Origin of the sequence: Allomuricauda sp. NFXS6 (assembly GCF_040148835.1) — a bacterium.
In the GTDB taxonomy this organism is placed as follows: Bacteria; Bacteroidota; Bacteroidia; order Flavobacteriales; family Flavobacteriaceae; genus Flagellimonas.
The window spans coordinates 1-115,343 of record NZ_JAGEMG010000008.1 but is presented as its reverse complement, the minus strand read 5'-3'; the positions used below and the strand labels follow the sequence as shown (position 1 = coordinate 115,343).

The 115,343-nt window shown below is 41.4% G+C and carries 102 protein-coding genes (1 of these 102 running past the window's edge); 45 read left to right on the top strand and 57 right to left on the bottom strand.

What is annotated here, in order from left to right; genetic code table 11:
• Positions 1-777: the end of an AMP-dependent synthetase/ligase gene (locus tag J4E06_RS12850; RefSeq protein WP_349524343.1), read on the top strand. It extends 993 nt beyond the left edge of the window; only the last 777 of its 1,770 coding nucleotides appear in the window; its start codon lies beyond the left edge, outside the window; it ends in the stop codon at positions 775-777.
• A gap of 240 nt (positions 778-1,017) precedes the next feature.
• On the opposite strand, the gene J4E06_RS12845 is transcribed toward J4E06_RS12850, so the two are convergent.
• A complete protein-coding gene (locus J4E06_RS12845) occupies positions 1,018-2,247 on the bottom strand; it encodes a BspA family leucine-rich repeat surface protein (RefSeq protein WP_349524342.1) in 1,230 nt (409 codons plus the stop codon).
• A 172-nt stretch (positions 2,248-2,419) separates the two neighbouring features.
• Here J4E06_RS12845 and J4E06_RS12840 point away from each other — a divergent pair, with 172 nt between their 5' ends.
• The 8 genes from J4E06_RS12840 (at position 2,420) to J4E06_RS12805 (ending at position 13,265) form a co-directional block, all read left to right on the top strand.
• Positions 2,420-2,869: a MarR family winged helix-turn-helix transcriptional regulator gene (locus tag J4E06_RS12840; RefSeq protein ID WP_349524341.1), complete on the top strand. Its 450-nt coding sequence runs from the start codon at positions 2,420-2,422 to the stop codon at positions 2,867-2,869.
• Between the two features lie 15 nt (positions 2,870-2,884).
• Positions 2,885-5,290, top strand: coding sequence for a 3-hydroxyacyl-CoA dehydrogenase/enoyl-CoA hydratase family protein (locus J4E06_RS12835; RefSeq protein ID WP_349524340.1), 2,406 nt, complete (start codon positions 2,885-2,887; stop codon positions 5,288-5,290).
• A gap of 40 nt (positions 5,291-5,330) precedes the next feature.
• The gene (locus J4E06_RS12830) at positions 5,331-5,684 is read left to right on the top strand and encodes a four helix bundle protein (protein ID WP_349524339.1); all 354 of its coding nucleotides are present in this window, start codon (positions 5,331-5,333) and stop codon (positions 5,682-5,684) included.
• Between the two features lie 40 nt (positions 5,685-5,724).
• Positions 5,725-6,915, top strand: coding sequence for an acetyl-CoA C-acyltransferase (locus J4E06_RS12825; protein ID WP_349524338.1), 1,191 nt, complete (start codon positions 5,725-5,727; stop codon positions 6,913-6,915).
• Between the two features lie 61 nt (positions 6,916-6,976).
• A complete protein-coding gene (locus J4E06_RS12820) occupies positions 6,977-7,306 on the top strand; it encodes a four helix bundle protein (RefSeq protein ID WP_349524337.1) in 330 nt (109 codons plus the stop codon).
• A gap of 40 nt (positions 7,307-7,346) precedes the next feature.
• A complete protein-coding gene (locus J4E06_RS12815; protein ID WP_349524336.1) occupies positions 7,347-9,152 on the top strand; it encodes an acyl-CoA dehydrogenase FadE in 1,806 nt (601 codons plus the stop codon).
• Between the two features lie 256 nt (positions 9,153-9,408).
• The gene (locus tag J4E06_RS12810; RefSeq protein WP_349524335.1) at positions 9,409-10,179 is read left to right on the top strand and encodes an outer membrane lipoprotein-sorting protein; all 771 of its coding nucleotides are present in this window, start codon (positions 9,409-9,411) and stop codon (positions 10,177-10,179) included.
• Positions 10,180-10,232: 53 nt separating this feature from the next.
• Entirely contained in the window at positions 10,233-13,265 is a 3,033-nt protein-coding gene (locus J4E06_RS12805) for a VPS10 domain-containing protein (RefSeq protein ID WP_349524334.1), read from the top strand.
• Between the two features lie 174 nt (positions 13,266-13,439).
• Here the strand turns inward: J4E06_RS12805 and J4E06_RS12800 are convergent, their stop codons facing one another.
• Positions 13,440-15,239, bottom strand: a complete 1,800-nt coding sequence (locus tag J4E06_RS12800) for a glycoside hydrolase family 15 protein (RefSeq protein WP_349524333.1) — start codon at positions 15,237-15,239, stop codon at positions 13,440-13,442.
• A gap of 103 nt (positions 15,240-15,342) precedes the next feature.
• Here J4E06_RS12800 and J4E06_RS12795 point away from each other — a divergent pair, with 103 nt between their 5' ends.
• The 5 genes from J4E06_RS12795 (at position 15,343) to J4E06_RS12775 (ending at position 22,805) form a co-directional block, all read left to right on the top strand.
• Positions 15,343-17,553: a bifunctional alpha,alpha-trehalose-phosphate synthase (UDP-forming)/trehalose-phosphatase gene (locus J4E06_RS12795; RefSeq protein ID WP_349524330.1), complete on the top strand. Its 2,211-nt coding sequence runs from the start codon at positions 15,343-15,345 to the stop codon at positions 17,551-17,553.
• Positions 17,550-19,073 carry a nuclear transport factor 2 family protein gene (locus tag J4E06_RS12790; RefSeq protein WP_349524329.1) on the top strand — a complete coding sequence of 508 codons (1,524 nt, stop codon included), beginning with the start codon at positions 17,550-17,552 and terminating at the stop codon, positions 19,071-19,073. The genes J4E06_RS12795 and J4E06_RS12790 overlap by 4 nt, the downstream gene beginning before the upstream one ends.
• A gap of 5 nt (positions 19,074-19,078) precedes the next feature.
• Positions 19,079-19,696 (top strand): TMEM175 family protein, encoded by a 618-nt coding sequence (locus J4E06_RS12785; protein WP_349524328.1) that lies wholly within the window; start codon positions 19,079-19,081, stop codon positions 19,694-19,696.
• Position 19,697: 1 nt separating this feature from the next.
• A complete protein-coding gene (locus J4E06_RS12780; RefSeq protein ID WP_349524327.1) occupies positions 19,698-21,029 on the top strand; it encodes a M28 family metallopeptidase in 1,332 nt (443 codons plus the stop codon).
• Between the two features lie 165 nt (positions 21,030-21,194).
• Positions 21,195-22,805, top strand: coding sequence for a M1 family metallopeptidase (locus J4E06_RS12775; RefSeq protein ID WP_349524326.1), 1,611 nt, complete (start codon positions 21,195-21,197; stop codon positions 22,803-22,805).
• A 184-nt stretch (positions 22,806-22,989) separates the two neighbouring features.
• Here J4E06_RS12775 and J4E06_RS12770 read toward each other — a convergent pair whose 3' ends face one another.
• The gene (locus tag J4E06_RS12770) at positions 22,990-26,373 is read right to left on the bottom strand and encodes a ThuA domain-containing protein (RefSeq protein WP_349524325.1); all 3,384 of its coding nucleotides are present in this window, start codon (positions 26,371-26,373) and stop codon (positions 22,990-22,992) included.
• A gap of 192 nt (positions 26,374-26,565) precedes the next feature.
• Positions 26,566-27,828, bottom strand: coding sequence for an MFS transporter (locus J4E06_RS12765; protein WP_349524324.1), 1,263 nt, complete (start codon positions 27,826-27,828; stop codon positions 26,566-26,568).
• Between the two features lie 100 nt (positions 27,829-27,928).
• On the opposite strand from J4E06_RS12765, the gene J4E06_RS12760 reads away from it, so the two are divergent.
• From J4E06_RS12760 to J4E06_RS12725, 8 genes are all read left to right on the top strand, one after another.
• On the top strand, positions 27,929-29,335 hold the full coding sequence (locus tag J4E06_RS12760; RefSeq protein ID WP_349524323.1) for an amidohydrolase family protein: 1,407 nt from the start codon (positions 27,929-27,931) through the stop codon (positions 29,333-29,335).
• A 301-nt stretch (positions 29,336-29,636) separates the two neighbouring features.
• A complete protein-coding gene (locus J4E06_RS12755) occupies positions 29,637-32,852 on the top strand; it encodes a VPS10 domain-containing protein (protein WP_349524321.1) in 3,216 nt (1,071 codons plus the stop codon).
• Positions 32,849-34,768: a S9 family peptidase gene (locus tag J4E06_RS12750; protein WP_349524320.1), complete on the top strand. Its 1,920-nt coding sequence runs from the start codon at positions 32,849-32,851 to the stop codon at positions 34,766-34,768. The genes J4E06_RS12755 and J4E06_RS12750 overlap by 4 nt, the downstream gene beginning before the upstream one ends.
• The gene (locus tag J4E06_RS12745) at positions 34,765-35,457 is read left to right on the top strand and encodes a DUF2490 domain-containing protein (RefSeq protein ID WP_349524319.1); all 693 of its coding nucleotides are present in this window, start codon (positions 34,765-34,767) and stop codon (positions 35,455-35,457) included. The genes J4E06_RS12750 and J4E06_RS12745 overlap by 4 nt, the downstream gene beginning before the upstream one ends.
• 74 nt (positions 35,458-35,531) lie before the next feature.
• Positions 35,532-36,119: a superoxide dismutase family protein gene (locus tag J4E06_RS12740; protein WP_349524318.1), complete on the top strand. Its 588-nt coding sequence runs from the start codon at positions 35,532-35,534 to the stop codon at positions 36,117-36,119.
• 106 nt (positions 36,120-36,225) lie between these two features.
• Complete coding sequence (locus J4E06_RS12735) at positions 36,226-36,846, top strand: hypothetical protein (protein WP_349524317.1); 621 nt, start codon at positions 36,226-36,228, stop codon at positions 36,844-36,846.
• A 76-nt stretch (positions 36,847-36,922) separates the two neighbouring features.
• Positions 36,923-37,450 carry an RNA polymerase sigma factor gene (locus tag J4E06_RS12730; RefSeq protein WP_349524316.1) on the top strand — a complete coding sequence of 176 codons (528 nt, stop codon included), beginning with the start codon at positions 36,923-36,925 and terminating at the stop codon, positions 37,448-37,450.
• Between the two features lie 2 nt (positions 37,451-37,452).
• Positions 37,453-38,247: an anti-sigma factor gene (locus J4E06_RS12725; protein WP_349524456.1), complete on the top strand. Its 795-nt coding sequence runs from the start codon at positions 37,453-37,455 to the stop codon at positions 38,245-38,247.
• A 76-nt stretch (positions 38,248-38,323) separates the two neighbouring features.
• Here the strand turns inward: J4E06_RS12725 and J4E06_RS12720 are convergent, their stop codons facing one another.
• Together J4E06_RS12720 and J4E06_RS12715 are read right to left on the bottom strand one after the other, a co-directional pair.
• Positions 38,324-38,971 carry an OmpW/AlkL family protein gene (locus J4E06_RS12720; protein ID WP_349524315.1) on the bottom strand — a complete coding sequence of 216 codons (648 nt, stop codon included), beginning with the start codon at positions 38,969-38,971 and terminating at the stop codon, positions 38,324-38,326.
• A 122-nt stretch (positions 38,972-39,093) separates the two neighbouring features.
• The gene (locus tag J4E06_RS12715; RefSeq protein WP_349524314.1) at positions 39,094-40,074 is read right to left on the bottom strand and encodes a CorA family divalent cation transporter; all 981 of its coding nucleotides are present in this window, start codon (positions 40,072-40,074) and stop codon (positions 39,094-39,096) included.
• Positions 40,075-40,270: 196 nt separating this feature from the next.
• On the opposite strand from J4E06_RS12715, the gene J4E06_RS12710 reads away from it, so the two are divergent.
• On the top strand, positions 40,271-40,684 hold the full coding sequence (locus J4E06_RS12710; protein WP_349524313.1) for a mechanosensitive ion channel domain-containing protein: 414 nt from the start codon (positions 40,271-40,273) through the stop codon (positions 40,682-40,684).
• A gap of 94 nt (positions 40,685-40,778) precedes the next feature.
• Here J4E06_RS12710 and J4E06_RS12705 read toward each other — a convergent pair whose 3' ends face one another.
• The 3 genes from J4E06_RS12705 to J4E06_RS12695 form a co-directional block, all read right to left on the bottom strand.
• On the bottom strand, positions 40,779-42,068 hold the full coding sequence (locus J4E06_RS12705) for a tetratricopeptide repeat protein (protein WP_349524312.1): 1,290 nt from the start codon (positions 42,066-42,068) through the stop codon (positions 40,779-40,781).
• 192 nt (positions 42,069-42,260) lie between these two features.
• Entirely contained in the window at positions 42,261-42,995 is a 735-nt protein-coding gene (locus tag J4E06_RS12700) for a hypothetical protein (protein WP_349524311.1), read from the bottom strand.
• A gap of 19 nt (positions 42,996-43,014) precedes the next feature.
• Positions 43,015-43,707 (bottom strand): DUF4331 family protein, encoded by a 693-nt coding sequence (locus J4E06_RS12695; protein ID WP_349524310.1) that lies wholly within the window; start codon positions 43,705-43,707, stop codon positions 43,015-43,017.
• 166 nt (positions 43,708-43,873) lie between these two features.
• Between J4E06_RS12695 and J4E06_RS12690 the strand changes: the two genes are divergently transcribed.
• On the top strand, positions 43,874-45,067 hold the full coding sequence (locus J4E06_RS12690) for an LETM1-related biofilm-associated protein (RefSeq protein WP_349524309.1): 1,194 nt from the start codon (positions 43,874-43,876) through the stop codon (positions 45,065-45,067).
• Between the two features lie 88 nt (positions 45,068-45,155).
• Here the strand turns inward: J4E06_RS12690 and J4E06_RS12685 are convergent, their stop codons facing one another.
• The 7 genes from J4E06_RS12685 to J4E06_RS12655 form a co-directional block, all read right to left on the bottom strand.
• Positions 45,156-45,911 carry a LytR/AlgR family response regulator transcription factor gene (locus J4E06_RS12685; RefSeq protein ID WP_349524308.1) on the bottom strand — a complete coding sequence of 252 codons (756 nt, stop codon included), beginning with the start codon at positions 45,909-45,911 and terminating at the stop codon, positions 45,156-45,158.
• 39 nt (positions 45,912-45,950) lie between these two features.
• Positions 45,951-46,280: a 2TM domain-containing protein gene (locus tag J4E06_RS12680; RefSeq protein WP_349524307.1), complete on the bottom strand. Its 330-nt coding sequence runs from the start codon at positions 46,278-46,280 to the stop codon at positions 45,951-45,953.
• A 1-nt stretch (position 46,281) separates the two neighbouring features.
• Entirely contained in the window at positions 46,282-46,587 is a 306-nt protein-coding gene (locus J4E06_RS12675) for a 2TM domain-containing protein (RefSeq protein ID WP_349524306.1), read from the bottom strand.
• A gap of 2 nt (positions 46,588-46,589) precedes the next feature.
• On the bottom strand, positions 46,590-46,892 hold the full coding sequence (locus J4E06_RS12670) for a 2TM domain-containing protein (protein WP_349524305.1): 303 nt from the start codon (positions 46,890-46,892) through the stop codon (positions 46,590-46,592).
• 44 nt (positions 46,893-46,936) lie between these two features.
• A complete protein-coding gene (locus J4E06_RS12665; protein WP_349524304.1) occupies positions 46,937-47,215 on the bottom strand; it encodes a 2TM domain-containing protein in 279 nt (92 codons plus the stop codon).
• Positions 47,216-47,439: 224 nt separating this feature from the next.
• Positions 47,440-48,768 (bottom strand): 2TM domain-containing protein, encoded by a 1,329-nt coding sequence (locus J4E06_RS12660; protein WP_349524303.1) that lies wholly within the window; start codon positions 48,766-48,768, stop codon positions 47,440-47,442.
• Positions 48,769-48,774: 6 nt separating this feature from the next.
• Entirely contained in the window at positions 48,775-49,398 is a 624-nt protein-coding gene (locus tag J4E06_RS12655) for a tetratricopeptide repeat protein (protein ID WP_349524302.1), read from the bottom strand.
• A gap of 574 nt (positions 49,399-49,972) precedes the next feature.
• Here J4E06_RS12655 and J4E06_RS12650 point away from each other — a divergent pair.
• The 3 genes from J4E06_RS12650 (at position 49,973) to J4E06_RS12640 (ending at position 52,018) form a co-directional block, all read left to right on the top strand.
• Positions 49,973-50,494: a nuclear transport factor 2 family protein gene (locus J4E06_RS12650; RefSeq protein WP_349524301.1), complete on the top strand. Its 522-nt coding sequence runs from the start codon at positions 49,973-49,975 to the stop codon at positions 50,492-50,494.
• 23 nt (positions 50,495-50,517) lie between these two features.
• Complete coding sequence (locus J4E06_RS12645; protein WP_349524300.1) at positions 50,518-51,279, top strand: hypothetical protein; 762 nt, start codon at positions 50,518-50,520, stop codon at positions 51,277-51,279.
• Positions 51,280-51,415: 136 nt separating this feature from the next.
• Entirely contained in the window at positions 51,416-52,018 is a 603-nt protein-coding gene (locus J4E06_RS12640; protein ID WP_349524299.1) for an FMN-binding negative transcriptional regulator, read from the top strand.
• 13 nt (positions 52,019-52,031) lie between these two features.
• On the opposite strand, the gene J4E06_RS12635 is transcribed toward J4E06_RS12640, so the two are convergent.
• Positions 52,032-53,819: a PorP/SprF family type IX secretion system membrane protein gene (locus tag J4E06_RS12635; protein WP_349524298.1), complete on the bottom strand. Its 1,788-nt coding sequence runs from the start codon at positions 53,817-53,819 to the stop codon at positions 52,032-52,034.
• A 276-nt stretch (positions 53,820-54,095) separates the two neighbouring features.
• Here J4E06_RS12635 and J4E06_RS12630 point away from each other — a divergent pair, with 276 nt between their 5' ends.
• Positions 54,096-54,584, top strand: coding sequence for a GNAT family N-acetyltransferase (locus J4E06_RS12630; protein WP_349524297.1), 489 nt, complete (start codon positions 54,096-54,098; stop codon positions 54,582-54,584).
• 219 nt (positions 54,585-54,803) lie between these two features.
• Positions 54,804-55,226 (top strand): DoxX family protein, encoded by a 423-nt coding sequence (locus J4E06_RS12625; RefSeq protein WP_349524296.1) that lies wholly within the window; start codon positions 54,804-54,806, stop codon positions 55,224-55,226.
• 1 nt (position 55,227) lies between these two features.
• Here the strand turns inward: J4E06_RS12625 and J4E06_RS12620 are convergent, their stop codons facing one another.
• A complete protein-coding gene (locus J4E06_RS12620; protein WP_349524295.1) occupies positions 55,228-57,390 on the bottom strand; it encodes a TonB-dependent receptor in 2,163 nt (720 codons plus the stop codon).
• A gap of 213 nt (positions 57,391-57,603) precedes the next feature.
• Here J4E06_RS12620 and J4E06_RS12615 point away from each other — a divergent pair, with 213 nt between their 5' ends.
• Positions 57,604-58,023, top strand: a complete 420-nt coding sequence (locus tag J4E06_RS12615) for a DUF2141 domain-containing protein (protein WP_349524293.1) — start codon at positions 57,604-57,606, stop codon at positions 58,021-58,023.
• 145 nt (positions 58,024-58,168) lie between these two features.
• Positions 58,169-59,110 (top strand): LysR substrate-binding domain-containing protein, encoded by a 942-nt coding sequence (locus J4E06_RS12610; protein WP_349524291.1) that lies wholly within the window; start codon positions 58,169-58,171, stop codon positions 59,108-59,110.
• 142 nt (positions 59,111-59,252) lie between these two features.
• On the opposite strand, the gene J4E06_RS12605 is transcribed toward J4E06_RS12610, so the two are convergent.
• Positions 59,253-59,450 carry a hypothetical protein gene (locus tag J4E06_RS12605; RefSeq protein ID WP_127137733.1) on the bottom strand — a complete coding sequence of 66 codons (198 nt, stop codon included), beginning with the start codon at positions 59,448-59,450 and terminating at the stop codon, positions 59,253-59,255.
• Positions 59,451-59,570: 120 nt separating this feature from the next.
• Between J4E06_RS12605 and J4E06_RS12600 the strand changes: the two genes are divergently transcribed.
• Positions 59,571-60,854, top strand: coding sequence for a D-alanyl-D-alanine carboxypeptidase (locus tag J4E06_RS12600; protein WP_349524290.1), 1,284 nt, complete (start codon positions 59,571-59,573; stop codon positions 60,852-60,854).
• On the opposite strand, the gene nudK is transcribed toward J4E06_RS12600, so the two are convergent.
• Positions 60,848-61,435: a GDP-mannose pyrophosphatase NudK gene (gene nudK / locus J4E06_RS12595; RefSeq protein WP_349524288.1), complete on the bottom strand. Its 588-nt coding sequence runs from the start codon at positions 61,433-61,435 to the stop codon at positions 60,848-60,850. The genes J4E06_RS12600 and nudK overlap by 7 nt on opposite strands.
• Before the next feature lie 301 nt (positions 61,436-61,736).
• Between nudK and J4E06_RS12590 the strand changes: the two genes are divergently transcribed.
• A complete protein-coding gene (locus J4E06_RS12590; protein ID WP_349524287.1) occupies positions 61,737-63,293 on the top strand; it encodes a M81 family metallopeptidase in 1,557 nt (518 codons plus the stop codon).
• Here J4E06_RS12590 and J4E06_RS12585 read toward each other — a convergent pair.
• The 4 genes from J4E06_RS12585 to J4E06_RS12570 all read right to left on the bottom strand — a co-directional run bounded on the left by J4E06_RS12585 (position 63,290) and on the right by J4E06_RS12570 (position 66,056).
• Positions 63,290-63,943 carry a DUF2461 domain-containing protein gene (locus tag J4E06_RS12585; RefSeq protein WP_349524455.1) on the bottom strand — a complete coding sequence of 218 codons (654 nt, stop codon included), beginning with the start codon at positions 63,941-63,943 and terminating at the stop codon, positions 63,290-63,292. The genes J4E06_RS12590 and J4E06_RS12585 overlap by 4 nt on opposite strands.
• Positions 63,944-64,191: 248 nt before the next feature.
• The gene (locus J4E06_RS12580; protein ID WP_349524286.1) at positions 64,192-64,992 is read right to left on the bottom strand and encodes a TIGR00266 family protein; all 801 of its coding nucleotides are present in this window, start codon (positions 64,990-64,992) and stop codon (positions 64,192-64,194) included.
• A gap of 52 nt (positions 64,993-65,044) precedes the next feature.
• Entirely contained in the window at positions 65,045-65,545 is a 501-nt protein-coding gene (locus J4E06_RS12575; protein ID WP_349524285.1) for a hypothetical protein, read from the bottom strand.
• A gap of 55 nt (positions 65,546-65,600) precedes the next feature.
• Complete coding sequence (locus J4E06_RS12570) at positions 65,601-66,056, bottom strand: DUF4442 domain-containing protein (protein WP_062787329.1); 456 nt, start codon at positions 66,054-66,056, stop codon at positions 65,601-65,603.
• 168 nt (positions 66,057-66,224) lie between these two features.
• Between J4E06_RS12570 and J4E06_RS12565 the strand changes: the two genes are divergently transcribed.
• The 8 genes from J4E06_RS12565 to J4E06_RS12530 all read left to right on the top strand — a co-directional run bounded on the left by J4E06_RS12565 (position 66,225) and on the right by J4E06_RS12530 (position 74,192).
• Positions 66,225-66,707: a DUF4870 domain-containing protein gene (locus J4E06_RS12565; RefSeq protein WP_349524284.1), complete on the top strand. Its 483-nt coding sequence runs from the start codon at positions 66,225-66,227 to the stop codon at positions 66,705-66,707.
• A 214-nt stretch (positions 66,708-66,921) separates the two neighbouring features.
• Positions 66,922-67,251, top strand: coding sequence for a PadR family transcriptional regulator (locus J4E06_RS12560; RefSeq protein WP_014031488.1), 330 nt, complete (start codon positions 66,922-66,924; stop codon positions 67,249-67,251).
• A 9-nt stretch (positions 67,252-67,260) separates the two neighbouring features.
• Positions 67,261-68,994, top strand: coding sequence for a PspC domain-containing protein (locus J4E06_RS12555; RefSeq protein ID WP_349524283.1), 1,734 nt, complete (start codon positions 67,261-67,263; stop codon positions 68,992-68,994).
• Positions 68,995-69,121: 127 nt separating this feature from the next.
• Positions 69,122-69,844 (top strand): head GIN domain-containing protein, encoded by a 723-nt coding sequence (locus J4E06_RS12550; RefSeq protein ID WP_349524282.1) that lies wholly within the window; start codon positions 69,122-69,124, stop codon positions 69,842-69,844.
• A gap of 391 nt (positions 69,845-70,235) precedes the next feature.
• Entirely contained in the window at positions 70,236-71,246 is a 1,011-nt protein-coding gene (locus tag J4E06_RS12545) for a dipeptide epimerase (RefSeq protein WP_349524281.1), read from the top strand.
• The gene (locus J4E06_RS12540; RefSeq protein ID WP_349524280.1) at positions 71,246-72,292 is read left to right on the top strand and encodes a pyridoxal phosphate-dependent aminotransferase family protein; all 1,047 of its coding nucleotides are present in this window, start codon (positions 71,246-71,248) and stop codon (positions 72,290-72,292) included. The genes J4E06_RS12545 and J4E06_RS12540 overlap by 1 nt, the downstream gene beginning before the upstream one ends.
• 66 nt (positions 72,293-72,358) lie before the next feature.
• Complete coding sequence (locus J4E06_RS12535) at positions 72,359-73,561, top strand: C40 family peptidase (protein ID WP_349524279.1); 1,203 nt, start codon at positions 72,359-72,361, stop codon at positions 73,559-73,561.
• 187 nt (positions 73,562-73,748) lie between these two features.
• Positions 73,749-74,192: a hypothetical protein gene (locus J4E06_RS12530; protein WP_349524278.1), complete on the top strand. Its 444-nt coding sequence runs from the start codon at positions 73,749-73,751 to the stop codon at positions 74,190-74,192.
• Positions 74,193-74,361: 169 nt separating this feature from the next.
• Here the strand turns inward: J4E06_RS12530 and trxB are convergent, their stop codons facing one another.
• The 10 genes from trxB to J4E06_RS12480 form a co-directional block, all read right to left on the bottom strand.
• The gene (trxB, locus tag J4E06_RS12525) at positions 74,362-75,330 is read right to left on the bottom strand and encodes a thioredoxin-disulfide reductase (protein WP_349524277.1); all 969 of its coding nucleotides are present in this window, start codon (positions 75,328-75,330) and stop codon (positions 74,362-74,364) included.
• Between the two features lie 548 nt (positions 75,331-75,878).
• Positions 75,879-77,249, bottom strand: a complete 1,371-nt coding sequence (gene rimK, locus J4E06_RS12520; protein WP_349524276.1) for a 30S ribosomal protein S6--L-glutamate ligase — start codon at positions 77,247-77,249, stop codon at positions 75,879-75,881.
• Positions 77,250-77,262: 13 nt separating this feature from the next.
• Positions 77,263-78,048, bottom strand: coding sequence for an RMD1 family protein (locus tag J4E06_RS12515; protein ID WP_349524275.1), 786 nt, complete (start codon positions 78,046-78,048; stop codon positions 77,263-77,265).
• Between the two features lie 234 nt (positions 78,049-78,282).
• A complete protein-coding gene (locus J4E06_RS12510; protein WP_349524274.1) occupies positions 78,283-78,591 on the bottom strand; it encodes a hypothetical protein in 309 nt (102 codons plus the stop codon).
• A 2-nt stretch (positions 78,592-78,593) separates the two neighbouring features.
• Positions 78,594-79,568: a deoxyhypusine synthase family protein gene (locus tag J4E06_RS12505; RefSeq protein WP_349524273.1), complete on the bottom strand. Its 975-nt coding sequence runs from the start codon at positions 79,566-79,568 to the stop codon at positions 78,594-78,596.
• Positions 79,569-79,621: 53 nt separating this feature from the next.
• Entirely contained in the window at positions 79,622-80,494 is an 873-nt protein-coding gene (gene speB / locus J4E06_RS12500) for an agmatinase (RefSeq protein ID WP_349524272.1), read from the bottom strand.
• A 23-nt stretch (positions 80,495-80,517) separates the two neighbouring features.
• Complete coding sequence (locus tag J4E06_RS12495; RefSeq protein WP_349524271.1) at positions 80,518-81,972, bottom strand: arginine decarboxylase; 1,455 nt, start codon at positions 81,970-81,972, stop codon at positions 80,518-80,520.
• Positions 81,973-82,436: 464 nt separating this feature from the next.
• Complete coding sequence (locus J4E06_RS12490) at positions 82,437-84,638, bottom strand: xanthine dehydrogenase family protein molybdopterin-binding subunit (RefSeq protein ID WP_349524270.1); 2,202 nt, start codon at positions 84,636-84,638, stop codon at positions 82,437-82,439.
• A gap of 17 nt (positions 84,639-84,655) precedes the next feature.
• Positions 84,656-85,111, bottom strand: a complete 456-nt coding sequence (locus tag J4E06_RS12485; RefSeq protein ID WP_349524269.1) for a (2Fe-2S)-binding protein — start codon at positions 85,109-85,111, stop codon at positions 84,656-84,658.
• Between the two features lie 193 nt (positions 85,112-85,304).
• Complete coding sequence (locus tag J4E06_RS12480; protein WP_349524268.1) at positions 85,305-86,135, bottom strand: endonuclease/exonuclease/phosphatase family protein; 831 nt, start codon at positions 86,133-86,135, stop codon at positions 85,305-85,307.
• A 407-nt stretch (positions 86,136-86,542) separates the two neighbouring features.
• Between J4E06_RS12480 and J4E06_RS12475 the strand changes: the two genes are divergently transcribed.
• On the top strand, positions 86,543-87,538 hold the full coding sequence (locus tag J4E06_RS12475) for a transporter (RefSeq protein ID WP_349524267.1): 996 nt from the start codon (positions 86,543-86,545) through the stop codon (positions 87,536-87,538).
• Positions 87,528-89,069: a vanadium-dependent haloperoxidase gene (locus J4E06_RS12470; RefSeq protein ID WP_349524266.1), complete on the top strand. Its 1,542-nt coding sequence runs from the start codon at positions 87,528-87,530 to the stop codon at positions 89,067-89,069. The genes J4E06_RS12475 and J4E06_RS12470 overlap by 11 nt, the downstream gene beginning before the upstream one ends.
• On the opposite strand, the gene J4E06_RS12465 is transcribed toward J4E06_RS12470, so the two are convergent.
• Positions 89,070-89,681 carry an alpha-ketoglutarate-dependent dioxygenase AlkB family protein gene (locus tag J4E06_RS12465; RefSeq protein WP_349524265.1) on the bottom strand — a complete coding sequence of 204 codons (612 nt, stop codon included), beginning with the start codon at positions 89,679-89,681 and terminating at the stop codon, positions 89,070-89,072.
• Between the two features lie 13 nt (positions 89,682-89,694).
• A complete protein-coding gene (locus tag J4E06_RS12460; RefSeq protein ID WP_349524453.1) occupies positions 89,695-90,657 on the bottom strand; it encodes a helix-turn-helix transcriptional regulator in 963 nt (320 codons plus the stop codon).
• Between the two features lie 224 nt (positions 90,658-90,881).
• On the opposite strand from J4E06_RS12460, the gene J4E06_RS12455 reads away from it, so the two are divergent.
• Together J4E06_RS12455 and J4E06_RS12450 are read left to right on the top strand one after the other, a co-directional pair.
• A complete protein-coding gene (locus J4E06_RS12455; protein WP_349524264.1) occupies positions 90,882-91,379 on the top strand; it encodes a DinB family protein in 498 nt (165 codons plus the stop codon).
• 7 nt (positions 91,380-91,386) lie between these two features.
• Positions 91,387-91,605, top strand: a complete 219-nt coding sequence (locus J4E06_RS12450) for a hypothetical protein (protein ID WP_349524263.1) — start codon at positions 91,387-91,389, stop codon at positions 91,603-91,605.
• Positions 91,606-91,729: 124 nt separating this feature from the next.
• Here the strand turns inward: J4E06_RS12450 and J4E06_RS12445 are convergent, their stop codons facing one another.
• The 21 genes from J4E06_RS12445 to J4E06_RS12345 all read right to left on the bottom strand — a co-directional run bounded on the left by J4E06_RS12445 (position 91,730) and on the right by J4E06_RS12345 (position 115,056).
• Complete coding sequence (locus tag J4E06_RS12445) at positions 91,730-94,744, bottom strand: WD40/YVTN/BNR-like repeat-containing protein (RefSeq protein ID WP_349524262.1); 3,015 nt, start codon at positions 94,742-94,744, stop codon at positions 91,730-91,732.
• Positions 94,745-94,934: 190 nt separating this feature from the next.
• Positions 94,935-95,387 carry a GNAT family N-acetyltransferase gene (locus J4E06_RS12440; protein WP_349524261.1) on the bottom strand — a complete coding sequence of 151 codons (453 nt, stop codon included), beginning with the start codon at positions 95,385-95,387 and terminating at the stop codon, positions 94,935-94,937.
• A 50-nt stretch (positions 95,388-95,437) separates the two neighbouring features.
• A complete protein-coding gene (locus J4E06_RS12435) occupies positions 95,438-95,863 on the bottom strand; it encodes a hypothetical protein (protein ID WP_349524260.1) in 426 nt (141 codons plus the stop codon).
• Positions 95,864-95,893: 30 nt separating this feature from the next.
• Positions 95,894-96,829 (bottom strand): hypothetical protein, encoded by a 936-nt coding sequence (locus J4E06_RS12430; protein WP_349524259.1) that lies wholly within the window; start codon positions 96,827-96,829, stop codon positions 95,894-95,896.
• On the bottom strand, positions 96,826-98,520 hold the full coding sequence (locus J4E06_RS12425; protein WP_349524258.1) for a serine hydrolase domain-containing protein: 1,695 nt from the start codon (positions 98,518-98,520) through the stop codon (positions 96,826-96,828). The genes J4E06_RS12430 and J4E06_RS12425 overlap by 4 nt, the downstream gene beginning before the upstream one ends.
• A gap of 33 nt (positions 98,521-98,553) precedes the next feature.
• Positions 98,554-98,976, bottom strand: a complete 423-nt coding sequence (locus tag J4E06_RS12420) for a hypothetical protein (RefSeq protein ID WP_349524257.1) — start codon at positions 98,974-98,976, stop codon at positions 98,554-98,556.
• Positions 98,977-98,998: 22 nt separating this feature from the next.
• The gene (locus tag J4E06_RS12415; protein WP_349524256.1) at positions 98,999-99,292 is read right to left on the bottom strand and encodes a hypothetical protein; all 294 of its coding nucleotides are present in this window, start codon (positions 99,290-99,292) and stop codon (positions 98,999-99,001) included.
• 93 nt (positions 99,293-99,385) lie between these two features.
• Positions 99,386-100,228 (bottom strand): NmrA family NAD(P)-binding protein, encoded by an 843-nt coding sequence (locus J4E06_RS12410; protein WP_349524255.1) that lies wholly within the window; start codon positions 100,226-100,228, stop codon positions 99,386-99,388.
• 12 nt (positions 100,229-100,240) lie between these two features.
• The gene (locus J4E06_RS12405) at positions 100,241-100,642 is read right to left on the bottom strand and encodes a DUF5367 family protein (RefSeq protein ID WP_349524254.1); all 402 of its coding nucleotides are present in this window, start codon (positions 100,640-100,642) and stop codon (positions 100,241-100,243) included.
• Positions 100,643-100,662: 20 nt separating this feature from the next.
• The gene (locus tag J4E06_RS12400) at positions 100,663-101,163 is read right to left on the bottom strand and encodes an anthrone oxygenase family protein (RefSeq protein ID WP_349524253.1); all 501 of its coding nucleotides are present in this window, start codon (positions 101,161-101,163) and stop codon (positions 100,663-100,665) included.
• A gap of 103 nt (positions 101,164-101,266) precedes the next feature.
• Complete coding sequence (locus tag J4E06_RS12395) at positions 101,267-102,256, bottom strand: AraC family transcriptional regulator (protein ID WP_349524252.1); 990 nt, start codon at positions 102,254-102,256, stop codon at positions 101,267-101,269.
• A gap of 556 nt (positions 102,257-102,812) precedes the next feature.
• On the bottom strand, positions 102,813-104,690 hold the full coding sequence (locus tag J4E06_RS12390; protein WP_349524250.1) for a SulP family inorganic anion transporter: 1,878 nt from the start codon (positions 104,688-104,690) through the stop codon (positions 102,813-102,815).
• A gap of 540 nt (positions 104,691-105,230) precedes the next feature.
• Entirely contained in the window at positions 105,231-106,523 is a 1,293-nt protein-coding gene (locus tag J4E06_RS12385; RefSeq protein WP_349524249.1) for a Glu/Leu/Phe/Val family dehydrogenase, read from the bottom strand.
• 230 nt (positions 106,524-106,753) lie between these two features.
• Positions 106,754-107,368, bottom strand: a complete 615-nt coding sequence (locus tag J4E06_RS12380; protein WP_349524248.1) for an MCP four helix bundle domain-containing protein — start codon at positions 107,366-107,368, stop codon at positions 106,754-106,756.
• 358 nt (positions 107,369-107,726) lie between these two features.
• A complete protein-coding gene (locus J4E06_RS12375; protein WP_349524247.1) occupies positions 107,727-108,899 on the bottom strand; it encodes a Gfo/Idh/MocA family protein in 1,173 nt (390 codons plus the stop codon).
• Positions 108,900-108,905: 6 nt separating this feature from the next.
• On the bottom strand, positions 108,906-110,234 hold the full coding sequence (locus J4E06_RS12370) for a Gfo/Idh/MocA family oxidoreductase (RefSeq protein WP_349524246.1): 1,329 nt from the start codon (positions 110,232-110,234) through the stop codon (positions 108,906-108,908).
• A gap of 3 nt (positions 110,235-110,237) precedes the next feature.
• Positions 110,238-111,602, bottom strand: a complete 1,365-nt coding sequence (locus tag J4E06_RS12365) for a 3-keto-disaccharide hydrolase (RefSeq protein WP_349524245.1) — start codon at positions 111,600-111,602, stop codon at positions 110,238-110,240.
• 40 nt (positions 111,603-111,642) lie between these two features.
• Positions 111,643-112,938 carry a TRAP transporter large permease gene (locus J4E06_RS12360; protein ID WP_349524244.1) on the bottom strand — a complete coding sequence of 432 codons (1,296 nt, stop codon included), beginning with the start codon at positions 112,936-112,938 and terminating at the stop codon, positions 111,643-111,645.
• Positions 112,939-112,943: 5 nt separating this feature from the next.
• A complete protein-coding gene (locus tag J4E06_RS12355; RefSeq protein ID WP_349524243.1) occupies positions 112,944-113,402 on the bottom strand; it encodes a TRAP transporter small permease in 459 nt (152 codons plus the stop codon).
• Positions 113,402-114,382 (bottom strand): TRAP transporter substrate-binding protein, encoded by a 981-nt coding sequence (locus J4E06_RS12350; RefSeq protein WP_349524242.1) that lies wholly within the window; start codon positions 114,380-114,382, stop codon positions 113,402-113,404. The genes J4E06_RS12355 and J4E06_RS12350 overlap by 1 nt, the downstream gene beginning before the upstream one ends.
• On the bottom strand, positions 114,382-115,056 hold the full coding sequence (locus tag J4E06_RS12345) for a bifunctional 4-hydroxy-2-oxoglutarate aldolase/2-dehydro-3-deoxy-phosphogluconate aldolase (RefSeq protein WP_349524241.1): 675 nt from the start codon (positions 115,054-115,056) through the stop codon (positions 114,382-114,384). Before J4E06_RS12345 ends, J4E06_RS12350 begins: the two co-directional genes overlap by 1 nt.
• Positions 115,057-115,343 lie beyond the last annotated feature (287 nt).

Genomic DNA, 115,343 nt, shown 5'->3' with positions numbered 1-115,343 from the left:
GGCGGCAACCTATCTGTAATGGTTTCTGGCAGTGCCGCACTTCAACCCAGGCTTGCCCGGGTTTTTGCAGCGGCCGATATGCCCGTAATGGAAGGCTATGGACTTACGGAAACCTCACCAGTGATTGCGGTGAATGACGAACGCAATAAAGGTTGGAAAATTGGCACAGTGGGAAAAATGATTGATAACGTAGAAGTGAAAATTGCAGAGGACGGAGAAATTCTTTGCAAAGGCCCCAATGTAATGATGGGCTACTACAAAGACCCAGAAAAAACCGCAGAAGTAATGACGGGAGCCTATTTTCATACAGGAGACATTGGCGAAGTGGATGCAGAAGGCTTTTTACGTATTACCGACCGAAAAAAAGAGATGTTCAAAACCTCGGGCGGAAAATATGTGGCACCACAATTGTTGGAGAACCGATTTAAACAATCCCGATTTATAGAACAGATCATGGTTGTGGGTGAAGGTGAAAAAATGCCCGCCGCCTTAATTCAACCTAATTTTGAATTTGTTAAGGAATGGGCGAAGCGACACAAAATTGAAGTTGGTTCGAACGTTGAACTGATAAAAAACGAAAAGGTGATTGCCCGTATGCAAGAAGAAGTGGATTGGGCCAATCAAGAATTCGCCAAGTGGGAAAAGGTAAAACAGTTCAGGCTTACACCAAACGTTTGGAGCGTGGAGGAAGGCCACCTTACCCCCACCATGAAATTGAAACGCAAGCCGGTAAAGGAAATGTACCTAGATCTGTACAATGATATCTACGGACACTAAGTCAGTGTTCAATTTACAATGAGCAATTATTAATAGACAACAATCAATGTTCACCGTCATTTCGAGCGCAGTCGAGAAATCTCTTGAAGTTCGACTTGGAAATGAACAATGAGTTGTATTCAAAATTTGATTGTCAATTCCGACTGTCCCAACAGTTATTGAAGAATCCATTGCCTTTTGAGTTACCAGCAATAAAAAAACCAACGGAAATCCGTTGGTTTTTTTATTTAATTGTTGTGATTAATTGCAATCAATACCTGTGTCACCACTAAACGTCCAACCAAAATCATTGATTAAAGTTTCACGTGCTATTGCTGCTTCACTTTCAAGACAGTTTTCAACATCATTTGCTCCGAGAGTTAATCCTAGAGGTGTATTTTCCTTGTTGGACCAGCCAATTAAGGTGGCTCCGTAATTTTCAACCGACATTCCGGATGAACTAAAAATTCCAGCCATGGTTTCAACGCTTTGAATATTCCAAGAACCCAAATCTTGATCAAATTCTTCCGAATTACTGAACATAAAGGCCATATTAGCAACATTACTGACATCCCAATTACCAATGTTTCCATTGAAATCTAATGCAAGACTAAACATGCTATTCGTTTTTTTTACATTGCTAACATCCCAATCACTCAGATCTGCATTAAAACGAGTTGCAGCCTGAAAAGCAAAATTCATAATTTCCACATTCTCCAAATTGGGTGCATCGGCTGCATTATATTCCACTAAATAATTGCAAAAGCCAAATGCTCGAAAAAAACTTTGCCAAACAATATTGCCCCATTGTTGAATACCTATAAGAGCACTCTGCCTAGGATAATCATACAAGTCGCCCATCTGTATAGCTGGAAATTCTCCTTGAATGGATATCAAATAAATACCCGCTTTCTCATAAACATGGGTAGGGTCTTGTGAAGTTATTTCTTCCTCTGGCGAACCATCTCCCCAATCAATGATAAAATCATATTGATAATCTTCATTGGTTCCGAGAATCAATTTAAAATTATTATGTGGCACGTCCCATTTGGTTATAAAAGAATTAGAGTCTTCGGACAAACTATCCTTTACATTGGTCACGGAGATAGTGATAATGGCCGCGCTCTCCGCTTCCCCATCAGATACGGATATTTTTATCGAATGCTCCTTGGTCAACTCATAATCTAAATTTTTACCATCGATTAAACTAAGTTTTCCAACATCATCTATCTCGAATAAATCAGTCTCACTAATACTAAATGTCAATTCATCCTCGTCCGGATCCTCAGCCTTTACTGTTCCAATAGTTGCAGTATCCGAAATGTCTTCCGCAACCGTAAAGCTTTGTGCCTCAATTTTTGGGGCACTGTTTTTTTCGGGAGCTGGGGTTGTTCCATCGTCCTTACCGCAAGACCAAAGCAATACGAGTGAAATAATAGCACAATAAAGTTGGCATTCATAGTTAATATTTTCGTGAATAGATATTCTCACAATATCATATTTTACCGAGATTATTCAGCCTACGATCTGACCAATACCCCTTTTGAATTGACGTGTGAGACAATCATTTCAATTTTTATTAAAAAATAGCATAACACTTAACCTTAATTTATTATGCATGCATAATAAATTTTCATATATTTGAGAACACCAAACCTGTTCTATGAAAGATTTGACCATTGATTATGCCCTTAGGGCTACCTGGCAGGCTGTTAGTAAAATGTACAATGAGGAAGCAAAAAACTATGGGCTTACAATGGCTATTGGATTTACCTTACTGAGTATTGACCCAAAAGGAGGTACACCAAGTACCACATTGGGGCCCAAAATGGGGATGGAAGCAACTAGTTTGTCAAGGATATTAAAAAGTATCGAAGAAAGAGGTTACATTCAACGTAAGCGTAACCCAAAGGACGGACGTGGCGTTCTAATTTATTTGACCCCACTGGGTTTGGAAAAACGGGAGGAATCCAAAGAAGTAGTATTGCGTTTCAACGATGTGGTCAAAGAACACACTTCTCAAGAAGATTTAGTCGGTTTTTTTAGCGTCATTGACACGATTAATAAACTAATTACAGATAAAAAAATCTACATAAAAACAACTAATAATTAAATCACAAACTTGCACATGAAAAGGCATATAAACAAAGTTGCCGTAATCGGTTCCGGAATTATGGGAAGTGGCATTGCATGCCATTTTGCGAACATTGGGGTCGAGGTTTTGTTGTTGGACATTGTTCCCCGTGAACTGACCGACAAAGAAAAAGCCCAAGGACTTACTTTGGAGGATAAAGTGGTCCGCAATCGTTTAGTCAACGATTCATTGGCATCTGCTCTAAAATCCAAACCCTCCCCTATTTACCACAAGAAATTTGCTGATCGCATCACCACTGGAAATATGGAAGATGATATTTCCAAAGTTGCCGATGTGGATTGGATCATTGAAGTGGTCGTGGAACGTTTGGACATCAAAAAACAAGTGTTCGAGAATCTGGACAAACACCGCACACCGGGAACACTCATTACTTCCAACACATCAGGAATACCTATTAGGTTTATGAATGAAGGAAGAAGTGAAGATTTCCAAGAGCATTTCTGCGGAACCCACTTTTTCAACCCTGCAAGATATTTGAAACTCTTCGAAATCATTCCTGGTCCCAAAACCTCCAAAGACGTTCTGGAATTCCTAAACGGATATGGTGAGCAGTTCCTGGGTAAAACCTCGGTGGTTGCCAAGGACACCCCCGCCTTTATTGGAAATAGAATCGGAATTTTTAGCATTCAAAGTCTTTTCCATGCCGTAAAAGAAATGGGTATGACGGTGGAAGAAGTAGACAAATTGACGGGGCCGGTAATTGGCAGGCCCAAATCCGCCACCTTCCGTACCGTAGATGTTGTGGGACTGGACACCCTTGTGCACGTAGCCAACGGAATCAGTGAAAACTGTAAGGACGATGAACGTCACGAACTGTTCCAATTGCCCGATTTTATCCAAACCATGATGGACAACAAATGGTTGGGCAGTAAATCTGGACAAGGTTTCTATAAAAAAATTAAAGGGGACGATGGCAAGAGCGAAATCCTGACCTTAGATTTGGACACGATGGACTATCGTTCCAAAAAAAGTGCAAAATTCGCAACTTTGGAACTCACCAAGACCATCGATAAGGTCATTGACCGTTTTCCCATTTTGGTTGATGGAAAAGATAAAGCCGGAGAGTTCTACAGAAAAAGTTTTGGAGCACTTTTCGCCTACGTTACCCACCGTATTCCAGAAATCACGGATGAATTATACAAAATAGATGATGCCATGAAGGCAGGTTTCGGCTGGGAACACGGACCCTTTCAAATCTGGGACGCCGTAGGTCTGGAAAAAGGTCTTGAACTCATCAAGGCTGAAGGTTTGGAAGCCGCTTCATGGGTTTCCGAAATGAAAGAGGCGGGAATTAATTCCTTCTATACCGTAAAAGAGGGTAACACCTACTTCTACGATATTCCGAAAAAGGCCATGGAGAAAGTACCGGGTCAGGATGCATTCATCATTTTGGACAACATAAGAAAGACCAAAGAAGTCTTCAAAAACAGTGGTGTGGTAATCGAAGATTTGGGTGATGGAATCCTGAACTGTGAATTTCAATCCAAAATGAATACCATTGGCGGCGATGTACTCGCTGGTTTGAACAAAGCCGTTGACCTTGCTGAAAAAGATTTTGCAGGATTGGTTATCGGTAACCAAGCTGCGAATTTCTCCGTTGGCGCCAATATTGGTATGATTTTCATGATGGCCGTGGAACAAGAATACGATGAGCTGAATATGGCCATCAAAATGTTCCAAGACACCATGATGCGCATGCGATACTCCTCAATACCGACCGTTTCTGCACCGCACGGCATGGCATTAGGTGGCGGTTGTGAACTCTCAATGCATGCTGATAAAGTGGTAGCTGCTGCCGAAACCTACATTGGTTTAGTAGAATTCGGTGTTGGTGTGATTCCTGGCGGAGGTGGCTCCAAGGAAATGGCCCTTCGCGCTTCGGACACTTTCAGAAAAAATGATGTAGAGTTGAATGTATTGCAGGAATATTTCTTGACCATCGGAATGGCCAAGGTATCAACATCAGCTTATGAAGCCTTTGATTTGGGCATTTTGCAAAAAGGAAAAGATGTAGTGGTCGTCAACAAAGACCGTCAGATTGCAACCGCAAAAGCTCATGCCAAACTTATGGCAGATGCGGGTTACACCAAACCCGTAAAACGCAAAGATGTGAAAGTGCTTGGGAAACAGGCCTTGGGTATGTTCTTGGTAGGAACGGATTCCATGGAAGCTGGTCACTACATTTCTGAACACGACAAAAAGATTGCCGATAAATTGGCCTATGTTATGGCCGGGGGCGACCTTTCGGAAGCCACAATGGTAACCGAACAATATCTTTTGGACTTGGAAAGAGAAGCATTTCTATCCCTTTGTACCGAAAGAAAGACTTTGGAACGTATTCAGCATATGTTGAAAACAGGAAAACCACTTCGCAACTAGTTGCGATTAGATGTGAGAATTAAGATTCAAGATATCAGATATGCATAATTTTCAAAACTTAGTCATTTGGAAGAAAGCAATCAACCTTGTTGAAGACATCTATCGGTTGACCTTAAAGTTTCCTAACGATGAAAAATACGGATTAACAAGTCAAATTAAAAGAAGTGCTGTGTCAATTCCTTCAAATGTTGCCGAAGGGGCTGGTAGAAATACCGAAGGTGAATTCAAGAATTTTTTGGGTATTGCAAGCGGTTCTTCAAATGAGTTGTTCTCACAGCTAGTATTATCACATAAATTAGGTTTCATAACCAAAAATGAGTTGGAACCTATTTTAATAAAATTGGAAGAAATACAAAAAATCAATTACACTTTAATTAAAAAATTCACGAAGTGAGGATTCTTAAATCTTCCATCTAAAATCTAATATCTATCAAATGAAAACAGCATACATAGTAAAAGGATATAGAACAGCAGTGGGCAAAGCGCCAAAAGGACTGTTCCGGTTTAAGCGACCTGATGAACTGGCTGCAGAAACCATAGAACATATGATGAAGGAGCTTCCTCAATTGGACAAAAAACGTATTGACGACGTCATTGTCGGAAATGCAATGCCGGAAGCGGAGCAAGGCTTGAACATGGCAAGACTTATCTCCCTTATGGGACTGGACATAGACGATGTGCCCGGGGTGACCGTAAATCGCTATTGCGCATCCGGACTGGAGACAATTGGTATTGCAACAGCCAAAATACAATCGGGAATGGCAGATTGCATCATAGCAGGTGGTGCTGAAAGTATGAGCTACATCCCCATGGGAGGTTACAAACCAACCCCGGACTATGCAACGGCCAAGGAAGGCCACGAAGATTATTATTGGGGCATGGGATTGACCGCCGAAGCAGTGGCCAAACAATTCAAGGTTTCCCGAGAAGACCAAGATGTTTTTGCCTACAATTCCCATATGAAAGCGCTAAAAGCCCAAGAGGGAAATCGTTTTCAAGATCAAATTGTGCCTATAGAGGTTGAGCATACTTTTGTAAATGAATCAGGCAAAAAAGAAACCAAAAATTATACGGTAAACAAAGATGAAGGCCCCAGAAAAGGCACCAACATCCCCACCCTGAACAAATTAAGGCCTGTTTTTGCCGAAGGAGGTAGCGTAACTGCAGGGAATTCCTCTCAAATGAGCGATGGAGCCGCCTTTGTCATGGTGATGAGTGAAGAAATGGTGAAAGAATTGAACTTAGAACCCATTGCCCGCTTGGTAAACTATGCCGCAGCCGGTGTAGAACCAAGAATTATGGGAATAGGACCTGTAAAAGCTATTCCAAAAGCCTTAAAACAAGCTGGAATTAAGCAGAATCAAATAGACCTTATTGAGTTGAACGAGGCCTTTGCATCACAATCGTTGGCCGTTATCCGAGAACTTGGACTAAACCAAGAAATCGTGAACGTTAATGGAGGTGCCATTGCTCTTGGTCACCCACTGGGATGTACTGGAGCCAAATTGTCCGTTCAGCTTTTTGACGAAATGAGAAAGCGGGATATGAAAGGTAAATACGGTATGGTGACCATGTGCGTAGGCACAGGACAAGGTGCTGCGGGGATATTTGAGTTCCTTTCTTAATATTCGAAAGGAGACTAGAGAAAAGAGACGTCCTGTAGTGAAAAGGCATAACTATAAAAATTTGAAGATTTGGTCACTCGGTTTGGAAATTGCGAATGATATTTCTGATTTGCTACTCAATTTTCCCATTGATGAGCGATATGACTTAAGTTCCCAAATAAGCAGGTGCTCCGTTTCAATGCCAAGCAACATTGCTGAGGGATCTTCTAGAACCGATAAATCCTTCAAATATTTTATCAACGTTGCCCTAGGCTCTTCCTTTGAACTAGGCACACAACTTTTAATAGCAAAACATCGAAATTATATCAACTCTGAAAATTTAAACAAACTTGAAGATAAAATAGAAGAATGGCAAAAGATGACCATGGGTTTTCAAAACGGATTGAAATAAGTCTTTCGTCTATTTTCTATCTTCTTTAATCATTAAAAAAATGGAAACAACAGAAAAAGACATACTGAGAGGAGGTCAATTCTTGGTCAAGGAGACCAAATGTGAGGACGTATTCACCCTTGAGGACCTCAACGAAGAACAAAAAATGATGCGCGAAAGCACCAAGGAGTTTGTAGACAGAAAACTATGGGCGCATTGGGAGCGTTTCGAGAAAAAAGATTATGCGTACACCGAGGAATGCATGAAAAAAGCTGGAGAACTTGGCCTTCTAAGTGTTGCGGTACCCGAAGCTTACGGAGGTATGGGAATGGGATTTGTTTCCACCATGTTGGTCTGCGACTATATTTCAGGAGCCACAGGATCCTTCAGTACTGCTTTTGGAGCTCATACTGGAATTGGAACCTTGCCCATTACATTATATGGAACCGAAGAGCAAAAACAGAAATACGTGCCCAGATTGGCCACCGGTGAGTGGTTTGGAGCCTATTGCCTAACAGAACCTGGAGCTGGTTCCGATGCAAACTCCGGTAAAACCAAAGCTGTTCTATCGGACGACGGTAAATATTATAGCATCACAGGTCAAAAAATGTGGATCTCCAACGCTGGATTCTGTCATATGTTCATTGTTTTTGCCAGGATCGAAGATGATAAAAACATTACCGGGTTCATTGTGGAGAACGATCCGGAAAATGGAATCAGTCTTGGTGATGAAGAAAAAAAACTGGGTATCCACTCCTCCTCTACCCGTCAAGTATTTTTTAATGAAACCAAGGTTCCCGTTGAAAATATGTTATCCGAAAGGGGCAATGGATTTAAAATAGCCATGAATGCCTTAAATGTAGGTAGGATCAAATTGGCTGCTGCCTGTTTGGAAGCACAGCGCCGTGTGATCAACGAAGCCACCAAATATGCAAACGAACGTGTTCAGTTTAAAACTCCGATTATAAACTTTGGTGCTATCAAGGCCAAAATTGCAGACATGGCCACCAACGCTTATGTGGATGAAGCTGCATGTTACCGTGCCGCCAAAAATATTGAGGATAGAATCGCTATTCGCGAAGCCAGTGGAAACTCACATCAAGATGCAGAACTCAAAGGTGTGGAAGAATATGCAATAGAATGTTCCATTTTGAAAGTGGCCGTTTCGGAGCATGTTCAGCACACAACGGATGAAGGGATTCAGATTTTTGGCGGAATGGGCTTCAGCGCCGATACTCCAATGGAATCCGCATGGAGAGATGCCCGTATTTCTAGAATTTACGAAGGTACCAACGAAATCAATCGTATGCTTTCCGTAGGAATGTTGGTGAAAAAGGCCATGAAAGGCCATGTTGACTTGTTGGGTCCAGCTACGGCTGTGGGTGAAGAATTGATGGGCATCCCATCATTCGAAACACCAGACTTTTCTGAACTACTATCGGAAGAAAAAGACTTGGTCGTGCGTTTGAAAAAAGTATTTTTGATGGTCGCTGGAAGTGCCGTTCAAAAATTTGGACCTGATTTGGAAAAGCACCAAATGCTATTGATGGCCGCTTCGGACATCTTGATTCAAATCTATATGGCAGAATCGGCCATCCTTCGCACCGAGAAAAATGCAAAACGCTTTGGTGAAGAAGCTCAAGCTGCACAAATAGCCATGTCCAAATTGTATTTGTACAGAGCAGTTGACATCATCCAACAAAAAGGTAAGGAAGCTATTGTTTCTTTTGCCGAAGGTGATGAACAACGTATGATGTTGATGGGACTGAAACGCTTTACCAAGTATACAAACCAACCCAATGTGGTGAAACTTAGAACGCAAATTGCCGACAAAGTTGCCTCAGATAACGGGTATACCTTTGACTAATTCAAATATTTGTTGGGATAAAAACCCACTTGGATTTGAAAACGCCCCAGTCGGGGCGTTTTTTTGTTGATTACTCTTATACAACAAACAAAGTAGCTATACTCCATTTCCAATTCTGGACGTAACGCCATCGATCCTTGGAATACCTTATTCAAAAAAAAGTAATCAGATTTTACTTTTTCTTTTATTCTTTTCGAAAATGATGTAACAATTTCACTATTTTTAATACTAATCATTACAACATAAAAACTTAAAAATGAAAGCGTTAAAATTAACCATTACACTAATAGCAGTTGCCCTGGCAATACCGCTTCAGGCGCAAACAGCCGATGAAATCATCTCAAATTATTTTGAAAATACGGGCGGACTCGACAATTGGAAAAGTTTAGAGGGTATCAAAATGACCGCCAAGGTAAACCAGGGGGGCATGGAAATTCCTTTGGAAATCTACAATTTAAAAGATGGTCGACAAATGACGAAAATTACCTTCCAAGGTAAGGAAATCAAACAAGGTGTATTCGATGGAGAAACGCTCTGGAGCCATAATTTTATGACTATGAAAGCGGAAAAATCGGATGCTGAACAAACATCCAATTTTAAATTGAACGCCAATGACTTCCCAGATTCATTTGTTGATTATAAGGAAAAAGGCTATACCGTTGAACTTCTTGGAACTGAAACTATTGATGGAACGGAGACCTTTAAGATAAAACTGGTAAAAGAACCGATTACCGTTGATGGCAATCAGCAAGATGATGTTTCATACTACTTTTTTGACATGGACAATTTTGTTCCCATCGCAATGCAGTCCGAAATTAAATCAGGACCGGCCAAAGGCCAAGTCAGCGAGGTGACCATGAGTGACTATCAAGAAGTCAGCGGTCTATACTTTCCCTTTTCCATGACACAGGGAGTAAAAGATGGTCAGGCACAGCCTATCACCATAGATGCCATTGAACTCAACCCTGCCATTGCAGATACAGAATTTGCTTTTCCAGATGAAGTAGGGGAAACCGAAAAAAAATAAAATCTGATATCCAGGGGCCCTATGAATTTAGGGCCTTTTTAAACTGATATGGAATGAAAAAACTACATTATGTTTGGACCGTTCTTTCGGTCTTCTTTATTTCTGCCGGATACTCCCAAACCTTGGAAGATATTGATGGCAAAGCTCTTTTCGGTGATTTGACAGCTAGGCATATTGGACCAGCTCTGATGAGCGGACGGATCAATGATATGGAAGCACACCCAACCAACAGCCGCATTGTATATGCCGGTACCGCTGGTGGCGGTGTATGGAAATCAAACGATGCCGGTGCAACATTTAATCCCATTTTTGACGATTACTGCCAATCAATCGGAGCAGTGGCATTGGATCCCAACGATCCTGACAACACAATTTATGTTGGAACCGGGGAAACTTGGACAAGAAATAGTGTATCGATTGGAGATGGACTTTATAAAACCACGGACGGTGGTGCCAACTGGAACAAAATAGGATTTGAGAAATCGGAACGTATCGCCAATATCATCGTTAATCCGACCAACTCCCAAGAAATTTATGTCGGGGTGTTGGGAGCGCTTTGGGGCGATAGCGAGGAACGTGGGGTATATAAATCCTCAGATGGTGGTGCCACCTGGGAGCAGCTTTTATATGTTGACCCAAAAACAGGTTGTGCCGATTTGGCCATGGACCCCACCAACCCCAATGTTTTGTACGCTTCAATGTGGGAATTTCGAAGAACAGGCTGGTCATTTGAGTCCGGTGGCGACAAAAGTGCGCTGTACAAGTCCACAGATGGGGGGAAAACTTGGAACAAAATACACAATGGCTTCCCGGAGGGAAAATTGGGGCGATTGGCCATTGCAGTGGCACCCTCAAATCCCAATGTCCTCTACACCGTTATCGAAGCGGAAAAGGACGAGCGTAAAGGCCTGTACCGTAGTAACGATGCCGGTGCGTCTTGGGAGCAATTGAACAATGATTTTGGAATCACGGTAAGACCTTTCTATTTCTCAAGGATTGTGGTCGACCCAAAAAACGAAGACGTTGTTGTGAAAGGCGGTCTAAGCGGTTCCATCTCAAGGGATGGTGGAAAAACGTTCAAAAACCTTGGTAACATGCATTCCGATATACATGATATTGTCTTCAATATCAAAGATTCCGACATCATGTACGTTGGAACCGACGGGGGCGTTTACCGTACTTGGGACGGGGGCACAACCATGGAAATAGTGGAAAACCTTCCACTTTCCCAATTTTACCAAGTCAGTGTGGATGATGCTGAACCTTACAATGTGTACGGAGGATTACAGGATAATGGCTCTTGGTGGGGGCCATCTTCCTCACCAAATGGTGTTGAGGCACGTGATTGGAATTCAGTGGGTGCAGGTGATGGTTTCCGAGTGTTGAAGCATCCCACAAAACCAATCATATATTCAGAAATGCAGGGAGCCGAAAATGTTTGGCGCATCGACACGGAACGACAGTTGACCAAGACCGTTCAGCCGCTTCCCGTTAGTGAAGACCAAAAACTACGATGGAACTGGAATGCACCAATGGCCATCAGTGTGCATCAACCGGACCGTTTCTATATGGGCAGCCAGTACCTCCATAAATCTGAGGATATGGGAGATGCTTGGGAAATCATTTCACCGGACCTTACCACAAACGACCCTGCCAAACAAAATCAAGAGGATTCCGGCGGACTTTCCATGGATAATTCAGGAGCGGAAAACCATACCACGATTTTTACCATTGCCGAATCTACTTTGGATGAAAACGTAATTTGGGTAGGTACGGATGATGGGAATGTTCAAGTGACCCAAGATGGTGGCAAAACATGGACAAATACCGTGGCCAATATTCCCGGTTTGCCTAAAAATACGTGGTGTTATCATATTGAAGCCAGTGTTTTTGACAAAGGGACGGCCTATGCCGTTTTTGATGGTCACACCATGAACGATATGACACCCTATGCCTTTAAAACTACAGACTTTGGCAAGACATGGACGAACATAATCTCTGATGATGTGGTTGGTTTCGCCAGAAACATCCAAGAAGATTATGAAAATCCAGATTTATTGTTTCTGGGAACTGAATTTGGGCTGTACATTACCATGGACGGTGGAAAGAACTGGAAAAAGTTCACCAACAATATGCCCGCAGTGGCAGTTCACTTTATAGAACTACATAAAAAGACCAACGATTTGGTTATGGGCACCCACGGCAGAGGGGTAATCATTATAGATAATATTTCGCCCCTTCGAAGTATCAATAATGAGATATTGGGAAAGACCCTGCATTTTTTTGAAACACCTGATACGGAAATAAGCGAAACCAGTTCTTTTGGTGGGAATTTTGGTACGGAAACCCAATTTGTGGGAAGCAACAAGACCAACGATGTCCAAATCAAATACTATCTGAACAAGAGGCATACCTTTGGCAAGATGACCATGGCAATCGAAGACATGGAGGGGAACCAAATTGCCGAATTAGGTCCAGGTAAGTCAAAAGGCATTAACGTGGTCAACTGGAACTACACCCGAAAAGTACCTAAAGTCGCCAAAGGAAAAACATTCAGTTTTGGTGGGTTCACAGCTCCTCAGGTTCCAGCTGGAACCTACAAAGCGGTCATTACCAAAGGAAAGGAAACTTTTGAGCATACCTTTAATCTGGTGTATGACAAGAATTCACCTTTAACAGAGAAAGACCGCGAACTCAAAGAAGCAACGACCATGAAGCTATATGATATGACCCAAGAGCTTGCCTATTTGGTATATGAATTGGACGAGATCATGGAAAATGCAAACACCACGGGCGACAAAAAGACCGTAGAAAAGTTAAGTAGTCTGAAGGAAACCTTGGTCATTACCACAGGTGATAATTATGTGGGGGCAGCTGAACCACAATTGCGCGAGCGTATGGCCGACCTCTACAGCAAAGTGGCTTCAAGCTACGATAAGCCTTCCGCTGCGGAGCTTCAAAACCTCGAAGTGATAGCAGAACGATTCAATACCGCTAAAACCGATTTTGCCAAGTTAAAGGACAAATACCTTAAAAAGCAGGCCGTAACCTTGATGACTTTTGAAGATTTCTTGGAAAGCAAATAAGTAATCATTTAAACAACAAAGAAGCTGTCTGAAAAGGCAGCTTCTTTATGTTGTAAAAACGATGATATCTTGGAAAGCGTTCGTTCACTATTGACTAAAAAAGCCAATGGGGCCAACGAACAACTGTTAAGATATCCTTTGGCATAGCTGAAACTGATAAACTACCCGTTCCATCTACCCTATGGATTCCAATATTCTTTCATCCTTCTGCTTGGTGGAGAAGTTTATCGCACACTCGATAAGTGCCAAATGCGAATAGGCTTGCGGGAAATTGCCCAACAATCGCTTGGTTTTAAAGTCGATATCTTCACTAAACAACCCTAAGTGGTTGCTATAGCCCAGTAAACGTTCAAACTGTTCCAAAGCCTTTTCCTCCTCACCGATCTTGAACAGCGCATTGATAAACCAAAACGTACAAATGGTAAATGATGACGAAGGTAATCCAAAATCATCCTCATTTTTATAACGATATAAAAGTCCATCGTTGCTAAGTCCTTCCTCGATGGCCTTTACCGTGCTCACATACTTTGGGTCACGGGCGTGTATAAAACCATAAGGTTCCATCAAAAGCACCGAAGCATCCAAATGGCGGGAACCATAACATTGCACGAATGCATTGATATCACTGTTCCATGCATTTTCGTGGATATCTTCCTTAATTTTCTGTTCAAGTGCCGTCCAACGTTCCAGTTTTCTGGTTTTTCCGAACATATTAGCCACTTTTATGGCACGGTCCAAGGCTACCCAACACAAAACTTTGGAGAACGTAAAATGTTTGTCCTCCCCTCGGAACTCCCAAATACCTTTATCCGGTTCTTCCCAGTGTTTTCCGACTATCCAAACAATACCTTTGGTAATGCTCCAGAGTTCCTCTACATTCTCAATGTCGTTGCTAAAGTTTTTCAACTGTTCGTAGATCACATCCATCAAAATACCATAAATATCATTCTGACGTTGTTTATAGGCCGCATTGCCTACTCTAACAGGCTTGGAGCCTTTGTAACCGTCAAAATGGTTCAAGGTTCTCTCTGTCAAGGTCTTTTCCTTGTTGATACCGTACATAATCTGGAGTTTTTCGTCCTTATCGGGCATCAAATCAATAATAAACTGAAGATAACGCTTGGCCGAATTCTTATGTCCCAGTTCGGAAACCACTTTGATCACCATAGAGGCATCACGTATCCAACAAAAACGATAATCCCAGTTCCTAACCTCACCAATAGTTTCCGGTAAAGAGGTTGTTGCCGCTGCCAATACCGCCCCAGTCTTGTCGTAGGTCAACATTTTAAGGGTAATGGCACTTCGGATAATTTCATCCTTGAATTTTTGATAATCCGGTGTCTTGGCGGACCAATCCAACCAGTACACTTTGGTGCGTTCCAGTTCCAACCCCATGGTCTCGGTGGTTGGTTTCAATATCTTTTCGTTGTAGCAAATCAAAAAATAGCCATCCTTCTCCAAGGTAATTTCATCTCCTTCCAAAACACCTTGTTTATCAAAGGAAGTATATAGGAACAGTGTGTCATATTTTAGTTTATGGGTAAGGCTGGCAACAAACTCCTCTTTTACAAAATGCTTGGTCTCCCCGAGCCCATACTCTAATTTAGGATCGTATTTCACCGTGAATTTTGGAGAACCTGAGATATACTTCACATATCGGATAATTTCTGGCTGTGCCTTGTACTTCCCATTCATTTTATGATGACGGGGCATAAAATCGTGCAGCTCAAAAACATTGTTTCCCTTGGTAAAGCGTGTAATCAAAATCGCCGTGTTGAGGAAATATTCCTGTTCAACCGTATAATCCCCCTTGGGATGAATTTCAAAACTGCCTCCTTTTTGCTCATCGAGTAATTTTGCAAATATCGAAGTTGAGTCAAATTGTGGCAGACAGCACCAGTCTATGGAGCCTTCTTTGGAAATTAACGCCGCACTCCTGCAATTTCCTATAATTCCGTAATTCAAGTTGTCCATAGGTCAAAAATTCTCAAAAGGGTTAGAATGAATTGGTTTTGCGATCGAATTTCCCGATTTTTAAAGAAAGAAAAAATTAAAATAGGTCAAAAATCATCCTTTTATGGGCAAAACTATCATAATCTCAAATCGATTACCCGTTCAATTACAAATTAGCAATGGAAGTATCAATGCGATACCAAGTGTTGGAGGTTTGGCAACAGGGATGAAATCCGTGCATAGTGGAGGTGAAAGTCTTTGGATAGGTTGGTCTGGTTTAACGGACGAAGATACCCCCGAAGAACTTGAAGATGATATTGATATAGCATTGAAAGAGCACGGTTGCGCCAAGGTAAAGCTCAATTCCGATGAAATTGATGGTTTTTACTACGGTTTCAGCAATAGGACCATTTGGCCCCTGTTCCATTATTTTTTGAAGTATTCCGAATTTGAATTGAACTATTGGGACACCTACAAAGCGGTAAACCAGAAATTTGCCGATGCCATCATCGAGAATTCCGACGAAAATGATACCATTTGGGTACATGATTACCAATTGATGCTGGTACCGCAAATGGTGCGTGAAAAACGTCCCGATACCACCATTGGGTTCTTTTTGCATATTCCCTTCCCCTCTTTCGAGATATTCCGAACCCTGCCGTGGCGCGAAGAAATTTTGGAAGGATTGTTGGGCTCGGACCTTATTGGTTTCCATACCTACGATTATGAGCGACATTTTTTAAGCTCTGTTCGAAGACTTATTGGATTGGAAGTAAGTTTCAACGAGATTTATTTGGATAACAGGGTGATCAATGTGGATTCTTTCCCTATGGGAATAGACTATAAAAAATTCAGGGATGCCGCCATCGCCCATGCATCCAAAAGCAAGGAAGAGCGCAGCGATCTCCAAGCCAGACTGGACAATCACAAAGCTTCTGCGCCAGATACCAAGCTTATCCTTTCCATAGACCGATTGGATTACAGTAAAGGAATAGCCAAACGTATCAATGCCTTTGAATATTTTCTGAACAAATACCCAGAATACAAAGAAAAAGTAAGGCTGATCATTTTGGCCGTGCCATCCCGGTCTAACGTTCCGCAATATCAGCTTTTAAAAAGAGAGGTTGATGAATTGGTCGGTAGAATCAACGGGGAACTGTCCACAGTCAATTGGACGCCAATTTGGTATTTCTACCGCTCCCTGCCCTTTGAAAGTTTGATAGATCTTTACACGTCGAGCGATATTGCTTGGCTTACCCCATTGCGAGACGGAATGAATTTGGTGGCCAAGGAGTACATCGCCACGCGAACCGATAAATCCGGAGTGCTTATTTTAAGTGAAATGGCAGGTTCCGCCTACGAAATGAACGAAGCTCTTTTAATCAACCCCAATAACTTTGAACAACAAGCCGACACGCTTAAACAAGCCTTCAATATGCCTTTGGAAGAGCAGGTATCTCGAAATACCTTCTTGCAAAAAAGATTGGAGCGTTATAATGTGGAGGTGTGGGCGAATGAGTTTATGAATGCCCTAAAAGAAAACAGGGATTTGGGCAAAGCCTTTATTTCCGAAAAAATGTCATCCGAAATATTGTTGTCCATTGAAGAAGCATACTCCAAATCCAAAAAACGCTTGTTGTTCTTGGATTACGATGGAACCCTGGCTGGATTCCATAAAGACCCGCAACAAGCCTCTCCCGATGAAGAACTATACGAGCTTTTGGATGAGTTACACGAACAAGAAGACACTACGGTGTTTTTAATAAGCGGAAGGGACAAACAAACCTTCGGCCGTTGGTTCTTGCCAAAAAAATATAATATGATCGTGGAGCACGGCGTATGGATTTCACGAAATGGGGAAGAGTTTAAGATGTTGGAACAAGTCAAAGGAGATTGGATGAACAAAATAAGACCTGTCTTGGAATCTTTTGTGGATAGAACTCCCGGTTCTTTTATAGAGGAAAAGAATTATTCCTTAGCTTGGCATTACAGAAATACCGACCCCGATTTTGGAACTAAAAGAGCAACGGAGCTCAATACCGTATTGCGCAGTTTAATCGGCAATGACGATATTAGCGTTTTGAACGGTAACAAAGTGATGGAAATAAAAAGTAGCAACGTGAACAAAGGACGTGCTGCCACACGTATGTTGAGTGAGGATGATTACGATTTTGTTTTTGCCATTGGCGATGACTGGACGGATGAATTTATGTTCCAAGAACTTCCGGATTCGGCAATTACGGTCAAAGTGGGGCTCAAAAAAACACAGGCCAAATACCATGTTGAAAACACCGCAAGGGTAAGACAACTTTTAAAACGTTTTACAAAACCATGATACGATGGTTTTTCATTATTTGCTTTTTGTTGGCATACGTCCAAGGATGGGGCCAAACCGAAACGGAGGTTTACCTTTTTGATTTGGAACTGAATAATGGAAAACCCGTCTTGAGCAACCCCAAAAACATTTCCAACAATCCAGGTTACGACAACCAACCATCCTTTTGGGACGACAACACTGTTTTGTTCGCATCTACCAGGGAAGATCAGACCGATATCCTCCAATTTAATGTAAATGAGGGCAGCACTTCTAAATGGTTGACCTATACCAAGACGGGAAGTGAATATTCACCGCTTCGTATCCCTGAAAAAAATGCCTTTTCAGCTATTCGATTAGATGTTGATGGCCTGCAACGTCTGTATGAATATAATATCAAAACAAGTGAATCCAACCCAATTACAGAATTAAAAATTGGTTACCATGTTTGGTTCAACAACCATATCTTGGTCGCCACGGTTTTAACGGGAAATCGAATGGATCTCAAAGTCATCAATCTGAAAGAAGAAACCCAGAAAACAGTGCGCCAAAATGTAGGTAGGTCTTTGCACAAAATACCCAATACGGATTTGGTCAGTTTTATCGGTAAGTCAAATGGCGAAATGTTTATAATGTCCTTAAATCCACTGACCGATGAAATCAATAGAATCCATGAAACCTATTTTAACGAGGAGGATATTTGTTGGTTGGACCAAAACACCATCATCACCGGCGCGGGGAAAAAACTTCTGATAAAGCGCATAGGCTCAGATACCGATTGGGAAACCATCATTGACTTTCCACAAGAAGAGATCAACAACATTAGCCGCATTGCCATTAGTCCAAACCGTAAACGATTGGCCTTTGTTGCCGAGGAATCGCCTGCGAAAATCATTCAAAAACAGGTAAAGGCTTTTAACGGCAGAGACTTGGATGGATTTGTGTCCTGCTTTGCAGATGATGTTGTGGTCAGCCGTTTTCCAAACGAAAAAATGTATCAGGGAAACAGCAAAATGAAAGACAACTACGAGCGCTTCTTCGAAAATGTGAAATCCTCCAGTGTGGAGGTTGTAAACCGTATCATACTCGGAAACACCATCATAGATGAAGAAATCACCAAAGTAGATGGCAGGGACGGACACCAAGTTGCCATCTATCAAGTGGAAAATGGATTGATTACGTCCATGACCTTTGTTTTTCCAGATGGACCACTGACCGATGCCGAAAGTATTGTTCAAGAACAATTGGAAGCTTACAACGAAAGGGATATCGCTGCCTTTATGGACACCTATGCTCAAAACATCGCTGTTTTTGAATTTCCAAAAACAGCCAGTGTAATTGGCAAATCCAAAGTTGAGCAACAATACCGTTTGTTTTTTGAAAATACCGAGGACCTTCACGCAGAGATAAACAACAGAATCGTCATTGGAAACAAGGTTATCGATGAAGAACAAGTAGTGGCCAATGGAAAGGAATTTAAGGCCATCGCCATTTATGAAGTGGAAAATGGCGAAATTGCCAAAGTTACGTTCATTAAATAACCGATATGAAACTACCCCACAACATTAGCAGAATCGAAGCCTTTAGCGATGGGGTCTTCGCTTTTGCCGCTACCCTATTGGTCGTTTCCGTGGGCACACAGGCGGAGAATTCCATTCTTCAAGTGGATTGGATGATGTTTTTAAGTTTTGGTGTCAGTTTTTTTGCCTTGGTGGGATTATGGTCGGTGCATTACAATTTCTTCCGAAGAACCAACTATATGGACAATATGATCATTGCTCTTAATGCCATATTGCTTTTTTTGATACTCTATTATATTTTCCCCATAAAATCCTTGATCAATTCTTGGACTGGCACCCTTCAAATTAATGCGGATGAATTTTCATCGCTTTTCCAACTCTACAGCCTTGGCTTTCTATTGATTTTCACTTGTTACGCCTTGATGTACTGGAGGGTATACAAGAAAGCCAACAATAGCAATATGCAACATATGTTTTATGCCAGACATTTTGGGCTTTTTGTGATTGTTGCCCTTGTTTCCATTATTATTGCCAGGCTTCAATTGGGATTAAATTACGGGCTTCCTGGAATAATTTATATGCTTTTGGGGCCTTTTTGCTATTTTCACGCTGTTTACTTTCAGAAAAAAACCAACGCTTTTTAACATGAGAAATATATTACTTGCACTATTACTGATTTTCACCACTTTAGGGTATTCACAAACCGATACTAGGTTGTACGACATCATCAATTCCGTATCTGCCGATCGTATTGAAGATGATGTAACCACCTTGGTCAACTTTGGGACAAGGCACACTTTAAGCGATACCGTTTCCCAAACCCGGGGAATTGGAGCGGCCAGAAGATGGATCAAGTCGGAATTTGAACAAATCTCTTCGGATTGCAACGATTGTCTCGAGGTCTTCTATCAAAAGAATCTAATTGAGGAGGGCGATAATGCCAGAATTGTAAAGGATGTGGAAATCGTAAATGTGGTGGCCATACAAAGAGGAACCAAGTTTCCAAACCGCTTTATTATTATGAGCGGTGATATTGATTCACGCGTGAGCGATCCAACCAATTACACTTCCGATTCTCCGGGAGCAAACGACAATGCCAGTGGTATGGCAGGCACTATTGAAGCATCCAGAGTGTTGTCCAAATACAAGTTCGAAAGCAGCATTATCTATGTGGGTCTTTCAGGAGAAGAACAAGGACTTTATGGAGGCAAGGGTTTAGCTGCCTACGCCAAGGAAAAAGGTTGGGATATTGTGGGTATCCTCAACAATGATATGATCGGAAACATCACCGGGGTTGACGGTGTGGTAAGCAATAGGGATTTTCGCATATTCTCGGAACCCGTTCCACCTACCGAAACAGAACAAGAACGCAGAGCAAGACGTTTTTATGGTGGCGAAGTGGATGGAATTTCCCGTCAATTGGCCCGATACGTGTACAAAACCACCAAAACCTATATGCCCGAAATGAATCCTATGATGATCTATCGGTTAGACAGGTTTGGCCGTGGCGGACACCATAGGCCTTTTAACGATGCCGGGTATGCGGGTATCCGAATTATGGAGGCACACGAGAACTACACCCAACAACACCAAGACATTCGAACAGAGGATGGTATTGCCTATGGCGATGTTTTGGAACACGTGAATTTTGACTATGCCAAAAAACTTACTGCTGTCAACGCCATCAACCTAGCATCCATTGCCTGGGGCCCACCAGCTCCCGAAACCGTTGAAATTGGCGGTATTGTGGAACCTAGTGCCAAACTGCGTTGGAGCAAGGTGGATGGGGCCATTGGCTACAAAATTTATTGGAGGGATACCACCTCCCCTACGTGGGACAATTACAAATACGTAGGGGATGTTAGCGAACATACCTTAGAAGGTATTGTTATCGACAATTTCTTTTTTGGAGTGGCAGCTGTTGGAAAAGATGGGCACGAAAGCCCGGTGGTTTTCCCGAACAAGGTTTTTAGATAGGATTTGAATGTCATTCCTGCTGACCCCTGAGCGTAGTCGAAGGGAAGCAGGAATCCAGAGTATTTCATAGTATAAGAATGGATTCCGCATCAGGTGCGGAATGACAGGTTGTTACTTGGACACAACATTTTTAACTGATTTTGAACTACTTACCAAGTATTAATTATGAAGCAGACTTTCTTTGTTGCTTTTCTTTTTGGGTTGAGTATTGCATCTGCTCAAAATTTTACAAGACAAGACACCCTTAGGGGCAGCATTACCCCGGAAAGGCAATGGTGGGATTTGAACCATTACGACCTCAACGTAAAAGTGGAACCATCAAAAAAGTATATCGCAGGATACAATGTAGTCAGATATAAGGTGTTGAAAGAAGATAAAACACTTCAAATTGACCTTCAAGAGCCCATGAAGATTGAAACCATCACACAAGATGGGAAAAAATTAAATTTTACCTCGGAGGGCAATGCACATTTCATCAAACTAAAGAAAAGACAAGTACCTGGAACTTTCAACGAACTGAAAATTGAATACTCAGGATACCCAAGAGAAGCGGTCAGAGCACCATGGGATGGCGGTTTTTCTTGGAAAGAGGATGCCAATGGCAATCCATTTGTAGCCACCTCCTGCCAAGGGCTTGGTGCTAGTGTTTGGTGGCCCAACAAAGATCATATGTACGACGAGGTGGACAGTATGCGCATTAGCGTTACCGTCCCCAATGATTTAATGGATGTCTCCAACGGACAATTGGAAAGTGTTGCCGACAAGGGTGATTTTAAAACCTATAATTGGGTGGTGAAGAACCCCATCAATAACTACGGGGTCAATGTAAACATTGCCGATTACACGCATTTTGGAGAAATGTATGAGGGCGAAAAGGGCCCGTTGCAACTTGATTACTATGTGTTGCCCAATAACTTGGAAAAAGCCAAAAAACAATTCGTTCAAACCCCAATGATGTTGCAAGCTTTTGAGCATTGGTTTGGCCCCTATCCGTTTTACGAAGATGGTTTTAAATTGGTGGAAGTGCCTTATTTGGGTATGGAACATCAAAGTTCGGTTACCTATGGCAACAACTATGAAAATGGGTATTTGGGCCGTGATTTATCAGGGACCGGTTGGGGTTTACAGTTTGATTTTATAATTATCCACGAGGCCGGTCACGAATGGTTTGCCAACAACATTACCTATAAAGATATTGCCGATATGTGGGTGCACGAAGGGTTTACGGCCTACTCCGAAAATCTGTATTTGGATTATCACTTTGGAACAAAAGCCGCAGCGGAATATGTCATTGGCACACGGGCCAACATCCAAAACGACCGCCCTATCATTGGCCCTTATGGAGTAAACCAAGAGGGCTCTGGAGATATGTACTACAAAGGCGCTAATATATTGCACACACTCCGCCAATTAGTTGATGATGATGAACAATGGCGTCAAATGTTAAGAGGACTCAATAAAGATTTTTACCATCAAACGGTAACTACTAACCAAATTGAAAACTACTTAAGTGAAAAATCAGGCAAGGATTTATCCGCTTTTTTTGATCAATACTTACGCACCACGATGATTCCCACCTTGGAATATAAAATTGAAAATGGTTCAATAACCCATAGATACATTGATATTGTGGACGGTTTTGATATGCCCATCAAAATATCCATAGGAGGTACAGAAAAATGGCTGTTTCCGAGTGCCGAATGGAAAACAGAAAAACTGAAAGGAAGCGAAGTGGTTTTTGACAAAAACTTCTACATCGACACCAAAAAGATGTAGTTCGAAAAACGTTTATGAAAACAAAGAGGCGGTCTAAAATGTCGATTTTCGTCAACCTGAACTTGATTCAGGCTCTCATAGTGATTTGTTTATCAGAATGATGAGATTCTGAAATAAATTCAGAATGACGTGTTTCAATACTTTTTAGACAACCTCTTTTATAGTTGCTATATAGCGGTGTTCATTAATTAAACTGAACTTGGGTCAAAGCAAACGTGCCTATTTCTTCGCCTTCTGCTTTATATGTCAGGTAAAGCTCGGGTTGCACACCATCGGTTTTTTCAATAGGTATTACAACAGCGCTTCCTTGACCACCTAGACCTTTTGGATTCAGTTGTCCCCTACCCAAAACTTCACCATCGGGAGCACCTGAGCGCAACTCCATAGTATACGGAATACTCGGTGGTTCTTGCCAAGCTACTATCGCCATTAATCTACTTACGCCCGTCAGGTCGGTATTTTCAATCTTCACCCACCCATCGGCAGCGTTTAATAGTTGTAACTGCATTCCACCAAAGGTCATGGCTTGTGTACCTTTAGAAGGTGTACCCTCAGGGAAAACCATACTGTTACTCGCCAAAACAACGGTTTCAGACCCCGTCAATGGCAAGGCATCCGCTGTCCCCTGGTCGGTATAACTGGCCGTCAACAAGAATACTTCTCCATTCTCTTTGGCTTCTGGTCTTACAGTACCGGTCAAAGGAAGTGATGGTTTCTTATTGTCTCCGCCTGTTAAGGACTGTATATACTGGGTAATTTGTCTAGCCTCCATTTGAGAGACATTTGGGTGTGCTGGCATTACCACCTCGCCCCATACACCAGAACCTCCTCCAATGATTTTGGCCATTAAATAATTGGTAGCTCTGCGATCATCCTTGTACTTCTCGGAAACCTCAAGGTAGTTTGGTCCTATTGACGCTTCTTTTTCCTTGTGGCAAGATTTACAATCCAAACTCTGGGTCAGTGCTTTGCCCATAACCGCTCCAGATACCTGCTGATGGCCTAAATTCATATTGACCTCATCCATGCCAGAACGATATTCTACCGAGACATAAACATTGTCTTCATCAACTTCGCTATCAGCATCCGAAACAGAAACCGTATAATTAATGGGTTGTCCAGGTATGTAAAATGATGAATTTGCCTGATCCAATTCAATGTCCACTACAGGTCGTTCATTACCCGCAACTATGGTTTGATCAATGCTCGAAACTTCTTCTCCTGCGGGATCTTTAACTGTTACATTTAGTTTGTAAGAACCCGCATCTTTGTAAGTGTAGGTTAAAGTAGGTTCCGTGGTCTCCTGAGTAGTGCCATCGCCCAAATCCCAAATATAGCTCATACTATCACCCTCGCGATCATGTGCTTCTACCGTAGCCGTTACAGAAAGTGGTAGCGATCCAGCATCGTTGTCCACAATAAAGCTGTCTATTACCGGAGCTCGGTTGCCTCCATTATATTCAATATAGCCCAAACCACTGTCCGGGTTTGCAGAGAACCAACCACTTCCGTATTCCAATAGGTAAACGCGTCCATCAGGACTCATTTCCATATCAATTAAATTGCTTAATTCGATGTCTGGAGCAAAAGGTTCCATTTTATTGACTGAACCATCTTCAAAAAGGTGCAATGCCATCATCCAGCCTCTCATCCAATCGTAGATGATTACTTTTCCATCGTAATAAGACGGTAAACCTCCTCCGTTTGGATACAAATCCGACCAATACGTAGGTCCTGCCATTGCGTTTCTTCCGCCAGAACCAGTTTGAGGGAAATCTTGGCTTTCACCATAATGATAGTATGCGTAAGCTGGTTGGGCAGGTGGCAATTCTTTTAAACCTGTATTGTTCTTGGAATCGTTGATTGGTTTCTCTGGATCGAAAAACCTTCCGGATTCCCCGGTTTCATAATCATATTTGCTATACGCAAAGTTATCACCGATAAACATAGGCCAACCGTAATTTCCTGGTTCACGGGCCTGATTCATTTCATCATAACCTCGTGGGCCTCGGGTTTCCAAACTATCCACTCGGGCATCTGGCCCAACATCGCCCCAATACAAGTATCCACGTTTTAAATCTACTGAGATACGATATGGGTTACGATGTCCCATCGTATAAATCTCTGGTCGTGTTTTTTCGGTACCTACCGGGAAAAGGTTCCCTTCGGGTATATCATAACTTCCATCTTCGTTCACCTTGATTCGAAGAATTTTACCTCTAAGATCATTGGTGTTTGCAGAGGAACGTCTAGCATCAAATTGCTCTTTGCCCGGAATATCGTTCAGAGGTGCATATCCACTGTTTACATATTTAGCTTCACTATCATCGAAAGGTGTTGAGTTATCACCAGTTGATAAATATAGATTTCCATCCGGTCCGAAAGCGATAGAGCCTCCGGTGTGGCAACAAATCTCTCGTTGGCTATCCACTTCAAGAATGACTTGCTCTGAATCCATATCGAAATTACCGTCGATATACTTGAATCTTGAAAGTCTGTTCACCCAATCATCGCCCGTTGGAGCGTAATAAACATATATCCAGTTGTTTTCAGCAAAATTGGGATCCTTTTGAAGTCCCATTATACCTTCCTCTGCATTCACGCCGGGTGTTTCCAATGTTTTATGGTAGACATCCAAAAAGGCAACTTGGCTCAACTCTTGGGTCTCGTCGGAATACAACAGTATTTCTCCCCTACGTTGAGCCACTAATACATCATTGTTAGGAAGCACAGTCATTTCCGTAGGTTCAAAAAATTGTCCAGTGGACAAAGCTACTTTACTAAAGCGATCCGCTTCAGGTGGTATTTGCGATGTTGACTTGGCATAATCCAATTCCAAATTTTTACCAATGGCATAATTGATGCCACCAAGTACATGTTTTAGGAACAGCTCTTCTGAAAAGCTTTCATCCGTATGCCCTGCTGCGGTGTAAAACGCACGACCACCATCGAACTCATGGTACCAGGCCATTGGGTGATAGTCTCCATTTTCTCCACCTTCGTAGGTCGACTCGTCCACGGTCATCAAGACATTGATACCATCATAAATATTCTTGTAATTGTACAATTCATCGGTACGGTGCCAAATGGAATCAGTGAAAAACTCGGTAGCTGGATGATTTTTATCTTTTATAATAAAATCCGCTTCTGGCGTACCTGCAGGGTGACTCAAGAATTGAGCTCCGACCAGTTTGTTGTACCACCCCCAATCGTATTCGGTATCGGCTGCTGCGTGAATACCCACATAGCCTCCACCGGCTTGGATATAGCGTTCAAAAGCTGCTTCTTCGCGAGCGTTGAGTACGTTTCCCGTAGTGCTTAAAAAGACAACTGCCGAATACTGCGCTAAATTTTCGTCGGTAAATAGTTCACCATTGGTAGTGGTGTCGATAACAAAATCATTTTCTTGGCCCAATTTTTCAAGTGCCGCGATTCCTGATGGGATGGATGCATGTTTAAAACCCATTGTTTTTGAAAAAACCAAGAGTTTCGGGGAACCTTTGCGTTTTTTCTCACACCCAACAAGAACAAAAAGTAGGCATAACGCCCCTAAAATGTAATTCTTCATGTGCATTAATAATAGTTGTAAAGTCTTATCGTTTAGTTTTATTTATTGGCAAATAACCAATTAGGTGGCAATATAATTACTATTTTGCTGAAAATAGGTTTCTATTGTCTCAAATTGTAAAAATAAACAAATTCATAGGAACTTAACGGGTTTTCAACAAAGGTACCTACACGGGTGGAGCGGAGAAAAGCCTCAAATAGGCTCCTTGCCATATTTTTTGTGGTAGACCAATGCCGCGATACAGCCCAGAAGTGCAAACGCACTCAACATCCAGAACACATTTTGATGTCCAATCTCTTCACCGGGGTGCGCATCCAAAAGCATTCCGTATGCCGGACCTGCAAAAACATCGGGGGTATAACCAATCAATGAAATGAGCCCAACTGCTGTTCCCGTTAAAGCCAATGGAATTCTACCAACTTGCATTACGCCAAAATATAGTGCCCTTGTAGCATACACCCCTGCTGCAATTACCACCACCGACATAAAGAACAAGAGTGTGGTCGTTGGTGCTATTACCCCACTAGCGAACAACAATCCGCCAATCAATGTCAAAACAAAGCTTACCACCAAAAGCCATGTAATTTTGAGCTTATCGGCTATCAAACCAAAAAGAATACCTGTTGCTGGACGGAGAAATTGCAAGAGCGTTCCAACCGTTGCCGATTCCACTTGATTGTACAGCATGACTTCTTCGGCATATTGCGAGATGATATCCGTAATCTTGTAGCCCACGTATCCGCAAAGTATGATGACCATCAATAGCCAAACCGAAGGTAATTTTAGTACCTTTTTAATATCCTGCCAAGAAATACGTTCAAGAATCACTTTTGCATCGTCTTCCTCGGTCTTCATGAAAAACCAAACCAAAATCCCAATCAAGATAATAATCACTGAAGCAAAATAAAGAACATAGGTAAATGCCGATTTTCGGTCTTGAAGATTGGCCAACTCGGGAGACTCCAATAAGAAAAATGAAAATACCGCTACGCCCAACAAACTGAACAATGCCCCTGTTAAACCACGACCACCATCCAAAAATCCAAAAGCCTTTCCTTGAGAATCGGTACCCCCCCAAATTCGTGTGGCCTTGATCATAGGTGCCCAAAAAAGAAAAATAGTGGTAAAGCCCCACCATCCATACAATACTTGAAGTACCTCAAAACGGGGGTATTGTGCAAACAAAAACCCACCCAAAGCGGTCATCCACAAGGCAATGGCAATTAATTTCCGAGGCTGATATTTATCGGCCAAAGGTCCGCCGAAAACATAGGAAACCATTGCAACCAGTCCATATACTGAAAAACATAGGCCTAGTTGAACATTGTCCAACTCCAGAACATCCAAAACAGTGGGCCTAAAAACACGTGGTAAAACAAAAGGCAGAATAAAAATGGCTTCTCCCGAAAGAATCAATAATAATAGATAGAGCCAACTTGGTTTGGTTTCCTTCAAAACTTGGATTTGGATAAAAATCACTAAAAAAAGTGGAATAACCCAAAAGCTGGTAAAATAAAAATTCAGGTATCTTTAAGGATTCAGAAATCAACCTTAAATGACTCGATTACTCTTTTTATCACTACTGCTGATTATTTTCAGTTGCAAAAAGGAAATTACCAACAACTTTGATTTGGCAATTACCAATGCACAAGTTATCCATCTGGAGACCGGAAAAGTTGAAAACCAAGACATTTTTATTTCCAATGGAAGAATTGAAGCAGTCGAAGCAGCAGGTTTAGGCCAGTTTAAGGCCAATTCCTCCATTGATGCCTCAGGGAAATATGTGTTGCCCGGATTTTGGGACAACCATATCCATTTGCGGGGTGGTGATAGCTTGGTTGCCAACAACAACAACTTTTTGAAACTATTTATTGCCAATGGCATTACCACAGTGCGCGATGCAGGTGGCGACCTCACCCAATCTGTGATGAAATGGAAAAGTCAAATTGAATCGGAAGACCTCGTTGGCCCTACAATTTTTACCGCTGGTCCCAAAATAGATGGTCCAAAAGCCACTTGGGCGGGCTCCTTGGAGGTTGAAACGGAAGAAGATATTGCAAAAGCCTTGGATTCCCTGGAAGCCTTGCAAGTGGATTTTGTTAAGATTTATGATAGTAGAATTTCGCCTGACAATTACATCAAAACCATCAAAGAAGCCAAAAAGAGAGGGTTCACTGTATCGGGGCACATGCCCTTTACCGTCACTTTGGATGAGACCATTAATGCTGGAATGGATGGTATTGAACATCTCTATTACATTATGAAGGGCAGTGCCAGTAATGAAGTTGAAGTGACCGAGAACATAAACAATGGTGAAATGGGTTTTTGGGATGCTATGCCCGCACTTCTAGATGCCTACACGGACAGCACGGCCCAAAATACCTTTAACAAGTTAAAAGAGAACGATGTTTTTGTAGTCCCCACACTTCATATTGGAAACACTTTAAGTTATTTAGATGAAGTGGACCACACCAGCGACACCTATCTAAAATATATGGGCGAAGGAATCGTCCAAACCTATCAAGGTAGAATTCGGTCGGCTTTAAACTCATCGGAGAAGGCAAGGGAAAACCGAAAGCAAATGAATGCTTTTTTCGGAAAATTGGTCAAATCTCTTAATGATGCAGGCGTTCTTCTCTTAGCAGGATCGGACAGCGGAGCCTTCAACTCTTACACTTACCCAGGAATATCCCTGCACAAGGAATTAGCTGCTATGGTGGAAAATGGAATATCTCCACTGGATGCCCTTCGCACCTCAACGGTGAACGGAGCTAAGTTTTTAAACCAAACCAATGATTACGGGGCCGTTTCCAAAGGAAAAGTTTCTGATTTGGTCATTTTGAAGGCTAACCCTTTGGAAAACATCGGGAATACCCGAAAAATTTATACGGTTGTCAAGGGGTCTCAGGTCTTTACAGAAAAACAACTACAAAGCCTTTTGAAGAATGCGGTCATAGAATAAACTATAAAACAACTTGGTGAAAGCTATCAGTTTCAATGACTTTTGAAGTGCATTGTTTGATGCACAATAACAAAGTGGTGGATTCAATTGAAATAAAAACACCTTAAACAAGGGGACAACAGGAAAAGCCTTCCGTCCCTTAATTCCCATAATTAGTTTCAAAAGAGATTTTCCCATTAACATCCCTTTAAGAATGGAAGCTATGGATTTTGGTATCTTTAGGCGGCCAAAAACAGGCCATACGTTTCAAGATCTATGGCCTTAATTCGAAAGACTGACTAAACTAACAAAAAACCAACTCATGAAAAAATCATTACTCTTTGTTGTATTTCTCATTACAGCAAGCATTACGGCACAAGAATTCAATATGGATTTGGTTCAGGATATGAAACCAAGAAATATTGGACCGGCCGGAATGAGCGGACGTGTCACTTCCATTGATGTGGTCCATTCCAATCCGGATATTATGTTCGTGGGAACTGCTTCAGGTGGTTTATGGAAATCTACCTCAGGAGGTATTAAATGGGAGCCCATATTTGATAACGAAGTGACAGCTTCAATAGGTGCAGTAGCCATTCAACAATCCAATCCATCCGTAATTTGGGTGGGAACAGGAGAAGGAAACCCAAGAAATAGCTTAAACGGCGGATATGGGATATACAAATCCTTGGATGGAGGCAAATCTTGGAAATCCATGGGATTGGAGAAAACACGACATATTCATAGGGTGATTATTGACCCTACCGACCCCGATGTGGTGTATGTTGGGGCCATTGGCTCACCCTGGGGCGAGCATCCGGAACGTGGGGTCTTTAAAACCACAGATGGAGGGGAAACCTGGGAGAAAGTTTTATTCGTAAACAACAAAACAGGTGTTGCGGATTTGGTCATGGACCCAAAAAACCCAAACAAACTGATTGCCGCCATGTGGGAGCACAAAAGAGAACCTTGGTTCTTTAACTCGGGTGGTGAAGGCAGTGGATTGCACATTACGTATGATGGTGGTAAAACTTGGAAAAAAATAACTGCCGATGATGGGCTGCCCAAAGGAGATTTGGGTAGAATCGGTATAGCTATAGCCAGAAACAAGCCCAATATTATTTATGCCTTGGTGGAAGCCAAGAAAAATGCCCTGTACAAATCTACCGATGGCGGTTTCAAATGGAAGAAAATCAATGACAAAAGTGATATCGGCAATCGCCCGTTTTATTATTCGGAAATATATGTTGATCCACAAAATGAAAACCGGGTTTACTCTGTATTCACATACGTCAACGTTTCTGAGGATGGAGGTAAAAATTTCACCCAGTTGATGCCTGCCTACGGCGTGGACAATGGGATTCACCCGGATCATCATGCCTGGTGGATTCACCCAGAAAACGGGCAGTTTATGCTGGATGGCAACGATGGTGGACTTAATATCACCAAAAACGGAGGTAAAACATGGCGCTTTATAGGCAATTTACCCGTAGCGCAATTCTACCACATCAGTACGGATAATGAATATCCTTATAATGTGTACGGCGGAATGCAGGACAACGGTTCGTGGAGAGGACCTGCCTACGTTTGGAAAACCCAAGGTATCCGAAACAGTTATTGGCAAGAAATCGCCTTTGGCGATGGATTCGACGTGGTGCCGGACAAAGACGACAGTCAGTTTGGTTATGCCATGAGCCAACAAGGATATGTAAGCCGTTACGACTGGAAAACCGGGGACAACTACATTGTACGCCCTACCCCACCCGATGCGGATACCATGCTCCGGTTTAACTGGAATGCCGCCATTGGCCAAGATCCTTTTGATAATAGCACCGTGTATTTTGGAAGTCAGTTTGTACACAAATCCACGGATAAAGGATTGACTTGGGAAGTAATTTCCCCCGACTTAACCACAAATGACAAGGAAAAACAAAAACAAAGCGAAAGTGGTGGATTGACCATGGATGCCACAGGAGCGGAAAATCATTGTACCATTATTGTAATTGAACCCTCACCTGTGGAGCAAGATATGCTTTGGGTCGGAACAGACGACGGGCGTGTGCATTACACTCTAAATGGCGGTGAAACTTGGGTAGATGTGACCAAAAACATCAAAGGTTTGCCCACGGGAAGCTGGATTCCACAAATTAAAGCCTCAAACAGAAACAAGGGTGAAGCACTTTTGGTCGCCAATGATTACAGAAGGTTCAACTATACCCCATATGCCTACCGAACTAAGGATTATGGCAAAACTTGGACTCGTATTGTAGATGAAAACGATGTGGAAAGCTATACACTGTCCATAATTGAAGATCCAGAAAACCCAAACCTTATGTTCTTGGGTACTGATGATGGCCTTTATGTTTCTTTGGACGCGGGCAGCAACTGGAAGAAATGGAACAAAGGATTCCCAACAGTTTCCACCAAGGATTTGGCGATTCACCCAAGAGAGCATGATTTAGTAATAGGTACCTTTGGAAGGGCCGCTTGGGTACTGGATGATATCCGACCATTGAGAAAATTGGCGGGCAACACATCTATTTTACAAAAAGAAATTAGTTTGTTCAATAGTCCAAATGCCTATTTAGCGGCCTATCAGCAACCCTCGGGAGGAAGGTTTGGGGGTGATGCAGTTTATAACGGTGACAACCGTGAATCCGGAGCTATGATCACCTACTACCTCAAAGAAGGAAACAAAATGCCCAAAGAAGAGAAGAAAGATGAAAATAACGAGGAAAAAGAAGCTGACGAAGAAAAGTCCGTGGAAAAAACCAAAGATTCCATCTTCTTTGAATTTTATGATGGTGACAGACTCATCAGAACTTTGAAATACAAAACCCCTGAAAAAGCAGGTTTCCACAGAATTTATTGGAACTTGGATGAAAAAGGGCCGGACAGACCATCAAGAAACATTAGTAAAAGAACCAGAGAACGTGGTGGAGTTGATGTAAAACCAGGTACTTACAAAGTAAAGATAGTGTATGGGGAAGCAACCGATTCAACCTCCATAACCGTAAAAACCGACCCTAGGTTGGATGTAAACCTAGCCTCGATCAATGAGGTGTACGAAACCAGTAAAAAACTGGAAGGATATACCCAAACCGCAGCCGATGCCGTAAAACAATTAGTGGAAAGCAAGGATTTGGCAAACAAGTTCAAAAAAGAGCTCAAAGAATTGGACAAGGATAAGTTCGAGGAACAAATAAAGGCTTCAGAAGAAATCGTAAAACAGATTGATTCTGTTGTAGCCCTATATTTGGGCAAGGACGACAAACGCCAGGGTATTGTTAGAAATCCCGAACCCAATGTAATGTCTAGATTGGGTGATGCATCCTATTATGTAAGGACAAGAAAATCAGGGATTACGGCAACCGAAAGAAGAATGATTCAGTTCGCCGAAGAAGAGCTAAAGGGGGCATTGGACAAAACCAATACTTTCTTTAAGGATGCATGGAAATCGTACCAAACTTCCATTGAATCATTGGACCTCTCTCATTTTAAGGAGACCGAGAGCTTTAACCTAAATAACAAAAAATGAAAAAAATACTGGCAATCGCCTTGATTCTAAGCATCTGGGCCTGCAAAGAACAAAAAAAAGAACCGTCCATCGCCGATACGATGAAAACCTATACCATTGGCCAAATGATGGACAACGAGTCCGTTGCTGGAGGAAGTTTTTCCCCGGACAAGTCCAAATTATTGGTGTCGAGCAACCGTTCGGGTATTTACAATATGTACACCGTTCCTACATCGGGCGGTGATATGATGCCTGTAACCCAATCGGACAGTTCGTCCGTTTTTGCCATTTCCTATTTTCCCAAAGATGCAAGAATGTTGTTCCGAATGGATAACAATGGGGACGAAATCTATCACATTTTTGTACGGGATACGGACGGTAGTCACAAAGATCTAACCCCAGAAGAAGGTGCTCGTTCCCTATTTTACCAATGGTCCGAAGACAAAACCGCATTTTTCTACGGTTCCAATAAAAGAGACAATCGGTTTGTGGATTTGTATAAAATGGATTTGGAAAGTTTGACTTCTAAATTGATCTATCAAAATAATGATGGATATGATGTTGGGGTTGTCTCTCCCGATGAAAAATATGTTGCATTGAGCAAATCCATCAACACCAATGATAGTGATTTATACTTGTACAACCTGGAATCGAATGAGTTGATGCAAATCAACAAAACCCAAAGTGGCAACTATCCACAAGATTTTGCTCCTGATGGTTCGGCACTTTATTACACCACCGATGATGGCAGCGAATTTTCATATTTGATGAAGTACAACTTGGCCGATGCCTCGTATGAAAAAGCTATGCAGCGAGATTGGGATATTTCTGGAAGCTATTTTACCCAAAATGGAACCTACCAAGTCACTTATATTAACGAAGATGCTAAAAACACCATCGAAGTGAAGGAGGTAGCCACAGGCGAGAATATAGACTTGCCCACTGTTGAAAACATGGAGCTTACAAGTGTTAGTTTTTCCGATGACGAAACGATGATGCGTTTTTATGCAGGAGGGTCGCACACCCCATCCAACCTTTACGTTTACAATCTTGAGACCAAGGAGCAAAAAAAGCTTACCGATGTGCTAAACCCCGAAGTTCAGGCACAGGACCTGGTAAAAGCAGAAGTGGTACGGTACAAATCTTTTGATGGGCTGGAAATCCCGGCCATTTATTACACGCCCCACCAAGCAAGTGCAGAAAATCCGGTACCAGCATTGGTTTGGGTCCACGGAGGGCCTGGGGGACAGTCTCGTCAAAACTTTAGCTCGTTCATCCAATATCTGGTAAACCATGGCTATGCAATCTTAGCGGTAAACAACCGAGGAAGCAGTGGTTATGGAAAAACCTTTTACCAAATGGACGATTTGAACCATGGTGACAAAGATCTAAAGGATTGCGTGGAAGGTAAAAACTGGTTGGCCCAACAAGCCGAAATCGATGGTGAAAAAATAGGGATCATCGGTGGTTCTTACGGTGGTTACATGACCATGGCCGCCCTCACCTACACTCCCGATGAGTTTGATGTGGGCGTAAACTTGTTCGGAGTGACCAATTGGATGAGAACGCTAAAAAGTATCCCTCCATGGTGGGAATCCTTTAAAGATGCCCTCTACAAGGAACTAGGGGACCCGTACAGTGCAGATTCGGTTCGTTTAAAGCAAATATCACCGCTATTCCATACCGATAAGGTCACCAAGCCGTTGATTGTACTTCAGGGTTCGCAAGACCCTAGGGTATTGCAGGCTGAATCGGATGAAATCGTAGCAGGCGTGCGAAAAAATGGTGTTCCCGTAGAATATGTGCTTTTTGAAGATGAAGGCCATGGGTTTGTAAAAAAAGAAAATCAAATAACCGCTTACAGTAAAATTTTAGAGTTTTTAGACGAGTATCTTAAAAAAGAAGAAAGCACCCCTTTAAAAGAAGATAGTAAATGATCAAAAAATTAGCACCCCTATTTATCTTATTTGGATTATCGACCATAAATGCACAACAACCTGGCGAGGATGAGTTGGGCGCTTGGTACATGTATTTTGGAATGAACAAGATTTCAGAACGCTTTAGTTTACATACCGAGGCCCAATTCCGTTACTATGAGCCAACGAGTAACTTTAACCAAATGTTGTTGCGAACAGGTCTCAATTATCACATTAACCCCAATGCAATTGCCACAGCAGGCTATGCCTATATCCAAACGGACACCTCTTTTGAGGATATCATGGATCAAGTGGACAGCAGGGAGCATCGGATTTTTGAACAATTTATTTTAAGGGACAAGGTTTGGGAATTCCTATTTGAACATCGCTATCGTTTGGAGCAGCGTTTTTTTGACTTTGGAGATGTTACGGATACCCAACATAGGGCTCGTTATCGCATTCAGATGACATTGCCCCTCACCAACACCTTTTTCCTTAATTTTTATGATGAATTGTTCATCAACCTACAGGATAATCTATTCGACCAAAACAGGTTGTATGGCGCAATCGGTGTAAACATAACTGAAAACAGCAATGTGCAATTGGGTTACTTGAGAAACCAATTTAGCAATGCCGTTTACGACCGCTTGCAGTTCGCAGTTTTTTACAATCCAGACTTGAGAGGGCTGTTCAAAAAGAAGAAACCATAGAATTACCTAAAAAGCTTGACAGCGGCAGAAATAATGCCTACCTTTTTAACTAATCTAAAAAACAATCATTTTTAATGAAAAAAGTACAAATAACAGCCTTGGCGCTAGTATTTATAACAGCGTTTAGCTGTAAACAAGCAAAAAAAGAAGCAGAAGAGACAACGGAAGAAGTTGAGGAGACTGTTGAACAAGTTGCAGAGCAAATTGACCCTGAAGTCATTACGTTTACAATGGAACCCAAAAGCGATAGTAATGTAAGCGGTGAAGTTGTTTTTACCCAAAATGAAGGAGAAGTAATCATGAGAGCTACCTTTTTAGGGCTCGACGAAGGTGAACATGCTATCCACCTGCACGAAAAAGCCGATTGTTCCTCGGCCGATGGAAAATCGACCGGAGGACATTGGAACCCAACCTACGAGCAACATGGAAAATGGGGCTCTGAGGATGGCTACCACAAAGGTGACATTGGTAATTTTATGGCCGATGCCGATGGGAACGCTACCGTGGAATTTACTACGGACGAATGGTGCATTGGCTGTGATGATGAAAACAAGAATATTTTGGGCAAAGCGGTAATAGTGCACCAAGGGGTGGACGATTTTACATCGCAACCTTCGGGAGCCGCTGGTGCTAGAATAGCATGTACCGGAATAATTCAATAGTATTTAAAAAACAACCATAGTGAAAAGCTGTCCTTTTGGGCGGCTTTTTTTTGTTGACACCCCTTTAAATATTGCTTAACTTGAACCTAATTTCAAAAAAACAGACATGAAAAAAATTCAAATTGCCGCATTGGGACTATTGCTGGTAGCCGCTTTCGGCTGTAAACAAACCAAAAAAGAAGAAAAAACAGAAGAAGCCGTTGCAACTTATAGTATTGTAGAGGATTCTACCGATGTGCGATTTACCGCTTACAAAACAACAGACAAAGTTCCCGTTGGCGGAACCTTTCAAGAAGTCGAATTGACATACAACGCTGGAGAAACTCCGGTGGAAACATTGAACGGGCTAGAGTTCAATATTCCGATAAGCAGCCTTTTTACCAATGACCCAACAAAGACAAGAGATCCAAAAATCATTGAATTCTTTTTTGAGAAAATGGCAGAGACCCAATCCATTACAGGTAGGTTTGCTTTTAAGGATGATAAAAGTTGTACGGTTATACTTAGTATGAACGGTGTATCCACAGAACTGCCCATGGAATATGAAATCACGGATGACAACCATGTAAATTTCTCGGGGGTTATGGACTTGAAGCAATGGAATGCTTTGGATGCCTTGGCTTCTTTGAACGAAGCTTGCAAAATATTACACACTGGTTCCGATGGTGTCAGCAAAACTTGGGAGGATGTTGCTATCGAAGGTTCTGTTTTATTGGAGCAGAAATAAGCAATAGCTTTTCAACAAAGATTTATGAAGAGGGCTGTTAAGAGCAGCTCTTTTTTTATATATTTAGCCAACTTCAATGGATCTGGACAACCTCATACAACAATTTCAGAAAAAGGATACGGTCGCTTTTGAGACCTTGTACAATATGTATGCGGAAAATATTTGTGGGGCAATCAATGTAATTGTCAAAGATGCAGAACGTTCGCAAGAGATTTGCCAAGATGTATTTGTGAAGATTTGGGAGAAATCAAACCAATATGATGCCTCCAAGGGACGTTTTTTTACCTGGATATTGAATATTGCCAGGAACGCTGCTATCGATGAAGTGCGTTCTAAAACCCATAAAAACCAAAAAAAGAACCTTCCGGTGGATTCTCTCGTAGGTATTTTTGAAAACGGTGAAGATCTAAACAGTAAAATGGACACCATTGGTCTTCAGTCCTTATTAAAAGGCCTTAAGGAAAAGTGCATTTTATTAATAGATATGCTTTACTTTAAAGGATATACCCAAAAGGAGGCTGCCAAGGAGCTCAACACGCCTGTTGGCACAATAAAAACAAGGATTAGAAGCTGTATTTCGAATATTAGAAAAAATATGGCATGAGCATGGATGTGAAAGAATACATAGCGTCTGGAAAATTGGAACTCTACGTTGCTGGAGAACTGTCCCCTGAAGAAAATCTTGAGGTACAGCACTATGCCATTCAGTATCCTGAAATCAGGAAGGAGATAGAGGAAATTGAGAAAGCCATTCTTGAGCTTACAAAAGCTGCTTCACCTAAAATGCCAGAAAATGGTTTTGCAAAGGTAAAAGCCGAAATAGACGATGTTATTCCATTCACCCCCCAAGCTTCGAGCAAGGGAACTCCTTGGGGCAGTTATTTAGGCTGGGCTGCCTCCGTTTTATTGGCCATAGGTTTGTTCTGGATGTATACTGAAAACTCCAAACTCAAGTCCGAGATAGAGCTTACCAATCAAGAAAAGCAAAGCTTGGAAAATATCCTATCCGATACCCAAGAAGAAATCACTTCCAAGGAAACCTTATTGCAAGAGATTCGCGATAGAAATGTGGCCGTAGTAGCCCTTGGCGGACAAACAGTATCGCCCGAGTCATATGCCAAAGCCTATTGGAACAAGAAAGAAAACAAAGTGATCATCGATGCGCAGGGTCTTCCTGAACCTCCGGATGGGTTCACCTATCAGGTTTGGTCCCTAAAATTGAATCCGCTCACCCCTACCAGTATCGGATTGTTGGATGATTTTGCATCGCAGGACACCAAGCTCTTTACCTTGGAAAACGCAAACGAATCTGAAGCTTTCGGTATTACGTTGGAACCCGAAGGTGGTAGCGAAACCCCAACCTTGGATCAATTGTACACCTTAGGTGCGGTTGGTTCCTAACTTTGGGCAGAAAAAAGGCAGTCGGATAAACCAAACTGCCTTGAAAACTTAAATAACCTAAAAAAACAATCGAATATTAAAGTTTGATACCTACACCAATCCCGAATATCCAAGGGTTAATGTCCACATCAGCATCCACAGTAGCTCCTAAAGCAGTGGTCGCATCAACAGTGGCAGTAGTGTTCAGGAATAATTTTTTGACATCAAAGTTCAAGAACCATTTATCATTTAGCTTAAAATCGAACCCTCCTTGTAATGCAAAGCCAACAGCAGTATCGTACTCAACATCATCGGCGGTTGGTCCTTCATCAACACCGTAAAATAGGGTTAAATTGGGACCAGCGCCCAAATAAGGAACAAAATCACCTCCTGTAAAATGGTACTGTGCTGTAAGCGTTGGCGGTAATAACCACACACTTCCCAAATCAATATTACCTGCAGCAGTGCCCACAGCCTCAACATCGTGTTTAGTGGTTGCCAAGATTAGTTCCAAAGACCAATTATCATCAAAAAAGTAAGTAATGTCGAACTCGGGAACAACGGAAGTGGAAATATCAACGTCTCCGCCAATGGCTTCGATATCGGCGCTTTCGTCAGGAGAAACCACAATTCCTCTCAATCTAAATTGCCACTTGCTTCCATTATCTGCGGGGGCGTTCTGTGCAATTGCCAAGTTGCTCAACCCTATTAAAGTCATTACTGCTATTAGTATTTTTCTTCTCATCGTGTGTTGTTTTAAAATGATGAGACAAATCTACCTAACGACAATTGGCAAGAATATGATGTTTATCATTGGATAAAAATGGGCAATACCCTATCCAGTCTGTTTATGAAGAGGATTAGACCTTAAAACCATTTTTTTCGCTTGAAAATTATGATGGAAATCAAGGTGACCACCAACATTACCCCTAACAATATAAAATATCCGTAAGGTGATCTTAGTTCTGGCATGTTCTCAAAGTTCATTCCGTATATCCCTGCCAAAAAAGTGAGCGGGATAAAAACGACCGAGAAAATGGTCAGGGTTTTCATCACTTCGTTCAACCGATGGCCCTGTACACTAAAAAATAGGTTGATTTGGCTTTCCAGCTCCATAATATCGGAGTCAATGTCGGCAATCAAACCATTTATCTGCTCACGGAGCTCACTAAAATATTTGGTCTGGAACCCCTTTACCTCTACCCTTTCCAATTTTATGATGATATCCCTAAGCCCATGTGATGCTTTCTTAAAATCCTGAATAAGCGCCTTTTTCTGCTCCACCTCAAACATAAACTCCGGAGTTGGCTCTCGTTTAACAATGGCATCCAATGCATTTTCCATCAACACGCTTTCTTCATATTTTTCCTTGTAATTGGTAATCAGGGTTTCCAAAATAAAGAAGAGAAGGTAATCCGCCTTTTTTTTTCTGATGATGCCCTTGTTTTCGAATATACGTTGCCGAATCCAGTCAAAATGGTCGCCCCGTTTTTCTTGGATGCACCAATTAAAATCTTTGGAAACCACAAAATACATCTGTTCAGATTCCATGCCATAGCCTTCTGTTTTTAGAATTCGGGCCGCTATAAATAGCTGATCTTCCAGCACTATTACCTTATTTCCCAATTTTTGATTCAACAACAATCGTAGTAAAAAATCATCCAGACCATTACCATCTACCATTTGTCTAAACTCATCCATATAGTTCAGTCCATAGGTGTTTATCCAAGTAATGGATTTATCCCCTTTGGAAAGTTGTACATCTTCCTGCAAAGAAAATTTTCGATTATAGTAATTGTCCGGCGAGTAATTGATCACCCATGAATTTTCTTCAAAATCTGTTTGCATGCCTTAAAATATGAAAGGGTTTATTCGTAGTTTAGAAGTATAAGTTAAACCAAATTTACTAAGAACCATTATGTTTGACATTATGAGTTTTAAATCCGAGATATTATTCACAATTATCCTTTTAGCGGTTATCATTGCCCTCAATTCTTTAAGTAAAAGAGGTATTAGGCGCTTTGGCAGAACAAGTTCCATTGACATGAATAGCAGGAAAATTATTTTTTACCTGAGCAACTTGTTGTTTTACTTGGTCGCATTTATTGGTTTATCGTTGATATGGGGTGTTGATTTGAATGATTTTTCGGTATTCTTATCCTCAATTTTAGCCATTTTGGGTATCGGGTTTGTAGCGCAATGGTCCATTTTATCAAATTTAACGGCCAGCGTAATTTTATTTTTCAATCATCCGCTGCGATTGGGCGATAGAATACGAGTAATGGACAAAGACTTTGACTGGACAGGCAAGGTTGAGGACATCAGCGGTTTTTATCTTTTTATGCGGACAGATGATGGTAAGCAAATAACCATACCCACGAATTTGGTGATTCAAAAAGGAATTGAAATTTTAAAAGAGAAAAAAACAGATACGGAAGAAGTTATCTCCGACGAATAAAAAAAACGCCATGGCTTTACACCATGGCGCACCTAAAAACAACAACCAAGCTGAGACCATTTAGATCTCCAACCCAGGTTCTTTGAGGGGGAAATTAAAGACTGGCTATTTGTGCCTCTTTTACAGGGCCGAGCTCATAGGTTGCCCCCATTAATTCTTGTTTTAGCTCACTCACCTTATTGGTTTTCCCGTTTGCTTTATAGATTTCTGCTGCTTGGTGCAGAATTGCAGGTTCAAACGTAGCACCGACCACATGCTCCTCAATCACCTCCATAGCTTTTTGTTTCTCTCCCATATGGAGCAAACTATAGGCCAACCATCCATAAGATTCCGGGGTGGGGCGATTATTGACCTCTTCCTGCGCAAGTTTTAATGCCTTATGTTCCACATCCATACTCAACAGAAAATCAACATTATAGACGTTGTACATATCACCGTAATCCTTGTTTTTTTGTATGGCCTTATAATAGTCATCCAAAGATTGCACCCGTAACATTTCATCTTTTAAAAAGGCTGCCACTTCAGCTTTTAACAGATAGTATTCCGGTGATTTGTTCTTTTTCATGATGGAATCCAAAATCCGAAGGGCTTCAGTCCCGTTTCTTTCATGAGAATACACTATCCAGGCAATTCCTTTTTTCGCGTAGGCATTCTGCGGGTCTATTTGAAGTGCTTTTAGATATAGATTATAGGAGTCTTCTATACGCCCTGCATGTCCATAAAAATCAGCAAGATTGGTGTAGGACCAAAGCAACAGGTCTCTGTTTTTGGATGATTCCGCTTTTGCCGTAGCTTTTTCCATAAACGCAATGGCTGTATCCAAATCACCTTTGTGATCGTTCCATTTTGCCACACGAATCAAATAACCAAAGTCGGACATGTTCTGGATGCTGTCCAAATATTGGTTTGCCAGGTTATAGTTGCCCAACTCCATGTGCAAGTCAAAAAACAAGCTTTGTGTTTCGTTGACGCCACTTCCCAATTTTTTTGCTTTTTTTGCCAAAACCAAGGCTTCTTTAAAACGGTGTTGGGAAATGTAATTTCTGGCCAAGGCCCTTAAGTATCCCGATTTGCCCACAGCGGCAATCTCCACTGCTTTTTTAAGGGATTGCTCGGCATCTTTTAGATATTTTATATCACCCGTTCCTTTAAAAAAACGGCTATATTCTCCAGCTACGTTGCCCAAACTAAGCAACTGCATGCTATCGGATTTTATTTTGTTATCCCAAAGTTTGAAATATTTGGATGTTGCTTTTACAGGTTCCGCTGCCAAAAATTGGTCGTAATCGTTTCTGTCTGTTTTAAATGCTGTTTCTTCTTGCTGACACGATGCCAAAAACAATAGGGCCAGTGGTAGAAATATATATTGTATTGTAGTTTTCATCTTGTTGTTGTTTTTAATTAAATAAGGGGCTGTCTAAAATGTCGATTTTCGTCAACCTGAACATGGTTCAGGTTCTCAAAACAATTTGTTTATTATGTTGATGAGATTCTGAAATAAACCTGTCTGCCGACAGGCAGGTTCAGAATGACGCATTTCAATACTTTTCAAACAGCCCCATCCTTTTCATAGCAATTACTCAGGAGCTCCCAAATATGGGAACGTGGTTGAAATATCTGCCGTTAGCCCAACACCGTCAGATGTTAGTCTTGGCAAATCGGCCATACCATCATCATCTAGATCTTGACCGCTAAAACGGTCTCCTTCCATACCTCCAAAGAATAAGATCAGAGATACGTCGATAATATCATCGTTCGGATGTCTTCCTGTTAGGGCTACCTCATCTCCATCGGGCACCAATACATTACCATCGTTATCAAGGTCTGTTCCTGGATTAAAGTAAGTAGTTGGTAGATCCGGAGCTACGTCCAGAACATCAGCCGCCAAAACCGTAGTCAGTGTTGCAGCATCCAATCCCAGAATATTGTTCTCATAATTCACATCTGCAGGGTCCAATCCCAGTTTAAGGGCATACACATCGTGGTATTGCTCCAATCTAGCTTGGAATCCCGCTTGGAACGCTGCACTCATTTCCGAAGGAATTGTGGTATTATGTGCATCTTTAACACTTGCTTCACCTTCCATATCAAAACTCAAAGTGGTATTGATACCTGGGCGACCCAAGTGATCTACCTGTGCAAATGTTCCTGTAAAATCAACGCCCATCATATCATCATCGTCCATCATCATGTCATCGTCCATCATCATGTCATCGTCCATCACGGTTCCGTTGTCATCGTTGCTACAGCTCACTACCAGTCCGAAGCTCAACGCAAGAGCTGTTATATATATTGATTGTCTTAGTTTCATAATATCGATTTAAATGTTCTTATTGTTTTCTGTTTGTAGTCACCCACGTTTTATAGACTGATAGTCCTAGGGCGTTTGTAGCTGTTGGAACGCCCAACATACTATTTGGAATTTCCACTACTATTGATAGTGTGTTGGCACCATCAAAAGTGTCAGCGGCTTCTTCTGGAGGTAAAAATCCAACTGGAGCGGAATCCGTTTCTGGAGAAATCACCGCGTTGAACTGGAAAAAGTCAAAAAAGAATGGATCTTGTCTTGCTCCAGCAAATAAGGATACACCATCCGAAGTGGTTTCCACAATGGCCGTAGCACCTGAAATTTCCACATCGCCCAAAGCAGCATCAGTGTTTACTTCACTGCTCAATCCTGTTTGTGAAGGAGCGATTGGTCCAAAAAAGTACATTCTACCATCTCTTGCGATAGCTTGAATCACTTGGTCTTCTACCAAATCACCATCCAAATCAATATTGATTTCGGTAAGTACATCCTCGTCAAAGGTTCCATAAGCCAGGTCTGGCAGTACATTGGATTGTAGGTCTACCACAAAAACAGTGTTGTCCGAACCTTCATTGGGTTCAAAAGCATAAAAATCGGCAATGTCCGCAGTGGTTCCAGCCGATGAAGGCGCATCAATATGGTCTGCCGCCACCAAAACGGTAGCTGCAACTGCCAAGGCGCCCAAGCCTAATAGATATTTCGTTGTTTTTCTCATGTTACTTGTTTTTAAAGTTTCGTTCACCCCTACCTACGGAACCTTTTGGGAGAGGGTTTGGTTTTTAAATGTTAAAATTGTCTTAACAGTATTTTATCGAAGTGATTTACTTTGGGTAAAACAAAGTCATAGAAATTGTTTTACTTTGGCACGTTAATTCTTTTACATGAACCCTTCTTCCTCTGGATGGATCAACAAGTTTGGTCACCTTGTAGATCAAGAGTCTTTACCTTATGAAGACTTTAATAGCTTGTACAGGGAACTCAAAAAAAATGGTTTTATCTATGGTGTACATTTAAACATACCTGCCTTTATTGCCGTAGAGCACACTTTGAGCGAAGATGAAATTGCCAAGATCAATCTGCTCACTGCTTTATATTTCACCTATATTTTTGAGGTTGGAAAAACAGATTTTGAAGCTTTTGTGAACACGATTTTTGAGTACTACCAATCGTTGAATGTAAATAAGGTTTCATTTTTGAACAAGATATTGACCGGTTCCAAAACAGAGTCGCAACTGGAAAAATTAATCGATTCCCGAATCTATCTAAGTGATAATACTTTTAGTAGGGCACTCGGAAATAGTTTGACCAATTCACTCCTATATGTAGATATTCTCATCTTCATGATATATCTGCGAGGCAACAAAAATGTGATGGGACACGCCCAACTTTTGGAGTACGTAACCATCAACATTGTGTACCATGCACTCAACTCCAAAGAGACCCACGATTCGGACGCAAAACTGATTCAATTATTGGGATCATCCTTAACTTATGTTGATTTAGATGAATCAAAATTTGATGGCAATTATTCCGATTTATTGACCCAAAAATTTACCAAAAATGAACGGGATTATTTTTTGGATATGGCTTGCTTGACCATCTGGGAAGACAAGACATTGGACTACACCGAAACGGACTATATTTTTGGTCTGGGAAAGGACTTGGGGAAGTCAAAAAAAGTGATTGAAAATGAGCTTGAATTTGTAACGGATTTTTTTGAAAAAAACAAAGATAAAATCGCCTATCTGAGCAACAAAAATTTGGCCGTTCAATTCTATGATGGAATGTCCAAAAATGTAAGTAAACTGATTCTTAGAAATAGTAAAAGATTAAAAAAAGAGCTTACCGAAAGTAGAGAATTGGTTGCACTTTTATCCAAGTCAACCGTTAAGGATTTGAGTCCAGAAGAAAAGAAAAAAGTACAAAATCAGTTGATTGATATTTTTAAAAGTATTCCTTCTTTGGCCATTTTTATGTTGCCTGGGGGAGCCATTCTTCTACCCATTTTTATTAAATTGATTCCCAAATTATTGCCCTCTGCTTTTGACGACAACCGTATTGAAGAAAATGGGTGATATGGAGGTAAAAAACTTACTATAAGAAAAACTTATAGCAAGTTTTTTTATAAATTCAATGATTTAATTATCAGTATTTTATATTTATTTATTCCAACCAAAGCTTAAAATCCCTTACACGTTCCCTGCTCACAATGATTTCGCGTTCATTAAAACGATTCAACTTGATTTGAAGCCTTGAATTGGTGTATGAAATGATGTCTCCTATATGGTTAATGTTTACGTAGAACTTTCGGCTCACCCTAAAAAATGTTTGTGGTTCCAACTCCTCCTCCAACTGTTCCAAGGTAGTGTCCAACAAATAATTTCTACCATCCGAAGTGGCTGCATAAGTTCCTTTGTTTTCACTGTAAAAACATTCCACATCATCTGCGTTTATAATTTTTAAATGTTGTCCCACCTTGGCAGTAAACCTCTTTTTATATTCACGCTCCAAGGGGTTCACCAAGAGGTTTTTTATGTCGTTGAAATCGATGGGGATTTTCTGATTTTCAGGCTTGAAATTTTGATACTTTTTTACTGCTATTTCCAGTTCTTCTTCGTCGATTGGTTTTAGCAAATAATCAATGCTATTCAACTTGAAAGCTTGAAGCGCATATTCGTCATAGGCTGTGGTAAAAATTATAGCGCTTTTTACCTCAATGGCATCAAAAATTTCGAAGGAAAGTCCATCCGATAATTGAATGTCCAAAAAGATTAAATCCGGGTGTGAATTTTCTTGAAACCATACAATGGCTTCTTCAACGGAATGCAACATGGTGGAGACCTCAATTTCCAATTCGGAAAGCAATCTGGACAATCGTCTTGCTGCCGGTTTTTCGTCTTCAATAATCAGGACATTCATGTAATTGTGGTTTGGTGTTATGGTGTTCTGTGTTTATGCTTATTTATGCGTTTCGCCGTTATCTTCATCCATATATTTTTGGATTTGGCGCTGCTCCCACTTTTTAACAAAAGTAAATTTATCCCGGAATACGATCAAGGTATGCACTATCAAAATCAAGGTCCAAATTAGGATGTTGCTGTTTATCCAATCGTAATAATAAGATTCTTTCGGAAATGCTTCCGGCAACAAGGAGGTCAACATGCCTGTTTTTAAGAGGTAAAGAATAACGTTGACGATTACAAAAATGGTTATGTGGCTATAATACCCTTTGAGTTCCTGAACTCGCTTTTTGGCCGCCTCTCTTGCCGTTTGTTTGTTGGTCATCATCTTATTTGAACTTGTTCATTTCCTCTTTGTCCTCATCAATGAACTTTTGGATCTGTCGTTCTTCCCAATCTTTGCCCAGGAAGGGGTTAAACCCAAAGGTTTTAGAGGCGTGGAACAACAACCCTATTCCCCAAGCCCCCAGCGTAATAAAATGTTCCCATCGCCAAAAACTATCTGAATGCAGGTAGAGATTGATTAAAATAAAAGTGTTGATTACCACATAAATGGTCAAATGGATGTAAAACCCCTTGAGTTCGTCCACTTGCTTTTTGGCCCTGTCATATTTCTCTTTATTGAAATTTTCCATGCTCATTTCCATTTATTGTTATGTTCTTCTTCTTGCATAAACTGCTCCAACTTACGTTTTTCCCACTGTTTGCCAAAAAACGGATTGAGGTCGAACGTTTTAATGGCGTGGAACACAATCCCTATACCCCAACCAAACGCGGCCCACAAGAACCAAGCGTAGGCAAAATGGTTGGTAAAATAGTTGATCAGGGCCAGTCCTGAAATTACAAGGACATAAGAGGTGAGATTGCCGTAAAACTTTTTCAGCTCCTCCACGCGCTCCCTGGCCCGTATGTATTTGTTCTCTTTATCTGAAGTTTCCATTGTATTGCTGTTTGATGATATGTTATAGCTAAAAATACTCATTCTTAAAATTCTTTGTCGTTCATAAATTCCTGAATCTTACGTTCTTCCCACTCCTTTCCAAAAAATGGATTGTGACCGTAAGCTGTCATCCAATGTCCCACTAGCCCAAGGCCCCAACCAATAGCTGGAAAAATAGCCCAAGGAAACTCCGTGGTTCTAAAATTAAGGTAGGCCAGCAGTGGAATTACCAAGCAATAGGCAGTTAAGTTGGAGTAAAAAGACTTGATGTGCTCTACTCTTTCCTTTGCCCTGGCATAACGATGTTCATTTGAATTTTCCATGATTGTTCGGTTTTTAGTATTGATAACAGGTCAAATATCTCCATACTCAAGTGCAAAATGAAAAACGAATTTCTGAACTGTAATTTTAGTGGGATGAATTGTATTGGAAGGGGTTAAGGGTGAAGAGGAAAGTTTAATTAACAATTTACAATGACCAATTAACAATTGAAAACCTCTGACATCTTACTTCCCACATCTGACTGCTGATATCTGGCATCTTATATCTAAAAGTCGTCCTTGTCCATAAGCTCCCTGATCTTACGTTCTTCCCAACGTTTGCCCCACAATGGGTTGTAGCCAAAAGCAGCCATTCCATGGGCAGTTAAACCGAACCCCCATCCAATGGTTGGAAAAAAGGCCCATAAAAACTCCGTAGTGCGGAAATTGAGCCACCACAAAAAGGGGATTACAATGCAATATGCCATAAGGTTGCCGTAAAAGTCCTTAATGTTCTTGACCCGTTCTTTGGCATTGGCGTAGCGTTTCTCCTCAATATAACTCTCCTGAGTTTCCAGTACGGTGTACTTTTGGGTAAGCATTGGTATAAAAACGCTAAAATCCCTCTCGGTTTTTTTGATGAGCATTTCACGCTCCGTTAATATATTGTACCGCTGTTTTATGTTCTGAAGACCTACCCCACTACTCTTTTTCACTACTTGTTTTTCCTGAAGATTATTGCTCACGACCAACATGCCGTTTTGTTCAAAAACTTTAATGCGCAATGGTCGAGAAGAAGTAACTACATTATGTTTTACCGCATTTTCCAGCAAAAGCTGCAAGGACAGGGGCACTATTTTGGCCTCAGGTTGAGAGCATTGCTCTGGAATATCAAAGATGATGCTATCCTCAAAACGCATTTTTAAGAGTCTCACATAAGTTCTGGCAAAATTTAATTCTTCATCCACGGTGACCAAATCCTTATTTTTCTGCTCCAGTACATACCGGTAGACTTTGGATAGGGAGGTGGTAAAGTTTTGCGCCTGGTGAGGGTCTTCGTCAATCAAACTGGTCAATACATTGAGGCTATTGAACAAAAAATGGGGATCCAACTGGTTCTTTAAAGCATCGAACCTGGCAGATGCCGACCCAGCAATTATTTTTTGCTCTTTGACCTGTTTTTCCTTGTAATATTTGTAATAATAGGCAGCATAAAACATTAACGCCACCGCCATTGAAATGATAAATGAGCTCACATAGAACTCGGTACGTTCCTCTGCCAAAAACTGAGCAATGGATTTTTGATAGAACAAGACTACCAAAACAAATCTGGATACAATGATTCCTATAATGGAAGCTACAATATTTCCCAAAATACCATAGCCAATATACTTTTTAGTAAAGAGTTCCTTATTATACTTGCGCATTAAAAGTATAAAGGAAGCCGCATTGAACATGTATATAATGACAGAAAAAATCATGCTCTCCCAGAACTCCTCCCACAATTCTTGATAGGTGAGCTCCCAGCCCTTGATAAAGAAAATAATGAGGAAAACGATAAAAATAGCTATCCCCACTAAAAATGCTTTTACAAGTTCTTTTAAAAAGAGTTTCATCCTTTATTATTTATTGCAGCTTGTCAATACCTGTTCCGCCCTTTCCTTGCCCCAAGAGGGGTAAAATGGTGTTTCGGATTTAAAGGTAGCAAAAAGTTCCAAAGCCCTTTCCACATCTTTACAATAAGGGGTGATGTCCTTGCCAAAATAGCGTGCGGAGCCCATATCCCATTCTGCTTTGGAGAATACTACTCGTGGGTTGTTTGGAGCAATCTCCAGAGCCTTTTGATACAATTGTTCAATTTTAGGTGAAAGCGTCATACCATAGGTAGCACCGTCAAAGGCAACCCATGCGGTGTTGATCAATGCCTCTTGAACCAAGATTTCTGGATTGTTTGGGGAAATGGCTTTGGCTACATCCAAAAATTCTTGTGCCTTTTCCAGTTGTTTGCTCAGTTTTTTCTCATCCCTTTCCCCAAAAGATATTACAGTGTTTATCTGGGATACATAATAATAAGGCAACCATTTATCGGGTTCTGCGGTCGCTATGCGTTCGAACATATTGGATGCCTCTGTTGATTTTTGATTTTGCCAAAGCTCAAAGGCCTTTTCCATTCCTTTGGAGTAACGGTCCTGAGCATTGGTCAATGAAGTGACAAGAAGCACAATTGCTAAAATCAGTTTTTTCATGACTGTCGTTTTATGATTATTGATGTCACAAAGATGAATCAACATCTTACGCATAAAAAAGAAGGATTACCGAACTGTATGTTTCTAAGGATGAATTGTAGTGTAGTAGTTTATCGACTGAACCATTTATTTGGTAATCATAAAAAAGGGCAATTGCTTTTTTCGAAATAAAAGAGGAATGGATTACAGCATCAGAAAGGCATGATTTTATATTGTGGGAAAATAGTTCAATTAACGCCGATTTTGATAAATAAATGTCATTTTATCTATGATTTAAATCACTCATATACAGTTTTTTACTATATTTACTTTGTTGGATTTCAAACTTTTCTCCCCACTTTTTTTTCCAACCTTTTTTACCTATTTAATCAGACCCTTACTTGTAATTTAAATCCTCTCCTTGGATAGAAATAACGAGTTGTATCCCAAATTCCTAAACAAACTTTTATTCCATTTATCGTAATCACCAAAGTGATTACTCGTTTCTCCGGTGAGGTCATCGGTGTATGATTAAACTTCGAACATTCTTAATCCGAAGTTTTCTATTTAAACAATCAATAATAAACTTTAGAAAATGAAAAGAATTATTCTCCTATGTGCCTTTGTGGCATTGATTGCCAGTGCTTGTCAACAGGGACCTGTGCGATATACTCAGAATTCACCCGAAATTGAAACCGTTAAGCAATTCATAGACAATTACAACAATAAATTATTCGATACCGGTGTATATGCAGACACCTCAAAGACCTATTACAACACCAATAAAAATCCGATGTCGCCGAGTGAAGTTATGGACTATCACCGACAAACCGATGCCAACTATGCTACAAGAGGGTTTAAAGGCGATAATCAAGAGTATGAGATGGTGGTAACCGACGAAGGGGAAACCTGGGTAAACTGTTGGTTGCAATGGCAGTGCTCTTTAGCAGCCAACAATAAGAAAATAGAAATTCCGATTCACCTGACCTATCAATTTATCGATGGGAAAATAGTTCGGGAATACGGTTATTGGGATCCCACCGAAATTGTATTGGGGCTTCAAAAAATTGAAGCTGAAGCCAAAATGGCCGAGTCAGAAATGGAACCTACCGAATAGTATAAACTTAAAACCTTAGAAAAATGAAAAAATTATTCATAATAGCATTTTTGCTTCCATTTTTAATGGTAGCCCAAGAGAATCAAGAAGCGGCCATTTTCATGAACGTTCTCATGACACCACAGCCAGACAAAATTGAGGCTTTTGAAGCTGGAGTTGCAGCACACAATAAAAAATACCATGCCGGAGGAACACAACAAGTTGGTGTTTATTGGGTTGCCAGTGGTAAAGATTCGGGAAAATACGTATGGAGCCTTGGACCAACTTCTTGGTCTTCCATGGATGAGACCAACAACTACTCGGACGACCATACCAAAGATTGGAACAACAACGTTGCTGCCAATGCTTTGGCCGAAATGGAAACTACCTATTGGAAAGGTGACCCAAGTCATTCAAATTTCACCAAGGATTTTGAATTGAAAAATCTAGCCATTTTTATGCTGGATATCAAACGGTTTAAGGGACAAGAATTTAACGCGCTTTTGGACAAGGTTCAGCAAGTATTCATGACCAAGGATTCGGAGCAACAATGGGGCTCTTATTACAATGAATTAACAAACAAGGATGGTGCCGATTTCGTTTGGATTGACTTTTTTGAGAAATCATCTTGGATGGGGCAGGAAGACAAGTTTCCCCAATGGTTCGAAGAAGTCCATGGCGCTGGTAGCTTTGCTACATTTTTAAAAGATTTTGAAGCAGTGACCGATGGAGATATGCAAGAACTATGGGTCTTTAGAGAGGACCTAAGCGGCAGAAGCGGCCAAATTCAAGTATCTTCTAATTAAGCTTAACCCAAAACCATTTTAAAGGCCCCTGATCGGGCCTTTTCTGGTTTCTATTGTTGGTAATATGCTGTAAAAATGAAGTCTTAATTTATATCTTTATGCCTTTCAATCTAAATTGAACACTGTTTTCAATACTATGTACACCCCTCCCCATTACAGCAACAGCGATATTGAGGAAATCAAAGATTTTTTGAGAAACAATGCCTTTGGTATCTTGATCAATATTGTGGACAATAAACCTTGGGGCACGCATATTCCTTTGGAATTGGAAACAGCTAAAAATGGGAGTGATATTCTGGTCGGCCATATCGCTAAGGCCAACCCACAATGGAAGCATTTTAGAAACGATGCCGAAGTGCTTTGTATTTTCAACGGTCCGCATGCGTATGTATCGTCTTCTTGGTACAAAGAAGAAGAGGTCCCCACGTGGAACTACATTGCAGTGCATGTTTATGGTGCCTTACAAGTCTTGACCGAAGAAGAAACCATGCAATCCATGCACCGATTGGTGGACAAGTACGAAAAGAGCTCCAAAAACCCGATTTCCCTAAACAACCTGTCCGCAAAAACACTGCGTCAAGTAAAGGGTGTTGTTGGTTTCAAGATAACGATATCGGACATTAAGGCCACCTATAAGCTTTCCCAGACCCAAAAGGATGACCATCATACCATAATATCGGAGCTCGAGGAGCGCCCCGACTCAGGGAGTCAGGGCATCGCTGATTATATGAAGGATTAAATATTCTTAAGGATTATTCTATATCTTGGAAAATAGCATCGGCCCAATTGGAGTATCTGGGGTTTTCCACGTGCATGATCCAAATATCGTCTTGGTACTTCCCTTCCATTTTTGATTGATACGCAGCATAGGCCATTTCGTTCTCCTCATACTTGGCCAAGTACACATAGTTGAGACCATTGTCAGGATTCTTGAAGTATTGCGCTTGTAAACCTTTGCTTTTTAAATCTTCCATAAAATTTTTCAGGTAGGTCTCATTTTTAAACACATTGGCCACAATGTAGTGCCCCTGGCCTACCCCTTCAAGATTTATGTATTTTTCAATGGGCTTAAATGCGCCTCCATTAAAAGTACCTTCGTTTTCACCCCCACTAGGTTTGGATGTGTTTTTTCGGTTTTCCGCTAAAGCATTAGCGGTCGAAGTCTCAATTGCCTTATAAACGGAATCCAAATCCTTGTTATCGGCCAAGTACAATTGTTGCGCTTTTTCCTCTATCCCGGGAATATCGCTTCCATTGTGTCTTTTGACCAGTCGCATGACCATCTCAAAACGCTTTTCCATATCCTCTTCCCTGCTTTGCTTCATAGAGTCCACCTTATAAAGCAGTTCGTCGATTACGGCATAGCTATCTTCTTGCTTTTCCTGTAATTCGGCGACACGCTCTTCCCAGTAGGCTCTATCTTCTTTGTTGGAAGGGCGCAGAGTAGTTTCCACATCCAGCTTGCTGTTCTGCTTGGTTTTTTCGGTTTCATCGCTTGCATCGGCCACAGCTGAGTTTTCGATTTCCTTTTCTTCTTCGTCCTCGTTGGAAACGAACGTATTTTTGGAAAGATTGGGCACAAAGGAATAGGCTATCGATATTTCGTGGGTAACGCCAAGGTTGGCAATACTATTGCTCAGGCTTTTTTCAAAATTATATCCAAAGGACAATCGTTGGTTAAGATTGAAACCAGTTCCTGCCGATGCTCCATAAAATTGATCGTAACCGCCCTGAATCCAACCTAATTTGGGAAGGTCCAAAATAATGCCACCTCCAAAAACCGGGGCTTCACTACCCTCAAAACGAGCCCTTGCCAAAGGCATTAATCTACCATCCTCAAAAATACCCCTTCCATTTTCAAATTCGTGGGCAAACTGGATATGGCCCGAAAAGGTCTTTTGGTTAAGATTGCTCAAAGATTTTCCCAACTTCAAATTATAATCCACCAAGTTCTGGGCGAAAACTCCAAAATCGAACTTGCCCAAGCTAAGATTCAGCCCAGGTTGCAATGAGATTACCGATCTTTCCTCCAATTCTCCCAAAGAGGGGTCTTGGTTCTGTGTTATTGCCCTACTTGGATCAAAGCTGCTTACATAATAAGGAATGTTTACACCAAAAGTTAGGCTGCTCTCCTCCCCCAGCTGAATACCGTGGGAGTAATTGGCCATTACGCCCAAGTTGGAAATAACTCCTTCGCGTTGGTTGTACAGACTAAATCCAAGTCCTACCCTGTCACTCAACCTGCCACTATAGCTTAAAAAGTAGTTTTGGCGGTTGTTTTCGAAATCTGCACTTTGACTTCTGTGAAAAAAGTTGATATACGATTTGTCCTCCCGTATGGAAGAAAAAGTGGGATTGATCAAAAAGCGGTTGAACTTCAATAAATTCTGAAACGGGACATCGTAACTCACATAGGGATTACTTTCTTCTTGAGCCTGTATGGGAAGACCAAGAAAAAGAACAACCAAAAACGCATAAATGTAGCGCTCAATTTGGGTCGGAAATGTAGTCTGGGGAAACGGGGGTAGTTTTATCTCCATAGCCGAATGGGATTTGTAGGTTAATATTCCTGATTGGGACAGGTTGATATTTAGTTAAGTTTATCATTTGCAAGATTTGGGACCTTGTAAGAATTTATTGACTAAATGTTATGTAAATCTAATTATTTTATCGTCCAACAGATAATTTTTTCGTTGAACGGTATCTTGAATTCATAGATGAGCGGTTTTAATTCATAAATATTGGGTTTCAGTTTATCAATTCTTCTGGAATTCGAATTATTTTTGACCATAAAAACCTCCTGATTAGACCGCAAAATGAATCACGCTGTTACTATTGTTCCTTATTCGGAAACCTATAAAGATGCCTTTAGGGAACTTAACGAAGAATGGATTACCAAGTATTTCCAAATTGAGGAAATGGACCGTATTGCGCTTCACAATCCCAAAGAATATATTTTGGACAAGGGCGGTTACATCGCGGTAGCCTTGTTGTGTGATGTTCCTGTGGGGGTTTGTGCCTTGATTCCCTGCAAATATGAGGGGTATGATTTTGAGCTTTCTAAAATGGGGGTTTCTCCAAAAGCCCAAGGCAACGGAATTGGCAAACTTTTGGGGCAACATATTATTGAAAAAGCTAAGCAACTGGGAGCGAAAAAGATATTTTTGGAAAGCAACCGAAAATTGGCTCCTGCTTTATCGTTGTACAAAAAATTGGGTTTTACCGAAATGACCAAAGTTGCGTCCCCTTACTCCCGTAGTGATATTCAAATGGAATTGCAGTTGGACCAAAGTGAGTTGATTTGACCATTTCTATGCATGGAAGAAAAAAGAGGTTTCATTTATACAAGAGAACACTTTAAATCTCTGAAAGTTAAAATACAAACACAATTGTGGGAAAGATTCCTTTTAAAATGTGATACGATTCCTTACAAAACTGGTTTACCGTTCAAAAACTAGCAGAATTATTCCCTTATAGCACTAAAAATGAGTATATTATATAGGATAATCCTAAACCTCATCGTCATGGGTCTCATTAAAAAACTTAATAAATGGGCAAATGCCCATACCTATCTTATTCTGGACCTGATTCGCGTATTGCTGGGCATTGTACTTTTTGTAAAGGGCATAGAATTTATGACCAATTTTGAAGAGATGGAAAAATTGGCCTTGCCATTCCAAAATGTGCCAGGCGGAATGATTGTTCTCCACTATTTGGTTCCCGCTCACTTTGTCGGCGGTATCCTAATTATGGTTGGATTACTTACAAGATGGGCAGCCATTGCACAAATCCCCATATTATTTGGGGCAATACTCACCAATTTTTTAGGTGTTATGAACACCAACAACCTTATGTTGGCCTTCATTGTTTTGCTGACCTCCTTATTTTTTGTTGTCTATGGTTCCGGGAAAAATTCCGTGGATTATTATCTAAAAATGCAACAGTAACCTAAAGGTTATCCAACTGATTGCTTTTGCCATCATTACTAATGGTCCAGAAAAAACCAACAAAGAAAAAACTGTCCGCAGGAGGGGTAATCGCTCTTCTATTGTAAACGCCGTCCATATCTGGAGCATCTGCATATTGGTAATTACTGATATTATTAAAACTCAAAAGATTGCTTACCGAGAAATACAAAATCTTTTGTTGATCGATCAAATAGGCCCAGTTAAAGCTTAGATTGTTATAAGATTTGGTTTTTTCCATCATAAAATCAGGCGTATTGGGATTGTCATAAGGTCTGCCCGTAGCATAAGAATATGAAAAGCCTACTTGGGACCTTAGTTTATCCACCCAATATTTGGTGACCAAGGACACATTGTGTTTGGGTGCAAAATTTGGCGTGGCTTTCCCTGGAAAGTTTCTGTAATCGCGCTTGGTATCCAAAAAGGAATACGAAAACCAATAATCCAGGTTATCTATGCTCTTGCTATCTCTCCAAAACACATCGATACCTTGGGCATACCCTCCGCCGGCATTGGAATAGTCGGAATTAAACTGGGGCATATCCGTATTGTACTTCACTAAACGATCATAATCCTTATAATACAGTTCCGTCCTAAAAGTTTTACCGTTTTTAATGTATTGATAGTTTAAGATATAGTGTGATGCTTTCTCCATTTCCAAGTTTTGCTCAAACTTGACCACCTCCGATAGCGGTCTTTGGTAAAAATCCCCGTAGGCCAGCGAAAACTGTCCGTCCTCTCCCGGCTTGTAGGCCAACGAAACCCTGGGTGAAAACTCAAAACTTTCGAGCAATGAGCTATGAGTGGCACGAACCCCCAATTTCATGGCGAACTTATTGCTCAAGAAAATATCGGATTCTGCAAAAGCGGCCCACAGTCCATCATCATAACCACTAGTAAAATCACCTATATCAAGGTCGGTGTAGGTTTCATCATAATTGGTATTGAAATATTCCGCTCCAAAACTTAAATCATACCGATTGCTAAAATTTTTGCGGGCCTTTACTTTAATGTGCGATGATGTTTCCTTCGCATTCACCTTGTCCTCCTCTATGCCAATATCGTTTGTGTCCCAAGCGATGGATGCACCAGACGTCAAGCTCCAATCATTGGTAAAAAAATATTTGTAAGATGAATTAAAGTACAGGTTGTTGTTCTTAAGCTGAAACCTTACGTAATCATCAAAATTGACATCCTCCTGCTCAATATCCAAGTTGGTATGATTGAATCCAGTGTATAGTTTAAACATACTTTTTTCGCCCTTGCTCCTAAAAACAGCTTCACCGGAAATAGCTTCGAAGGGACTGTTCCAACGAACCCCTTGCGTGGACGGAATCAAAGCTTCGTAGGGGGCAAGGTTAATATAGGAAGTATTGAGGCTCAACGATTGGTCGCCCCAAATCTCGGTATGGCCAACTCCACCACCAACACTCATTATGGAAATATCGGTCTTCTCTTGCAAAGGCACATCCGTAGTGTTCAGCAAAAGTACACTGGACAAAGCCTGTCCGTACTCTGCCGAATATCCTCCAGTGCTAAAAGAGATTCCTTTAAATAAGAATGGTGAAAATCTACCACGAGTGGGCGTATTATTCGGTGTAGCATTGAAAGGCTGAAAGACTCGAAGTCCATCTATAAAAATCTGTGTTTCATCCGCAGTACCCCCGCGAACAAACAAACGGCCATCCTCGTTTACCGTTGTGGTACCCGGCAAGGTCTGTAAAGCGGCCACAAAATCACCAGCTGCTCCTGCGGTGGTAACAATATCCAACGGTTTTAGCACCGATACTTTGGAATTATCACCCGCTTCAAAAGTTCCAGCGGTCAAGGTAACGCCCGATAAAGAGTTGACGGACTCCATTAACTTGATATGTAAATCCTTGAAATAAGAAACATCGCCTGCCTCGTAATGGGGCTCGTAAGATAATATAGAGACAATCAACGTTTGCAGTCCTTCCTCGGCAGTCACGAAACTAAAGTTTCCGTTGGCATCCGACGAAGCCCCATCGTAGGTGCCCTCCAAATAAATGTTCGCTCCCTCTATAGGGTTGTTCTTGGCGTCAGTTACTTTTCCGGTGATGGTCTGCTGGGCAAAAACAATGCCCGTACATAATAAAAAGGTGATTAGGTTAAATATGATTTTCATGACTGTTCGATTAGATTGATGCCACAAAGTTGCTCTTCAACCCTTTGCCAACAGAAAAGGAAATACTCAGTTGTAGTTTTTTATACCTGAATTGAAATGAAGGATTTCACTTTGCGATTCACTCCAAAAAATCAACATTTCGGTAGATTCAAATTTTATACAAGACGGTACTTCATGAATTTTGGGGCATACAAAACATCAAAAACAATCATTATGAAAACTGTTACACTAGCTTTAAGTTTCTTCCTTGTAAGTATCATTGCCATGGCGCAACAAAAAACAGGCATCGAAATTACGATCACCATTGAAAATGTAACCAGTGATGAAGGTAAGGTACTCGCCAGCCTGCACACTGAAGAGACCTTTATGAAAGGTCAAGGTGTCCAAAACCAGCAAAGTTCCATTAAGGACGGTAAAGTGATCTTGACATTCTCGGATGTGGCTCCTGGTGACTACGCCATTATGGCTATGCACGACGTCAATGAGAACAATCGTATGGATTATGAATCCAACGGAATGCCCAAAGAAGGCTACGGTATGTCCGGAAACGACATGAGCATGGGTCCACCTACTTTTAACGGTGCCAAGTTTACTGTAGGTGAAGAGGATTTGGAAATGAACATCCGGTTCTAACCAAAAATCAATCATCAATCAATCAATGAAAAGCCCGCCTATTGCGGGCTTTTTACTTGGCGAGACTTTTGGGATCAAGATTCCATCCTTTCTATAGATTAACCTGATGGTTTTTTATACTTTTATGCCCTAAACTTATAATTGAATGACGATTACCCAGCTTCAATATGTGTTGGCCGTAGCGGAACACAAGAACTTTACTTTGGCCGCCGAGAAAAGTTTTGTCACCCAACCCACCTTGAGCATGCAAGTGCAAAAGTTAGAGGACGAACTCGATGTCCTTATTTTTGACCGGAGCAAAAAACCGATAACCATTACCGAGGTCGGTCAAAAAATTGTGGCCCAAGCAAAAAATATTGTTGCCGAAGCAGAGCGGATAAAGGATGTTGTGGATCAAGACAAGGGTTTTGTTGGGGGGGATTACACCCTTGGAATCATACCAACGGTGATGCCCACCCTGTTGCCCATGTTCTTAAGCGCCTTTATAAAAAAATATCCCAAGGTAAACCTTATTATAAAGGAACAATCCACCCAAACTATGATCAAAAATATTATGGACGGTCATTTGGATGCTGGTATTGCGGCCACGCCATTGGAGATTGAGTTTATAAAAGAAAGACCTTTGTATTACGAACCTTTTGTGGGTTATGTTCCCAAAAACCATCGATTGGCATCACAGGATGAGTTAAAGATGGAAGACCTGGATGTGAACGATATTCTATTATTACAAGATGGGCATTGTTTTCGCGAAGGCGTCATTAACCTATGCAAGGCTTCCAAAAATCGACACGGAGACCATTTTAAAATAGAGAGCGGAAGTTTTGAAACCTTGGTAAGCTTGGCCGATGAAGGTCTTGGAATGACACTGTTACCTTACTTGAACACGTTGGATCTTGGAGAGCATAGAAAGTTGAACCTAAAAGCTTTTCAAAATCCGACCCCAGCGCGTGAAATAAGTCTGATATACCACAAAAGTGAGCTTAAAATACAGATAACCGATGCCTTAAGGGAGGTTGTCTCCAGTATTGTTCGTGGTGCAATCGCTTTTCAAGACGTAAAAATTATAAGCCCTTTGTCCAAAAATTAAAAGAGGGTGTCTAAAATGCCTGATTTCGTCAACCTGAACTTGATTCAGGTTCTCATAATGATTTGTTTACAATATGATGGGATTCTGAAATAAATTCAGAATGACGTGTCCCAATATTTTTTATACACCCTCTCGTTAGTGTTTAAACTTTTAATAATAACAGTGTCGGTTGTAATTCTGGTTTGTCCACAATATAAAATTGTAACCAGATTTTCAGTTCCTCCACCTCGTTGGGCAATAATCTAGAAATTGCTTTCTGAAGTTCCCGAGTAAAGAGTTTAGCATCAAAACTCACCTTTTGAAGGATGGTTTTGGTGTAATCTAACATAGCTCTAGGCATATCAATTTGATTAAATTGGATAAATCGGTTGTGTTCTAAATTACTAAAAAAGAGGCTTAAAAAAGCTAACTTCCAGTTAAAAATTAAATATCTTGGTGTTAAAATCGACCAACGGCACATATGCACAAAACGTACGGAACCCAAATCAAACCATTGATTTTCAGCGCTTACACCCTTGTTTTTATATTGATGGGATGTGGTTCCATCAAAAAAACAATCAAGTCACAGATCAGCAGTCAAAATTTGCAGAATTCTTTTCACGGCTTATTCATAATCGATGCACAATCCGGAAAAGAAATCTATAACCACAATGGCGATAAGTATTTTACGCCTGCCAGCAATACAAAGATCGTAACCTTCTATGCGGGACTAAAATTACTCCCTAAAAACATTCCAACACTAAAATATATAGTGGTGAATGACACCGTATTTACCGAAGGTTTGGGCGACCCAACATGGCTGCATCCTTATTTTAAGGACAGTACCGCAGTTAATTGGTTGAAGCATCAAGAAACTATAGCATTGTACAACGGTAATCATAATGAATCGCGATATGGGCCAGGTTGGGCATGGGAAGATTATGATGCTTATTTTTCACCTGAAAAATCCACATTACCCCTTTACGGAAATGTAGTCACGATTTCCAATAATAATGGTCTGGAAGTTTCTCCTAAAACTTTCTTAGATAAAACAATGGTAAAGGATACCACCACAAAACGCGATGAGTTCCAAAACCAATTTTACATCTCCTCAACCGAGAAGGACACTTTGGAAGTTCCTTTTTTGACCAGTGATAGTTTGACCAATCAATTATTGGAATCAGTTATTGGGAAAAAAGTCATCTTGACCTCATATTTTCCCAAGGGTGAAAAACAGACTTTGTACGGGATAGAGACCGACTCCATTTATAAGCGAATGCTTTTTGAAAGTGATAATTTTTTGGCCGAACAATTATTGATGGCGGCCTCGGGCACTATTTCCGATACCCTGAGCACAAAAAATACCATTGATTTTATGCTGGAGCATCATTTGGATGATTTGAAACACCAACCTCGTTGGGTAGATGGTTCAGGGCTTTCCCGCTATAATTTGTTTACCCCACGTTCATTTGTGCAGATCCTTCAAAAATTACACAGGGAAACCCTTGGAGAACGTCTGTTCGGTATTTTTCCAATGTGGGGACCCGATAGCACCGTTGAGCAATGGGAAGACCCCTCCACGGAACCCTTCCTTTTTGCCAAATCGGGCTCCGTGGGCAACAATTATAACTTAAGCGGGTATGTGAAGACCAAATCGGGAAAATTGCTCATTTTCAGCTTTATGAACAATCATTTTAGGGTACCATCTTCGGAAATAAGAAACATCATGTATACTACCTTAAAACACCTTCACCAAAACTACTGATCAAAAATTTGCTGAACTTGGGCGTATTGCAGCAACATAATGGTCTTGGCATCTTTGATTTCACCAGTCTTCATCATTTCTAGAGCTTTTTCAAAATCCAGCTCCAAAACAGCAATGTTCTCTGTTTCATCTGCTGCACCGCCGCCTTCGCTGATCTTCATGTCATCTTCGTATGCTCCAATAAAAAAATAAAGGATTTCAGTAACCGAACCCGGAGACATATAGGCTTCAAAGAGCTTTTTCACTTTGTCAATTTTATAGCCTGTCTCCTCCTCTACCTCCATTTTAATGGTCGCTTCGGCATTTCCTTTTTCCAAAAGACCAGCACATACCTCGATCATCATCCCATCCTCGTTGCCATTTACATAAGTGGGCATTCGAAACTGCTTTGTGAGCACCACCTTTCTTTTATCCACATTATAAAGAAGTATGGCCGCGCCATTGCCACGGTCGTATGCTTCTCGGGCTTGCTGTTCCCAAACACCATCGTCCCGTAAATATTCAAAAGTTATTTTTTCAAGGGTATACCAATTGTCCGAAAGCTGCTCTCGCTGTATGTTTCTGATTCTGTCGCTAGCCAAAATGAATACGTTTTTTTAATATAATTTAGAAGTGCTTGATCCAAGAAATTGCCAATTCAAGTGAAATTTTGTAAAAATTTTATATCGAGAATACGATTCTTAAAAATTCTGTTCTCGATACTTATTTTCTACACTTTGTTGCGAAAATAAACTCGAACCGACGAAATTTTCATTCAAAATGCACAACAGGTTAAATATAACGGTTATCCATTTATCATTAGGAATTACCATGGTCACTTTTGACACCATCCTAATAATGTCGATATTTATACTTTGATGAAAACCGACCAAACCCGATACTATGCGTAACCCATTACTTTTATTGTTCTTTTTTGCCATTCTGATAAGTTGTGAAAACAACACCGAAAAAAAGCTCCCAAGAATTGCAATTGCTGGCTTGGGGATAGAGTCGAGTACGTTTTCGCCCGCCCTGACACATGAAGAAGCATTCCATCCTAAAATTGGAGATTCCATATTTAGCCGTTACCCCTTTATGGAGGCAGATTCTTCTTTGAGGCAACGGGCCGAATGGGTTCCCACTTTGGTAGGAAAATCGTTGCCAGGAGGAACCGTTACCAGAGAAGCTTATGAATCCTTGGTCGGTAAAACATTAAAAATGTTGCAAGAAAATTTACCTTACGATGGACTCTTCTTTGATATTCACGGTGCCATGAGCGTGGTGGGATTGGATGATCCTGAGGGTGATCTTATCAAAAGAATCCGTGAGGTGGTAGGAACCGATGTTTTAATCTCCACCTCCATGGATTTACACGGAAATGTTTCCAAACGATTGGCACAGCATTCCGATTTGATCACTTGTTACCGTATGGCGCCACACGAGGATGCCATCGAATCCAAAAAGCGTGCTGTAGAGAATCTGGTAGCACGATTGGAAAACGGAAAAGGTAAACCCAAATACAAAGCTTGGGTTCCCGTACCGATTTTATTGCCTGGCGAAAAAACAAGCACCCGAGTAGAACCAGGAAAAAGTCTATATGCCCAAGTGCCCGAAGTAGAGCAAAAAGAAGGTGTTATCGATGCAGCTATCTGGATCGGGTACGCTTGGGCAGACGAGCCTCGAAACCATGCTGTGGTCATGGTAACTGGTAATGATGAAAAACAAGTGAGAGAAGGAGCGGAAAAGCTGGCCAATAGTTTTTGGGATGTCCGAGAGAAATTTGAATTCGTGGCTCCTACAAAATCCTACGAAGAAGCCTTGGGCCTTGCCCTTGCCAGCGACAAAAAACCATTTATGTTGAGCGATATGGGCGATAATCCAACCGCTGGTGGCGCTGGGGATGTTACTTGGACCTTGACGGAACTTTTGAAACGTGAAGAGTTCCACAAACCGGATGGTAAATCGTTGATTTATGCCTCCATCCCGGGCCCTGAATTGGTGGAAGAAGCCGTAAAAGTGGGTGTCGGTGGTAACGTCAGTGCGGCCGTTGGCGCCGAAATCGATGACAGATATGCACCGCCGCTACTATTGACAGGGCAAGTTACCGCCATAAAACATGGTGACGTTCATGCAGAGACCGAGGTTGTGGTAAAAGTGGACAATGCCCATATAATTGTAACCAAAAAGAGGAAACCGTATCATAGAAAATCTGACTTTACCAACTTGGGACTTACACCCAGCGAAACGGATATCATCGTAGTGAAAATTGGCTATTTGGTACCCGAACTGTACAATATGCGCGGGGACTGGATCATGGCCTTGACTCCAGGCGGCGTAGATCAAAATTTGGAGCGGTTGGGCCATAAAAGAATCATTAGGCCAATGTTTCCGTATGATAAGGATATGGAACGTCCCGACCTATCCGCACGTTTGATCAAGGCTTCAGATGAACTGGATTAAACAGTTACAGCTTGGTTTAAATATTGACGAAAGGGAAGCATTTCTTTGTAAACGGCAACGATTTTTTCCTTAAAATCATCGCCGAGAACATCTGCTCTGGTCAATTGATATTCCACAGCGAATGTTTTGTTGCGCAATAATTCGATATGCGGGTGGTCGTTGGAAAACCCTTTGGGCGAAGACACTAATTTTTCATCCTCGTACAGTCCACCAAACATTTTTTTGAAGGATGGTTTGTCCAAAATCTTTTGCAACTCTTCACCATTATAATCGATGGCATCGCGTATACTTCGAAGGGTTTTGGAATCGGGTCGCCAGCGACCGCCTGCCAACAAGCAATGTTTTAAACCAATTTCGATATAAAAATCGGCCGAATTGGGCGCTTTGTCCAACCCTGCCCCAAAATGGTCTTTGTATATAGGCTTGTTCGGGTGGAACATCAAATTATTATTGATTCGATTGATACCTTTTTTGCCGGGAGTTGGATAATAATCATCATGGAGTTGGGCCATGGTCATGTCCAAATCATCCAACCAAACGATAAAGTCGTTGCGAAGGGATTTGTACCATTTGCGATTGGCATCCATCCATTCCTTGTTGTTGTTTTGTTGCAATTCTTCCAGAAAGTGGAACAAGTCATTAAAATTCATATCCACAAAAGAACTAATTTTTTTCTTTAATGTTAGAATTTCAGTTTTCTGTCATTCTGAGTGAGCAAAGCGAATGAAGAATCTTCAAGCTTCCAATCTAAAATATTTAATAATCTACAATCAACTTAATGAGATGCTGAAACAAGTTCAGCATAACGATGGAGATTCTTCATCCCGATAACTATCGGGACGTTCAGAATGACATTCTGCCACAATTCATTTGACTCCTGACTCCTGACTCCTAAAAATTAAAACCTATTATCCCCATCCAACAAATCGCCGATACCACCCAAGATGCTTCCTTCACCTTTATCTTTTCCGCCGCCACGAGGTGCAGCGGCCCACACACGACTGGCCAATCTACTGAACGGCAAGGATTGAATGTAAACGGTTCCAGGACCACGAAGGGTTGCGAAGAAGAGTCCTTCCCCTCCAAAAACCTTGTTTCGAATACCTCCTATAAATTCGATATTATAATCCACGGTTTGGGAAAAACCGACAATACAACCGGTATCCACCCGTAAGGTTTCACCAGCTGCCAATGTTTTCTTGGCCATGGTTCCACCGGCATGCACAAAGGCCATTCCATCGCCTTCCAATTTTTGCATGATAAACCCTTCACCACCAAAAAATCCACGTCCCAAACGTTTAGAGAACTCAATTCCCACGGAAACGCCTTTGGCGGCACATAGGAATGCATCTTTTTGACAGATGAACTTCCCTCCTTTTTCAGATAAGTCGATAGGGACAATTTTACCGGGATAAGGCGAAGCAAAGCTTACCTGCTTTTTTCCTTGCCCCACATTCAAGAAGGCGGTCATAAAAAGGCTCTCGCCTGTGAGCAATCGCTTACCTGCGGAGAATACCTTGCCCAAGACGCTGGTGTCCTGGTTGGAACCGTCTCCAAAGATGGTGTCCATTTTAATATCTTGATCCATCATCATAAAAGTGCCTGCTTCGGCAACAACGGCCTCTTGTGGATCCAATTCTATTTCCACATATTGCATTTCTTCGCCGTAAATGTGATAGTCTATTTCGTGTGCGTTCATTATTTGATTGTTTTCTGATTTCTGTTTATAGGTAGAAAAAACTGATAGTTTGTTACAATTGAATTTGTTGTTGAGCTATTTTACGAAACTCTTCAGGCCTTTGGGTTCCAATTAAGCACTTAGAACCGTTTTTAAAACATATGGCAACTCCTCTATTTCCTTTTACATTGTAAACAGTACCATATGATGTGGTTAATCGAATACCAAACCCCACAAAACCATATTTTACTGGATTTATGGATTCAATATCCTTCCAGTAAATGGTTCTTCGATAAAAAGCAAGATGTTTAATTCTTATTTTCTCTTCATCCATTTGAGTGGTAAGTCCTCCAAACCTAAAAAAAAGAAATATCAATACAACCTCTATTAGGATTATCCAAAAACCATTAGGAAGAATTATTGAAAAAGAAGTGTTTCCCGAATTGGAGATGTCTTCAGCAGCTTGACTAAAGTCAAAATCGAAAAACACAATAATAATCGGTAGGCCAATGATCAAGTATAACCACCATTGGGTAAACTGTTGCTTTTCTTTAAAAATAACTTTGTCAGACATAAGTAACTATTGTTTACCTAAAATCATTTTTTTTACCGTTCACCTCTAACAACAATTACCCCTTCACCTTCACCGTCCACTCAAAATGAAAAGTGGATACCTCCACCCCATCTTGATTGACCCCTACGGATTTCATCCAGCATGTTTGTCCTTCGCCCGTTTCTACGGTTTTTTGAATGGCATCGGCTATCAGTTCGCCATCCTCACAGGTAAAATTGATGCGCCCCGTAGCTTTTTTGGTGAAAGTGGCTTTGTTATTAGCAACAAGCATGGATACTTTTTTACCGCTTTTCTGGATTTCGTTCATCACCAATGCACCCGTACTTAGTTCGGCAGCCATCCCCTGAACGGCCCAAAACATGGATTTAAACGGGTTTTGGTTTATCCATTTATGCTTTACCGTGGTAATTGCTTTCTTCTCATCAATATCCTTGAGCCGTACTCCGCACCACCACGCCGAGGGGAGTTTCATAAATGTGAACATATTGATTTTACTGGGTGTCAATGCCATAACTTAGGTTTGTTTGGCTTAAAAATAGGCAAAAAGATGATACCTAGAATTGTTAATTTTATGTTAAATTATAGTACTTTGTTTTGCATAGTACTGTCTTTTGGATATATATTTGCATCGTAAGCTAATAGGTTAACCCCTTTACAATCAAAAAACATCAATCAGAAAATGGCAACTACAATCACCAAACACGAACGAAATTTATCTGCGATCATACACGCATCCATGTTCTCGAAGTACTTTATTCCTTTTGGAAACTTTATACTTCCACTGATTCTATGGACTGCTAACAAAAAAGAGCATGCGTTTGTCGATTACAACGGCAAACAGGCTCTTAATTTTCAAATTAGTATGTTGCTTTACTCCATCGTGGCAGGTTTGGTCACCATCCCATTCTTTATTGGATTTTGGCCAGACTTGTTCGATTGGAACTTTTTCGGGTTCCACGGGTTGAGCGACTTCAACAACCTAAATTTTCATATCGACAGTGACGATTTCAGGTTGGGACGACTGATTTGGCCCGTGGGCATATCAGGCTTTTTACAAGTGGCTTTGGCCGCAGTGAACATTGTATTCACCATTTTGGCCACAATACGAACCAACGAGGGAGAATATTTCAAATATCCATTCACCATTAAATTCATCAAGTAATCTATATAGGAGTCTAATCACCTCCGCAACAATCATCATCAATCAAAGTAAAACGGAGTTTAACCATCAATCAAAAAACGAAAAAATCATCAAATCATCAATCAAAAAACCGTTTCCACTCCCCTGCCCAATTCAGGGGAATGGGGTGGAAATGTTACCAAACAAAGTTTGGTAGAACAAAAACGAACAGTTAATTTAATAGAACCATGAAATTATGAACATAGAAAACACAAAAGCACAGATGCGCAAGGGGGTTCTAGAGTATTGCATCCTGTCCATCCTAAAGGATGACGACAAGTATGCCTCGGAAATTCTGGGAGCCTTAAAGGACGCAAAGATGTTAGTAGTGGAAGGTACCATATATCCTTTGCTCACAAGGCTAAAGAATGCCGGATTGCTCAACTACCGTTGGGAAGAATCCACATCGGGACCACCCCGCAAATATTACGCCCTTACAGAAACAGGCCAGTTGTTCCTAAACGAACTCAATGGTACCTGGGATGAACTAAGAAATGCAGTCAATCTGGTAACCAACACAAAATAGAATCAAAAAATGAACAAGACAGTAAATATAAATTTAGCAAATACGCTCTTCCACATAGACGATGATGCGTATAACAAGCTGAGACGGTATCTGGAGTCCATAAGACGATCATTTTCAGGTACCAAGGGAAGCGACGAGATCATTGCCGATATCGAGGCAAGGATTGCCGAACTCTTTTTGGAGAAAATGGAAAACGAGCGACAGGTAATCACCCATAAAGAGGTGGACCAAGTAATCGAAGTAATGGGGCAACCCGAAGATTACATGGTGGACGAAGATATTTTTGAGGACGAACCCAAAAGATCTTACGCGGAACCTGCTGGCAGAGCGAAAAAACTCTACAGGGACATAGACCACAAATATATCGGTGGTGTTTGTGCCGGACTGGAGCATTATTTGGGCATTGATTCCCTATGGATAAGGCTCATATTTATCCTTTTGGCCATTTTCACCAGTGGTTTTGGTCTAATCGCATATATCCTGCTTTGGATTTTGGTGCCCGAAGCCGCCACTACCTCGCAAAAATTGGATATGCGGGGGGAGCCCGTCAACATCAGCAATATAGAACGCAAAGTTAAAGAGGGGTTTGATGATGTTGCCGAAAAAGTAAAAAGTGTTGACTACGATAAAGTAGGCGACAAGGTCAAAAGCAGCTCCAAGACCTTTTTTGATACCATAGGGGACATTATTCTGTTCCTTTTTAAAGTGTTCGGTAAGTTCATAGGCATCCTATTGATCATCATCGGCGCTTCTACCTTGGTAGGACTGTTCTTCGGTCTTTTCACTGTAGGCATGTTCGATGCGGTTCATGTTCCGGGTATCGATTTTTATGAGATCGTAAATACCTCCGGGGCACCGGTATGGCTAGTGTCCATCTTATTGTTTTTTGCCGTGGGGATACCGTTCTTCTTCCTCCTTTATTTAGGATTGAAGATTTTGGTGAACAACCTAAAATCCATCGGTAACATTGCCAAATTCTCCCTTTTGGGACTTTGGTTGATCTCCGTAGGACTGTTGATTGTCTTTGGAATTCGTCAAGCCGCAGAATTCTCTTATACGGGAAGCGTGAACGACAGGTCCGAGTTGGTCCTGGGTGTTCCATCCGACACTTTGATCATTACAATGAAGGATATGGATATGGATTACAGTAGGGATGATATTCATTTTGGAAGAATGACCTTTGGTTATGACGAAAATGACAACCGTATTTTGATGTCCGATGAAGTCGATATCAAAATCAGAAAGTCAGATGACGATGCCATGAGCATTAACATAAGAAAGGATGCCGATGGAAGCTCTACTCCAGCAGCACGTGACCGGGCCAGAAACATTGAATATAGGTATGTAGTTAATGGCAATGAAATAGTGTTGGACAAATATTTGACCACGGCAACATCGAACAAAGCCAGAAACCAAGAGGTAACCGTTACCATTTATGTTCCAGAATCCATGACGGTATATTTTGACGATTCCACGAGCAGATATATTGGTCGTGGCATCGATAACGACCAAGGGTTTTACAGGAGTGGCATGGCAGGTCAACACTGGTTGATGGATGACAATGGTGAGTTGCAATGTTTGGATTGCCCTGAAGATGACAACGAAGATTCCGATGGCAATGGCAAAATCATCATCAATGAAGATGGTATTGATATCGACATCAAGGACAATCAGGATTCCTTTGAACTGAAAATCAACGAAGACGGGGTAAAAGTTAAAGCCAAGGAAAAAAGTAACAATTGAGTCCCTTAATTCGTCAATTCAGTAGATCACTATTTAAAATACACGCCTAAAAGCAGACATTTACACTGATTAATTTCAGTAGATAACAAATCATTTATCAAAATCAATCAATAATAAAACAACAATCATGACAACACTAGCAAGATTAGCAATCGCCGCACTCCTATCCCTCTTTGCATCCTCATGCATGATGGATATGAATTTCGGCAATGGAAAAACAGGTAATGGCGAAATCGTAGAGGAAAGCCGCGATGTAAAAGAGGATTTTGACATCGTTTCCGCTTCCGAGGGCATCGATGTATTCGTAACCCAAGGCTCCGATTTTAATATTTCTGTAGAAGCAGATGAGAACATCATTGACCTTATCGGAACCGATATTAAAGATGGAAGACTAAAAATCCACGCCATAGAGAACATTGGAAGGGCCACAAAAAATGTCTATGTGACCTTACCTAAGGTTACAGCATTGGAAAGTTCCAGTGGTGCCGACCTTATCGCCCAAAATGTGATAAAATCAGAAAACATTGAACTGGACTCCAGTAGTGGTGCCGACCTACATGTAGAAGTAGTGGCGGGAGAAGTATCGGCCGATGCCAGCAGTGGAGCAGACATCAAGGTTTCAGGTCAGGCAGATGTGCTTTATGCCGATGCAAGCAGTGGTTCGGACATTAAGGCACAAGACCTGATAGTAAAAAGATGTAATGCCGATGCCAGCAGTGGTGCCGACATCTCCGTAAATGTTTCGGAATCTTTGGTGGCCGACGCCAGCAGTGGAGCGGATATCAGATATACTGGTGAGGCAAGTGTGGAGACCAAAAAATCAGTTTCGGGCAGCGTACGTAAGTATTAATCCTGATTATCCGTTTAATGTCATAATGGGTGTTTTTGGCGTCATGTTGAACTTGTTTCAACATCTCATCTTGCTAAATATGAGCATCTTTATGTGACCCATTACAGACATCCAATATTGATCCAATTCCCTTTACATATGCAAAGGCCTACTGATTTTTCAGTGGGCTTTTGTTTTTAGAGCATATTTAAAAAGGATTGATTGTAGCGAAAATTAGGCATTTTGTGACCAGTTGAAGACTTTTTTAAGTTGCATAGCAGGGCTACGGAAGGATAAAAAGGTAAAAAATGGATGCAAAAGGGCAATTTTTAGCCAATTGAATTCTTTTTAAACACGCTCCAATATGTTTAGCCGAAGCCCTATCTTAGCATTACACAATACCTAACAAACTATGCAGATAGCGCTCAAGAAATATACGCTTCAACTAGCACACACTTTTACCATTTCAAGGGAATCCCGAGACGAGCAAGACACCTTGGTTGTTTGCCTTTCGCTGGATGGTAAAACCGGATATGGCGAAGCCACCTCCAACCCTTATTATAAAATTACCATCGAAGGAATGATGGCAGAAATAGAAGCCGTAAGGAACCAAATTGAAGCATATGACTTCGATACTCCTGAAAATTTTTATGAGCATTTAGAGTCATTGAACCTACACAAATTCACGCTTTGCGCTTTGGATTTGGCCGCAAACGACCTGTATGGCAAACTACAGGGCAAACCCCTCTACGAAATTTGGGGGACATCTGCTGAAAAGTATCCGATGACCAACTATACCATAGGTATAGATACCATCGAGAAAATGGTGGCCAAACTACAAGAAAAACCTTGGCCGCTATACAAAATCAAGTTGGGAACCCCCGATGATGTCGCCATTGTTCGTGAATTGCGCAAACATACGGACAGCATTTTCCGTATTGATGCGAACACCGCTTGGACTGCCGAGGAAACCATCAAAAATGCACCTTTGTTAAAGGAGCTTGGGGTAGAATTCTTGGAACAGCCGCTAAAAGCTGATGATTGGGAAGGTATGGCCTTGGTCAAAGAACAATCCGTGCTTCCTGTTATTGCTGATGAAAGCTGTATTGTGGAAAGCGACGTGGAACAATGTGGCCCCTATTTTCACGGCATCAATATTAAATTGACCAAATGCGGAGGGCTGACTCCAGCTAGGCGCATGATCAAAAGAGGTAGGGAATTAGGACTACAGCTAATGGTCGGCTGTATGACAGAATCCACCGTGGGAATATCTGCCATTGCGCAATTGTTGCCCCAATTGGATTATGTGGATATGGATGGTGCCATGCTTTTAAAAGGAGATATCGCAACTGGTGTTGAGATTTTGGAAAATGGCAAGGTCATTTTTCCGAAGTTGCCAGGCAGTGGAATAGCATTGCTCTAATGGCGCATTCTGTTCAACGCATACCGGACAGGGAAATCGTGATTGATGGAAAACCAAACTTATATTTTGGTGGAACCGCCTATTTGGGACTACAAAACCACACCCCTTTCAAAGAATTGTACTTGAATAATGTTACCAAGTATGGAATGCATTATGGTGCCTCCCGAAACTCGAATATTGCTTTGGATATCTATAGGGCAACGGAACGACATTTGGCCAACTGGGCAGGAAGCGAAAGCTGCTTGACGATGTCCAGTGGTTATTTGGCCGCCCAACTAGTGGTCCACCATCTACTGGAAAAAGGACATTCCGTCATTGCGGCGCCCCACGCCCACACCGCTCTTCTCATCAATGGCGTGAAAACTGCATCGGATATGGATGAATTGGTTCAATTTATATCCGAAGAAATAGCAAGGAATCAACAAATCCCCGTGATTCTTTTTGACACCATTGATTTTTCTGGCCAACAGTTCCCAAACTTTGAAGGACTCCGTCAGCTTCCTTTGAACAAGGTGATCTTGGTCGGTGATGATTCGCACGGCATTGGCATTGTGGGTGACAATGGAAATGGTTGTTATAGTATGCTCAAGGCCTTACAATCAGCTAAACTTTTGGTCTGCTGCTCCTTGGGCAAAGCTTTGGGCATACAGGCAGGAGCTGTTTTTGGGGACCATGAAGACATTAAGCTATTGGAAAGCACATCGTTTTATGGTGGTGCCAGTCCCGCATCACCCGCATTTATGGCAACACTCTTGGAGGCCAAAGATTTGTTTTCTGAACGCTTGGAAACACTCAAAAACAACTATCGACTATTTAAGTCCCAACTGAAAAACCCATCATTTTTTGATCATATAGATGGTCACCCCACCTTTGAGTTTCAGAATGATGAAGTCGCATCTGCCTTGAATAAGGACGGGTTCGTTTTTACTAATTTCAATTACCCTGATGAAAACGGCCCTAGGGTTAGCCGTCTTGTATTGAGCGCCTATCATAAAAAGGAAGATATTCAAAAATTGGTTGCTATTGTAAATACGCTAACAGATTGATGAACATATCTTATTTATTGGTTATTTTACATGTATCGACTTAGGTAAAACCCATAAAATAACTTCATGAAATTTCCATCCCTCCGTATAAACGGACTTCACCTCGTTTTATTGATTGCCCTTATTTTATCTGCATGTAACACAGAAAAAAGCAGTGAAGCGGATACGGTAGATGATATTATAGCTTCCATTAAAGAAAAGTATGCTCCGGATAAACGTATTGCGCTTTTTGATGTTGAATCAGAAAAAAATACTGCGGGATACATCATTAAAGGAAAAACCAATTTGCCTGAAGCATTGAACGCTCTGGAAATGGAACTGGAGTCGCAACAAATAACCTATACCGATAGTATTGAGGTATTGCCCGCTACTGATTTGGAAGGTGAAATTTACGGGGTGATCACCAATTCCGTGGCGAATATAAGGTCCCAGCCGTCACATTCCTCGGAATTGGTAACGCAGGCCACTTTGGGTATGCCGCTCAATGTATACCAAAAAGATGATAATTGGTATCAAATCCAAACGCCCGATAAATATCTGGGCTGGGTAGACAGTGGGGGTGTCGAATTGATGGACAAAACAGCGTTTGATGCGTGGCAATCCTCGGAAAAGTTGATCTACACTAAAATCTATGGAAACTCGTACACAGATTCAGACATATCATCGCAGGTGGTATCCGACCTTGTGGCGGGCAGTATCTTAAGTAAAGTTTCAGAAGAAAGTTCCTTTTACCGAGTAACCTATCCTGATGGCAGGGAAGGGTTCGTCCTGAAATCGGAAGCCGCACTGTTCCAAAACTGGAAATCTTCACTGGATTTCTCCAGGGAATCGTTGGTACAGACCTCCAAATCAATGCTTGGCGTTCCGTATTTATGGGGAGGAACCTCTATTAAAGGGGTGGATTGCAGCGGTTTTACCAAGACCGTGTATTTTATGAACGGCATGATTATTCCCCGTGATGCTTCACAACAAATCAACGAGGGAATTTTAATCGATGACTCCAAACAGTTTGACAAGCTTATCCCTGGTGATCTGCTCTTCTTTGGAAGTAAAGCCACGGACTCAAGTCGGGAACGAGTGGTCCATGTAGGAATGTGGATCGGCAACAATGAGTTTATTCACTCTTCAGGAAAAGTGCGGATTAGTAGCATGGAAAAACAGGCGGATAATTTTGATGAATATAATTACAACCGCTACCTACGTACCAAACGCATTTTGAACGAAACCGATGAGGGATTGATTTACTTAACTAAAAGCGACGTTTTTTAAGTTCCTCCGAACAAAAGAGTGATGAAGGATGGATTGATGCTCCGACCCACTTAAAACATGTATTATCATTTTATCAAAAATCTATATATAAAAATACATACATATCATTTTTGAAGCCTAAAAATTTAAAATTGTTAATATTTATTCTTATCTTTTAAATATTCTAACAATATAAAAGTAGGGCATTATGAAAAAATCAGTTTTACTTTTCTCTCTCGTTTTTATTTTTTTGACTGCGGGAAGCTTTAAGGAATACGACACGAAAAACCCAACCATTGAAGGCACATGGGAACTTCAAAGTTTTTACAACTATGACGGAGAAAACGTTATAGATACTATTAAAAAATCGGATGGATACAGACAAGTTAAAATGTACTCCAAAAAAAAGATTATGTGGACACGATATGTACCGGATGAACCCAATGGTAGGTTTGGGTACGGTTCTTACAGGGTAACCGACAACTCTTTAACAGAGGTTATTGAATATGGTGACGATGATATGATGAAAGCGTTGGATACCATGCGAAACTTTACGTTTGAGCTAATTCTAAAAGAGGACACCTTCAGTCAAATTACAGTTGACGCAGATGGAAATAGAACATTTTCCGAAAATTACAAACGGATTGATTAATCAAATCACAAAAAAGAGGGTGTCTAAAAAGGCGATTTTCGTCAACCTGAACTTGATTCAGGTTCTCATAATGATTTGTTTATCAGTATAATGAGATTCTGAAATAAATTCAGAATGACGTGTTTCAATACTTTTTAAACACCCTCTTTTGTTTTCGGTATCAATGTATTTATGATGCTAGCATTTCTTTGCTCTCTACGGCCGCAAGGTAACGTTCTGCATCCAATGCTGCCATACAACCTGTTCCGGCAGCGGTTACGGCTTGTCTGTAAATTTTATCCTGTGCATCCCCACTGGCAAAAACGCCGGGCTTGTTTGTTTTTGTAGATTTAGGCTGGGTTATAATGTAACCTGTTTCATCCATATCCAGCTGTCCTTTAAAAATATCCGTATTGGGCTTGTGTCCAATGGCTATAAACAGACCTGTTACGGGTATTTCCTCCTTTTCGCCGGTTTCATTGTTCACCACGCGCACTCCTTCCACGACTTGGTCACCCAAAACTTCGTCCACTTCGGTGTTATATCGAATTTCAATATTGTCCAAACTATTAACCCTATGTTGCATGGCCTTAGATGCACGCATATAATCTTTACGTACCAACATAGTAACTTTTGTGCAGATGTTCGCTAGATACGATGCCTCTTCCGCAGCAGTGTCCCCTGCTCCAACAATGGCCACTTCTTGACCTTTATAGAAAAATCCATCGCAAACGGCACAGGCAGATACACCACCGCCTCGTAAACGTTGTTCGCTAGGTATATTCAAATATTTGGCCGATGCACCTGTGGAGATGATAATGGTTTCCGCTTCCAATTGGGTAGATTCATCCACGGTAATTTTATGGATTCCTCCGACCTCATCACTAAGTTCTACAGCCGTAACCATCCCTATTCGGACTTCGGTACCAAACCTTTCGGCCTGTTGCTGCAACTGCATCATCATGGCCGGCCCGTCAATTCCATCCGGATAACCGGGAAAGTTGTCCACTTCGGTAGTTGTGGTCAACTGTCCACCAGGTTCCATCCCTGTATATAAAACTGGTTTTAAATCTGCCCTAGAAGCATAAATGGCTGCCGTATATCCAGCAGGCCCTGATCCAATAATCAATGTTTTGATTCTTTCCACTTGTTCTGACATAAATCTTCTTCCTGAAATGTTACTTTACAAAAGTAGGTTTTTTGTTCAAAAACTTACACCTAAGGCATTTCCGGTTTTCTTAAAAGATGTGAACAATTGTGAATGATTTGGTTCTTTGGTAGTGTTTTGAACATCTACCAAATAAAAAGGAGCCGTGAAAACGGCTCCTTTCCGAAAAAGTAGGTCAAATTTATGGGAACATAATTTGATCTTAGAAAACCGTTACAACCAAGGGGCTCAACCTCAAAAACCCCTTGGAGCAACGTAAACCTTAGTTATAATAAGACGTCAGGAAAAGAACACTAAGTACCCTATAATCACCCCAATCTTATTTAAGGTTTTTAACTTAAGCTCTAAAGCTTTTTGTTAACTGAGACAAACATACTATTGTATTTTTAATTGGAAAGGGTACAATTAACCAATGGGGCTTCTCCGTTAACGGATGCCCATTTTCAATTTATATTTGTGTTTTTAGAGCCTTGTGTAGGAAAATATATCTGAAAATAGATAATTTATTGAATTTCAAATAATTGAATAAAATTATCGAGCTATTGCTTATATTTTAATTTTTTCTCAATGGTCTCGATCATCACATTGGCAATATCCTTACCTGTGGTATTTTCTATTCCTTGAAGTCCTGGTGAAGAGTTTACTTCCAACAATAGTGGTCCTTTGTTGGAGCGGATAAGGTCAACTCCTGCCACATCCAAATTGAACACTTTTGCAGATTTGATAGCCAGTTTTCGTTCCTCTGGGGTTATCTTAACTTTTGCCGCAGCTCCTCCCTGGTGAATGTTTGCTCTAAATTCACCTTTCTGGGCCGTACGTTGCATGGAAGCAACTACCTTTCCGTTTACCACAAAACAACGGATATCGTGTCCATTGGCTTCCTTTATGAACTCTTGCACCAAAATGTTGGTCTGGACACTTTTAAATGCATTGATTACACTCTCGGCAGCTTTATTGGTTTCTGCCAGTACAACACCTTTGCCTTGGGTACTCTCCAGTAATTTAATGATCAATGGGGCACCACTGACCATTCGGATAAGGTCCTTGGTATCCATTGGGGATTTGGCAAAACCTGTAGTGGGAATATGAATATCGTTTTTGGAGAACAACTGCGAAGCAAATAGCTTATCCCTAGACCTACCTATGGAATCGGCAGAGTTTAAACAATAGACACCCAAGGTATCAAACTGTCGTAAGAGCGCACAACCATAAAAAGTTACGGCTGGTTTAATTCTCGGAATTACGGCATCGAACTTATCCAAAATGTTTCCGCCTCGGTACCTGATTTCCGGGGTCGAGGCATCCAATTTCATATAAACGTGCTCGACGTTCAGAAAAACCACTTTATGGCCACGCATCTCGCCTGCCTCAATGATTCTTTTGTTACTGTACAAATTTGGATTACTTGCCAAAAGCCCTAAGCGGAGTCCCTTTTTTTCCGTTGTAAAGGGCTTGTATTTATTTTGCAACTCTTCCTCGGTGATATCTCCCTGTATAAAACTTTGGGATGGATCTACCAAGTACCTTCCGTTGATAGCCTCGCGACCCAAAAGCATACGGTACTCCATGGTATCCCTATTGGCCAAGGTCAATTCAATTTCAAAAGCATCGCCATCAATATTTACGGTAGTCTTAATAACAGGTCGTTCTTCGGCAATACCTTGCGAACTTTTAACGCTACGCACATCGACCAACTTGGCCTCACACAGTATGGAAATACTTCTATTGTCTTGAACGGGGCTTACCTCGAACCGTACCCATTCTTCCAATCCCTTATTAAAGATTTTAATCTTACTGGCTTGGATGGATGACGTTTTAGCTCCGGAATCCACCCTTGCCTTTATGGCTGGAATTCTTAAATCATTAAACTGGCACCATTCTTCGCTGCCCAATATTTTAAAATCGCTCAAAACTAATATGTATTTAATTGATTAATCGCATAATAAACAGATCCACGACCTCGACCAAAATCAAAATAATAATGATCCACTCCAGCCTACTGCTTTCCCTATGGTCCATAATATTCATGAACAGACTGAGATTTTCCTTGATTACAATTCCCTGCTCCTTTATATTACGGTATCGCTCCTTCAAATCAAAGATTTGTTTTAAACCTTTGTCCAATCGGTCGAGTTCCTGATCTTCCCATACCGCTTCGTGGGAATCAAAAATATAGAGGCTTTCAGAAATTTGATTGTTTATGTTCAACACCTTGGCAATATGCCTCTTCAACTTCTTTCCGCTCAGGTCCAATTTTCCATTTCGTTCCAGATAGGTGGTGTGCTGTCGGGTTTCTTTCATTGCCTGTTCCGAGAGTCCTGCAAAATGATCTAGGGCCACGGATTGTGACAAATGCAACAATGCCAAGCGTATACCTTCCACATTGGACTTTGGCAATATCACTTTTTCTTGGACTATCATTGCCTTTTCTTGATCGGACACCAATTCCATTTCCATCGTCTCTGTAATGTCCGATTCCCTCCATTCCTCACAAAACGGTTTAATTTCCATCAAAAGTTGTGAAACTTCTGCTTGGTTATACCCAAAATAGGAAACCACTCCATATCTGAAGACATAAAGGTAACGTGATGCATCGGAATAAAAAAGTTCATCCCTGTCCCCAAATACCAGTTCTTTGTTCAAAGCGGTCCTGCAAGCAGGAATATTGATACTCGCTGCCAGGTGCAGAGCCATTGCTTTTGGTGCCATATTAATCTATCAAACTGTTGTATGCGTTGTGTTAAACTGCAAAAGAAATGTCAGTTCGAGTTTTCCCCCTCAGGAAAAGTACCTACCTGCCGGCAGGCAGGTCGAGACACAGAAACTCCTACTTTGAAATTCTAATTCTCGATACTATTTTTTGATTTGCATCAAAAAATCACTCAAATTGACAAATTTCCATTAAAAATGCACAAAGAGTCCTTAAACATAAGTTATTAAAGCCTATTCTTCTTCTGACCCTTCAAGCTCTTCGGTATCCAGGGAGGTATCCTCTTCGTTATCATTGTCCGAATCATCAAAATCCTCCATCGCCATAACCAATCGTTTGCTGACCTTGACCAAATAGGCAGTATCTTCTGTTCGAACCTCGACACATTCCACTACTTCGTTGTTGGCGTTCCTGTAAGTAACGATATCATCGTCATCGTATCCATCGGGGAATTTTTCAACAAGAAGATTGAGCATGGCATTGTCCAACTTTTTATAGTCGACAATCACTCTTTTTAAAACGTTTGTTTGTGATTTTCTCATGGTTACATATCCAATAAATAAGCAAAAATCAGCGGCGCCACGATGGTCGCATCCGATTCTACAATGAATTTAGGGGTGTCAATGTCCAACTTGCCCCAAGTAATCTTCTCGTTGGGCACAGCCCCGGAATAAGACCCGTAGCTGGTAGTGGAATCGCTGATCTGGCAAAAATAGCTCCAAAACGGGGTTTCGGTCTGTTCCAAATCTTGATAGAGCATTGGTACTACACAGATAGGAAAGTCGCCTGCGATACCCCCACCAATCTGGAAAAATCCAATACCATTATCCGAGTTTTTCATATACCAATCGGCCAAAAAAGTCATGTACTCAATACCTGATTTTACGGTGCTCGCTTTGAGTTCCCCTTTGATCACATAGCTGGCAAAAATATTCCCCATGGTACTGTCTTCCCAACCAGGAACTACAATGGGCAAGTTTTTTTCCGCCGCTGCATACATCCACGAATCCTTAATATCTATTTCGTAGTATTGCTCCAAAACACCTGAAAGCAATAGCTTGTACATATACTCATGTGGAAAATAACGTTCCCCTTTTGCTTCGGCTTCCTTCCAAATGTCATAAATGTGCTTCTGTAACCTTCTAAAAGCTTCTTCTTCGGGAATGCAAGTGTCTGTGACTCGATTTAAACCCTTTTCCAAAAGATCCCATTCTTGTTGGGGGGTCAAGTCCCTGTAGTTGGGCACTCGTTTATAGTGGGAATGGGCCACCAAGTTCATTAGATCCTCTTCAAGATTAGCTCCTGTGCACGATATAATATGAACTTTATCGGTACGGATCATTTCCGCAAATATTTTGCCCAGTTCCGCCGTGCTCATGGCGCCGGCCAAGGAAACCAACATCTTGGAACCCTGGTTTAATTGCGCTTCATAGCCTTTGGCGGCATCCACCAAAGCGGCAGCGTTAAAGTGCAAAAAGTACTTTTGTATAAATTGTGATATTTCTCCTTTGTTACTCATTATAATTACAATGTTTTTGGAATTTTTGAAGGTTTTGTCCTTGCTTTAAACCTTTATTCCGTGAAATCGTTGTTATCTGAAAATTTATAGCTCAACATTTTGTAGTAGAGTTTTGCTGCCAAGAAATCCGATGATTTGTCAATATCATTTGGACAGAGTTCCACAATATCAAAACCAACCACATTCTTTTCTTTGAAAACCCGTCGCAAAAAGTCAAGGGTTTCGTACCATAGCAATCCGCCCGGCTCCGGTGTTCCTGTCGATGGCATGATGGATGGGTCAAAAGCATCCAAATCAAAAGTGATGTAGACATTGTCGGTCATTAAATCCAATGCGGAATCCATCCAAAAATCATCGGAAATCATTTCGTGGGCAAAAAAGACCCTGTCCCTATCCATCACCAATGTTTCGGCATGATCCATACTGCGAATACCTACCTGGACCAAATTAGTGGTCTCATTGGCTTCGTACAGTGCACAAGCGTGATTGTACTTTGTACCTTCGTACTCTTTGCGCAAATCGGCATGCGCATCAATCTGGAGTACGGTAAGATCTTCAAAGCATTCATTAAACGCCCTTATCGCCCCAATGGAAATGGAATGCTCCCCTCCTACCATGGTCACCAATTTGTTACGGTTAATGTATTCCTTCACGGTTTTGTGGACCGCAGCAACCATAGTGTCCGGGGTTTCAAAATCTTCAATAGCATCGGCTAAGTATACACCTTGTTTGTACACCTCGCTATCGGTTTCAATATCGTACACCTCCATATTTTCCGAGGCTTCCAAAAAGGCTTCTGGACCTTTGTCGGCTCCTTTCCCCCAAGTACTGGTGCCATCATAGGGAACTGGTAAGAGTACTACTTTGGCCTTTTCGGCCGTGCCGTATTCCTTTGGAATACCGGCGTATGTTTTTTCTGTTTTCATTTTTTATTATGGTAATTCCTTTTTCAATTATTGCTTGACACTGATACATCATTGGCTTCTATCGATATATCTGTGGACTTTTTGTTTCCATATCCCAAAATCGATAAGAACTCTCCAGCTGTTTGCTGCTCGGCAAACACCGATGTCTTAATGTTTCCTTCCTCGTCTTTGTTGATGAGGATATGTTTAGGGTGGGGAATCAAACAATGTTGCAATCCCCCAAAACCTCCAATAGTTTCTTGGTAAGCTCCTGTATTAAAGAATCCGATGTAAAGTGGTTTGTCTTTCCTGTATTTGGGCAGGTAAATCGCGTTCATATGCTGCTCCGAATTGTAATAATCGTCGCTATCGCAAGTAAGCCCGCCCAAAAGTACACGCTCATATTCTTCGTTCCATCGGTTGATGGCCAACATGATAAACCTCTTGCTGATTGCCCAAGAATCTGGCATAGTGGTAATGAAAGACGAGTTGATCATATTCCATTTTTCGCGATCGTTCTGTTGTTTTTGATACAGCACTTCGTAAATATTTCCGCCGCTCTCTCCCACGGTAAAGCTCCCGAACTCAGTGAAAATATTGGGTACATCCACTCCCGCCTCATCACACGCCTGACCAATTTGATGAATAATTTCATCAACCACATATTCGTAATCATACTCAAACGCCAAAGAGTTTTTGATGGGAAAACCACCTCCAATGTTAAGGCTGTCCAAGGTTGGGCATACCTTTTTTAGGTTGATGTACACCTTCAAACACTTTAAAAGTTCGTTCCAATAATAAGCGGTATCCCTAATTCCCGTATTTATAAAGAAATGAAGCATCTTCAATTCCACTTGGTCATTGGGTTTAATGGATTGATTAAAGAAAGGTACAATGTTTTTGTAGCCAATGCCCAATCTTGATGTGTAAAACTCAAATTTAGGTTCTTCTTCTGAGGCAATTCGGATTCCAATCTGGTATTTTCCCTCAATAGCTTCTCCCAATAAATCGATTTCCTCATAGTTATCAATTATCGGAATGCAGTTTCTATGGCCTTCGTTGATCAATTTTGCAATATTCTGAATGTATTGATCCCTCTTGAAACCATTACAGATTACATAGGTATCCTTCGAGATTTTACCGGTACTTTTCAAATGCTCAACAATGTTAATGTCGAAAGCTGAGGAAGTCTCGATATGGATATCATTTTTAAGGGCTTCGTTCAGCACGTGCTCAAAATGAGAACTTTTGGTACAGTAGCAATAATGGTATTTCCCTGCATATTTATGTTTTTCAATAGCGGAATTGAACCACTTTTTTGCCCTTTGGATGTTGTCCGATATTTTGGGCAAATAGGTAAACTTTAAGGGTGTACCATACTTTTGAACCAAAGCTTGGAGATCTATTCCATGAAACTGCAATTTATTGTCGTTCAACTGGAATTCCTCCTGGGGAAAATCATACGTCTGCTCGATTAAATCGATGTATTTCGTTTTCATTTGAATTTCGTAATTAAATTATAAACTAATGATATTTAGGGAAGTTTGAAAATCAAACTTTATCAAATACGAAATTCAAAAACGGTATAAGGTACAAAGTAAGGTATCCGCGAAAAATCACGGTTAAAATGATGAAGCTCTTCGAAAGTCAGCCCGTGTATTCGGTGTCTTAATCGTAAGACGGCTTTTTGGGTTGACTTTCCTATCCCCAAAAGCCCGAACATGAAAAAATTTTTCAAAGCCTGTAGGCAATTCATCCAATTTAGATGGACTCATTTATGGGGCAAACATAACTAAAAATCCAATACTGCAACTTTTTTCACAAAAAAATTTACATTGAATAACAATTTGTTTATCAGTTGTTTACACTCAAAAATCAAAACAAATAATATGTCCACATAAAAACTGGTCAGTAAAAACATCTACTGACCAGCTACTATTTGTCTATTTTGATCGAATATGGATTAACCTACCAATGGCGGTTTATCATTTATGAATGGCTGTTTGTAAAAACGTCTTCCTTTTGCTTTGTAGAGCGCATTGGATAATGCGGCAATGGCGGGCGGTAAGGAAGGTTCTCCAAGACCGGTTGGGTCAATGCCATTATCTACAAAATGCACTTCTATGTTTTTGGGCGCTTCGGAATGACGCATAAGACGATATGTATCAAAATTGGATTGCTCTGGCTTTCCATCTTCAAAAGTCAATGCGCTAAAGGTTGAGTGTCCAATACCATCTATTATACCCCCTTCTATCTGGTTTTTGGCCGCCAATGGATTAATTACGATACCGCAATCTACGGCGCAGATAATATTATCTACCCTTGGCATATCGCCACCATCTTCCAGTTCCAAAACTTGGGCCACATAGGAATTGTGGCAGTAGTATGCCGCAACACCTCGGGCTTTACCTGTTTCGGAGCCCCAATTGGCTTTTTCCTTAACAAGTTTCAATACTCCGGCATATCGTTCTGGGTCGTAATCGTTCTTTTCCGGGTCGCCTACTGGATTGTTTATTGCTCTATCAAAAAGTTCCAAACGGAACTCCAATGGGTCTTTTCCAGCAGCTTCTGCTACCTCATCCATAAAAGCTTGTTCAGCTCCTGCAATAAAGTTGGAACGCGGTGCTCTCCATGCCCCTGTGGTCACGTTGCTCTGCAAGCTATGCTTCTCCGCCAAATAGTTATCCACGGCTCCTGCCGGGAAACGATTCTCGAAAATCAAGTCATCATTGGTTCCCGCCCCACGCACGTGCCATGCGATAAGATTTCCATTTTCATCAAGTCCAGCTTTATATTTTACTTTGTAAGATGGACGATAGGTACCTTGGGTCATATCATCTTCCCTGGAATACACCAATTTAACGGGAGCGTTCATTTTTTGGGAAATTGAGGCTGCTTCCACCGCAAAGGTTCCGTACAAGCGACGGCCAAAACCACCACCCATGCGGGTCATCATGACATCTATTTTTTCTGCAGGCATTCCCAATCGGGACACCAAGGTTTTCTCTAGAAATTCTGGAGTCTGTACTGGGCCGAGCAATTCAGCTTTTTCTGGGGTAACGTGTGCAAAAAAGTTCATGGGCTCCATAGTGTTATGGGCCAAATAAGGAGCTGAATAGGTGCTTTCAACAATCTTTGCTGCCTTTTTAAAGGCTGCTTCCACATCTCCATCCTTTCTTGCAGGCTCCTCTTGAGGTTTATCCAAAAGTGATGCAAGGGCTTCATTATGGTAAGACGTACTTTCCAACTTTGAGGCTTCTTCCCATTCCACATCCAATGCTTTTTTGGCCTGCATGCATTCCCAAGTACTATCACCGACAATGGCAACCAATTCTGGGATACCGCCACCATCCGACCATTGTTTTTCAACATCTTCAGGATATGCCTCAAAGTGAAAAACATCTTTTATTCCAGGCATGGACTTTACCGATTCCGCATTCATGCTTTTGAATTTCATACCAAAAGCTGGTGGATGAACGATCATGGCAGTAAGCATTCCCTCTTTATATACGTCCAATCCAAAAAGTGGCTTACCGGTAACTATTTTTTTACCATCCACGTTTTTCTTGTCTGTACCTATGATGGAAAAGTTATTGTTATCTTTTAACTGGACTTCTTCGGGTACTTCGATACTTGTGGCAGCAGAGGCCATTTCCCCGTAACCTGCCGAATTTCCACTTCCTTCATGGGTGAGTACACCATCCTTTGTGGTGATTTCATCTGCAGAAACGCCCCAAGCTTGCGCCGCGGCTTCTTTCAACATATGCCTTGCGGTGGCTCCCGCCATTCGTAAACTTTCCCATCCTTGTCGGATGGACTGACTACCTCCTGCCAATTGCCGTGTGAAAATATCGGTGTTCAATGGAGCTTGTTCCACCAATACATCCTTCCATGCAATATCGAGCTCTTCTGCCACGATCATGGGCATGGATGTTTTTACGTTCTGACCTATTTCGGGGTTGGGCGACATGATGGTCACCATACCGTTATCCCCTACTTTTAGGAAACCGTTGAGTTCGAACCACTCATCTGGCAGGCTATTTACCTGCTCTGGAGTCATTTTACAAGAAGCTAACCAGCTAAACCCTATAACAAGTCCACCACTAGCCAATCCTGTATTCCTAATAAAGGCGCGTCGTCCTATTTTTGTCTTTACAAGTGTCATTATACTAGTTTTATGGGTTATGATTTAGCCGCTAGTTTCACGGCTTTTTTGATTCTGGTATACGTGCCACAGCGACAGATGTTGCCGTTCATGGCCATTTCAATTTCTTCGTCTGTTGGGTTTGGATTTTTCTCCAAAAGTGCCGAAGCTGTCATAATTTGACCAGCTTGGCAATACCCACATTGGGGCACATCCTCTTCCAACCAAGCTTTTTGAACTGGGTGGTCGCCTTCTTCGGACAATCCTTCTATTGTTGTAATTTCAGAGTTGCCCACGGATGAAACGGTCAGCATACACGCTCTTGTAGCTGTGCCATCCATATGAATGGTGCAGGCTCCGCATTGTGCTATACCGCATCCATATTTTGTTCCAACCAAGTTTAAGTGATCTCTTAAAACCCAGAGGACCGGAGTGGATGGATCCACATCGACCTCCTGTTTTGTACCATTGATGTTAAGTGTAAATGTTGCCATAATGTTGATTAATTCCCTTTGAAGTTAAAGCTTTATTAGAACAAAATGGAATATTACTTCAAACAACCATGAAAAATTAACATTGTTTTTAGTTTTTCTTAAGTTACTTAAAATCAATACAAATAAGAAGCGGGTAATTCATCCCGAAACCAACTAATAAAGTTATTAAAGTTGTTGACCATTTTGATTCGGCTCAATATTTTAACCGCGCAAAAACGGGCAAATGGTCGGAGGGATATCGGGTATCCTTGGAATCGCTTAAAATCGCACTTTTTAGTACCTCAAAATCATCGGAAACAAAAATATAGTCGATTCTTCGTTCCACGGGTTTGTTGAACTCAAAGCCGTTGAAAGTTCCATCTGGACCAAAAGCGTTTTCACCAGCAGCAATATGAGCATCTGCCATTTCACCAACAATAACCTGTACCCCTGGACTATCATTTTCCAAATTAAAATCTCCTGTTAAAACCACCGGATGGTCTTCGGTGTTCAACTCCTTAATTTTCTCAAGGATAAGTTTGGAGCTTTCTTCCCGTGCCTTGACGCCTACATGATCAAAGTGGGTATTGAAAACCATAAACTTGGTACCATCACTTTTATTTTCAAAAATACCGTAGGTGCATGTTCTGGGTAAAGCAGCATCCCATCCTTTGGATGGTTTTTCGGGGGTAGTAGACAGCCAAAAGGTGGATTCTTCAAGTAGCTTAATCCGTTCAGTGTTGTAGAAAATAGCGGTATGTTCTCCTCTTTCGTCTCCATAATCGCGCCCAACGCCAAAATAAGTGTAGTCCTTTAAGCCTGTATCAATCTCTTTTACTTGATGAATCAACCCCTCTTGAATACCAAATACATCTGGATTGTAGAAATTAAGCTGCGATATCAAAAAATCCTTTCGGTTGTCCCAATGGTTGGGTGCATCATCTGGATTATCGTATCGGATGTTATACGAAATAACATCGATGGTTTGGCCTTGAACACTTAAGAATGTCCCAATGACAAAAAGAATTAAAAAGATGTTTTTCATTGTTTTGGTTTTACTCGATATTTTTTGAATCATTTTCAGGCGAGTTCCTATTTTACTTTGTAAGTAGTATGCAAACTATTCATTTTTTTGTCCATTTAGGTTACTTCATCTTTATATTCTTCATTATGGTCATATTTCTCTTTCAACTATGGTCGATTGTCATAAAATATAACTGCCTATTTGACTTTCTTTAAGTAATTCTCCCTGCTTTTGTCATCAATTTTACTTTTCTGTAATCTAATTTAATCTTTCAACAACCCTTTTGCCTTTTCCCTAATAATTATTGGAAATTCCTTAATCCCTAACCTTGCTTCGACCATTTATTTTAGCTCCCAGATGTTAAAGACTATACATCCCTTCAAAATTTAACGGTTAACCAAAATTAATAAACCATCCAATTCTAATTTATGAAAGTAAATAAGCGCTTTTGCTTCTTCACCTCTAAAAAAGGTAGGATTTCGCCATTTTTTGAGGTCTTCGCCCTTTTTTTCCTAACCATACCTTTAAAAGCACAAAACCCATCTGATGCACTTATGATGCCCTCCAAGAACATTTGCGTTCTTTTTTCTTATGATATGGGTACTTTTGACCGGTATTGGGAAGGATCATATTTAAGATCTAATGAAACCATAGCCACTGTGGACCGAAATACCATTATGCCCATGGCCGCCATAGGTATTTTGGACGATCTTAATTTTTATGTGAGCCTACCTTATGTAAAAACTGAATCTTCAGAGCCAAACGGAGGGAAATTCGCTGGAGCCAGAGGGTTTCAAGACATTGGCTTTGCCCTAAAATACCGTGCCGTGCACCGCGATGTGGGAACTGGAAAACTCACCGCACTGGCCACGGCTGGGTTTTCAACACCTTTTACAAACTATCTTTCGGATTACAGGCCATACAGTATTGGAGCTGGAGCACCTGAATTTTCGCTACGTGCCATTGGACAATATGAGCTTAGCAGCCAGTTCTACTTGAGAGCATCCTTTGCTCATCTTTGGCGAGGCTATACCGAGGCCGAAAGAGATTACTATTACAACAATGGCAGTTATTACACAGCTTGGATGGACGTTCCCAATGCTTGGACCTACGAGGCGATACTAGGCAAATGGCTCTTCAACACCTCTTTGAAACTTGAATTGAGTTACATTGGTCTTAACTCGACCAGTGGGGATGACATAAGGGCATACAATGCCGCACAACCTACTAACAAAGTGGAATTTGACCGGATTGGGTTCGTTGCCCAATATTACTTAAAATCAGTAAAAGGTCTAGGGTTTGTTGCCTATCACAATAGAGTGGTCAACGGAAGAAACGTACCCAAGTTCAGCAATACGGGCTTGGGGCTTACTTATCAATTCAATTTCATAAAAAAACAAACAGAAACTACCGATGAACAATAAAATATATACCCTTTTTGTGGCCTTGGGCCTTATATTGATGACTTCTTGCGAAAAAGACACTCCGCGATATATTCCTTACGAAGGCTATGCCTATTCCGAACTCAATGTAAATGGAGGCGATTGGGTTCCTGTGCTTGAAGACTCCGGGGCATCCATTGAAATACCGGCTCCCGAAAGCACAGATTCAGAAACTTATCAAAATGAATTGGAGGAGGTAAAAAATGCCATGGCCAATATCACTTCCGATCAAAAAAGAGCCATAAAATATTGGACCAACAATCCTGCCGTTAGATGGAATGAAATTGCACTGGAGCTCATTGCCAAATACAACCTGATACCCGGACCCAATGCAGATGGCACTTATACATTGCCTAACCCTGCAAATCCCGAAGGACCACCCGCATTTCCTTTTGCACACCCGCCTTATGCAAGCCGAGCATTGGCCTATATGTCCGTAGCACAGTTTGATGGACTTATCTCCGCATGGCACCATAAATACGAGTACAATAGAGCCGCACCTTATACTGCGGATGAAAGTATCGAGTACGCCTACGAAGCCAATGACATACCTTCTTATCCTTCAGATGGTGCTGTTGTAGCCAGAGCATCCAAAAATATTTTGACGGCAATGTTTCCTTTGGAAGAAGAATACCTTCAACAAATGGAAGAAGAGCATTTGGAGAGTCTGATACTTTCGGGTGGAAATGTAATGAGTGATATTGCCGCAGGAACTACTATTGGAGATGCTGTTTCTGAAACCGCATTGACAAGAGCCGCTAATGATGGAATGAAAAATGCGCAGACACCAAAAGCCGTTTCTGATTCCATAAAACAAGCTGCTTATGATAGATTTGGATGGGCTTGGGACAATTTAGAGATTCCCGTTCGCCCCGTAGGTTTGACCCCGCTTTTTGGGCAAGTAACCATGTGGAGCATAGAAGATGTGGAAAGCGTACGCCCCATTGCCCCTCCAGAGCTTGACTCACAAGAGTTTTTAGACGATGTGGAGCTTTTGAAGGATTACGCCAGAAATATGACCGATGAAAGGAGAAGAATCGCCAACTTTTGGCAAGATGGACTTGGAACTTATACCCCTCCTGGACACTGGAACCGCATTGCCAATGAACTTATTGTGGAGTATCGTTTAAATCCCTTGCAGACCACCCGAACCTTGGCCTATATGAACATGGCCATTATGGATTCGGGCATCAGTTGCTGGGATGCCAAATATTACTATCATTATCCAAGGCCCATACAGTTGATCGAAGGCTTTAAAACCATTGCAGGAACACCCAACTTCCCGAGTTACACCTCCGGGCATAGCGTTTTCTCTGCAGCCGCATCCGAGGTTTTGGCCTATATATTTCCTGAAGAAGCTCCATTAATGAGGGAATGGGCGGAAGAAGCCGCAATTTCCAGGGTTTATGGTGGAATACATTGGAGCTTTGATGCCACAGTGGGCACAGATCAAGGAAGAGAAATAGCCCAATACACCATAGACCGCGCTAAAGCAGATGGAGCCGACCAATAACTAAGTACCAACCACTGTTCTAAAAGTAAGGTTGATTCTTGGCAACTTTACCAACTTTGTTGGAGGCAGCCGATGAAGCCAATTGCTTTGGGTAGTACCTTTCATTACCAAAAGGCTCCCATGGTCAAGGGTCAACCCTACCTTTTCTTTGGACTCTTTGTGCTTAAAAGCAAACTTTCGCTCCGCGCCAAAACTTAAAGAGGCAATAGCACCGTTTGGTCTTAGCTCTTTTTCATCATCGCAATGCCACCCCATTCCCTCTTCACCCGAGTGATAGAGATTGAGCAAACACGAATTATAGGTTTCTTCGGTAAATTTTTCAGTTAGATTTTTTATCGCCAACAATTCTGGCGTCCACAAAAGCGCCTTTTTTGTACTGTTGGAATAGGTGTATTCAAAAGGTCGGTCCCCATACCAAGCTACTTTTCGTTTGGTTTCGATGCGTTTGCCGAACATATGGACTACATCCTGCTCCCAAGCTATTGTATCCCAAAACTTTTGAAAATAGCCGTCTGCCTCCTCTTGATTCACTATAGGACCAAAGTAATTCACGATCCCATCTTTCGGCAACCAATTCTTTTGTGGGTCTATTTGGCTTGTAAACAAATCCATTTTTATCAATATTCTAGCTGGAAAGTCTTTCTTGACTTTTTGTCAATATTTCAGCTACACGCTCCTTTAAAATATCGGGTTCCACAATTTTGGCATAGTCTGCGAACATCAGGTACCATCTTGCAAAACCATTTTTCCAATCGGTGGTCATAAAGGTCATTTCCACTTCCTTTCCCTTCACTTCTTCAGAAATTAATCCGTAATACTTACTCTGACCACGTATATATTTTGCCACGGACTTTTCTATTAAAATCTTCACTTTGGTTTTACTGACCTCATCCCTTTTCTTCCGATGCTCGTCAATGGTACCGTGTTCCAGCAAAAAATCCAGCGACGTTCTTGCTATTTTGTGAATTCTATCCGTTCGAAAGTGACGATAATCCGTCCGAAGGTGGCAATAGCCTAAAATATACCAAAATCCATTTTCATGGAAAAGGCCAACAGGCTCTATTCTTCGTTCTGATGGTGTCTCTTCCCGCAATGATTCGTACCGTAAAAAAACCTGTTTGCGTTCTGCGATGCTCTCGAACAATATCTCCAGGGCATTTGGGACTTCTTCATTGAACAAAACTTGCCCCGGTACTATGGATACTTGGGATTCCAAAGCTTCCACCCAGTCCTTTTCGCTACCTCGAAGTACGGATTTAAGTTTGAACATGGCCGACTCGTAATAAGCACCAAGGGATTTATCCGTAAATTTTTGCATCAGCTTTTCCGCTGCCACAAAACTTCCCGCCTCTTCGCGGGTAAACATTACCGGGGGCAATCGATAGCCTTCCATAATGGAATAGCCTACACCGGCTTCGCTCACTATGGGCACACCTGAAGCTTCCAGAGTTCTAATATCCCTATAAATAGTCCGTAGGCTCACCTCAAATCGGTCCGCGAGTTCTTGTGCCTTTACAATTCGCTTGGTCTGTAACTGTATTAAAATGGCAACTATCCTATCAAAACGTTTTACGGTATCCATTCCCATAATTGCTTGAGCTATCTCCCAAAGATAGGATTTCAATCCATGGATGAGAGGTCTTTTCCAGCTCATATGTAATCATTTATATATTGACAAAGCTATGCTTGCCCTGTGACAACAGCTTGTCAACAACATTTTTTTTGGTTCTAATTTTTACTGCTGACACAAGGCTGTCACACCCGCCCACTACTTTTGATTCCTGAAACAATAAACCATTAAATCACAATTTCATGGAAAACACCATTAAAAAACAAACAACGGCCCAAGTGATGACTCCAGAACAGTTTTTGGAACATTACCAAGGGCACAGAAGACTTACCAGAAAAGTCATTGAAGCTTTCCCGGAAAAAGAGTTCTTTAATTATACCATTGGAGGTATGCGTCCTTTCGCCGAGATGGTAAAGGAGCTTTTGGCCATTGCCGTTCCCGGACTTACCGAAATTATATCGGAAAACTCCTCTGAATTCGACGAGCACAGAGACTATGGAAATACAAAAGCCCAGTTTTTGGAAAAATGGGACCAAGACACGGAGGAAATCAACAAACTATGGAAACAACTCAGCCCCGGACGTTTTCAAGAAAACATCAAGCTTTTTGGTCAGTATGAAGGTACTGTCCAATCTTCCATCCTCTATTTTATAGATAATGAGATCCACCATCGTGGCCAAGGCTACGTGTATTTGCGCGCGTTGGATATTGAACCACCATTTTTTTACGAGCGTAGCTAACTAAAAGATGATGACTGTTCACGTATTTAAAACTTCGGTAAAACGAAAAAGTGAAGTTAAGAAGCTTAGCCCTACATTGAACAAGTTGGTAGACAAAAATGGCTGTTGGAATTTTGACCTTGAAGATTGCGATAATATCCTACGGGTAGAAACCCAAAACCTGAATGCGCTCGTGATTTCTTCGCTTTTGGAAAACAAAGGCTTCCATTGTGAAGAACTACCCTAAAAATTTCTATTAAAAAGAATAGCAGCTATCCATACTGTCAAGTTAAGCGCAGTCGAAACCGAACTATTTTGGTTCTCGACTGCGCTCGAACTGACATGTTTAACTTTTGTTCTGTCTTATATTTTTAAAAGTTGAGACCTTGTTTGAGTTCATTGAACTGGGTCAACAACTCTTGATAACTGTCTTTTTCTTCTTGTCCCGGTTCCTTGTCGGAGCCGCTTACGATATAGTACAAATATGAAATCTGCGATACCATCACCACTTCCGGATAGGCACCTTCATCATTTTTGAGCTGTTTTAAGGCATCCTTGTAAGGCTTCAACCTTGCTTCGCTCGCGTTGTTTTTTTCAAGTTCCTTGATTTTGTCTTCAACCTTATCCTGAAGCTTTCTAGCATCGGACAATAAATCGATCACTTTAAACTGAAGCTCTTGTTGCTCTTCCATATCGGCCAAAGAAACTCCGTCTCCCTCAAGTTTTGGATCCATAAGGACTTCAAAAGATTTTTCGAAGGATTGATCGCCCACCGTTAGCTTTGCAGTGTATTTGCCAGGTAACACCATCGGTCCGTTTCTATAACGTCTTCTTTCGTTCTTGGCCCAGGCTCCTTTTTGTTGCAAGTTCCACTCAAACCTATTGATTCCTTTTTTGGTCTCCAATTTTTCGTCCATATAAACAAAGGTCATGCTCAGGCTCATATCCTCTACTGTTTCGGTTGTGGATTTCAACTTCGTGGAATCGCTCACAATGGTTGCCACTTCCTTACCTTGGGCGTCCATAATTTGAAGACTAACACCTTCCTTTATGTCAGCTGGGAGGTAATAATCAATAATCACGCTGGTTGATGGGTATTCGGGAAAATCGCCCCCGCCCCAGGGTGTCTGATATCTGTAAGTATTATCAGGCTTGAACAACACGGGCGTATCGCCCAATTGTGTAATATTTTCATCTTGAAGCGTGGTAACCTTGTCCAAAATCCAAAAACCTCGGCCCATGGTGCTCAAAATCAAATCTCCACGGAACAGGGTAATATCTGTAATCGGGGTCACCGGGAGGTTTTGTTGGAACTTTTTCCAAGTACCGCCATCATCAAACGATACAAACATTCCAAACTCGGTACCGGCGTACAACAGTCCTTCGCGAACGGGGTCTTCACGTAGCACCCGCGTGGTATAGTCAGATGGAATGCCGTTGGATTCGGTACTGATCAATTCCCAACTTTCGCCATAGTTATAGGTTTTGTAGAGATAGGGTGTTTCATCGCCCAATAAATGACGATCCACCGCAATGTAAGCCTTGGCGGGATTGAACTGTGATGGTTCCACAGACTCTACCCTACCTCCCTTGGGAAGTTTTTTCGGCGTTACATTTTTCCAGGTTTCCCCACCATCCTTGGTGATAGAAATCACACCGTCGTTGGAACCTACCCAGATCACTCCTTTACTAATTGTTGATTCCCTGATGGAATATAGGGTGCTGTAATATTCCTCCCCGGTGATGTCCCTAGTGATCGGATTTCCGGAGATTACCTGTTTGTCCGGTTCATTGGCCGTTAGATCTGGGGAAATTGTTTCCCAATTTTTACCTCCATTGCTGGTTTTGTGCACATATTGCGACCCCATATAGACCACTTCTGGGTCAAAAGGTGACACATGAATGGGCGCTACGCGCTGAAACCTATATTTTAAATCCTTTGGATTGTGTCCATAAATATTGGACGCACCAATGGAATACTCGCGGCTTTGTCCTGTTTTTTTACTGTATACGCTAAATCGGCCCTTACAGTTGTTGTAAACGATGTAGTGGTTGCCCGGCATGGGAATTACTGGTCCTGTTTCGCAACCTCCAACACTCATCATAACACTTCCGTTTGCTGGCGATGATGCTTTAGGCGCCATACTGGGGATGGCCAATGTAGTGTTGTCCTGTTGAGCACCATAAACCCAATAGGGGTATTGATCATCCACCGCCACTTGATAAATTTCTGCCGTAGGCTGATTGTATTGTGTGGACCATGTTTCCCCTCCGTTATGGGAAACATTGGCACCCCCATCATTACATTGGATCAATAAATCGGGATTATCGGGATTTAGCCAGATATCATGGTTGTCTCCATGGGGAACGCTCATCCGTTTCCATGTTTTTCCACCATCCATGGATTTGATCAAAGGGTTGGCATTGGAATACACAATTTCGGGATTGGTCGGGTCCAACTCTATGTTAGTATAATAGAACGGTCTGTTTACCAATCGTATATCATCAGAAACATGCGTAAAAGATTTTCCTTGATCTACAGACTTGTACAACCCTCTATCGGCATCGGGAGCCTCAATAACAGCATACAATATTTTGGAATCTACCGGGGACACTGCCAAATCAATTTTACCAATCAATCCTTTTGGCAGCCCTTTTTCCAGTTTTTCCCAGTCTTTTCCTCCATTGATGGATTTATAAATGCCTCCTTCGCTGTTCTCCCCACCTGAGTCTATCGTCCAAGGTGTACGGCGCGCCTTCCAAGCGGCAGCATAGACAATATTCGGATTTCCAGGGAGCAATTCTAGGTCGGCAAACCCAGTTTCTTCGGAAACATAAAGTACCTTTTCCCAAGTTTTTCCGCCATCGGTGGTTTTAAAAATACCTCGTTCTTCGTTGGGTTTAAATGCATTTCCTATGGCGGCCACCCAAACAATGTTGCTGTTGGTCGGGTCTATTTCCACGGCACCGATTTGGCCTACATTTTCCAAGCCGATATGCTCCCATGTTTTTCCGGCATCGATGGATTTGTACACCCCCTTACCTGAGATAATGTTACTGCGGATACCATCGGAACCTGTGCCCACATATACGATGTTAGGGTCATTAGCAGCAATTTCAATGGCACCGATAGAAGGTGTATTGAAAAATCCGTCCGACACATTGTGCCATGAAGTACCATAATCTTCGGTCTTCCAGACACCCCCACCGGTGGCACCAAAATAAAACGTTCCCGGAAGCATTGCTGTTCCCGTAACGGAGGTTACACGACCTCCCCTTGCCGGGCCAATAGTACGGTATTGTAGGGCTTCGAAGTCCTGTGCGAAGGTTGCACAGCTCAATAAAAATGAAAAAATAAAATAAAAAGAGCGTTGCTTTAATCTCATGAGTTAGTTGAATAGTTGGTTTCGTCTCAAATCTACTAAATACCTAGCCAATCTGAAACGGTCGGGGATAGAATTGCCCTCTTTTTTCTAGAGAATATTGGATTCGCACCATCTTTTTGATGCTTAGCACAAATGGAAGCATTATATTTTATGCGGTGTTGATAGGTCTAGCTCTACAAAAATGATTTCTTTAAAAATGGGTTTTCATACCTTCATGGCTGGCTTTGAACCCAAGAGATTCATAAAAACGGATGGCATCTGGACGTTGTTTATCGGTGGTCAACTGCAATACATGGGCGTTACGTTCCTTTGCTCTTTGAATGGCCCATTGAAATATGGTTTTCCCAATGCCAAGTCCTCGATGGTCCTTGTGCACACGTACGCCTTCAATTTGTGCACGAATACCGCCTTGATACGTCAGATAGGGAATGAATGTCATTTGAAAGACCCCGATTACCTCTCCAGTTTTGTTTTCAGCCACGGTCAGTTCTTGGTTTGGGTCCGAATCGATTCGCTCAAAGGCATCATAATAGGTTTTAGGTAAAGGGGCAGTAAAGTTTTCACGTTTACTGCCCAATGCATCATCTGCAATCATTTCTACGATGGTCGGCACGTCCTTGATGGTTGCTTTTCTAAAGTTCACTTCAATCTATTTAACGAGTTGCTATTATTCAATTTATATGGCTGATTTATTTATAAAACATTGTTTCGGTTTTTTTCTACTGCAATCCTTAAAAAAAGAAAGGCTAAAGCTCCAGAGGCAATTGCAAAGTATCTTTCAAATGTAGTTGTGGCCAGTACATTTCCAATTGTATTTACTAAAAAAAAGACAAATAACACCCACATTACAATGCGTGCGATTCCTGTTAGTTTAGGTATATTTAGCAATTTTGATCGTATTAATAATAGAAAAAAGAATATGATGGAAGTTAGCAATGAAACTATTTCGAAATTTAATAATTGTGCTACTGTTTTCATTTTTCCTCCCCACAAAGAATCAATCGGTACGTGGTCAAAAAATAGTATCCCGGTTAAAATAGCTATATGAATTATAGCAAGAATCCCTAGAATAAATAAGCTCGCAAGGATTGCAGTATTAAAATCAATTATTTTTCTCATGCGTAGGTACTATTTTTTTTGAAGTATGGGCTATTGTTGGTGCATGTTAATATTCTTCAAAATATTTTCTTTTATGGGTTTTAACGCTGCCCAATAAATATCCCCCTTGTCTTTTCCTCCTCTATGAAAAAACAAATACTTGCCATCGGGTGAGACACTTGCTGCCATTTCAGTTTGATCGGTGTTTACTTTAGGTCCTAGATTATACGGTTTGGACCATGTTCCATTTTGGTTAAAACTGATGTATAAATCACTTTCGCCATAACCTGAATCGCTCTTAAAATCATAAATCATGTAGCTTTCATCTGGAGCAATGTATGAATGAGCTATCCATTTGCCAATACCATTAATTTCCTTACCCATTCTATTAATACTTTTATATTGACCATCTTCCTTAACCGATTTATAAATGACCCAATCTTCGGGTTTGTTTCCCTTCTCCCCTGTAGTGAAGTATAGATTGCCATTTTCTGAGGATGTTAAATACATGGTTATGGACCTATCCACAAATGGTTTCTCCAGCGGTATGGGTTTACTCCAACCTTTTGCTTCTTTTTTACTGTACCATTGGTGTAATCCAGATGATTTAATGGTATCGTTGAGAGGCCTTGTGCTACCAAAATATAGTTTATCCCCAGCAGGACTGATATGAGGCTCAAAATCCCATCCTTCGCTTGCTGTAAAAAATGCGGGTTCGGGGGCTGACCACTTACCATCCACGAATTGCATAGCGTATATTTTATTATCCTCCCCTGGTTTTCTTCGTGTAAAATAGAGTTCATCCATTTTTGGTGAAAAGGTGATAGCAAACTCATAACTTTCGGTAGAGATAATTCCTTCTCCAAAAATCAGAGGCTTGTCTGTTGGAGTATTCGCATCCAGCAGCATCAAATTTGATGGGGTTTCTTTTTTACAAGAACATAAAAGGAATGTGAAGAATAAGAATGTAATGTATGGTACTTTCATGATTTCAATTTTAAGAATGACACATTTTTCGCCCTGCTGCTCGATACTTCAAACCCAATAACATCATTAGCAGAGTTTCTTGTGAAAACCACTTTTAGAAAAGAGCCTTTATTACCGATGAAATAGTCATTTTTAATCGCATTTAATGGAAAGTCCCCAAGTCTTGTGTGTTTTGCTATTAGCTGGTCCTCTTCAATATAAAACGAGTAATAGGCGTTTAACTCAGAACTGTAATACCTTCCGGTGAATTCTTCAAGTGTTGTTGCATTGTAATTTGCAGGACTGTATTTTTCCAAATAAATCTGGTAGCCATCATCCAGCGTTACAATCATTTTATTGGAATTGAACGAGACGGAAACATACTCCTCTAGCGCCATTTCAAACTCATGTGCTCCAACAGGAATCAATGCAGTTTTATTTGTACTATCTCTTATATATCGTAAGGTGTCGTTTTCAACTTTAATGTGGCGTGAATATTTATCACCTTCATCCCAATAATGGCCCTCATAACGTCTTAATTCCGCCGGGTTTTTTGATATTGGTTTTTTATGTGTCAATTTTTCTACAGATGGCTTTTTGGTCGTTTCATCGGTTATATATTGTTCTAAACATATATCCATGATGTCATACACCATTCTGGCACCATTGATTTCACCATTGGTATTTGTGAAAATCACGCTGAAGTTCAATTCTGGAAACGTTGCCAAATAGGCTTGATAGCTGGCATCTTGGCCACTGTGTTCTATACGTTTGAACCCTTTGTAGGTATTGATGAACAAACCATTGGCATAGCCATAGGTTTCACCATTATTTAAATGTTGTAAGGTTTGCATTTTAGTAAAGATGGTTTCACTACCCACTTTTTTTGTGTCATAATTAATGGCCCATTTGCTTAAATCTGTAATTGTTGTGTTGAGATTAGTAGCTCCAACGCTGAAGTTATTGAACAAATCTTCCACATAAATAGAATCGACTTTGAAATAGGAAAGACTTTTGTTTTTGACCACCTGTCCTTCTTGATCTACAAATTTAGAGTCATACATCTGTAAGGGTTCAAAAATGCGCTTTTGAGTAAATTCTGCAAAGGATATTTTCGATACTCTGGCTACGATTTCTGCCAACAACGCATAGTTGGCATTGCTATACATGTGTTTTTCGTTGGGTTTAAAATTTAAGGTCTTTTGATTGAAAATAAGCTCCAAAACCTGTTCGTTGGTAATCACATCATCCAGCGTCCAGCCTGAGAGGCGAAGTAGGTTATACTTGTCTTTTAGTCCGCTTGTGTGATTTAGCAAATGGGCAATGGTTATCTTCGGTTCAAATTGATGCATCTCTGGCAGGTAAGTCCTAATATCATCGTCTAAAGAGAGCTTGCCTTCATCTTCTAAAAGGAGAATGGCAAATGCGGTAAATTGTTTAGATACGGAAGCCACATGAAAAGAAGTCTCTTTGTGAATCGGTATCTCGTAATCAAGATTGGCCAATCCAAAGTACTTTTCATAGACTAACTGATTGTTCTTTACAAGACCAATAGCAACGCCTGGTTCGTTATCATTATATTGACTTAAAAGACTGTCGATTTTAGTTTCTATTTGATGAATATTGATTTGTTCAATATTGTTTTGAGCCGAACCAATTGTAGCACTTAAAACAAATAGGATAGCTGTTATTATTTTAAAAGGTATTCTCATTTTTATGAATTTTTTAAAGTAAGCTTCAAGTCTTTATAGCCTGTTATTTTCGCTGAGTTTTTTACCATTAATATGAGTCTTTAAATAAAAAAGTAGTATTAACAGTAGAAAAGCCAAACCAAACCCCACAACACCGATATTGATGCCTAGAATGGTTTTTTCACTTCCATCTAAATATTTCATTGAGCCACCATATAAATTTTGCAAAGAGTAAGCCAATAGAAAGCCTCCAGTTACCAACATACTCAATAGTGCGCTTAACCGAAACTCCTTTTTAACCCACACCAACCAAAGACAAAGTATACCAATTGACGAGTTGGTTATGAGTTGCCACACTTCATGAATTTTTGCATGGGGTGTCCAATCTGGATTGAATACATGGGTATCGTTGATTTCCAAAAATGGGACAGCAATGGCATACAGCACAATACTGAAGGTAATTATGGTTTTCTTCATTTTAGTAGTCTTTTCATAGTGCCTATTCGACTTTATATAGATTCGCTGTCGCTCCTTTTAAATCTGCATCGGGCAAAAACTGATCTGAAATAGTCAAAATCGCATGCAAGTTGTCCCGTAAACGATCCAACTTAATCTCTTCGGGGTTTATAGAAGTTTGTAAAAGATGAAGGGCCATATCGGCAAGAAGCAAACGCTGTTTTTCCAACCAGGCTTCATCATTTTTTTGGGCAGGGTGCTGTAAATAGGCAGTTTCTATTTGATTGTGCAGCTCCCAGCTAACTTTTATCATTGCAATTCGTTCCTCTTTGGTCATAAATTTGTGTTTAGCACGTACCAAACTAGTTTGGTACTTGCGTGATTAATTCCAACGGTTAAGTCGAGTTGCTATTTTAAACATTACCCTCACTTAAACGGTATGTGAGAGGTCTTGGTTCCAAACCCCGGTAGCCACTGTTTTCTCCACATAGGTATTGAAGTCGGTAGCAGGCCGCCCCAAAACCTTTTCAACATCATGGGATATTTCTTGATTGTCCGGATTACCCAGTACTTCTTGGAACAAGTATCCGAAGAGCCAAACATAGGAGTCGGGCAATCCAGCCTGCTTCATTCCCGCTTTAAACTCCTCAATGGTGATGGGATGAAAATGGATGTCCTTTCCAATCCCTGCGGCCATGGCCTCCACAGCCTCCCCAAAGGTCATTTTTCGGGGTCCGGTCACGGTAATGGTCTGTCCGTTGTAGCGATCATCCACTAACACTTTGGCCACTACATCCGCAATGTCGTCGGCATCTACAAAGGGAATCTCTGCCTCTGGCATCGGCAGGGCTACTTGCCCATTCAATACAAATTCCAAAAAAGCGCCCTCACTAAAGTTTTGATTGAACCATGAGGCTCGAACCAAGGTGTAGTTTAACCCTGAGTTTGCGACAATGTCCTCGCAAGCCTCGGCCTCGGTTTCTCCTTTACCTGATAGCAAGACCACTTTTTCTAAGCCTGCTTGCAACGCTTTTTCAGTCAATGTTGTTATAGCGTCTCTTGATCCTGGTACAGCTAAATCTGGATAATAGACAATATAGGCCCTGTCCATATCTTTTAATGCCGCATCATAGGTCTCGGGATTTTCCCAATTAAAAGCAGGAGAAGTATTTCTACCCACAATACGTACATTGTGTCCTTCTTGAATTAAGTTTTCTGCCACTCGGCGGCCTGTTTTTCCGGTGCCTCCGATAACTAAAATGTTTTGTTTCATGATATTTGTTTTTTAAATAGTTTGATTTTGTTTCTTAGCACCTGTTTTGATATACCAATACATGACTGTAATTGCTAAAATTTCGAAACCAATAAGCCAGAACCCTAAGTCTGTAAAAAATTGATAATAGGAACCGCCATTGGGGATTATAAAAACAGGAACTGTAATTAAGGCATCTAAAGCTGTTGCGGTTAGAAAGAAAGTTTGGCCTACCCAATACCCATGTGTCTTCGCATCTTTTTTGTAATACTGTTTTGCTCCAAACCAGACCAATGGTATCACGGCAGTAAAAAGCAGCATATTTGCTTGTTGTTGTGCATCTTCTAAAATCGAGATATAAAAAGAGAGATTGTAAACACTAACCCCTACAATCCAGATTAAAATACCTATTCCAATAGCTCTTACATGATTCATGACTGTTCGTTTTTTGATTGTTATTTTTTGATTTGTGTAAAGACCGTTATCACTGCAAGTAAAAAGGATCCTATTGCGCAAAATGTACGGATGACATGTAACCGGTTCCATTGGGTTTCGTAGTAGCTCCTAAACGTTTTGAGTTTTTCCAAACCAAGTGCGGAGAGGTCCATGGCCTCCAACTCGTTGTTCAAAGGAACATTCCCCATGCCTGTTACCCCTAGGGTACCAAAAAGATATAGCAAGGATGACACCAACAGTAAGCCAAAAGCCAGCTTATCCGTTCGAATATGATAGCTGGTAGCTGCTCCCAGAGCGACAATACTTCCAAAGAAAACAAGGAAAAATAAGGGGTTGAGTATGGCCCTGTTGATGGATTGCATGGTTTCCAAGTAAGACATGTCGGATATTTTCTGCGTTCCAGGAATTACCGATACGGACCAGGCATAAAATAAACCCGCCGATAACCCGGTCAATGCGACCGAAGCAAATAAGGTTACTGTTTTAATAGAAACATCCATGATACACCTGTTTTTGATTTCTGGTGTAAAATTGGGATGATTAGGTCTGCCATGCTTGACCCTTTTTGCCAATCTTTTGACATTTTAGGCCAAACAGGCTGTTTTACTGTTGGTTACGAAATTCGATAGGTGTTTGATCCGTCCATCTTCTAAAAGCCCGGTTAAATGCGCTCTGTTCGGAAAAGCCAGTTTCAAAGGCGATTTCGGCAATACTTCGTGAGGTGTTTTTTAATAGGTCTATGGCAATACTTTCCTGTGCTTTTTGAATTAAATCCCTAAAGGACACCCCATTTTCCGCAAGTCGACGGGCCAAGGTCCTATTGCTCATCCCCATAAGACCAGCAATATGATGGATACTTGGGATACCACTGGGGAGGGCATCAATTATCAAATTTTCACAATCCCTTGCAATTCTATTGGCACTGATTTCCAACCCTTTCGTTTCTTCCTCCACACGTTCCACCAAAAAACGGTTGATGCTCACATCGGCCTTTGCAGTTCGCATTTCCAGATCAGTCGTAGTGTAAGTAATCGAGTAATCCTGCTGGTTGAAATGTATGGGACAATTAAATGCGCTCTCGTGACCACTGATATCCGAGGGGGCACTATGCTTAAAACTAACTTGGACAGGAGAAATATTGGACTCCGTCATTGCTCGAAGCACCACAACCGTTGCCGAAAGAGTGGCTTCGTTGGACAATTCCAACCCTCTTCGATGTGGTTCCCTTAATAGATGTATCACAGAAAAGGGATTTCCCTTCTCCACCCTAAACACATAGGTATTGGAAAGCATCTTAAAATAGCGTTCAGACCGTTCAAAAATTTCCCCAACATAAGAACAAGTCCGCCAAGAAAGACCCAAAACCCCATAATCCTCAATTTTCATTTGCTGCCCTACTCTTACGGAAAAACCAGGGCCCAACATATCGTCCAAGCGTTCGTGGAGCTCAAAGAATTCCTCGGCCGGAACCGCTTTCAAACTATTTAGATCTTTGTAGGGTGTTTTTAACGAATTGAAATACGCCATATCCATACCCTCTTTTAGGGCACAATCCATCATTTTACGATATAGGCTTACAGCAGTGTATTTCATGAAAGTCGAGATTTTGAAAGTCAAGTCGTTTTATGTGACAATCATTGCCGAGCATTTCCAAACGAATGGTTGCCCGAAAATACCCTCCACATAATCTCTATGAAAATCAAAAAAAGCTTCTGTAGCCCAAGATAAGCATCTTTGGGATTATAATGCGGTAATGGTGGCGGGACTGAGAATTAGGGTCCAATACTTTTATATCTATAGGTGCAGCCCTCTATGCAGACTACCCTTGTAGAGGTAAGCAGCATATACTCTTTTCAAAACTTATAAGATAGGTGATTGGGTCATTATCGTTTTCCAGACACTACCAGTGGCAACAAAATAAAAATTTCCCGAAGCATGGCTGTTCCTGTAACGGAGTTTAAACAACCTGGCCTGGTCAATAGTAAGCTATTGTAAGGCCTCAACGTCCTGTGCTAAGGTTGCCATGCTTCAAACGGAAATTATGGTTCTATATATACCAAAGTGCAACCTCATCTTTGATGCGTTCCCATTGGCTACTCAATTGGGACGCAATTCCACAAAATTTGTGCTCTAGTAAATATAAAACCTTCTATTGTTCACCTTTAGCAATTCCTTTATGCTGCTTTTTAATATAAGAGGTACATTCCTCGAAAGTTTCAAATATTTGATCCTCGGGAATCAGGGAAGGAATCAATTCAACCCGCTCCATCATATATTTTGGTTGTTGCAAAACATGAACAAAAAGTACCTTGACACCTGCCTTTTTAAGGTCTATCAAAACATCTTCAAGGGTGTAAAGCCCCGATTGGTCCAGATATTGCATACGATCCATTCTAATTACTACCGTTGAAGCCGTTTTAGGAATTTGCTTGGCCAATTGTTGGAACTCACTGGTAACCCCAAAAAACAATGGCCCCTTTAAATGCTTGATGAATACCTCTTTTTTTAGATCTTCTGGAAAATTGACCTCATCTGCCCATCCTTTTTCCTCTTCCAAGGTTTTAACATCCGATCGTTCGGCAGTAAGGTCTCCCATTTTTTTCATGAACATGAGGGAAGCAATTACCAACCCAATACCTACGGCATAGACCAAGTTCCATGTAGAGGACAGCACCAAAACCACGAACATGATCACTACTTCGGAACTTATCTTGAAAGGTCCAAACTTGGTATCCCTGGGCAAATGAGGTATAGCTTTCAATCCTTTGTAATCAATTACACCGATACCTACGGTGACCAAAATACCGGCAAGTACTGCTGCGGGAATTTTGGATGCAATTGGTCCCAAGACCAACAATACGATCAGCAAAAGTATCCCTGCGACCATTCCCGACAACCTCGTTTTTCCACCTGCATTTATATTGACCACGGTACGAATAGTTGCTCCTGCACCGGGCAACCCTCCAAAAATAGCGGCAATACTGTTTCCTATTCCCTGTCCCATCAATTCTTTATTGGGTTTATGCTGGGTCTTTGTCATATTATCGGCAACCACGGATGTCAATAAGGAATCAATGGCTCCTAATAGTGCCAAGGTAAAGGCGGTAAAAATATAGGGGGTAAGGGATGTTAGCTCAAATTCAGTGAAAATATCCAAGTTGGGTACTGGAAAACCACTCGGTATTTGTTGAATGGGCCTGTAATCAAGTCCAAATCCGTAGGCTGCCCCAGATACTGCCAATAGGGCGACCAAAGCACTTGGAATGGCAGTGGTAATTCTTTTAAAGCCATAAATTATTATAATAGTGGCAAGGGCAAGGGCCAGTTCCAACCAGTCAATGTGCTGGACCGCCCTTGGAATAACCTTAAAAGTTCCTATGACTCCCGAAGCATCTTTATTGGCCAATGTTTGGGCCTCTTTTAAAATATTCTCTTCCGACACCTCTGCTGCCCGGTCAATGGTTTCCCGAAAATCCTCAAGGACCAAAATTCCTTCTTCTGATTCTTCTTCAAGAATATTTTTTAGGATTACCTCCTCGGCCCTTGGTCTAAATTGATTTACATAGTCCGAATCTTCTTTTGGGTAATATCCAACCGAAGGCAGTATTTGAGTTATAAGAATGATAACTCCAATGGCCGTCATAAATCCAGAAACTACGGGATACGGGATATACCTTATATATTTTCCAACACCTATAAGGCCCAATATAATTTGTAGGAGCCCTGCCAAAAGGAATACCAACAATATGGCCGGCAATGCCTTCTCGAGGTCACCATCGTTAATGGCTACGATACTTGCCACAACAACCATACTCACTGCCGTCATAGGCGCCGTAGGCCCTGAGATTTGGGTGTTGGTACCACCAAACAAGGCAGCAAAAAAACTAATGAATATGGCGCCATATAAGCCCGCACTTGGCCCCATACCTGAACTAACACCAAAAGCCAAAGCTAAGGGCAAGGCAACAATGCCAGCAGTAATGCCTCCAAATAAATCTCCTTTAAAATTTGAAAAAAAATTCTTCATAAATGATTTGATTGTTTTTTAGATTCACATATCAGTGGTGGATATCCTTACAACCTATAACAAAAACCAGTAAATACAAAAATTGGCCATTACTTTAGGTGATAGCATTCAAGTAGTTTATAAAGCCTATTAGATAATTACCATACATTGAAAATCATTTGACTTTCAAACTTATGCAAAGTTTTTTATCCTGCATTTTGGCTAAATTGATATCGCTACTGATCAGGGTTTGTTTTTAAGGTTTTCCATTGGGATCAAACATTGCAATTCCTCATTGATCAATTCCATGCTTTCGGTCCAATTGGTTATTTCCAACTTATCCTTCTTACTTATTATCTGACTTACAGATTCATGAAGGTATGGTCTGCCAACTGATTTCAAAACACCATATTATATTTATGGGTTGATTTTCTTGTTCAATTTAATCGATTGTTAATTTCCGGTTTCCCGAAGGAAACTCCCATATCCCATAGTCTCAGTTTTAAAAAGCTTTGGTTTACAACCCCATTTCATTTGGGGCAAACCTTCAATTTTGATCCATTATGGAAATATTCCCCTTTGGACATAAGTTTCCTCGAGGCGCTCAATGGCAATAACAAAGGCTGCGGTTCGCATATCCATCTGTTGTGTCCTTGTTTTGTGCATAACCTTGTTGAACGATTCCCTCATCTTTCTCTCAAGTTTATCCAATACCTCTTCCAATTGCCATATCTCACCATTACGGTTTTGCAACCATTCAAAATAGCTTCCGATAACACCTCCAGAATTACAAAGGATATCCGGAATAATATCAATCCCTCTTTGCAGTAGAATCTCTTCTGCTTTTACGTCGGTAGGGCCATTGGCCCCTTCTGCTATCAAACTGGCCTTAATATGATGGGCATTGTCTACTGTAATCTGGTTGCCCAAGGCAGCAGGGATACAAATGTCACAGTCTAAACCAAAGAACTCAGTATTTTCTATAGGACTTGCCCCTGCAAAGCCCGAAATGCTTCCGTTATTGGCCTTTGCATAATCCAAGAGATCCTCTGGAGAAATGCCCCCATCGTTGTATATACTCCCGTAGGCATCTTGTACTGCCGTGAGAATTGCCCCTTCATTCTTAAGAAAGTAGGCTGCCCAATACCCTACGTTACCAAAGCCCTGCACAATGAATTTTTTATCCTTTAAGACTATATTATTGTGTTCCGCCCAAAACTTTATGGTCAAGAACACCCCATAACCGGTCGCTCGATCCCTTCCCGCGGAACCGCCTGCACCAATAGGTTTCCCAGTGACCACATGTAAGTTTTTTGAACGTTCATTGGGTGATTTGGTGGACATATAAGTATCTAAAATCCAGGCCATGGTCTGTGGGTTGGTATTCACATCTGGCGCAGGGATATCCAGTTCAGGGCCTATATTGTCACCAAGGGCATAGGTAAACCTCCTTGTGATTCGTTGCAGTTCATCCTGAGAATATTTTGTGGGGTCCAATTGTATTCCACCTTTGGCTCCTCCATAGGGCAAACCTGCCAATGAGGTCTTCCATGTCATCCACATGGCCAAGGCCCTCGCAGCGTCTATATCCACAGTAGGATGGTAACGCAGGCCACCTTTATAAGGCCCTAAGGAATTATTGTGCTGTACACGATAGCCAGTAAATATTTTTACTTCCCCATCATCCATGCGAACGGGAAAATGAACAATGAATTCATTATTGGTGACCTCAAGAATCTTTCTTATGTTCTTGTTCAAGTCTATGATGTCCGCGGCATTGTTGAATTGACGCATCACATTGTCCAACATTCCCTGTTTTTTTTGCTTTTTTTTCGATGTTAACGTTGTTGTCATATTATAATTTTTAAGGGCGCTATTTATATCTTCTTCTTATTTTTTTGGATCATTTCATCCGATATTACCACAATCGAGTCGGGGTTTCCTTTCAATTAGTTATAGTATTCATTGCATAGGCTGCTGTGTGTGTTCTATCATTGCTCAAAGAGCAATACGAACTATGCATAAGTTGAGCATAAACTGGGTGCAAATTCATTAATGGGCTATTACTTTTACGTTATTTTTATTTAATGCATGGGATACAAGGTTCTAATAGGTTGGAAAACCAAAATCAAAATGGACACGCCGATAATGATCATGAAACCAATTTCCAAGTTGGACAACATTATATTCACTGTCAGTGTTTTTTCAGAAAGCTGGGTCAGATGTCCGCTTTCTTCAATTTGAATTACCTCAAGGGCATCCAAGGTTTCTTTGGTTTTGTACATGTGGTTCAAAACCGTTGATTTGGATTCCTCTTGATCAATGTTCGACATATTGGCCAATTGATAGGACTCCAATTTGGAGAATTGTTCGCGCAAACGCTTGAGAAAATTAGCTTCTTCCCGAGTCAGTTCAGTCTTTTCAAAATCCTCCAACAACAGTACCGCCCTATCACCCACATCATTTTTTTCTATACTCCCAAGATTCAACACTTTCAATTCTTGTGCGTGAAGAAGATTTCTAAGTTGGTATATATAATCCTGTACAATTACACGATCATCGTGGATCGACGCGATTGATTTTTGAATTGTTGAAAATTGTCTTCGATCCATCAAATTAGCCCCTATTACCAATAAGAAAGCCATAGCGAGAACAAATCCGACCAGTATACGTTGTTTTAATGATAGTTTTGTTCCCATATCTTTATTTTAGTTCATCAGAATCAATTTGCAATTCTAGGTCAGCCAACAGCCATACATGGAACCTGGAATTGTTTGGCAAACTAAAGCGCAAAGGGTATGCCCAGAAAACAAAAAAAAAGATTAATTACGACAAAACCATTGGCTATCAAAGTCTTATAGAATAAAATAAAAAAGATAGAAATTATGGATCGGGTAAGTTTTACCCGGTTGGTTAGAATCTGGCCAGATTAATTTATCTTGACCCGCAGAGTTTTTCGATTGATTTATAAAAAAATGGCTCCATATTTTTGGAGAAATTTATCCCCCAGTAAAGGAATATCAAGTTTTCGTTCCCGTAGTGGAGTCAGGTTGATCTCTACTTTGTATTCACTACAATATTATTACCATACATGGCATCCAATCCCATTTGCACACAAGCTGCGGCCATGGCACCTGTTTTAGCATTGGAAATGGGTAATGTATTGTTTACGATATTGTCCCTAAAATCAATCAAAGCCTGCCTGCTGGGGTCTTCATGGTCAAACTCCAATGGAATCCCCCTGCCTTGGTCCCAATTTAAGGTAGCCCCTGAAACACCATCGACCTCTCCGGTCTCTTTTTGGTAACTTCCCTCGGGATAGTACCAAGCCTTAACATAATCTAAAATATACGTTCCTTTATCCCCCATTACCTTGACCTTGTAATCGCCCATCGCGTTACTGGTAAGACAGGTAAATGATGCCCGTACCCCTTCGGGGTAGCTGTAGATCAGGTGTATATTGTCATAGGTTTCCCTACCGTCTTTCCAGTAATCGATGCCCCCTATGCCCATGACCTTTTCGGGCATGGTATCCATCACCCAATTGGCAAAATCCAACTGGTGCGAACAAAGTTCGGCCAAAAGACCACCTGAATATTCGCGATACATTCGCCAGTTGATCATGCGCTCCCATTTTGGGTCCGGTACAGGACGACGCCAATTACCATTTCGGTTCCATTGACACTCAAAGGCTGTTATCTTGCCAATTTTCCCGTTTTTGATTTCCTCCACGACATGCGAATATAAACGGGAGCTATGGTATTGGTGACCTGCTTGAAATATGTTATTGGATGCATCGGCCGCCGCTACCAATTCCTTGATGCCCTCATATCCCTTTGCCATGGTCTTTTCTCCGTACACATGCTTTCCTGCCTGTAAAGCATCGACAACAATTTTAGAATGTGTACTGAACGGGGTCGCTACCAAAACGGCATCCACATCCTTGTCTTCCAACATTTTTTTGTAGTCAGAATATCCTTTTGCCTTGCCTTCTACTTTTGAAAGCCCCGAGCTAAGCCTAAAGGGAATGATGTCACAACAGGCGACCACCCGCATGTTGGGAATTTGGTTAATGAAAGGAATAAGTCCACCACCACGGTCCCCTGTTCCAATGACCCCAATATTGATGGTTTCATTCGCACTTGATGTACCGTACCCTAGTACCGTTGGAGCATATAGCGCAGCGGAACCGGCCAAACTGCCTTTTACTATAAATTCACGTCGTTTCATGATTGCTTAAAGTTTGGGCTCCCATCCTTTTTCGTAAACCCTTTTCCAGCTTTGCATGGCTTTTTCACTATTCAAGACCTTACCTGTTTGGGTGTCAATCTGGACGGTATGCCCGGCATCGTGGGCCATATTTCCCAAATGGCAGAGCATGGTGGAAACGCTAGCATCCCTTATATCAGAATTTAGGGAATTATCTTTTCGGATAGCATTGAAGAAGTTGGACACATGATCCACATCCAGTCCTCCGATGCCTTGGGTATTGGTAGTGGCACTAAGTTCTTTCTCGAACTCGATTTTGATTGGATTACCGCCAAGATCGTACAGCTTGTAAAAATTTCGACTCAGCTCAATTACCCCTTTGCTTCCATAAATAGTGATTCCCCGTCCAGGTCGCTCCGGTTTCATAATACCGCGGCTGTGGGAGGTCCATGTAATGGATTTATCCCCTGGGAATGTATAGGTCACTTGTTGATTGTCTGGGAATTCCCAGTCATCATCATAAGTGTACTTTCCCCCAAATGCTGTTACTGTTTCGGGCAAGTCCACGCCAAGTGCCCAACGGCAAATATCAATCTCGTGGGTACCGTTGTTATGGATTTCTCCCGTACCCCAATTACGGAACCAGTGCCAGTTATAAGGGTGGATGTTATCCCGATAGTTTTCACGAGGCGCAGGACCTTGCCACATATCCCAGTTTAAGGTCTGGGGTACTTCAATTGCCTTTCCGTGCCCAATGGAACCGCGGTTATTGGAATAGTAGGCCTCTCCTTTGAAAACGTCTCCGATCACACCTTTTTTTATGTCTTCCACTGCCGACATCGAAGTTTTGGCGGAGCGCTGTTGGTTGCCCATCTGAACTTTTTTTCCGTACTTCTTTTGAGCTGCAACCAACAGATCATTTTCATAAGGGTTATGGCTACAGGGCTTCTCCACATAAACGTGCTTACCTGCCTGTAGGCCCATAATGGCCATGGGAGCATGCCAATGTTCAGGTGTGGCAATAAAGATGGCATCCACGTCCTTATCCTCTAAAATCTTACGGAAATCCTTTTCTACCTTCGGTACATATCCTATGCGCTCTTGGCACCAGGCATTGTGTTCTTCCAGAATGGTATCGTCCACATCACAACTGTATAAGATCTTGGCGTTGACATCTTGGTGGATCGCCAATACATGTGCTTTGGCCCGGCTCCTTACACCGATTACCGCACAATTGATATGATCGTTGGCTCCCAGAATTCGGGCATTCGCCCAAGAAGGAAATACTGTAGCGCCCAAGGTAACAGCAGCGGTACCTGTAGTTGTTTTTTTTATGAAATCGCGTCTTGTAGTCATGGTTTACTGCTTTTTAATTGGTTTTATCTTGATGTTTTTAAAACTTACACGATCCCCATGATCCTGTAACAATATGTGGCCTCTATCCACTTCTCCAAAGTTGGGCCATTTTACATACTTGCTTTCGGAGACCAGTTTGCGATATGCTTCACTTTTTCGCTCGTATTCCAAAACTTTTGTGCCATTCAGCCAATGCTCCACATGGTTGTCCTTTGAAATGATATGAGCCGTATTCCATTCCCCAATCGGGTTGATGGGCTTGTTCGTATCCGCTTGAATCAAATCGTACAAAGATGCCACCGTACGGCTGCCTTCATGGTTCCCTAATTTTGCATCCGGATGTCGTTCATCGTCCAAAATTTGATATTCCAATCCAATGGACGAGCCCGGTCCCTTGTTCAAATCCGTGTCCACATAATATTTGATGCCACTGTTGGCACCCTCGGTCAATTTGAAATCCACTTTTAGCTCAAAATCTTCATATAGTTCGGTTGTAACAATATCGCCACCGGCGGCCGATTCTTCACCCCCAGAGGACAACACGGTCAATATACCATCCTTAATTTCCCATCCTTTATCCGGAAAATCATCCAATCGGGCACCGCGCCATCCCACGGTAGTCTCACCGTCCCATAACAATTGCCATCCATTTTTTTCCTCATCAACAGTAAGCTGGTTTTTGGTCACCACTGGGGCCAAGGGCATTTCTTTCCTATATTTTGAAAGATTGTCCGTCAAGATTTTGACATTTTTCCAAGCTATCTCCGTTCCCGCTTTCTGATCTTTGCCAATGCTGTGTACTTGAAGCGCAATAAAGCCGCTTGCTGTTTTGTCATCTATCAAATGGGCCGCTGGCACCCCATTGATCCAGATTTGGATCGTATCTGCGATCGCCTCGATGCGATAGTGGTTCCAATCATTTTGTTTGAAGGCTTTTTGGGCAGCTGGATTATTTTCCAAACTAACGAGCCAACCTCTCCGACCTTCGTCATAGATTCCAGCGCTCCATGCCCTGTCCGATGGGTCTATCTCAATCTGATAGCCGTGCACCCTTCCATTTTGATAATACGGAAAGCTGTTGCTTCGTATTTGGATTCCCGAGTTCATGGTGGAGTCCACTTTATATTCCAGTTCCAAGATAAAATCGTCATACATCTTATCCGTTGTCAAAAAGGAATTGGGCGTATCATGCACCGTGGAACCCACAATCATGTCATCCTTTACCGTATAATTGGCTTCACCGCCTTTTTGGTTCCATCCGTTGAGGGTCCCATCAAATAGGTCGACCCAAGGTGTATCGTCTTTAGGGGCATCTGCACATCCCCAACACAATAGCAATGTCAAGACTCCTAAGTTTAGTTTATTCATTTTATATGTCATTTAATTAAAATTATATTCTACAATTCGATTATAGACCAAAAAGACCTGGCAACCACAAGGTCAACTCTGGAATATACGTAATCAGAAAAAGTGCCAGTATCATGGCCGCGAACAACGGCAACAGGGGTCTTATCACTTTTTCGATGGATGTTTTTGCCACACCCACCCCGACAAAGAGTACTGAGCCCACCGGGGGTGTGCACAGCCCAATGCAAAGGTTCAAGATCATAATGATGCCAAAATGCACTGGGTCTATCCCCAATTTTGTAACAATGGGCAAAAATATCGGGGTAAATATGAGAACGGCCGGGGTAATGTCCATGAAAATGCCCACCATCAACAATATTATGTTTATGATGAGCAGCAGCACTATCTTATTATCAGTAATGGACAAAAGTCCCGAGCTGATGTCCTGCGGGATATGCTCAAAGGAAAGCGCCCACGACATGCTCATGGAGGCCGCTATCAACAGCATGACAACAGCGGTAGTGGCCGAGGCGTTTAAAAAGATGTTGGGCAGTTTTTTGAACGTTATCTGCTTATAGATAAAACCTAATACCAAACTATAAAGCACTGCAATTGCGGAAGCTTCGGTGGCGGTAAACACACCGGCCACGATGCCCCCAATGACCAAAACCAACAGGAACAGGCTTGGTACGGCATCAACAAACGTTTTAAAAACCTGTTTTAATGAGCTTCGTTGTCCTTTGCCGTAGCCTTTCTTCTTGGCCCAGAACATGGCTACCATCATCAAAAGCAACCCGGTAATCAAACCAGGGATATATCCTGCCAAGAAGAGTGCCGCAATGGACGCACCCCCACTTGCCAAGGAATATACGATTAAAACATTGCTCGGAGGAATTACCAATCCAGTGGTGGCAGAAGTAATATTGACCGATACGGAAAACCCCTTGTCATACCCTTCCTTTTCCATTTCAGGGCCTAGAATGCTGCCCATGGCAGATGCCGAGGCCATGGCCGATCCTGCAATGGCACCCATAAACATGGCCGAAATAATATTGATCAGAGCGAGTCCTCCCGGTAAAGCTCCGACCAAGGTTTTGGCAAAGGCTATCAATCGGTGGGCAATTCCCCCATGGTTCATCAATTCTCCGGACAATATAAAAAATGGAATGGCCAAGAGCGCAAAACTATCCAAACCTGTGGCCATTCGTTGGGATATGGTGGCGAATGCAGGCAGCATGGGCAAACTGACCAGTAGAGTCAACATAGACGAAATGGCTATGCTCCACGCTACAGGAGTGCCAATGGCCAAGAGACCGATAAAACTGATGATCAAAACAAGTAAGGGTATATATTCCATAAGGCTTAATCCGTTATTATATCCACGACTTTATTGTACACCACAATCAACCCGCTCAAGGGAATCACGATATATACATACGCCAAGGGCAATCCCAATGCCGGCGAAAGCTGTTTGAGTTCATAGGTAGTGTACACCAACCATCCGCCACCTGTTACCATTGCCGCAAGACAAAACAGGATGATAAAACCGGACACCACTCTTTTCAATAGTTTTTGATTTTTGGCACTGGCACGTTTGGCCAATACATCTATGGCCACATGACCGTTTTTTCCAGATACGTAGGCCGTTCCCAATAATCCCAACCAGATCATAAGGAAGCGGGCGAGTTCATCCGTAAAGGCACTTGGTTCCCCTATAACATATCTACTGAACACCTGCCAAAGCACATTGAGCACCATTAAGCTCATTAACAATACTAGCAAGTGCGCCAAAATATTTTCCAATGTCCTTTTGAGTCCCATCAATTTGCCAATGATTTGATTTGTTGTATCATGCTGTTCAACTCTTCGTCCTCTTCGTATGTCCGGTACATTTCCCGTGTCATTTTGATAAACGGTTCCTTATCGGGATACGAAATCTTTACCCCTGCTTCCTGAACTTTTTCTAGTGCTTCGGCTTCCGATATGGCCCACAATTTCCGCTGATGGGCCAAAGATTTTTTTACTGCTTGTTGAACCCATCCCTGTTCCTGCTCCGAAAGGGTACCCCAAAATTGGGTGCCAACGATCAAAACGTCGGGGGAAAATGTATGTTCGTCCAACGAATAATAAGGACATACCTCATAATGCTTGGAAAGGTAAAAACTGGGGGGATTGTTCTCCGCTCCGTCCACCACGCCCTGTTGCAGGGATGTATAGAGTTCTCCCCAAGAAATGGGCGTGGGCGAACCCCCAAGACTTTTGACCATATCTATAGCTGTAACGCTTTCCATTACCCTGATCTTGAGCCCTTTTAGGTCATCTGGGGCAGTTACAGGTGCTTGCTCGGTGTAAAAACTTCGAAACCCGGCATCGTAATAGCCTAGACCCTTCAATCGAAATTGTTCGGCATTGTCCAACAATGCTTGCCCAATAGGACCATCCAGCACCTCAAATGCGTGTTTCCGACTCTCAAAAAGATAGGGGAGCCCCAATATCCTTGTCTTCGGGGCAAAATTCTCCAAAGTGGCAACCGATACCTTGGTCATATCCAGACTGCCCAGTTGAATCAACTCCAGGATTTCACGTTCGGTGCCCAATTGTTGATTGGGATAGATCTCTACACGAAGTCTGCCCTTGGAAACACTGTCAAGATCTTCCCCCATTTTTACCATGGCCCTGTGTACGGAATGGTTGATATCCAAACCATGGGCCAACCTTATGGTCTTTGTGTTACTGGCCTCTTCACAACTAGTGGCAAAAAGCAAAGCACACAAGAAAAAAATGGTGTGAACGTGCTTCATTATTTTTCCCTTCTGATTGTTTCTATCAATTTTAAGGTCTCTGCTACTTTTTTCTGTAGCCCTTCAAAATCTTTACCTTCCAAAATATCCTTGGAAATCAATTTTGAACCCATTCCCACGCAGGTAACTCCAGCATCAAACCAAGCTTTGAGGTTTGATTTTTCTGTGCTTACCCCACCTGTCGGCATAATGCTTGTCCAAGGTTGGGGGCCCTTAATGGCCTTTACAAAACCTGGTCCATAGGTAGACCCCGGAAAGAGCTTGATCAATTCACAACCTAATTCTTCGGCTTTATTTATTTCGGTCAAAGAACCACAGCCCGGCGACCAAAGTACTTTTCTGCGATTACAGACTATGGCGATATCTTCCCTTAAAGATGGAGTTACCACAAAGTTTGCTCCCATTTGCATATACAAAGATGCTGCAGCCGCATCGGTAATAGATCCAACGCCCATGATCATCCCCGGAAGCTCTTTCAGGGAATACTTGTTCAATTCCAAAAAAACCTCAAAGGCAAAATCGCCACGTGCCGTGAACTCCATCAAGCGGGCACCGGCATCATAACAAGCCCTGAGTACCTTTTTTCCCAATTCGATATCGGAATGGTAGAACAACGGGACCATTCCCGTTTTCTGCATCATCCCCACTACTTCCAATCTTGTATATCTTGCCATAATTCTTAATCTGCTACCATGGAACCTAAATCCCTGTTCCATGGGAATTTAACTAAATTAGCTCTAATATTATCGAGCCACCCTCCCGGATGCATCTCCGCTCATTAATTTTTCTACCTCGGCCACTGTCACAAGATTGGCATCTCCTTTTATAGTGTGCTGTGTCGTCCTAAAATAGGTTGACAGTTTTTAAGTATAATTATTTAATAGACCTGTGGAGTTTTCTTCACAGGTTTTTTCATGAATAAAGTTAGGTGTTTTCATCTGAAGACTCAAGTGAGGCCTAT

Bases quoted from the DNA above. Each gene is read 5' to 3' on its own strand.
- J4E06_RS12565 (WP_349524284.1), top strand. From the start codon at position 66,225: ATGGCAACTACAATCACCAAACACGAACGAAATTTATCTGCGATCATA.
- J4E06_RS12505 (WP_349524273.1), bottom strand. From the start codon at position 79,568: ATGAGTAACAAAGGAGAAATATCACAATTTATACAAAAGTACTTTTTG.
- J4E06_RS12825 (WP_349524338.1), top strand. From the start codon at position 5,725: ATGAAAACAGCATACATAGTAAAAGGATATAGAACAGCAGTGGGCAAA.
- J4E06_RS12410 (WP_349524255.1), bottom strand. From the start codon at position 100,228: ATGAAACAAAACATTTTAGTTATCGGAGGCACCGGAAAAACAGGCCGC.
- J4E06_RS12670 (WP_349524305.1), bottom strand. From the start codon at position 46,892: ATGGAAACTTCAGATAAAGAGAACAAATACATACGGGCCAGGGAGCGC.
- J4E06_RS12510 (WP_349524274.1), bottom strand. From the start codon at position 78,591: ATGAGAAAATCACAAACAAACGTTTTAAAAAGAGTGATTGTCGACTAT.
- J4E06_RS12495 (WP_349524271.1), bottom strand. From the start codon at position 81,972: ATGAAAACGAAATACATCGATTTAATCGAGCAGACGTATGATTTTCCC.
- J4E06_RS12445 (WP_349524262.1), bottom strand. From the start codon at position 94,744: ATGAGATTAAAGCAACGCTCTTTTTATTTTATTTTTTCATTTTTATTG.
- J4E06_RS12590 (WP_349524287.1), top strand. From the start codon at position 61,737: ATGCGTAACCCATTACTTTTATTGTTCTTTTTTGCCATTCTGATAAGT.
- J4E06_RS12655 (WP_349524302.1), bottom strand. From the start codon at position 49,398: ATGAAAAAACTGATTTTAGCAATTGTGCTTCTTGTCACTTCATTGACC.
- J4E06_RS12705 (WP_349524312.1), bottom strand. From the start codon at position 42,068: ATGAAAACTACAATACAATATATATTTCTACCACTGGCCCTATTGTTT.
- J4E06_RS12485 (WP_349524269.1), bottom strand. From the start codon at position 85,111: ATGGCAACATTTACACTTAACATCAATGGTACAAAACAGGAGGTCGAT.
- J4E06_RS12385 (WP_349524249.1), bottom strand. From the start codon at position 106,523: ATGACAACAACGTTAACATCGAAAAAAAAGCAAAAAAAACAGGGAATG.
- J4E06_RS12625 (WP_349524296.1), top strand. From the start codon at position 54,804: ATGGGTCTCATTAAAAAACTTAATAAATGGGCAAATGCCCATACCTAT.
- J4E06_RS12740 (WP_349524318.1), top strand. From the start codon at position 35,532: ATGAAAAAAGTACAAATAACAGCCTTGGCGCTAGTATTTATAACAGCG.
- J4E06_RS12395 (WP_349524252.1), bottom strand. From the start codon at position 102,256: ATGAAATACACTGCTGTAAGCCTATATCGTAAAATGATGGATTGTGCC.
- trxB (WP_349524277.1), bottom strand. From the start codon at position 75,330: ATGTCAGAACAAGTGGAAAGAATCAAAACATTGATTATTGGATCAGGG.
- J4E06_RS12575 (WP_349524285.1), bottom strand. From the start codon at position 65,545: ATGTCTGACAAAGTTATTTTTAAAGAAAAGCAACAGTTTACCCAATGG.
- J4E06_RS12635 (WP_349524298.1), bottom strand. From the start codon at position 53,819: ATGGAGATAAAACTACCCCCGTTTCCCCAGACTACATTTCCGACCCAA.
- J4E06_RS12545 (WP_349524281.1), top strand. From the start codon at position 70,236: ATGCAGATAGCGCTCAAGAAATATACGCTTCAACTAGCACACACTTTT.
- J4E06_RS12550 (WP_349524282.1), top strand. From the start codon at position 69,122: ATGACAACACTAGCAAGATTAGCAATCGCCGCACTCCTATCCCTCTTT.
- J4E06_RS12640 (WP_349524299.1), top strand. From the start codon at position 51,416: ATGTACACCCCTCCCCATTACAGCAACAGCGATATTGAGGAAATCAAA.
- J4E06_RS12830 (WP_349524339.1), top strand. From the start codon at position 5,331: ATGCATAATTTTCAAAACTTAGTCATTTGGAAGAAAGCAATCAACCTT.
- J4E06_RS12805 (WP_349524334.1), top strand. From the start codon at position 10,233: ATGAAAAAACTACATTATGTTTGGACCGTTCTTTCGGTCTTCTTTATT.
- J4E06_RS12425 (WP_349524258.1), bottom strand. From the start codon at position 98,520: ATGAGAATACCTTTTAAAATAATAACAGCTATCCTATTTGTTTTAAGT.
- J4E06_RS12435 (WP_349524260.1), bottom strand. From the start codon at position 95,863: ATGAGAAAAATAATTGATTTTAATACTGCAATCCTTGCGAGCTTATTT.
- J4E06_RS12430 (WP_349524259.1), bottom strand. From the start codon at position 96,829: ATGAAAGTACCATACATTACATTCTTATTCTTCACATTCCTTTTATGT.
- J4E06_RS12675 (WP_349524306.1), bottom strand. From the start codon at position 46,587: ATGGAAAATTTCAATAAAGAGAAATATGACAGGGCCAAAAAGCAAGTG.
- J4E06_RS12365 (WP_349524245.1), bottom strand. From the start codon at position 111,602: ATGAATAAACTAAACTTAGGAGTCTTGACATTGCTATTGTGTTGGGGA.
- J4E06_RS12605 (WP_127137733.1), bottom strand. From the start codon at position 59,450: ATGCCTAGAGCTATGTTAGATTACACCAAAACCATCCTTCAAAAGGTG.
- J4E06_RS12715 (WP_349524314.1), bottom strand. From the start codon at position 40,074: ATGCAAACAGATTTTGAAGAAAATTCATGGGTGATCAATTACTCGCCG.
- J4E06_RS12600 (WP_349524290.1), top strand. From the start codon at position 59,571: ATGCACAAAACGTACGGAACCCAAATCAAACCATTGATTTTCAGCGCT.
- J4E06_RS12375 (WP_349524247.1), bottom strand. From the start codon at position 108,899: ATGAAACGACGTGAATTTATAGTAAAAGGCAGTTTGGCCGGTTCCGCT.
- J4E06_RS12835 (WP_349524340.1), top strand. From the start codon at position 2,885: ATGAAAAGGCATATAAACAAAGTTGCCGTAATCGGTTCCGGAATTATG.
- J4E06_RS12540 (WP_349524280.1), top strand. From the start codon at position 71,246: ATGGCGCATTCTGTTCAACGCATACCGGACAGGGAAATCGTGATTGAT.
- J4E06_RS12815 (WP_349524336.1), top strand. From the start codon at position 7,347: ATGGAAACAACAGAAAAAGACATACTGAGAGGAGGTCAATTCTTGGTC.
- J4E06_RS12585 (WP_349524455.1), bottom strand. From the start codon at position 63,943: ATGAATTTTAATGACTTGTTCCACTTTCTGGAAGAATTGCAACAAAAC.
- J4E06_RS12795 (WP_349524330.1), top strand. From the start codon at position 15,343: ATGGGCAAAACTATCATAATCTCAAATCGATTACCCGTTCAATTACAA.
- J4E06_RS12515 (WP_349524275.1), bottom strand. From the start codon at position 78,048: ATGGCACCAAAAGCAATGGCTCTGCACCTGGCAGCGAGTATCAATATT.
- J4E06_RS12690 (WP_349524309.1), top strand. From the start codon at position 43,874: ATGAACCCTTCTTCCTCTGGATGGATCAACAAGTTTGGTCACCTTGTA.
- J4E06_RS12610 (WP_349524291.1), top strand. From the start codon at position 58,169: ATGACGATTACCCAGCTTCAATATGTGTTGGCCGTAGCGGAACACAAG.
- J4E06_RS12355 (WP_349524243.1), bottom strand. From the start codon at position 113,402: ATGGGACTCAAAAGGACATTGGAAAATATTTTGGCGCACTTGCTAGTA.
- J4E06_RS12615 (WP_349524293.1), top strand. From the start codon at position 57,604: ATGAAAACTGTTACACTAGCTTTAAGTTTCTTCCTTGTAAGTATCATT.
- J4E06_RS12360 (WP_349524244.1), bottom strand. From the start codon at position 112,938: ATGGAATATATACCCTTACTTGTTTTGATCATCAGTTTTATCGGTCTC.
- J4E06_RS12380 (WP_349524248.1), bottom strand. From the start codon at position 107,368: ATGGGAACAAAACTATCATTAAAACAACGTATACTGGTCGGATTTGTT.
- J4E06_RS12560 (WP_014031488.1), top strand. From the start codon at position 66,922: ATGAACATAGAAAACACAAAAGCACAGATGCGCAAGGGGGTTCTAGAG.
- J4E06_RS12580 (WP_349524286.1), bottom strand. From the start codon at position 64,992: ATGAACGCACACGAAATAGACTATCACATTTACGGCGAAGAAATGCAA.
- J4E06_RS12460 (WP_349524453.1), bottom strand. From the start codon at position 90,657: ATGGGAATGGATACCGTAAAACGTTTTGATAGGATAGTTGCCATTTTA.
- J4E06_RS12665 (WP_349524304.1), bottom strand. From the start codon at position 47,215: ATGGAAAATTCAAATGAACATCGTTATGCCAGGGCAAAGGAAAGAGTA.
- J4E06_RS12370 (WP_349524246.1), bottom strand. From the start codon at position 110,234: ATGACTACAAGACGCGATTTCATAAAAAAAACAACTACAGGTACCGCT.
- J4E06_RS12470 (WP_349524266.1), top strand. From the start codon at position 87,528: ATGAACAATAAAATATATACCCTTTTTGTGGCCTTGGGCCTTATATTG.
- J4E06_RS12700 (WP_349524311.1), bottom strand. From the start codon at position 42,995: ATGAAACTAAGACAATCAATATATATAACAGCTCTTGCGTTGAGCTTC.
- J4E06_RS12760 (WP_349524323.1), top strand. From the start codon at position 27,929: ATGACTCGATTACTCTTTTTATCACTACTGCTGATTATTTTCAGTTGC.
- J4E06_RS12465 (WP_349524265.1), bottom strand. From the start codon at position 89,681: ATGGATTTGTTTACAAGCCAAATAGACCCACAAAAGAATTGGTTGCCG.
- J4E06_RS12390 (WP_349524250.1), bottom strand. From the start codon at position 104,690: ATGAAGAATTTTTTTTCAAATTTTAAAGGAGATTTATTTGGAGGCATT.
- J4E06_RS12685 (WP_349524308.1), bottom strand. From the start codon at position 45,911: ATGAATGTCCTGATTATTGAAGACGAAAAACCGGCAGCAAGACGATTG.
- J4E06_RS12695 (WP_349524310.1), bottom strand. From the start codon at position 43,707: ATGAGAAAAACAACGAAATATCTATTAGGCTTGGGCGCCTTGGCAGTT.
- J4E06_RS12840 (WP_349524341.1), top strand. From the start codon at position 2,420: ATGAAAGATTTGACCATTGATTATGCCCTTAGGGCTACCTGGCAGGCT.
- J4E06_RS12800 (WP_349524333.1), bottom strand. From the start codon at position 15,239: ATGGACAACTTGAATTACGGAATTATAGGAAATTGCAGGAGTGCGGCG.
- J4E06_RS12530 (WP_349524278.1), top strand. From the start codon at position 73,749: ATGAAAAAATCAGTTTTACTTTTCTCTCTCGTTTTTATTTTTTTGACT.
- J4E06_RS12490 (WP_349524270.1), bottom strand. From the start codon at position 84,638: ATGACACTTGTAAAGACAAAAATAGGACGACGCGCCTTTATTAGGAAT.
- J4E06_RS12405 (WP_349524254.1), bottom strand. From the start codon at position 100,642: ATGAATCATGTAAGAGCTATTGGAATAGGTATTTTAATCTGGATTGTA.
- J4E06_RS12420 (WP_349524257.1), bottom strand. From the start codon at position 98,976: ATGAAGAAAACCATAATTACCTTCAGTATTGTGCTGTATGCCATTGCT.
- speB (WP_349524272.1), bottom strand. From the start codon at position 80,494: ATGAAAACAGAAAAAACATACGCCGGTATTCCAAAGGAATACGGCACG.
- J4E06_RS12710 (WP_349524313.1), top strand. From the start codon at position 40,271: ATGAATAGCAGGAAAATTATTTTTTACCTGAGCAACTTGTTGTTTTAC.
- J4E06_RS12750 (WP_349524320.1), top strand. From the start codon at position 32,849: ATGAAAAAAATACTGGCAATCGCCTTGATTCTAAGCATCTGGGCCTGC.
- J4E06_RS12630 (WP_349524297.1), top strand. From the start codon at position 54,096: ATGAATCACGCTGTTACTATTGTTCCTTATTCGGAAACCTATAAAGAT.
- J4E06_RS12555 (WP_349524283.1), top strand. From the start codon at position 67,261: ATGAACAAGACAGTAAATATAAATTTAGCAAATACGCTCTTCCACATA.
- J4E06_RS12650 (WP_349524301.1), top strand. From the start codon at position 49,973: ATGAAAAGAATTATTCTCCTATGTGCCTTTGTGGCATTGATTGCCAGT.
- J4E06_RS12620 (WP_349524295.1), bottom strand. From the start codon at position 57,390: ATGAAAATCATATTTAACCTAATCACCTTTTTATTATGTACGGGCATT.
- J4E06_RS12755 (WP_349524321.1), top strand. From the start codon at position 29,637: ATGAAAAAATCATTACTCTTTGTTGTATTTCTCATTACAGCAAGCATT.
- J4E06_RS12535 (WP_349524279.1), top strand. From the start codon at position 72,359: ATGAAATTTCCATCCCTCCGTATAAACGGACTTCACCTCGTTTTATTG.
- J4E06_RS12720 (WP_349524315.1), bottom strand. From the start codon at position 38,971: ATGAGAAGAAAAATACTAATAGCAGTAATGACTTTAATAGGGTTGAGC.
- J4E06_RS12345 (WP_349524241.1), bottom strand. From the start codon at position 115,056: ATGGCAAGATATACAAGATTGGAAGTAGTGGGGATGATGCAGAAAACG.
- J4E06_RS12775 (WP_349524326.1), top strand. From the start codon at position 21,195: ATGAAGCAGACTTTCTTTGTTGCTTTTCTTTTTGGGTTGAGTATTGCA.
- J4E06_RS12770 (WP_349524325.1), bottom strand. From the start codon at position 26,373: ATGAAGAATTACATTTTAGGGGCGTTATGCCTACTTTTTGTTCTTGTT.
- J4E06_RS12745 (WP_349524319.1), top strand. From the start codon at position 34,765: ATGATCAAAAAATTAGCACCCCTATTTATCTTATTTGGATTATCGACC.
- J4E06_RS12725 (WP_349524456.1), top strand. From the start codon at position 37,453: ATGGATGTGAAAGAATACATAGCGTCTGGAAAATTGGAACTCTACGTT.
- J4E06_RS12570 (WP_062787329.1), bottom strand. From the start codon at position 66,056: ATGGCATTGACACCCAGTAAAATCAATATGTTCACATTTATGAAACTC.
- J4E06_RS12680 (WP_349524307.1), bottom strand. From the start codon at position 46,280: ATGATGACCAACAAACAAACGGCAAGAGAGGCGGCCAAAAAGCGAGTT.
- J4E06_RS12660 (WP_349524303.1), bottom strand. From the start codon at position 48,768: ATGAAACTCTTTTTAAAAGAACTTGTAAAAGCATTTTTAGTGGGGATA.
- J4E06_RS12645 (WP_349524300.1), top strand. From the start codon at position 50,518: ATGAAAAAATTATTCATAATAGCATTTTTGCTTCCATTTTTAATGGTA.
- J4E06_RS12415 (WP_349524256.1), bottom strand. From the start codon at position 99,292: ATGACCAAAGAGGAACGAATTGCAATGATAAAAGTTAGCTGGGAGCTG.
- J4E06_RS12475 (WP_349524267.1), top strand. From the start codon at position 86,543: ATGAAAGTAAATAAGCGCTTTTGCTTCTTCACCTCTAAAAAAGGTAGG.
- J4E06_RS12400 (WP_349524253.1), bottom strand. From the start codon at position 101,163: ATGGATGTTTCTATTAAAACAGTAACCTTATTTGCTTCGGTCGCATTG.
- J4E06_RS12480 (WP_349524268.1), bottom strand. From the start codon at position 86,135: ATGAAAAACATCTTTTTAATTCTTTTTGTCATTGGGACATTCTTAAGT.
- J4E06_RS12780 (WP_349524327.1), top strand. From the start codon at position 19,698: ATGAGAAATATATTACTTGCACTATTACTGATTTTCACCACTTTAGGG.
- J4E06_RS12785 (WP_349524328.1), top strand. From the start codon at position 19,079: ATGAAACTACCCCACAACATTAGCAGAATCGAAGCCTTTAGCGATGGG.
- J4E06_RS12730 (WP_349524316.1), top strand. From the start codon at position 36,923: ATGGATCTGGACAACCTCATACAACAATTTCAGAAAAAGGATACGGTC.
- J4E06_RS12455 (WP_349524264.1), top strand. From the start codon at position 90,882: ATGGAAAACACCATTAAAAAACAAACAACGGCCCAAGTGATGACTCCA.
- J4E06_RS12450 (WP_349524263.1), top strand. From the start codon at position 91,387: ATGATGACTGTTCACGTATTTAAAACTTCGGTAAAACGAAAAAGTGAA.
- J4E06_RS12350 (WP_349524242.1), bottom strand. From the start codon at position 114,382: ATGAAGCACGTTCACACCATTTTTTTCTTGTGTGCTTTGCTTTTTGCC.
- J4E06_RS12790 (WP_349524329.1), top strand. From the start codon at position 17,550: ATGATACGATGGTTTTTCATTATTTGCTTTTTGTTGGCATACGTCCAA.
- J4E06_RS12810 (WP_349524335.1), top strand. From the start codon at position 9,409: ATGAAAGCGTTAAAATTAACCATTACACTAATAGCAGTTGCCCTGGCA.
- J4E06_RS12735 (WP_349524317.1), top strand. From the start codon at position 36,226: ATGAAAAAAATTCAAATTGCCGCATTGGGACTATTGCTGGTAGCCGCT.